A 102073-nucleotide genomic window follows, 5' to 3' on the forward strand; every position below is an offset into this window, starting at 1 on the left:
GTCGTCGGGGTGGGGGCGTACACTGTTTTTCACCGACACCACGCCCTGGCGCCGTCGCCTCTGGAGGACCCGTCCCATCGCCACGCCCATGACCGTCACCGCCACCCCCGAGACGTGGGTGTCCAAGCTGAGCCAATGGCGCCTGTGGGTCTATGCCGCCCTGGCCGTCCTCATGGGCGCGCTGGTGCTGCAGGCGGGCCGCAAGCTCATGACGGAGCTGAGCTACGGCGACATCGAGAGCGCGGTGCGTGCCACGCCGGCCATGGCCTTGCTGCTGTCGGTGCTGGCGACGGCAGCCAGTTATTACGCCCTCACGTTCTACGACCGCACGGCCCTGGCCTATGCGGGCGCGCAGCTGCCGCAGCGTGTCGTGGCCAAGACGGCGTTCATTGCCTATGCGCTGTCCAACACCATCGGTCTGGGTGTGCTCACCGGCGGCGCGGTGCGCATGCGGCTGTATGGCGCGGCCGGGCTGGAAGCGGGGCTGGTCTCGCGCGCCATCGTGTTCAACGCAGCCGGCTTCGGCGTCGGTGTGGTGGTGGTGGGCGCGGCCGCGCTGGTCTGGGGCGCGGGCACGGTGCAGGCGGTGTTTGGCACGCCACCGGGTGTGTTGCGCGGGGTGGCGGTGGCGGTGCTGCTGGCGGCGGGTGCGTTCATCGGGTTTTGCCAGCGCGGGGGCGAGACGGTGTTCCGCGGCATGGTGCTGCGCCTGCCGAGCGCGTCGCTGGCATCGCAGCAGTTGCTGATCTCGGCCATTGACGTGGTGGCCGCCGCGGCCGCGTTGTGGTTTCTGTTGCCTGCGGGCGCGATCGGATTTCCGGCTTTTGTCGGCTTCTTCGCCTTGGCCATCGCGCTGGGCGTGATCAGCCATGTGCCCGGCGGCCTGGGGGTGTTCGAGGCGGTGATGCTGCTCGCACTGGGCCACCATGTGCCAGCCGAGCAACTGGCCGCGGCGCTGGTGATGTTTCGCGTGGTCTATTACCTGCTGCCACTGGCGCTGGCGGTCACGCTGCTGACGAGCGCGGAATGGCAGCGCGGCGCGGCCACGCCGGTGGTGAAGGCCGCGGCCAGCCTGTCGCCGCTGCTGCTGTCGGCCTATACCTGGGTGGTGGGGGTGGTGCTGCTGGTGTCGGGCGTGACGCCGGCCACGCAGGAGGCGACCGACTGGTTGTCGCGCACCCTGGCGCTGCCGGTGGTGGAGGCCGCGCACTTTCTGGGCAGCATCGCGGGGCTGGCGTTGCTGTTCGTGGCGCGCGGCATGTTCCTGCGGCTGGATGCGTCGTGGTGGGCCGGTCTGGCGCTGGCCTTGTTCAGCTTGCTGCTGTGCCTGCCCAAGGGCATTGCGCTGTCCGAGGGGGTGTTGCTGCTGGTGCTGGCCAGCTCGCTGGCCTTGTCGCGCAAGCAGTTCAACCGCCGCGCCGCGCTGTTCTCGCAGGCCTTCACCTGGGGCTGGCTCGCGGCTGTGGGCGCGGTGGTGCTGGCGATCACGGCATTGCTGTTCTTCGTCTACCGCGACGTGGACTATGCGAACCAGGTGTGGTGGCAGTTCGAGTTCGACGCTTACGCGCCGCGTTCGCTGCGCGCCTTGGTCGCCGTGTGCCTGATCACCCTGGTGGTGGCCTTGAGCCGCTTGTGGCGGCGGCCGCAGGCGGTGATGGTCAAGCCCGACAGCGGCGCGCTGGACCAGGCCGCGCGCATCGTGCGGGCCCAGCCTTCGGCGGGTGCGGGGCTGGTGATGATGGGCGACAAGAGCCTGATGGTGTCGGACTCGCAGCGCGCCTTCATCATGTTCGGGCGGCGCGGCCGCTCGTGGGTGGCGCTGTACGACCCGGTCGGGCCGCAGAGCGAGTGGACCGAGCTGGTATGGCGCTTCGTCGAGCAGGCGCGCGAGTCGGGCGGGCGCGCCGCGTTCTACCAGGTGCGCGCCGAAGGGTTGCCGGTGTACCTCGATGCTGGCCTGCGCGTGCACAAGCTGGGCGAATGCGCGCTGGTGGACTTGCCCAGCTTCAGCCTGCAGGGCAAGCAGCGCGCGAACCTGCGCCACGGGGTGGCGCGTGCGCAGCGCGAGGGCCTGAGCTTCGAGGTGCTCGCGCCGGACGCCGTGGCGGCTGTGTACGGCGAATTGCAGGCGGTCTCGGACGCGTGGCTGAGCGACCACCAGACGGCGGAAAAGGCGTTCTCGCTCGGCGCGTTCCGCCGCGACTACGTGCTGCGCCAACCGGTGGCGGTGGTGCGACAGGGCGAGCGCATCGTGGCCTTCGCCACGCTGCTGCGCACCGACCAGCCCGTGGAGGCCAGCGTGGACCTGATGCGCCAGCTGCCCGACGCCCCGCGCAGCGCAATGGACTTCCTGTTCGCGCAGGTCATCCTGCACTTCAAGGCCGAAGGCCTGCAGCGCTTCAACCTCGGCATGGTGCCGCTCTCGGGCATGGCGCAGCACCCGCTCGCGCCGAACTGGCACCGCCTGGGGCGCCTGCTGTTCAACCACGGCGAGAACTTCTACAACTTCCAGGGCCTGCGCGCGTTCAAGGAAAAGTTCGACCCGGTGTGGGAGCCGCGTTACCTCGCATCGCCCGGTGGCTTTGCGCCGTTTTTCATTCTTGCCGACGTGGCCGCGCTGATCGCGGGTGGCCTGCGCCGGGTGATCGCCAAATGAAGACCTCTTTGCTTTTCAACATCTGCGTGGGGGTGGCCTTGTGTGGGCCCGGCCTGGCGCTCGCGCAAGCGCCGGCCAAGCCGGCTGCCGCTTCGGCCGCCCGTGCCGCCGAGACCCTGTCGCATGGCCATTTCAAGAACGTCGCGCTCTATCGGCCCCAGGGCGACGCGAAGGCCTTCGTGCTGCTCCTCTCGGGTGACGGCGGTTGGACGCCCACGCTCGCGGCACAGGCGCAGGCCCTGGCCGGGCAGGGCGCGCTGGTGGCCGGCATCCACACGCCGCGCCTGCTGGCCGCGCTCACCAAGGACGGTGGCGATTGCCTGCTGCCCGATGGCGACCTGGAAAACCTCTCGCACTTCCTGCAGGGCTACGCGCGCCTGCCGGCCTACTTCCCGCCCTTGCTGGTGGGCGAGGGGCAGGGCGGCGCGCTGGCCTACGCCATGCTCGCGCAAGCGCCGGCGGGCACCTTCGGCGGCGCGGTGTCGATGGGGTTCTGCCCGACGCTGGCGGTGAAGCGGCCGCTGTGCAAGGGTGAGGGTGTGCACTTCGCGCGCGGTGCCTCGCGTGCTTCGATCCACCTGTTGCCGTCGCCCCAACTGCCCGCGCCCTGGACGGTGTTGCAACGCGACGGAGACAAGGCCTGCGCGCCCTCGGCGGTGCAGGCCTTCGTCGCGCAGGTACGGGGCGCCGAGTGGGTGAACGCGACCGGTGCCGACGCCACGCCCGCGCTGCTGGAGGCGCAACGCAAGCTCGGCCACGCGCCCGCCGTGGCCGCCGTGACGGCACCCGCGCCCGACACCGGCGTGGCCGATCTGCCGCTGGTGCCCGTGCCGTCCACGGGCACATCGGACACCTTTGCCGTGCTGCTCTCGGGCGACGGCGGCTGGGCTGGCATCGACAAGGACCTGGCGGCCAAGTTCTCGGCCGCCGGTGTGCCGGTGGTGGGCTGGGATTCGCTGCGCTACTTCTGGTCGGCGCGCACGCCCGAGGGCCTGGCGCAGGACCTGGACCGCGTGCTGCGCAGCTACGCCGCGCAATGGAAGAAGGGCCGCGCGCTGCTGATCGGCTATTCACAAGGCGCGGACGTGCTGCCGTTCGCGGTGCCGCGCCTATCCGCCGCCTCGCGCGGTCTGGTGGCGCACACGGTGCTGATCGGGCCCGGCGAGAAAGCCTCGTTCGAATTCCGCCTGAGCAACTGGCTCAAGCGCGACAGCGCCGGCCGACCGCTCAAGCCCGAACTGCAGAAGCTCACGGCCGCCAATACCCTGTGCGTTTACGGCACCGACGACCGCGACACCATCTGCCCGCGCGTGCCCACCGACCAGGTGACGCGCGTGCCGCTGCCCGGCGACCACCACTTCAACGGCGCGTACCAGAAGTTGGCCGACGAGATCCTGCTGCGCACGCGCTGAGGCGCGGTCTCAGGCCGAGAGCCGCTGCCCGGCCCAGATCGCCTGCTCCACCACGCCCCGCACGCCCAGGCGCGCCGACTCGGCGAACAGCTGGCCTTCAGGGTCGAAGGCCTCGTTGGCGCGGGACAGCGCGAACTGCTTCGGCGTCAGCCAGCACTGCAAATTCAATAGCATTGGGCTAAGGTGGGATAAGCTTCTCAGGCCACCCAGGGCGCCCGGCGAGGCGCTGAGCAGGCCCACCACCTTGCCTTCGAACGGCTTGATGCCGTTGGTCCACTCGGGGTCGGACTTGACCGGGCTGGACACCCAGTCGATGGTGTTCTTGAGCAGGCCGGTGTAGCTGCCGTTGTACTCGGGCGAGCAGATCACCCAGGCCGGATGGGCATGGAAGATTTCCTTGAGGCGGATGGCGGCGGCCGGCGTGCCACGCGCTTCCAGGTCGGCGTTGTAGATCGGAAGTTCGTAGTCGGCCAGTTCGATGTGGGTGACCTGGGCGCCCGCGTTGCGCGCCATGTCGGCGGCGATGTGGGCCAGGCGGCGGTTGTGGGACTGGGCGCGGGTGCTGCCCGCGAAGATCAGAAGAGGGAGGGGCTTGGAGGTCATGCGGCGATTGTCGGTGGGCGGGGCGCAAGATGCCCATCGGTGGGACAATCCTGGGTTGCCCGGGGCGCCGGGCCGCAGCACTTTTCCAAGCGATCACCACCATGTTGTACCCACAGGAATTCGATGTCATCGTCGTCGGCGGCGGGCACGCCGGCACCGAGGCCGCGCTGGCCGCCGCGCGCATGGGCTGCGCCACGCTGCTGCTCACGCACAACATCGAAACCCTGGGCCAGATGAGCTGCAACCCGTCGATCGGCGGCATCGGCAAGGGCCACCTGGTGAAAGAGGTGGACGCGCTGGGCGGCGCGATGGCGCTGGCCACAGACGAAGGCGGCATCCAGTTCCGCATCCTCAACAGCTCCAAAGGCCCGGCCGTGCGCGCCACGCGCGCCCAGGCCGACCGCGTGCTCTACAAGGCCGCGATCCGCCGCACGCTGGAGAACCAGCCCAACCTCTGGCTGTTCCAGCAGGCGGTGGACGACCTGATGGTGGAGGGCGACCGCGTGGTGGGCGCGGTGACGCAGGTCGGCATCTGTTTCCGGGGCCGCACCGTGGTGCTGACGGCCGGCACTTTCCTCGACGGCAAGATCCACGTCGGCCTGAACAACTACGCCGCCGGCCGTGCTGGTGACCCGCCGGCCGTCTCGCTCTCGGCCCGCTTGAAAGAGCTGAAGCTGCCGCAGGGCCGCCTGAAAACCGGCACGCCGCCGCGGCTGGACGGCCGCAGCATCGACTACTCGAAATGCACCGAGCAACCGGGCGACGGCGTGCCCGGCGGCATGAACGCGGACCGGCCGGTGCCGGTGTTCAGCTTCATGGGCAGCACGGCGATGCACCCGCGCCAGGTGCCGTGCTGGATCACGCACACCAATCAGCGCACGCACGACATCATCCGCTCCGGCTTCGACCGCAGCCCCATGTTCACCGGCAAGATCGAGGGCGTGGGCCCGCGCTACTGCCCGAGCGTGGAAGACAAGATCAACCGCTTCGCCGACAAGGACAGCCACCAGATCTTCCTGGAACCCGAGGGCCTGACCACGCACGAGGTCTACCCCAACGGCATTTCCACCAGTCTGCCGTTCGACATCCAGTACCAGTTGGTGCGCAGCATGCCGGGGCTGGAAAACGCGCACATCCTGCGCCCGGGCTACGCCATCGAATACGACTACTTCGACCCGCGCTCGCTCAAGAACAGTTTCGAGACCCGGCAAATCAACGGCTTGTTCTTTGCCGGCCAGATCAACGGAACCACCGGTTATGAAGAGGCCGCGGCCCAAGGCCTGTTCGCCGGCATCAACGCCGCGCTGCAATGCCGGGGCGAGGAATCCTGGCTGCCGCGCCGCGACGAGGCCTACCTCGGCGTGCTGGTCGACGACCTCGTCACCCAGGGCGTGACCGAGCCCTACCGCATGTTCACCAGCCGCGCCGAGTTCCGCCTGCAGCTGCGCGAAGACAACGCCGACATGCGCCTGACCGAAGCCGGTCGCCGCCTCGGCCTGGTGGGGGATGCGCAGTGGGATGCGTTCTGCCGCAAGCGCGAAGCTGTTTCACGTGAAACAGAGCGTCTGAAGAGCACCTGGGTGAACCCGCGCAACTTGCCTGCCGAAGAGAGCGAGCGCGTGTTGGGCAAGGCGATCGAACACGAACACAACCTGTTCGATTTGCTGCGCCGACCCGGTGTGGCGTATTCGGAGCTGGTGGGCATGGACGGTGGGAAATACACCGCGCCGCAGGTTTCACGTGAAACACTCGCCGATTTGCTGGAGCCGGTGGTGGAGCAGCTGGAAATCGCCGCCAAGTATTCCGGTTACATCGACCGCCAGAAAAACGAGGTGGAGCGCGCCGCCCACTACGAAGGCCTGAAGCTGCCGGCCGACCTGGACTACCTGCAGGTGGTGGCGCTCTCGTTCGAGGCCCGCCAGAAGCTGGCCAAGCACCGGCCCGAGACCCTGGGCCAGGCCTCGCGCATTTCGGGCATCACGCCGGCGAGCATTTCCCTGTTGCTGATCCACCTGAAGAAGGGCGGCTTCAAGGGCTTCGCCACCTTGCCCTCTGCGGACATCGCCGCATGAGCGACTTGCGCACCACCCTGCAGGCTGGCCTGCAGCAGCTCAAGCTCGACCTCGACGCGCGCCAAGTCGACCTCTTGCTCGCTTATCTGGGGCTGCTGCAGAAGTGGAACAATGTCTACAACCTGACGGCGGTGCGCGACCCGGTCGAGATGGTGACGCACCACCTGCTCGACAGCCTGGCCGCCATCGGCCCGTTGCACCTGCAGACGGAGGGCAGGGCGCTGCATCTGCTGGACGTGGGCTCGGGTGGCGGCCTGCCGGGCGTGGTGATCGCCATCGTTTGCCCGCAGATCCAGGTGAGCTGCGTGGACACCGTGGCCAAGAAGGCCGCCTTCATCCAGCAGGCGGCCGCCACGCTCCAGTTGTCCAACCTGCGCGGCATCCACGCCCGGGTGGAAACGCTCAATGCCCTCTCCGGGCAAGGCTATGACGTGATCTGCTCGCGGGCGTTCGCCTCGCTGGCGGACTTCGTCAACTGGTCGCGCAGCGCGCTCAATCCCGACGGCGGCGTGTGGATGGCCATGAAGGGCAAATACCCGACCGACGAACTCGCGGTCCTGAAAACCGACGCCCCTGCGGTGGACGTGTTTCACGTGGAACAGCTCCAGGTGCCCGGCCTGGATGCCGAGCGTTGCATCGTCTGGATGCGGCCGGCCGCTGGCGCCGTGGCCTGAGTGTCACACCCCGGCGGACCGGGGCGCTGGAAGAGGGGCGGGCACCAAACCCTCACGTAAACTCGACCCTCCACTTCACGGGGTTCCACCATGTTCGGCATCGCAGATTACGGCGCTTTTGTGGCCGCCATCATCGTCTTTCTGGCCATTCCGGGGCCGGGCAATCTGGCGCTGATCACCTCCACCGGCAAGGGCGGTATCCGCGGCGGCATGGCCGCCACTTTTGGCGTGATCGCGGGGGACCAGGTGCTGATGTGGCTGGCAGTGGCTGGCGTGGCGGCCCTGTTGGCGGCCTATCCGGCGGCGTTCAGCGCGGTGCAGTGGCTGGGCGCGGCTTACCTGGCCTGGTTGGGCTGGAAGATGCTCAGCGCCAAGCCGGGTGATGCGCCGGTGCTCAACATCCGCCCGCGCCAGTATTTCCAGCAGGCGGCCGTCATCACCTTGCTCAACCCGAAGGCCATCGTGTTCTACATGGCCTTCTTCCCGCTGTTCGTGGACCCGGCCCGCCACCAGGGCCTGGCCACCTTCGGCGCGATGGCCGTCACCGTGGCCATCCTGACCTTTCTGTATGGCCTGACGGCCGTGCTGCTGACCCACTTCCTGGCCGCGCGCATGCGCGCCAACCCCACCATCGGCCGCACGCTGGAAAAGCTGGCGGGTGTCTTTCTCATCGGTTTCGGCATCAAGCTGGCCCTCTCCAAATAAGAAGCACGATGGCCAAAATCTTTTGTGTCGCGAACCAGAAGGGCGGCGTCGGCAAGACCACCACCACCGTCAACCTGGCGGCCGGTCTGGCCAAGGTGGGCCAACGGGTGTTGATGGTCGACCTCGACCCCCAGGGAAATGCCACCATGGGGTCGAGCGTCGACAAGCGGCAGATGGCGCTGTCGGTGTACGACGTGTTGCTGGAGTCGGCGTCGGTGGCCGAGGCGGCGGTGTTTTCGGAGAAGTGCGGTTACCACGTGCTCGGCGCCAACCGCGAGTTGGCCGGGGCGGAAGTGGAGTTGGTCGAGGTCGAGCGGCGTGAGAAACGCCTGAAGACCGCGCTGGCCGAAGTGGCCGACAGCTACGACTTCGTGCTGATCGACTGCCCGCCGTCCTTGAGCATGTTGACCCTCAATGGCCTGTGCGCGGCGCACGGCGTGATCGTGCCCATGCAGTGCGAGTATTTCGCGCTCGAAGGCCTCACCGATCTGGTCAACACCATCAAGCAGGTGCACGCCAACCTGAACAGAGACCTGGCCATCATCGGCCTGCTGCGCGTCATGTTCGACCCGCGCATCACCCTGCAGCAGCAGGTGAGCGACCAGCTCAAGGCCCACTTTGGCGACAAGGTGTTCAACACCGTGATCCCGCGCAACGTGCGCCTGGCCGAAGCGCCCAGCTACGGCCTGCCCGGCGTGGTGTTCGACCCGGCGGCCCGTGGCAGCCAGGCCTTCATCGCTTTCGCCAAGGAAATGGTCGAACGCATCGAGAAGCTATAGGACGTGTTTCACGTGAAACCTGACAACGTCCTCATCCTGCCGGGATGGCAGAACAGCGGCCCGGACCACTGGCAAAGCCGCTGGGAGCGCACTTACGGCTACCGCCGCGTTGACCAGCACGACTGGATGCACCCCAAGCGCGGCGACTGGATCGCCCGACTGGAAGAGGTGCTGCTGGGCTGCGACGAACCCGCCGTGCTGGTGGCGCACAGCCTGGGTTGCCTGCACACGGCGGCTTGGGCCTCTCATTCGCAGAACACTGGCCGCGTGAAGGCCGCGTTGCTGGTGGCCCCGGGCGACGCGGAGCGCGAAGACATGCGCCCGGTGTTGCCGAGCTGGTCGCCGATTCCCCTGCAACGCCTACCGTTTCCCAGCGTGCTGGTCGGCAGCCGCAACGACCCGTATTGCAGCTTCGAGCGCGCCCAGACGTTTGCCATGGCCTGGGGTGCGCGCTTTGTCGACCTGGGCGACGCCGGCCACATCAACGCCGAGTCCGGCCTGGGCGACTGGGCGGCGGGCCACGCGGTGCTGGCCGAACTCCTGAATCTCTGAACCGAACTTTTGAAGGCAAGACGACCCATGGTCACCAAAAAACCCAAGGGCCTCGGCCGCGGACTCGAAGCCCTGCTGGGCCCCAAGGTGGAAGAGGGCGCAACGGCGCAGGCCGCCGTGGCCGGCTCGCCCAACGCGCTGCCGCTGACCGAACTGGTCGCCGGCATCTACCAGCCGCGCACGCGCATGGACGAGGGCGCGCTGTACGAGCTGGCGGAGTCGATCAAGGCCCAGGGCGTGATGCAGCCGATCCTGGTGCGCCAGCTGGCCGACGGCCCGAACGCCGGCAAATACGAAATCATCGCGGGCGAGCGGCGCTTCCGTGCGTCGAAGCTGGCCGGCCTGGACAGCGTGCCCGTGCTGGTGCGCGACGTGCCCAACGAGTCCGCCGCGGCCATGGCGCTGATCGAGAACATCCAGCGCGAAGACCTCAACCCGCTGGAAGAGGCCCATGGCTTGCAACGCCTGGTGAAAGAGTTTGGGCTTACTCACGAGCAGGCTGCCCAGGCGGTGGGCCGCTCGCGCAGCGCCGCGAGCAACCTGCTGCGCCTGCTGCAACTGGCCGAGCCGGTGCAGACCATGTTGATGGCCGGCGACCTCGACATGGGCCACGCGCGCGCGCTGCTGGCCCTGGACAAGGCCAGTCAGATCACGGCCGGCAACCAGATCTCGGCCAGGAAAATGTCGGTGCGCGAAGCCGAGAGCCTGGTGAAAAAGCTCGGTGCCGAGTTCGCGCTCGCACCGCAAAAGCTCAAGAAAGAGAAGTCGCGCGACATCCGCCGCGTGGAAGAAGAGCTGGCCGACCTGCTGACCGCCGAGGTCGAGGTGCGGGTGAAGAAGCGCGTGAAGCGCCACGGCCGCTTCGAAGAGATGGGCGAACTGGCAATTCAGTTCGGCTCGCTGGACGAGCTCAACGGCCTGATCGACAAGCTGCGCGGCGCGCGCTGATTCAATCGCGGTTGCGGCGCTCGTCGCCGCGCCCGTTGCCGCCGCGCCCTCGTTCTTCCTCGAACCGCCGCTGACCGGGCTGCTCGCGGTCCTGACCCCGGTTCATGGGCTCGGCGCGTGTGGGCTGTTGCTGCTGTTGGGGTGGTTGCCGAGGCTGAAAGTCTGGTTGCCTCGGTGATTGCCATTGTGGTTGTTGCCGGGGCTCGGGCGCCGCGCGCCGTTCGGGTGCTTCAGGTCGGCGCTGCTCGGGTTCGAAGGGGCGCATCGGCGGCTGCGCCTCGCGCCTGTCGAAGCGAGGTTCGTTGCGCTCGACGGGCATGGGCGGCCGCTCGGCGCGCTCGGGTCGGCGCACACCGTCGGGCTCTCGTGGCGCCACCTGTTGCGGGGGCGCGGCGCGTTCGTCGAAGCGGGGTCCCGGGCGGTCCTGGCGCGGCATCGGCGCTGGTTCAACCCGATCGGGCCGGCGCACTTCCTCCCGCTGCAGCGGTCGGTTGTCGGGCCGTTGCGGTGATGCTGGCGGTGGCGGGGCCGCAAGCTGCGCCCGCACCGTCGGGTTGCGGGGCTGGTAGCGGTAGTGGTCGTTGCGGATGCGGTCTTGCACCGCGAATTGCGGGTAGCGGCTCTGCGGGTACTTGCGCTGGTAGTCCGGCAGGGGAGCGGGGGCGGGTGCCTTGGCGCGGTCCCAGTGGTCCCACCCCGAGCGGCGCTGCGCCCAGCCGGGTCCCCAGTGATCACCCCAGCGCGGCGGCGCGTCGACCCGCCAGTAGGTGAAGTACATGGGCGGTCGGCGGTAGTAACGCACCGGCACGCGCAGCAGGTACACCGGCACGTACTCGGGTCCGATGATGAACCACGGTCCGTTGTACCAGCTGCTGTAGTACCAGTTGTCGTCCTCGAAGACCCAGTACAGGCCGTCGTAGAAGAAGAAATTGCCCTGCACCTCTGGCGCGTAGTACACCGGGTAGCCGGGCACGAGTTGCAGTTGCGGGTACACCGGCAGGTGGATACCGATGTTGACGTAGACCTGGGCCTGCGCCGCGGGAGGGACGGGCAGCAGCAGGAGCGGCAGGGCGAGGAGCAGGTGGCGCATGGCGGTCTCGATCCATCGAACGTGCTCACGCCACGGGCCTGCCGCGGAATGCGTGGGTCGGGCGCGAGCCACAGGATCAACATACGCCGAGGAGCGGGTGCGGTCAATGCGCTGGCGCACACACCCTGATCCGCTGCGCCGCCGGCCTGGCCGCTGAATGCAAGGGGCGTTCCAGCGGCTCAGCGCATGCCCAGGCCGGTCGGACCCGGACGGACACATCAACCCACTTGCTCGGTACCCGGTCGGCGGTCGTTCACGACGAAGCGCGCGAGCGTGCTCACGCCGCTGGCCTCTTTGCTCACGTCGTCCAGCACGCGCAAGCTCGTGGTCCATTCCGTGGGCGTGACGTCGGCGATCACATAGCCGCGCTGGTCGCTGCGCGCCAACAGGATGTGCGGGTTCTTCGCGCGGATGGCATCGGTGGTCGACTGCGCCACGCCGCTGGCCGAGCTGAGCGAGGTGCCGCAGAACTCGCTGGCGATCACCGGTGAATCGGGCCGCGCGAAATCGGCATGCACTTGGCACACATAGTTTTGATGGATGTCGCCGCCCAGAAAGACCGCATTGCGCGGTGCCTTGGCCTGCATCGCGTCCAGCACGCGCTGGCGCGCGGCCGGGTAGCCGTCCCACGTGTTGGGGTTGAAACTCTCTTCGGGCGCGGCCTTGTAGTTGCGCTGCGAGAAGATGGTCTGCTGCGCCAGCACGCTCCAGCGCGTGCGCTCGCCCGCGGCATCCTGCGCCAGGCCCTCGTCGAGCCACCGCTCCTGCACGGTGCCCAGCAGGGTGCGCTTGGGGTCGGCGCGCGCGGGGCAGGTCTGGTTGGAGATGGCGCCGCCCGCACGTTCGCCGGGCACGCGACACGCCTCCAGGTCGCGGAACTGCCGCGTGTCCATCATGTGGAAGGTGGCCAGGCGGCCGTAGGACGTGCGCGAATGGACACGCACGGCCTCGTTCGAGCCCAGGCCTTGCAGACCGCTCACGAGCGCGCTCGCGCGCAAGGGCATGTTCTCGTAGAAGGCCTGGTAGCCGCCCTGGCGGCGTTGCAGGAACGACGCCTCGCTGCCCGTGCCGAACAGGCCGGCGTAGTCGTTCTGCACTTCATGGTCGTCCCAGCTCACCACCCAGGGGCACGCCCGGTGCATCGCCTGCAGGTGCGGATCGCTCTTGTACAGCGCGTAGCGGTCGCGGTAGTCCTGCAGGTTCTCCGCCAGGCGCAGCGTGTGCGTGCGCGCCAGCGGTGTGGCAGGCGGCCTGGCCGGCATGGCGTATTCGTAGATGTAGTCGCCCAGGAACAGCACCAGGTCTGGGTTGTCCTTGGCCATGTGGCGGTAGCCGGCGTAATGGCCTTGCTCCCAGCGCTGGCAGGAGGCGTAGGCCAGGCGCATGCGCGCCACCAGCGCATCGGCGGCGGGCACGGTGCGGGTGCGCGCCACGGGGGTGACCGCGTCGCCATGCATGAAGCGGTAGAAGTACCAGCGGTCGGGCCGCAGGCCCGTCACCTCCACGTGCACGCTGTGACCCAGCGCCGGCTCGGCCGTGGCCTGGCCCGATTGCACGATGCGCGTGAAGGCTTCGTCGTCCGCCACCTGCCATTGCACGGTCACGGGACCGGTCAGCGGCGCGCCCTCGTGGGCCGCGCTCGCGATGCCGGGCACGGGGCCGCCCAGCAAGCGCGTCCACAGCACGAAGCCGTCCGCGCTGGGTGCGCCGCTGGCCACGCCCAGGGGAAAGAGGTGGCGCTGCCGCAGCGTCTGGGACCAGGCCCAGCGCGGCAGGCTGGTGGCCACGGCCGAGGCCGCAGCGAGGCGCAGCAGATCCCGCCGGTTCGATGGGTGTGTCACTTTCCTCCCACTTGCGCAACGCGCGTCGCGCCCCGCTGAGTGCCGGGGTGCGGCTCAGAGCGCGAAGATCTTCCCCGGGTTCAGGATGTTGTCCGGGTCGAGCGCGCGCTTGATGGTGCGCATCATGTCGACCGCGCCGGCGCCGGCTTCGGTGACCAGGAAGTCCATCTTGTGCAGACCCACGCCGTGCTCGCCGGTGCAGGTGCCTTCCAGGCTGAGCGCGCGCGCCACCAGCTTGTGGTTGAGCTCCTCGGCCAGCGTGTGTTCCTCGGGCTTGTGGGGGTCGATCAGGTAACCGAAGTGGAAGTTGCCGTCGCCCACGTGGCCGACCAGGAAATACGGCAGGCCCGAGGCGTCGGCCTCGGCCACCGAGTCGAGCAGGCAGTCGGCCAGGCGCGAGATCGGCACGCAGGTATCGGTGGAGATCGCGCGGCAGCCCGGCTTGCTCTGGATCGCGGCAAAGTAGGCGTTGTGCCGCGCAGTCCACAGGCGCGTGCGCTCCTCCGGCGTGTCGGCCCATTCGAACGCGTTGCCGCCGAATTCGCTGGCGATCTCCTGCACCGTCTCGGCCTGCTCCTTCACGCTCAATGGCGAGCCGTGGAACTCCATGAGCAACATGTTTTCTTCGCGCAGGCCCAGCTTGCTGTGCACGTTGACCATGCGCACGCTGTTGTGGTCGATCAGCTCGCAGCGCGCAATGGGCACGCCCAGCTGGATCACCTGGATGACGGTGCGCACGGCGGCCTCGATGGTCGGGAACGAGCAGGTGGCGGCCGAAATGGCTTCGGGCAGGGGATAGAGCTTGAGCGTGATTTCGGTGATCACGCCCAACGTGCCTTCGCTGCCCACCATCAGGCGCGTGAGGTCGTAGCCGGCGCTGCTTTTCTTGGCGCGGGACCCCGTGCGGATGACCTCGCCGCGCGCCGTGACCACTTCGAGCGCGAGCGCGTTGTCGCGCATGGTGCCGTAGCGCACCGCGTTCGTGCCGCTGGCGCGTGTGGCGCACATGCCGCCGATGGAAGCGTCCGCGCCCGGGTCGATCGGGAAGAACAGGCCTTCGCTCTTGACCGCCTCGTTGACGGCCTTGCGCGTCACGCCGGGCTGCACCGTCACCGTGAGGTCTTCGGCGTTGATCGACAGCACGTTGTTCATGCGGCTCAGGTCGATGCTGATGCCGCCTTGCACCGCGAGCAGGTGGCCTTCGAGCGACGAGCCCGCGCCAAAGGGAATCACCGGAACCCGGTACTGCGCGGCCAGTGCGACGGTGTCGGCCACGTCCTGCGTGCTTTGCGCGAAGACCACCGCCACCGGGGGCGGCACCTCGTAGACCGACTCGTCGCGGCCATGTTGTTCGCGCACCGCCATCGCGGTGGAACACTGGGCGCCAAACCGGGCCTGCAGCGCCGCGAGGAACTCGGGTGCAATGGCGCGCTGGTGGACCTCGGGCGCGAGATGGTTCAGGGTGGCGGGGGCGTTCATGGGGCTTGTCTCCAATCGCGGTGGGGAAATCCGCCGGCCAGTTTACGCCCTGGCACCGCCCCTGTGCGGCGCCTCGCAGGCCCCATCAGAGCCGCTGCGCCGTGGGGACGATCGTGCGGGAAGACAAGGGGACCGGGCGGGGCGCATCGGTCAGGCGCGAGGGCGTGAACGCCGAGATGGCATGGCGCGTGGGCGGGGCGACCTGCACGCTGACGATACCGGCCAGTCCCAGCGCGCAGGCGGCGATCAGTCGCACGCTGCGTTGCTCGAATTCGGAAACGGACAAAGGGGACTGGATGCGAAATCGGGACATGAGAGGACTCCTGTCGAAAGGTTGGAACGAGGGGGCATTACCGCCCGGTTCGCGCCCATGTGCCAGCGCTTTTGCCTGCCGTTGCCTGCGTCAATAGTCCTTTGCCTCGCTCACATTTCCCTGCATGTCGTTACGGGTGCACCCGCTCACGCACAATGGGTGCCGTTTCAAGGTTTTACATCCATCCGCAGCGAGAAAGAGAGAGGCAAACCCATGGGCAACCGACTTACCCAGATCGCCACCCGCACCGGCGACGCCGGCACCACCGGCCTGGGCGACAACACCCGCGTCTCCAAGGACAGCCTGCGCGTGCACGCGATGGGCGATGTCGACGAACTCAACTCGCACATCGGCATGCTGCTGTGCGAAGACGTGCCCGACGGCGTGCGGCTGGTGCTGGTGGAGATCCAGCACCAGCTCTTCAACCTGGGCGGCGAGCTGTCCATTCCCGGTTTCGAGTTGCTCAAGCCCGAGGCCGTGCTCGCGCTCGACCAGGCGCTGGCGACCTACAACGAAACGCTGCCGCGGCTGCAGGAGTTCATCCTGCCCGCGGGCAACCGCGCGGCCAGCCAGGCGCACGTGTGCCGCACCGTGGCGCGCCGCGCCGAACGCGCCGTGGTGGCGCTGGGCGACGCGGAAGATCTGAAGGAAACACCGCGCCAGTACCTCAACCGCCTGAGCGATCTGATGTTCGTGCTCGCGCGCGTGCTCAACCGCATGAACGGCGGCGACGACGTGTACTGGAAGAGCGAGCGCCTGGCCAAGTCCAACGACGCACCATGAAAGCCACGGCGCTGGTGGCACTGGGCGTCGCTGCCCTGTGCGTGGGTCCTGCGGTGGCGCAGGGCAAGAAGGCGGCCAACAACAAGCCCAGCGAAGTGACGCTGGTGTGCGAGGCCGCCTACCAGCCCGCGCGCACCACCTGGACGCGCAGCGTGCGCATCGGCTACGACAAGAAGCGCGTGCGCTCGGTGCACATCGACGGCGTGCCGGTCTACAGCTTCTCGGTGCAGGACACGGTGATCCTCACCTCGATCGACAACGAGCGCATCCAGATCGACACCGCCACCCAGACCTGGACCAGCGATTTTCGTGGGCAGGCGACCGCGCAGGGGCGGTGCGAGCGGAGTTAGCGGAACTGGCCGCGGCACGCGGCGTCAAGCCGCCCGGTGCCGCAACAAGCGCAGCCCGTTGAACACCACCAGCAGGCTGCCGCCCATGTCGGCGAACACGGCCATCCAGAGGGTGGCCTGCCCGGTCACGGCCAGCGTGAGGAAGACCACCTTGATGCCCAGGGCGAACGCGATGTTCTGCCACAGCACGGCGCGGGTCGCGCGTGAGAGGCGGATGAATTCGGCCAGCTTGCGCGGGTCGTCGTCCATCAGCGCGATGTCGGCCGTTTCGATCGCGGTGTCGGTGCCCGCGGCGCCCATGGCGAAGCCGATGTTCGCCTTCGCCAGCGCGGGCGCGTCGTTGATGCCGTCGCCCACCATGCCCACCACCGTGTTGCCCGCCGACAGTGCTTCGATCACCTTGAGCTTGTCCTCGGGCAGCAGCTCGCTGCGCACGTCGTCGATGCCCACCTGCCGCGCAATGGCCTCTGCCGTGTGGCGGTTGTCGCCGGTCAACATGATGGGCCGCACGCCCAGCGCCTTGAGTTGCGCGATGGCGTCGGCGCTCTCCGCGCGCACCCGATCGGCAATGGCGAAGATGCCGATGGCCTGATCGCCGCGCACCAGCACCACGGCGGTTTTTCCCTGCTCCTCCAGCGCGTCGAGCCGTGCTTCGAGTTCGGGTGTGCAGGCGCCCGATTCCTCCAGCAGGCGGTGGTTGCCGAGGCGGTAGCGCTCGCCGCCGATGAAGCCTTCGGTGCCACGTCCCTGCAGCGCCGTGAAGCCGGTGACCTCCAGCGCCACCGCGCCCTGCGGGCCGTGCGCCGCGATCGCCTTCGACACCGGGTGGTCGCTTCGGCCCGCGAGCGCGGTGGCGCGCGCGAGCATCTCGCTCTCGCTGCCCTGCAGCGTCAGCACATCGGTCACCACCGGCTTGCCCTGGGTCAGCGTGCCGGTCTTGTCCAGTGCCAGCACCTTGAGCCGGTGGCCTTGCTCCAGGTACAGGCCGCCCTTGACCAGGATGCCGCGCCGAGCGGCGGCGGTCAGGCCGGACACCACCGAAATCGGCGTCGACAGCACCAGCGCGCAAGGACACGCGATCACCAGCAGCACCAGCGCGCGGTAGACCCAGGTCATCCAGTCCGCGCCCATCAGGAGCGGTGGCAACACCGCCATGGCCACCGCTACCGCGAACACGGCGGGCGTGTAGTAGCTGGCGAAGGTGTCCACAAAGCGCTGGGTGGGCGCGCGCGTGGCCTGGGCTTCCTGCACGGCGCGGATGATGCGCGCCAGCGTCGAGTCGTCGGCCAGCGCGCCCACGCGGTAGAGCAGCTCGCCGTTCTGGTTGATGGTGCCGGCAAAGAGCTTGTCGCCCACGGCCTTGTCGACCGGCACGCTCTCGCCCGTGATGGCGGCCTGGTCCACCGCGGATGCGCCCGATGCCACCGTGCCGTCGAGCGCGATGCGCTCGCCCGGTCGCACGCGCACCAGGGTGCCCAGCGCGACCGACGCCGCGGGCACCTCGCGCCATGCCGTGCCTTGCTGCACGGTCGCCATGTCGGGCGCCATCGACATCAGGCCTTCGACGGCGCGTCGGGCGCGGTCAAGCGACTTGTCCTCGATCATCTCCGCGATGGCGAACAGCACCATCACCATCGCCGCCTCGGGCCACTGGCCCAGGATGGCCGCACCGGTCACCGCCACCGTCATCAAGGCGTTGATGTTCAGGTTGAAGCGCCGCAGCGCCACCAGCCCCTTGCGGTAGGTGTCCAGACCGGCCAGGCCGATGGCCGACAACGCCAGCGCCACCGCGGGCAACGACGCGTCGCCATACGCCAGCGCCGCGCCCTCGGCGGCGAGCGCCAGCACGCCGCCGATGATGAGCCTGGTGCTCGACGGCGCGGTGGCGTGATCGGCCGCGTGGTCGTGATGCTCATGTTCGCTGTGGTCGTGGTCGTGGTCGCCGTGCGCTGCGTGTTTCGCGGGCGGGGCTGCGGACGCAGGCGCGGCAGCGCCCACCGCCTTGATGGCGATGCCGCTCAGCCCCTTGCCCCGGGACGGTGGTGTGGCGGCGGCACCCAGGCGCACCTCGAAGCCCGATCGCGCCGCCGCGGCGACCAGCTCCGGCGCGGGCACCGCGTCGTGCTGCACGCGCACCGCGCGCCGGATGAAGTCCGGCGCGACCTCGCGCACGCCGCTCAAGCGGCGCAGCTCCTTCTCGACCACGTTGAATTCGGCGGCGCAGCACATGCTGGGCACGTGCAGCCACGTCGACGCGGCGGCAGTGGCAGGCTGGGGGTGGGGGGCGGTGTGTTTGTCGTCCATGGCCCGATTACAGACCCTGGAGTTGCTTCAGGGTCAAGCGGCCCCGCCGGATAGCCCTGACGCCAGGGGCGTCTTTCGCGTGGGCTTACCTCGGTGCCAACACCGCCATCGTGATCCGCGAGACGCAGGTCAACTCGCCCGCGTCGTTCGTCAGGTCGATCTGCCAGACCTGCGTGGTGCGCCCGACGTGCACCGGGCGTGTGATGCCGGTCACCCAGCCGCTGATGGCGCCCTTCAGGTGGTTGGCGTTGATGTCCAGCCCCACCGCGCGGTGGCCTTCGGGGCAGCTGTAGGCCGCGCCGCACGAGCCCAGCGTTTCCGCCAGCACCACGCTCACACCGCCGTGCAGCAGGCCGTAGGGCTGTTTGGTGCGCGTGTCGACCGGCACGCGCGCGCGGATGAAGTCGGGACCGACCTCGAGGAATTCGATGCCGAGGTGCTGCACGGCGGTGCCGTGGTGGATGGCGGTCAGTTCTTCCACCGAGATGGGTTTTTTCCAGAGGGACAAGGTCGGGCTCCTGTGAGTGAGGCCACCACTATAGGAAATATCCGGCGCCCCACGCGGCATGCACCTACACGGCAAGTCCGGCCGCGCCCGCAGGATGCACCCTGGAGCACCGTCCGCCATGAAACCCGCCACCCGCCGTTGGGTCATTGCCGCCACCGCCCTCGTCGCGCTGTTGGTGGCGGGGGTGTGGCTGGTGGCGCGGTCCTACGTGCCCAGCAACGAAGAACTCGCGCGACGGGTCGAGAAGGAATTTGAAGAACGCCTGGGGCATCCGCTCGTCGTGCGGGAAGCGCGCTGGCGTGTGCGCGGCACGCCGGTGATCGAGCTGCTGGACGCGCACACCGTTCAGCCTGGCGACGAGGCGATTCGCATGCGCCGCCTGGCCATCTATCCCCAACTCTTGCCCTTGCTGGACAAGCGCCTCGTCATCGACCGCCTGGAGATCGACGGCGCCGAGGTGCCGCGCGGGGCATTGGCCGCCTACCGCAACCGGACGCAGGATGCGCAGGGCGCCACGGTGGTGCTGCGATCCCTGGTCTTCAAGGACCTGACGTACACCTCGTACAGCGGCGTGCCCGTGCGTTACGACGGTGAGATCGCGTTCGACGACACCGACCGCCTGCCGCGCCGCCTGCTGCTGCGCCGTCCCGAGGCCCGCAGCGCGGCCGTGCTGGAGGCCACGCGCGAGGGCAAGACCGACGACGGCGCCGATGTCTACCGGCTGCAGCTGCAGGCCGGTGGCGGTACGGCGCGCGGCCAGGCGCGGCTGGCCATCTCGAAGCGGGGCCACATGACGCTCACGGGCGAACTGTCGCCGCGCCAGGTGGAGATACAGGCCCTGCTCGAGAGCTTCAACCGGCGCGCCTTCATCGGTGGCCTGGCATCGGGCGAGACCACGCTGCGCGCCGAGGGCGAGACCGTGGGTGAGCTGTTTCGCGCACTGCGCACGCGCAGCACCTTGCAGGTGGAGCGCGCACGCCTGTTGCGCATCGACCTGGACAAGGCGGTCAAATCGCTGGGCGAAGACCGCGCCGGCGAGACGCCGCTGGACAGCCTGGGTGGCGTCATGGTCACGCAGAACACGGCCCAGGGCCTGAAGACCACGTTCACGCAGGTGAAGGCGGTGGCCGACACCTACAGCGCCACCGGCGAGGCCACGCTGTACCGCGGCCAGATCGAAGCGCGGGGCAGGCTGGAAGCGGGTGGCGGCGTGGTGGAAGTGCCTTTCGCGGCGCACGGGCCGACACGGGACCCCACCTTCGAGATGGCCTGGGGCTCGATCGCCGGGGCAGCCATCGGCACGGCGGTCTTGCCCGGCATCGGGACCTTCCTGGGGGCCAAGATCGGCGGGGCGATGAGCGATCCGCCGCCGACCCCGCCGCCGCGTCAGCGGCGGTGAGGCTCAGCCCTCGCCGCGAGCGCGCGCGGTGCCACCGCGGTTGAGCAAGGCGTACAGGATGATCGCGCCAAAGGTCGCCGTTCCGATGCCACCCAGCGCGAAGCCGCCGAACTTCAGCGTGTAGTCGCCGGTGCCGAGGATCAGCGTGATCGCCGCCACCAGCAGGTTCTTGTTGTCGGAGAAGTCGACCTTGTTGTCGACCCAGATCTTCGCGCCGGCGATGGCGATCAGGCCGAACACCACGATGGACACGCCACCCATCACGGCCAGCGGAATGGCCTGGATCAGTGCACCGAACTTCGGCGAGAAACCCAGCAGCACCGCCATGAGGCCCGCCACGAAGAAGATGGCGGTGGAGTAGATCTTGGTCGCGGCCATCACACCGATGTTCTCGGCGTAGGTGGTCACGCCCGTGCCGCCCGCGCTGCCGGCCACCATGGTGGCCACGCCGTCGCCGATGAAGGCGCGGCCCATGTACTGGTCCAGGTTGCGCCCGGTCATGGCGGTCACGGCCTTGATGTGGCCCAGGTTCTCCGCCACCAGGATGATGGCCACCGGCGCGATCAGCAGCATGGCGTTCATCTCGAACACCGGCTTGCTGAAGTTGGGCATGCCCAACCACGCCGCATTGGCGATGCCCGAGAGGTCCAGCGGCTTGCCCATGCCGAGCCCATTGGTGAGCACGGCGTAGATGAGGCTCGCGATGATCAGGCCCATGAGGATCAGCAGGCGCTGCAGCATCCCGCGCGTGAACACCGCCACCAGCGCCACGCAGACGAAGGTGATGCCCTGCATCCACGCGTCGAAGCCGGTGGGTGCCATGTTCTTGATCGGGATGCCAGCCAGGTTCAAGCCGATCACCGCCACCACCGCGCCGGTGACCACGGGGGGCATGAAGCGCTCGATCCAGCCCGTGCCCACGGCTTGCACGATGACGCCGATGAGGGTGTAGACCAGGCCGCAGGCGATGATGCCGCCGAGCGCCACGCCCAGGTTGGCGTTGGGGCCAGGGCCGGCGTAGCCGCTGGCCGCAATCACCACGCCGATGAAGGCGAAGCTCGAGCCGAGGTAGCTCGGCACCTTGCCGCCGGTGACGATGAAGAAGATGAGGGTGCCGATGCCGCTCATGAGGATGGCGACGTTGGGGTCGAAGCCCATGAGGATGGGCGCGAGCACGGTGGCGCCAAACATGGCGATCAAATGCTGAATGCCCATCACGCCGGTCTGCGGCCAGGGCAATCGCTCGTCGGGCGCGATCACGCCGCCGTTGTTGAGCGTGGATGCGCTCTTCTCCGTCCAGTTGAACAATCCCATGCGGTCTTCTCCTCGTTGTTGATGTTGCTTGTCGGGCGCGGCTGCGCCGGCGGGCATTGTGCCCGGCAAATACCCCAGGGTGTTCATCCGCAGAAACCCGGCACCTGGTCAAAGTTGACCGTCGCCCTCCATTCGTCCCGAGCCTCCTGGATCGCAGCGAGACGATCGGGCCATTGTCTGCGCAATGCGCAAAACCGGCTTGTTCCAAGCGGGTGTGGCCGCCAGAATTTGCAGGCTGTTGGATGCGACACGCTGGCTTGCCAGGTGCGCATCGGGCAGGCGGGCTTCGTGCCCGAACTTCTGCAACCTTTGTGAGCGCTGAAAAATATGAAGAGACGAGAACTCCTGGGATACGCATCCCTGCTGGCGGCACCCCTCATGGCGCGTGCCGAGGACTATCCGAGCATGCCGATCAGTCTGGTCACGCCCCTGGCGGCGGGCGACGCCGCCGATCGCGCCGCGCGCCTCATGGGCCAGGAGCTTTCGCGCTTGCTGAGCACGGTCGTCACGGTGGTGAACCGACCGGGCGCGGGGGGCTCGCTGGGCACGCAGTCTGTCGTCCGCGCCCCCAAGGACGGGTACACGCTGCTGTATGCGCAAAACAGTCCGCTGACCATCCGGCGCGTGATCGAGCCGGAGGCCGCCAACTACGATCCGTTGAAAGACCTGGTGCCGTTGGCGTTGACCACGCGCAGCCCGTCGGTTCTGGTGGTGCACAAAGATGCGCCCTTCAAGACCTTGAAGGAGATGGTCGAGCACGCGTCGCGCAACCCCAACAGCGTTCGCGTCGGCAATGCCGGTCCTGGCTCCGTGGGAGACATCAGCGTCCAGCAGATCAACTCGGCCGCCGGCACCACGCTGACCTCCGTCAACTACAAGGGTGCGGCACCCGCGATCACCGATCTCCTCGGTGGCCATATCGAGGGCGTGATCCTGGCCCTCGGCGCGGTGAGCACGCACATGCGCAGCGGCAACTTGCGCGCCTTGGCGATCTCCTCGCCATTTCCCGAATTTCCCACTGTGCCGACGCTGCGCCAGCTGGGTTACAAGGCCGACATTCTGGGCGTGTGGTTCGGTTTCTTCATGCCGGCCGGTGTGCCCAAGGCCGTGGTCGACAAGGTCGTGACCGCGCTCGAAGACGTGACGCGCAACACCAGCATCTCGGCCCAGCTGCTGCCGGCCGGGATCGTGCAGGAGTGGGGTTCGGGCCGCGCGCTGTCCGACGAGATTTCCAACGAGTTCAGGGCCGTGAGCGAGTTGCTCCGCCCCTCGGCCAAGGCCACCAAATGAAAGATGTTGCTGTGAAATCCAAACGTATGCACGTAGCCATCGTGGGCGGTGGCATGGGCGGTCTGGCCGCGGCCGTGGCCTTGTCTCACCGAGGCATCAGCGTCGCGGTGTACGAACAGTCGGGCGTGCTGCGCGAGGTGGGGGCCGGCGTGTTCATCTATCCCAACAGCTTGCGGCAGATGGAGCGCATGGGCCTGGGCGATGCGCTCGCCCGCGTCGGCGCCAGGGTGGGCGCCGGCTCCGAGTACTACCGGATGGACGGCTCCGTGGTCGGCAAGATCCTGACCACCGACTCCAGCGGCTGGAACGGGATGTACGGCATGCACCGCGCCGACATCCTCAAGGTGCTGGCCGACGCACTGCCCGCGGGCGCGATCCACACCGGCCACAAGTGCATCGGCTTCAGCCAGGACGAGGCCGGCGCGCATCTGAGCTTCGAGAATGGCGAGGTCGCGCACGCCGATGCCGTGATCGCGGCCGATGGCATCAACTCGGTCCTGCAGAAGCACGTGGTGGAGCCCTCGGCTCCCGAGTACGCGGGTTTTCGCGCCTACCGTGGACTGATTGCGGCCGACAAACTGCCCGACTGGCGCCGCGAGGCGCACCAGGTCTGGATGGGCGATGGCAAGCACTTCATGGTGTTCCCGGTGCGCGGCGGCGAGCTGCTGAACTATGTCGGCTTCGTGCCGACCTCCAGCGAGACGGCCGAGTCCTGGTCCGCCGTCGGTGACCGCGACGAACTCGCCGCAGCGTTTGCCGGCTGGGACCCGCGCGTGACCCATCTGCTGGAGAAGGTCGAGACCTGCTTCTGGTGGGGCCTCTACGACCGCAAGCCGCTGGGCCAGTGGGTGAACGGTCGCCTGGCATTGCTCGGTGACGCCGCCCACCCGATGCTGCCGCACCTGGGGCAGGGCGCCAACCAGGCGATCGAAGATGGCACCGCCCTGGCCGTGATCCTGCAGGCCTGCACGCAAGACACGCCGGTGCACGAGGCACTCAAACGGTACGAGGCGCTGCGGCAACCGCGGACGTCCATGGTGCAGGCCGAAGCGCGCAAGAACGGTCTGCGCTACGACTCGAAGTACGCGGACCTGGCACAACGCGACAAGGAGATCGCCAACTCCGCGCAGCTGCGCCGATCCCTCTACGACCACGACATCGAGCAGGAGACCCTCAAGTTTCTGAGCCTCGATGGGGTGGCCGCATAAGGGTCCTCATCCCACCGCCGGCAGCACCTCGCCACGGCTTTCGCCAAAGCCGATGCGCGCAGCGCCCGGCTTCTCGCACCAGCCGCGCAGGATCACGGTGTCGCCGTCTTCGAGGAAGCGGCGCTCGCCACCAATGCCCGGCAAGGGCACGGCGCGCGTGCCACCGACGCTCAGTTCCACGATCGCGCCGGCTTCCGACGCCGTGGGGCCCGAGATCGTGCCGGTGCCCAACAGGTCGCCCGGTTGCAGGTTGCAGCCGCCGACGGTGTGCTGCGTGAGCATCTGCGCGATGGTCCAGTACTGGTGCCTGAAGCTCGTGGCCGAGAGACGGTCGGGCGCGACGCCGCGTGTGCGGTGTTCGCGCGACTCGAGTTGCACTTCGAGTTGCACGTCCACGCCGCCGCGCTCGGTGTTCGCCGCGCTGTCCAGGTAGGCCAGTGGCTGCGGTTCGTCGGCCGGGTGCGCGAACGGCACGCGGTAGGGCGCGAGCGCTTCCATGCTCACGATCCAGGGCGACACCGTGGTGCAGAAGTTCTTGCCCAGGAACGGGCCGAGGGGCGCCATCTCCCAAAACTGGTGGTCGCGCGCGGACCAGTCGTTGAGCAGGCACATGCCGAAGATGTGTTGCTCGGCCTCGGCCATCGGAATCGGTTCGCCCATGGCATTGCCCGGGCCGACGTAGAAGCCCATCTCAAGCTCGTAGTCGAGCCGCTTGCACGCGCCGTACACCGGGGCGCTCGCCCCGGGCGGCATGGCCTGTCCCATCGGGCGGCGGAAGGCGGTGCCGCTGATGACGACGCTGGAGGCGCGGCCATGGTACGCGATCGGGATCCACTGGAAGTTGGACGTGAGCGGGTCGTCCGGACGCATCACGCGGCCGACGTTGCGCGCGTGGTGGATCGAGGTGTAGAAGTCGGTGTAGTCGCCGATGCGCGTGGGCAGTCGGTGTTCCACCTCGGCCTGCGGCACCAGGCTGGCGCGCAGCGCGCTCACGCCGGGGCCGCTCGCGCCGGCCTTGAGCAGATCGAACAGCGCGTGGCGCAGGGCACGCCAGGCCGCGGGCCCCATGGCCAGGAAGTCGTTGAGCGCGTCGCCCGCGCAGGCATTCGCGGCCTGTGCGGCTGGGCCCGACACCGCGTTGTCGCGCGCGATGGCGGCCAGGTCGATCACCTGATCGCCGATCGCCACGCCGCCGCGAAACGCCTCGCCCGAACCCTTGCGGCGGAAGACACCGAAGGGCAGGTTCTGAATCGGGAAGTCGGTGCCCGGTGCGTGGGCCGATTCGAGCCAGCTGCGGGTGTTGACGTCGTGGGTGTGGTTGAGTTGCATGAGGTGTCCTGTGCGTGAGAAGAATGATCCGGCGCCGGGCCGCCCCAAGCCGGATCAGCCCCCGCGGGGGGCAGCGACCCGCGCAGCGGCGCAGCGTGGGGGCTATGCAGTGGCCTGCAATGCGTCGTCGAAGATGGCGACCGCGCGCGTCCAGCCGGCGGACGCGCCACGGATCTTGTGCGGGAAGCAGGAGATGGTGAAACCCGTGGGCGGCAGGGCTTCGAGGTTGTGCAGCTTCTCGATGTGGCAGTAGCCGATGTCGCGCCCGGCCTTGTGGCCTTCCCAGATCAGGCCGGCGTCCTGCGTGGCGGCGTACTTCTGCGCGGTGTACACGAAGGGCGCGTCCCAGCTCCAGGCATCGGTGCCGGTCAGGCGCACGCCGCGCTCCAGCAAATACATGGTCGCTTCGTAGCCCATACCGCAGCCGGCCGACACGAAATCGTTGTGGCCATAGCGCGAGCCGGCGCGCGTGTTCACCACCACGATCTCCAGTGGGCTCAGGGTGTGGCCGATGCGCGCCAGTTCGGCCTCCACGTCGGCCGCGGTCACCACGTAGCCGTCTTCGAAATGGCGGAAGTCCAGCTTCACGCCCGGCTGGAAGCACCACTCCAGCGGCACCTCGTCGATGGTGATGGCCGGCTTCTTCTCGCCCAGTGCCTTGTCCATGGTGCTGTGGAAGTGGTAGGGCGCGTCCAGGTGCGTGCCGTTGTGGGTGGACAGCTGCACCATCTCCACCGCCCAGACGTCGCCATCCGGCAGGTCTTCCTGCTTCAAGCCGGGGAAGAAGGGCGCCATCTGCTCGAACGAGTTCTTGTGGTCGAAGTACTGGATCTTGGGCGCGAACGCGGGCGGGTCGCTCACCACGTCGTTTTCAAGGTAGATGGACAGGTCGACGAATTTGCGGGGCATGGTTGTTCTCCGTGGGGGCGAGGTGAAATTCAGGGGCGCTGCCAGCGCAGCAAGGAGCGTTCGGCCAGTGCGAGCACCACGTTGCTCGCAAAGCCGAGCACACCGAGCAGCACGATGCCGGCGAACAGGTCGCTGGCCTGGAACGAGCGCGCGGCGAGCAGCACGGCCTGGCCCAGGCCGTCTTGCGAGGCGATCATTTCGCCCACCACCGAGACGATGAGCGAGACCGTCATCGACAGCCGCATGCCGGCCAGGATGTCGGGCATGGCGTTGGGCAGGCCGATCTTGAGCACGAAGGCCAGGTGGCTCAACTCCAGCGAGCGCGAGACCTCGCGCAGCTGCTTGTGCACGTTCGCCAGGCCGTGCAGCGTGGCCAGCAGCACCGGCCACATCGCACCGAACGCCACCACGGCCAGCACCATGCCGCCCGAGAGGCCGAACAGCGCAATGGCCAGCGGCATCACGGCCGAGGCGGGCAAGGGGCGGATGAACTCCAGCGTGGGTGCGAGCCATTCGCTGGCGCGTCGGGAGCTGCCGATGAGCGCACCCAAGGCAATGCCCAGCGCGCTGGCGAGCACCCAGCCGCTGAACATGCGGCTGAGCGTGGCCCAGGTGTAGCGGGCGAGGTCGCCACCGGCCAGGCCTTGCACCAGGCTTTGCAGCGTGGCTTGTGGTGTCGGCAAGAAGGCGCGGTTGACCCAGCCGCTGGTGCTGAGCGCCCACCACAGGGCGATGAAGGCCGCGAGCACGAAGACGGAGCCAGAGGCGTTGCCGATGGCGGCGAGGGACCGTTGTGTCTTGTTCATGCGGCCTGCTCCCCCATGCGGCGCGCGACGTGGCGTTGCAAGGCCAGCGCACCGACGTTGATGACGTAGCCCACGACACCGATCCACACCAGCCAGGCCAGCATCAGCGCCGGGTCCAGGCTTTGCTGCGCGATCATCATGGCGTAGCCCATGCCGTGCGGGTTGGCCGCGATCTCCACCGTGACGGCGACCACCAGCGCGATCGCCACACCCAGCCGCAGCGCGACGAACAGGCGCGGCACGATGGCCGGGCCGATGATCCAGGCGAAGCGCTGGCGCGGCGTGAGTTCGAGCGCGCGCGCCACCTCGAGCAGGCGCGGTTCGACCTGCGTGACCGCCGCCTGCGTGAGCACCAGCATGGGCCACAGGCAGGCGAAGGCGACCACGCTGAGCTCCATGCGCAGGCCGAAGCCGAACACCAGCATGGCCAACGGAATCAGCGCCACCGAAGGAATCGGCCGCGCCACTTCCACACTCAGAAAGCCCAGCCGCGCGGCGCGCCGGGACAAGCCGAGCAGCGTGCCCAGCAGCAGGCCGCCGAGTGCGCCAATCAACAGGCCGAGCGCGGCGGTGCCGAGCGTGAACGCGGTGGCTTCGAACAACGAACCATCGGTGATGGCGCCACCAAAGGCGCGCAACGCGGCCGAGGGTGGGGCGATGGCATCGCTGCCCTGGCCGGTGGTGCGCGCCCAGATTTCCAGCGCGCCGATCAGCAGCGCGGGGACCGCGAGCGATTTCAGGATCTTCACCATGGCGCTCAATGTCCCAGGTAGTGGTACAGCTCGCGGCGCAGGCGCAAAAATTCCGGATGCTCTTTGGTGCTGAGCTGGTCGCGCGGTTGCGGCAGCGGCACGTCGATCAACGCGGCCAGGCTGGGCGCTTCGGCCGTGGGATTGGCGCGCAGGGCGATCACGCGGTCGCCCAGGTACAGCGCCTCTTCCAGGTCGTGCGTCACGAACATCACGGTCAGGCCTTCCTCGCGCACCAGGCGCGCGAGTTCGTCCTGCAGCGTCTCGCGCGTCATCGCGTCGAGTGCGCCGAAGGGCTCGTCCATCATCATCACGTCGGGCCGCTGCGCGAGGCAGCGCGCGATCTGCACGCGCTGCTGCATGCCACCCGAAAGCTGTGCCGGAAACTTCTGCGCGTGCGCGCTCAGCCCCACCGTCTTCAGCACATGCGCGATGCGCGCGGGCCGCTCGGCCGTGGGCACGTTCGCCGCTTCCAGCGCCAGGCTCACGTTGGCCTGCACCGTGCGCCAGGGCAGCAGGGCGCGCCCGTAGTCCTGGAACACGAAGGCCACTTCGCGGCTGGGGCCGGTGATGGCCGCGCCCTTGCGGCGCACACTGCCGTGGCTCGGCGTCACGAAGCCCGCGGCGGCGCGCAGCAGCGTGGTCTTGCCGCAGCCCGACGGGCCGATCACGCAGACGAACTCGCCGCGTTTCACCGTGAGGTCGATCGGCGAGAGGATCTGGCGGCCGCCCAGTTCGATGGCCACGCCGTCAAAGTGCAGAACGGTGTCGGTCATCGCGGGAGCGGACGCGTGGTGTTCGGCGTGCTTCACTTGGCGATCAGGCGCGCAACGTCGGGCAGCGACTTGAGCATGTCCTGGTCCTTCATGAGGTTGACCCAGTAGGTGAGCTGCTTCTCGGTCACCACTGGCGCGGGCGGCGAAATCTGCGCCTTGGCGAGCACCTCGGGTGGCAGCTTGATGTACTTGCCGATGGCCGCGCGCACGGTGGCGTCGTTCTTCGGCTGCACCATGAAGGCGGCGGCTTCCTGCACCGCTTCGCGGAAGCCGCGCGCGGCGGCCGGGTTCTTGGCCACCCAGTCGCGTTTGGCCACGTGGATGATGGTGGGCTGGCCCTCCGGCAGGAAGGTCGAGTAGTACGAGGCCACGTAGCCCACGCCGGTGTCGGTGATGCGGCTCATGAACGGGTCGGCGCTGACCACGGCATCCACCGAACCGCCGCGCAGCAGGTCGCCGTGCTGCGGGAAGGCGGCTTCGACGAAGTTCACCTTCCTGTAGTCCACGCCCTGGTCCTTGAGCCAGGCGCGGAAGGTCACGTGCAGGAAGGCGCCCAGGCCCGGCACGCCGATCTTCTTGCCCACGCAGTCCTTGGCGCTGCGGATGCCGCTGCCAGCCTTGGCGATCAGGCCAAAGGCGGTGATGTTCTTCGAGGTCACGCCCGCGCCGGCCACGGCCACGTGGTCCAGCCCGCCGTCGACCGACTGCAGGAACACGCTGGGCGTGGGGCCGCCGATCTGCAGCGAGTCGGCCTGCACGGCCGCGGGGATGGTGGAGTTGATCGGGATGAATTTCAGTTCCACGTCGAGCGCGCGCTTCTTGAAGTAGCCGTTCTCGGCGGCCACGAACACCGAGGCGAAGTCGGTCACGGCGGTGTAGCCGAACACGATCCGGGTGTTGCTCTGCGCGAAGGCCGGCAGGCTCAGGGCTGCGGGAACGCTGGCCAGTGCGGCCAGGGCGGTGCGTCGTTTCATGTGGGTCTCCTTTTGGGTGTGGATGGCGAACGTGTGGGGGGCGGGGCGGGCAGCGCGGCGCGCAGACCACCGACGATGAAGCGCACCAGGCGCTCGGCGGCGGCCGGGTCGTTGGCGCGGTTCTGGTGGTGCGAGAGGCGCTCGACGCGGTTGTCCACCAGGTGGTGCAGCAAGGCGCCGAGCGCGAACTGGTAGCCCCAGGCCACGTCGGCGCGCGTGCTGTGGGGCAGGGCGGTGTGGATGGCGTCGATGAAGCGGTGCGCCAGCGGATCGAAGAAATCGTGCAGGACGCGCTCGGCTTCTTCGCTGTTGTAGGCCAGCTCGCGGCCCACGAGCTGCGCGTAGAACTGCCCCTCGGGACTGGAACGCATGCGGATCACCGGGTCGACAAAGGCTTCGACGATGCGCGTGAGCGTCTGCGGATCGGCCGGGTTCTGCGCGGCCACGTCCAGCGCGCTCAGCCGCTCTTCGATGGTATGGCCCCAGCTCGCGAAGACGGCGTGGAAGAGGTCCTGTTTCGGCCCGTAGTAATAGGCCACCAGCGCCAGCGGCACGCCCGCCTCTTCGGCGATCTGACGGATCGTCACGCCGTGGTAGCCGCGCTGCGCAAACAACTTCTCGGCCGCGAGCAGGATGGCCTGCTGCCGGTCCGGGCGCGGGGCGGCATCGCTCTTTCGGCGAGCGGCGGTGGATGGCGCGGTCTTGCGGGCGGTGGGCATGGCGATATTGAACACTTGTACAAAAATGTTGAACACCCGTACAAACCCTGGTGGGCGGTCTCGCCCATGCAACGCCGGACAACCGCAAAAACCCTAGGCGTGGCGCACTCGGCCGCGGTCTAAGCTCAGACCATGAACGCGCCCCACGTCCCCCAGATCCGCCTGTACCAACAATGGCTCGCCGAACACCGCGGCCTGCACTTCGACAGCTACGACGCGCTCTGGCGTTGGTCTACCACCGACCTCGACGGCTTCTGGCAAAGCATCTGGGACTACTTCGAACTGCAGTCGCCCACGCCGCACACCGCCGTGCTGGCGAAAAACGTGATGCCCGGCGCGCAGTGGTTCACCGGCGCGCGCGTGAACTACGCGCAGCAGGTGTTTCGCCACGCGCAGCCCGCGCACGAGGCCGGTTTTGCGGCCGTCGTCAGCCGCAACGAAAAGGGCCGGCAGGTTGAATTGAGCTGGCCCGAGTTGCGCCGCCAGGTGGCCTCGCTCGCGCAGCACCTGCAGGCGCAAGGCGTGCAACCGGGCGACCGCGTGGCGGCCTACCTGCCGAACATTCCGGAAGCGATGGTGGCCTTCCTGGCCACGGTGTCGCTCGGTGCGGTGTGGAGCATCTGCGCGCCCGACATGGGCACGAACGCCGTGCTCGACCGCTTTCGCCAGATCGAACCGGTGGTGCTGATCGCCTGCGATGGCGTGACCTACGCCGGGCGCGACCACGAGCGGCTGGGCGTGGTGGCCGAGTTGCGCGCGGCCTTGCCCACGGTGCGCCACGTGGTGATGCACACCAACCTGGCCGAGGACGCAGCGGCGCAGGCCGCGGCGCTGCAAGCCGCCGCGCCTTGCGCGAGCTTTGCCGCGGCGACCGCGCGCGACGATGCCGCCACCGCCGCCTTCGAACCCGTGTGGCTGCCGTTCGACCACCCGCTGTGGATCGTCTATTCCAGCGGCACCACCGGCCTGCCCAAGCCCATCGTGCACGGCCATGGCGGCACCCTGATCGTCGGCCTGGCGTTGAAGAACCTGCACAACGACGTGGGCTGCAGCTACCAGCCCAACAGCTGGGGCGAGCGCTTCCACTGGTACAGCTCCACCGGCTGGGTGATGTGGAACGCGCAGACCAGCGGCCTGCTCAACGGCACCACCTGCGTGATCTACGACGGCAACCCCGGCGGCAGCAAGGACAAGCCCGACTGGACCACGCTGTGGCGCTTCGCGGCCGAGCAGGGCGTGACCTTCTTCGGGGCCGGCGCGGCGTTTTTTGCCAACTGCCTCAAGTCGGGCGTGGACCTCGCGGCGTGTGGCGATCTTTCGGCCGTGCGCGCGCTCGGCACCACGGGATCTCCACTGTCGGAGGACGCTCAGCGCTGGGGCACGGCGCAGTTCCGCCGCATCGCGCGCAGCGCGGCGCAGCAGGACATCTGGTGGTGCAACATCAGCGGCGGCACGGACTTCGCCGGTGCCTTCATCGGCGGCCACCGCGAGTTGCCGCAAACACCCGGGCGCATGCAATGCCGCCTGCTGGGCTGCGCGGTCGAGGCGTGGAACGAACAGGGCCAGCCGGTGATCGACGAGGTGGGCGAGCTCGTGTGCGCGCAGCCCATCCCGTCGATGCCGCTGTACTTCGTGGGCGACCCGGACAACCGGCGTTTGATCGGCAGCTACTTCGACGCCTACCCACCCGGCCAGGGCCGCAAGCCCGGCGGCGGTGACCTCGACGCCGAGGCCGGCGCGGTCTGGCGCCACGGCGACTGGCTGCGCATCCACACCGACGGCTCGTGCGTGATCTATGGCCGCTCCGACGCCACCATCAACCGCCATGGCCTGCGCATGGGCACGAGCGAGCTTTACAGCGCGGTGGAGGCCCTGCCCGAGGTGATGGACTCGATGGTGGTCGACCTCGAGTACCTGGGGCGCGAGAGCTACATGCCGCTGTTCGTGGTGCTGCGCGAAGGACTCACGCTCGACGCCGCCACGCAGCAGCGCATCAACGACAGCATCAAGACCGCGCTGTCACCGCGCTTCGTGCCCAACGCCATCTTCCAGGTGGCCGAGATTCCGCGCACGCTTTCCGGCAAGAAGCAGGAACTGCCGATCAAGAAACTGCTGCTCGGCCAGCCGCTGGAGAAAGTCATCAACCGCGAGGCGATGGCCAATCCGGGGAGCCTGGACTGGTATGTGAGGTTCGCGGCGGCACGGGGCGCCTGAGCATCACAGCGTGAACAGCTTGACCACGCCCCAGGCCACCACGCCCACCTGCACGACGTTGAGCAGCATGCCCGTGAGGTGCAACCGCCGAAACTGAGCGATCGCGGTGGCGTCGCCGCTGTTGATCCGCTCCCGCAGCGCGTCCATGCGCGGGATGACCCAGCGGTGCAGCGAAAACGCCAACGCGGCCACACCGGCCATGGCCAGGGACAACCCGATGCGGCCGATCGCGATCTGCGCCAACGCGCCGATGCTGGCGGCGATCGCGATCACGGTGTAGTAGTGGTGGAACAGCCCCCGAATGAAACGCGCGTCTTGCGGCGTGTCGTGTTTGAGGATCAGCAAGGGTGGCGATGCGAAGGTGAAGAACAGCATCGGAAAGAGCAGCGCGACCGCCGACAACGCGGCGATGAGTTTGGGTAGCACCTGGACTCTCCTTGTCGCCGCTTTGGGGCGCTGCGCCATCGCGGAATGAGCGAGCGGCCGAAATCCTCACGCGCTGGACTGACGAGGGACTTACATAGGCCCCTCAGCGCTTCGACACCAGCACGATCCCCACCGCCACCCCGACCAGCGCCACCACCAGCTGCGGCGTGAGCGGCTCGCCCAGCAGCACCACGCCGAACACCAGCGCGAACACGGGCGTGAGGAAGGTGAAGGTCGACATCTGCGTGGCCGGGTAGTGGCGCAGCATCCACATCCAGGCGAGGTAACTGGCGAACGCGCCGATCACCGTTTGCAGTGCCACCGAGCCCCAGGCCATTGCGGAGTAGTCGAAACCCCAGCGCTCGCCCAACGCCAGCGAGATCACCGGCGCCACCAGGGCCGTGACGCCGAGTTGGTAGAACAGGGTTTTTTCCGCGCTGGCCGAGCTGAGCCGCGTGGCGCGGATGGTCAGCGTGGTCAGGCCCCAGAGCAGGCCCGCCGCCAGCCCCATCAGGTCGCCGCGCCATTGGCCCACCGCCGGCGAGCTGTGCAGGAAGCCTTCGCTGAAGGCGATGGCCACGGCGATGAAGGCCAGCGTCAGGCCGATCCACTGCACCTGGCGCAGCCGCTCGCCGGGTACCACGCGCGGCAGCAGGATCGCCACCACGAAAGGGCTGGTGTAAAGGAACACCGTCAGGCGCGAGGCGCTGGTGTGCATCAGGCCCAGGTAGATGAAGCAGAACTCGCCCGCGAACAACAAGCCGGCCAGCACACCAGCGCGCAAGGTGCCGTCGCGCTGGAACAGCGGCACGCCGCGCGCCGCGCACCAGGCCCAGAGCAGCGCGGTGGCGCCCACCATGCGGATGGACGCCTGCCACAGCGGTGGAATCTCCGCCACCGCGAACTTGATCAGGATCTGCTGAAAGCCCCAGAAGGCGCAGCAGACCACGAGCAGGGTGATCGCGAGGGCGTCGAGGTGGTTCTTGCGCTGGGGCGGTGTGGTCATGCGGGCGATTGTCGGTGTGCGTGGTGGCCCCGTCTGTCACAGGGGCTTGGGTTGCGCGAGCCGGCGCAGTTGCGCTTTGAGCCGACGCACCTCGGCCGCGCTCAATGTGCCCAGCGCCGCGGCCTCGTGCTCGCGCGCCTGCGCGATCAGCGGCGTCACCTTCTTCTGCCCGGCCGCGGTGATGCTCACCAGCGTGCGGCGCTGGTCGGCCGGGTCGTCGCGCAGCGTCACCCAGCCTTGGGCGGCCAGGCGCTGCACGAGTTTGGTCACGGTGGGTTGCTGGCTCAGCACCTCGAACGCCAGCTGGCCCACCGGCATGGGCGGCTGTGCGCTGAGGGTGGCCAGCACGCGCCATTCGATACTGCTCAGTCCGGCCTCGCGCACCACGGCGTCGAAGTCCTTGAACAAGGCGTGGTTCGCCTGGCCCAGGAGGTAGCCCAGGTAGTCGTTCACGAAGCGAGTCGTGCCCCCATGCTCCGCCGCTGCCCCCTGCGGGGGCTGATCCGCCTTGGGGCGGCCAGGCGGCGGCTCGGCTCGGCTGCTCACAACGGATGCTCGGTGTAGAAGCGCCCCCCATGGAACAGCAGGGGCGAGGCCTCGGGCCGGTGGTTGCAGCGTTCCACCTCGCCCACGAAGATCACGTGGTCGCCCTCGGCGTACTGGCTGCGGTTGAAGCATTCGAACGTCGCGGCCGCGCCATCGAGCAGCGGCGCGCCGCTGGCGCCGCCGGTGAAACCCACGCCGGCCCAGCGGTCGGTGCCGCGCGCGGCGAACTGTTCGGCCAGCGCCTGCTGGTCAGCGGCGAGCACGTTGATCGCGTAGTGGCGGCCGTTGGAAAACGCGGCCATCGAACCCGCCGCACGCGCCAGGCTCCAGAGCACCAGCGGGGGCGACAGCGACACGGAGTTGAACGAATTGGCGGTCAGGCCGACGAGCTCACCGCTGTCGGTGCGCGCCGTCACGATCGTCACCCCCGTGGCGAACATGCCCAATGAAGCGCGGAATTCCAGCGCCGAAAAATCGGGAGGGCGGGCCTGCAGGCCAGCGGAACGGGCAGGGGACATGGTTGGAATTTACATGAAAATTCATGAATAATGGGGCGACAAGGAGACAAGCCCATGCTGCAGGAGCGGACAGAACCCGCCTGGATCGACGCCTTCGAAACCGTGCTGCGCCGCTGCGCTGTGCAGCCCGGCGACACGGTGGCCATTCTCGGTGAAACCCAGAGCCGGCCGGTTTTGCTGGCGCTGGCGCAGTTGGCGGCGGCCCGCGTGGGCGCGCGCACCTTCACGCTCACGCTGCCGTCGGTGTTCGCCGCAGCGGGCGAGCCGGTGTCGCGCTCCACGGGCGCCAGCCCCGTCATCCAGCAGCTCGCGCCCGTCATCGCGGCATTGGCGGGCTGCACGCTGGTGCTGGACTGCACGGTCGAGGGCCTGATGCACGCGCCCGAGCTGCCGGCGATTCTGAAAGGCAATGGCAGCGCGCAGCCGCGCATCGTCTACGTGAGCAACGAACACCCCGAGGCGCTGATGCGCCTGCTGCCCGACGACGCCACCGAAGCGCGCGTGAAAGACCATGTGAAGCGCCTGCGCGGCGCCAGGACCATGCGTGTCACGTCGGCCGCGGGCACCGACCTGAGCATCTCGCTGCAGGGCGCGGTGGCCGGCGGGAACTGGGGCAGCACCACGCGCCCCGGCACGCTCACGCACTGGCCCGGTGGCCTGGTGCTGGCATTCCCCGCGGCCGGCAGCGTGAACGGCACGCTGGTGCTGGCCGAGGGCGATGTCAACCTCACCTTCAAGCGCTACGTCGAACGCGCGATCACGCTCACCATCGAGAACGACCACGTCACGCGCATCGACGGCAGCGGCGTGGACGCCGAGCTGCTGCGCAGCCATTACGCGGCCTGGAACGAAAAGGAAGCCTACGCGGTGAGCCACATCGGATATGGATTGAACGACGCCGCGCGCTGGGACAGCATGGCGCTCTACGACAAGCGCGATTTCAACGGCACCGAGCTGCGCGCCTTCGCCGGCAACTTTCTCTACAGCACCGGCGCGAACGAAGTCGCGGGCCGGCACACACGCGGGCATTTCGACTTTCCCTTGCGCCACTGCACGGTGCAGCTCGACGGCGCCACGGTGATCGACGCCGGTCAGGTGGTGGCCGCATGATCCCGAAGTTCACGACCCTGGGCAGCGGCCCCACCGTGTTGATGTTGCACGGCATCGGGGGCGGACACGTCGCGTTCGCGCCGCAGGTGGAAACGCTGGCCAATGCCGGCTACCGCGCGGTGGCCTGGGACATGCCCGGCTATGGCCACAGCGCGCCCATCGAGCCCTACACCTTCAAGGGCCTGGCGCAGAGCTGCCTCGACCTCATCGACGCCTTGCAGTGCGAACACGTGGTGCTGCTCGGCCACAGCATGGGCGGCATGGTGGCGCAAGAGGTAGTGGCGCGCTGGCCGGAGCGCGTGAGCCGGCTGGTGCTGTGCGGCACATCGGCCGCGTTCGGCAAGCGCACCGACGGCCGCAGCGCCGACGCGTGGGCGCAGCAGTTCATCGCGCAGCGCACCGCGCCGCTGGACGCAGGCCAGAGCATGGCCGACGTGGCGCAAAAGCTGGTGCCGCAAATGGTCGGCCCGGGCGCGCTGCCCGAAGGCCTGCGGCTGGCCGAGCATTGCATGGCGGGCGTGCCCGCGGCCACCTACCGCCGCGCGCTGGACTGCCTCGTCACCTTCGACCGCCAGTCCGCCCTGGGCCGCATCGGCGTGCCCACGCTGCTCGTCGGCGGCGAGTTCGACCGCGTCGCCGCGCCGGCCGTGATGCAGCAGATGGCGCAAGCCATAACGCACGCGCACTACGCCGAACTCAAGGGCATTGGCCACCTGATGAACCTGGAAGCACCCGAAGAATTCGACGGGTTGTTGCTCGATTTCCTGGCGCAGACGCGCGCCGTGCATTGACCTCACCCGCCGCGCGCAAGGAGAAGGCCATGAAACGTTTGCAGACCAGCGTGATGGCCATCCTCTTGCTGGGCGCGGGCGCAAGCCTCGCCGAGCCCGACGAAGCCTTGCTCGGCCAGGGGCAGGGCTATCCGGTCGGCAGCATCCAGACCTGGGCGCGAAACCCCTACCGCGTGGGGTCGTGGTCCGCCCTGGACCAGGTGCCTGGCGTGCGGGTCAACCGCGTCGCGCCGTCGTCGCAGGTGCGCCCGCTGCCGCCGATGGCGCAGCCGCCGGCCCTGCGCTACCGCTACCGCAACCTCGGCTATTCGATCGACGAGTACCTCGACCGCCAGCGCGCCACGGGCCTGCTCATCCTGAAGGACGGGCAGGTCGTGGCCGAGCGCTACCGCTACGCGCGGCCACCCACGGCGCGCTTTGTGTCGTTCTCCATGGCCAAGAGCGTGGTCTCTCTGCTGGTGGGCGTGGCGCACGCGCAGGGGCTGATCGCTTCGCTGGACGACCCCGCCGAGAAGTACGCCAAAGACCTCGCGGGCACACCTTATGGCGCCACCAGCCTGCGGCATTTGCTCAACATGTCCTCGGGCCTGACGTTCACGGAGCGCTACGACGGCAACGACGACGTGATGCGGATGGGCCGCGCTTTCGTGGCCGATCCGCAAGGTTCGATGGCCGTGTTGAAGACGATCCAGCAGCGGCACGCGCCCGAAGGTGAGCGGTTCGTGTACGCCAGCGCCGAGACCGAGGTGCTCGGCTACGCGCTGCGCGGCGCCACCGGGAGAAGCCTGGCGGGGCTGACGCAGTCGTGGTTGTGGGAGCCGATGGGCGCCGAGCACGAAGCGTTCTGGCGCACGGGCGCCGATGGCCAGGAAGGTGCGTTCGGCTTCTTCAACGCGAGCCTGCGCGATTGGGGTCGGCTCGGCGCGCTGCTGGCCGAAGACGGCCAGGTGGCAGGGCGCCAGGTCGTGCCGCGCGACTACCTGCTCGCGGGCACGGACGCCGCGCAACTGCCCGCTGCCTTGAAGCCCGGACGCGCCACGCCGTATTTCGGCTATGGCCACCAGTTCTGGGTGTTGCCCATGAAGGAGCGCACGTTCGTGATGCAGGGTGTGCACGGGCAGCGCCTGTACGTGCAGCCGGCCAGCCGCACCGTGATGGTGATCACCTCGGTGTGGGAGCACCCGGCCGGCGCGGCGACCGAAGGGCCGTCGCGCGAAACCGATGCGCTGTGGCGCGGCGTGTTGACCTCCCTGGGCGCCCGCACCGACTGAGACCCCGTTCGACCACCGACCTGACCACGGAACACCGCCATGGACGCCTTGCCTTCCCTCAGCTTCACCCCCGCCGTGGGCGACCTGCCGTTCACGCCTTTGCAACGCGATCTGCTCGCCAGGGCCCACGCGCTCGGTCGCGACCGCTTCGCCGCGCGCGCCGCGCAGTGGGACCGCGAGGCCAGCTTCCCGTTCGCCAACTACGACGACCTGCGCGAGGCCGGCTTCCTCAAGCTCTGCGTGCCCACGGCGCACGGTGGCCTGGGCGCCGACTACGCCACCTACATGATGGTGGCGGCCGAGATCGGCCGCTTCTGCGGCGCCACCGCGCTCACCTGGAACATGCACATCTGCAGCACCATGTGGACCGGCGTGCTGGCCGACGGCATCGCCATGACCGACGCCCAACGCGCCGAGCACCTGGCGCGCCGCGAGCTGCATTTCAAGCGCATCGTGGACGACGGCGCGGTCTACGCCCAACCCTTCAGCGAAGGCAGCGCCGCCGCCGCGGGCCGTGCGCCCTTCGGCACCACCGCGAGAAAAGTGGAAGGCGGCTGGCTCGTCAACGGTCGCAAGATTTTCGCCAGCCTCTCGGGCGCTGCCGACTACTACGGCATCCTTTGCACCGAAGACAAGGGCGACCACCACCCCGACGCGCGCGACACGCTCTACATCAGCGTGCCCGCCACCAGCGCGGGCTTCTCCATCAGCGGCGAGTGGGACCCGCTCGGCATGCGCGGCACCGTCAGCCGCAACCTCGCGTTCCAGGACGTGTTCGTGAGCGACGCCGAGCAGCTCATGCCACGCGGCATCTACTTCAAGGGCGCGCAGACCTGGCCCGCCATGTTCTTCACGCTCGCGCCCACCTACCTCGGCGTGGCCACCGCGGCCTACGACTTCACGGTGAAGTACCTGCGGGGCGAAGTTGAGGGCGAACCGCCCGTGAAGCGCCGGCAGTACCCCACCAAGCAGATCGCGGTGGCGCAGATGCGCATCCAGCTGGAGAGCATGAAGAGCCTCTTCGCGCGCGCCATCGCCGAGGCCCAACCCAACCCGTCGAAGGATCAGAAACTGCGCCTGTACGCCGCGCACTACAGCGTGATGGAAGGCGCCAACGACATCGCGCGCCTGGCCCTGCGCACCTGCGGCGGCCAGAGCATGATGAAGCACCTGCCCCTGGAACGCCTGTACCGCGACAGCCGCTGCGGCGCGCTCATGCTGCCGTGGACGGCCGAACTCATCCTCGATCGCATGGGCCGCGAGACGCTGTACGAGGCGGGCGAGAAAGACGACTGAAGGTCGGTGCCTAGAATGCGGCGATGCACTGTGCCCCACTGCCTCGCCGCCACCCGTCGCTGACCATTGCGCTGGGCGGTTTGCTGTTGGCAACGAGCGCCTTCGCGGCGTCGCCCTTGCGCGGTCCCGCGCACCACCGCACCGTGGCCACGGAGAACCCCTGCGCGGCCCTGGTGGCGCGCCTGCCCAACCTGAAACGCCCGCTGTGCGACGCGGCGGCGCTGCGCGCCACCACCGGCCGCTCGGTGAAAGGGCGCACGCTGTACGCGCGCGACGTGGCGGCCCCCGATGCGAAGTTGCGCGTGCTGGTCATCGGCGCCATGCACGGCGACGAGCTGTCCTCGGCGGCGGTCGCGCTGCACTGGATCCAGCTCGCGGTCCAGGCACCCGCCAACGCACACTGGCGCTTCCTTCCCGTGCTCAACCCCGATGGCCTCCTGGTGCGTCCCGCGCGGCGCACCAACGCCAACGGCGTCGACCTGAACCGCAACTTCCCCACGCCGAACTGGGAACGCGACGCCAGGATCTATTGGGAACAGCGCACGCGCAAAGACCCGCGCCGCTGGCCCGGGCCGAAGCCACTGTCGGAGCCCGAGTCGCGCTTCCTGCACGAAGAGATGGCGCGCTTCGACCCGCACCTGATCGTGAGCATCCACGCGCCCTACGGCGTGCTCGATTTCGATGGCCCGGGCGCGCCACCGCCCAAGCTCGGTCGCCTGTTCCTCGACCAGGTCGGCATCTTCCCCGGCAGCCTCGGCCACTACGGTGGCGTGCACCAGGGCATGCCGGTGGTCACCGTCGAATTGCCCAACGGATTTCGCACGCCGCTGGATTCGGAAATGCGCCAGATGTGGCTGGACCTGCACGGCTGGATGGGCGAGCGGCTGAGGCCCTGAGCCTTCATCCACTCGCGCCGCCGCTGACCAGCGACCACAGCGCCTCGGCCGACGCGGTCATCTCGCCCGGCTGCCGGTACAGCCGGATCTGCACGTCCAGCGCCCAGTTGTCGCCACCCGCCACCGCCAGCTGTCCGCTCTGCAATTCGGCGGCCACCAGACTGCGCGGCAGCCAGGCGATGCCCCGACCCTCCAGCGCCATGGTCTTGAGCACCACCGCATGGTGCGCGGAGAACACCGTGCGATGCGGCGCATCGCCACCGAGCCGCGAACGCAGGCCGGTCTGCAGCAGGCGGCCGAGCCCGGCGGAAGGGTGGTACGCGAGGATCGGCAGGTCGTCCTTGGCCGACGCGCTATCCAGGTGGAACGCGGGTGTGCCATCGGCCTGCGCGGCGGCCACCGGCAGTAGCGTGTCCTGGCCCACCGCGCGCATCGGGTGGCCGGACGCCTCCAGCCGCCCCGGCACCGACGGGTGGCCGTGGCACAGCAGAAAGTGCACGCCGCGCTGCAGCATCAGGTCTTCGCAGGCTTCGAGGTTGTTGGAATGCATCTGCACCGTGCGCGGCCCGAGCGTCTGCTCCAGGCGCGAGAACCACCCGGGGAAGAAGGCGAACGACAGCACGTGCGTGGCCGCGAAGCGCAGGCCGGTGGCGGCCTCGTCGTGCGCCTCGCGTGTCTTGAGGCGCGCGGCCTCAAGACGGCCCAGCAGGTCTTCCAGCAAGGGCTTGAAGCGCTCACCGGCCGGCGTGAGCACGGCGGGGTGCGCGCTGCGGTCGAACAGGGCCACGCCGGTCCACTCTTCGAGCGAGCGGATGTGACGGCTGAACGCGGGTTGCGCGATGAAGCGCGCCTTGGCCGCGCGCGAGAAGCTACCGGTCTCGGCCAGCACGAGGAAATCCTCCAGCCATTCGAGGTCGAGGGGTCGGTTGCCGGGGCCCATGGATGGAGGTGCTTTCGCGCAGATAGATGTATGCGTTTCGGGTATTGGACGCGTCGCGGTCCGTGGGAAATGATGCCACCCATTCCTTACCCACCCCGAGACGCCCGCATGAAAATCGTCGACATCGCCGAGTCCACCCGCCCGATCAAATCGGACATCCGCAACGCCTACATCGATTTTTCGAAGATGACCCTGAGCCTGGTGGCCGTGGTCACCGACGTGATCCGCGATGGCCAACCGGTGATCGGCTACGGCTTCAACTCCAACGGCCGCTACGGCCAGGGCGGCCTGATCCGCGACCGTTTTCGCCCGCGCGTGCTCGAAGCCGACCCGGCGAGCCTGCTCGATGAAACCGGCGACAACCTTGACCCGCACAAGGTCTGGGCACAGATGATGATCAACGAGAAGCCCGGCGGCCACGGCGAGCGCTCGGTGGCAGTCGGCACCATCGACATGGCGGTGTGGGACGCGGTGGCCAAGATCGCCGGCAAGCCGCTGTACCAGCTGCTCGCCGAGCGTTACGGCACCGGCACGCCCAACCCGCGCGTGTTCGTTTACGCCGCCGGTGGTTACTACTACCCGGGCAAAGGCCTGGATGGTCTGCGCAAGGAGATGGAGAGTTACCTGGCGCGCGGTTACTCGGTGGTGAAGATGAAGATCGGCGGTGCCTCGCTCGCCGACGACTGCGAGCGCATCGAGTCCGTGCTGAAGATCCTCGGCCCGGGCCAGCAGCTCGCGGTGGACGCCAACGGCCGCTTCGATCTCAAGACCGCGCTCGACTACGGCAAGGCGATGTCGCAGTACCCGCTGTTCTGGTACGAAGAAGCCGGCGACCCGCTCGACTACGAACTGCAAGCCCGGCTCGGCGAGGTCTACCAGGGCCCGATGGCCACGGGCGAAAACCTGTTCTCGATGCAGGACGCGCGCAACCTGATCCGCCACGGCGGCATGCGCCCGGACCGCGACTGGCTGCAGTTCGACTGCGCGCTGAGCTACGGCCTGGTCGAGTACCTGCGCACGCTCGACATGCTCAAGGAAAACGGCTGGTCGCCCAGCCGTTGCATCCCGCACGGCGGCCACCAGATGTCGCTGGCCATTGCTGCGGGGCTTGGGTTGGGCGGCAACGAGAGCTACCCGGACCTGTTCCGGCCTTACGGCGGTTTCCCCGACGGCGTGAAGGTGGAGCAGGGTTACGTGACCTTGCCACCGCTGCCGGGCATCGGCTTCGAAGGCAAATCCGATCTCATCACCGAGATGCGCGCACTGGCTTCGTGAGCGGGGCGGCGTGCGTGGCCTGGCGTGCGCGTGCCGCGTCCATGCCGTGGAAGCCGAAGTTCATCGCGGGCTGCTCGCCGCTGATGAGTTCGGCCATCGCCTTGCCCGAGCCCGCGCCGTGCGTCCAGCCCAGCGTGCCGTGGCCGGCGTTGATCCAGAGCTTGCGCAGCTTCGTGCGGCCGATCAGCGGAATGTTGGTCGGCGTGGCGGGGCGCAGTCCACACCAGAATTGCGGGTCGCCGCCTTGCTCGGGCGTGCGCGTGTCGGCCACGCCGGGGAACACCTGCTCGATGCGGCGCACCAGCATCTCGCAGCGCTTGCGCGCCAGCGGTGTATCAAGCGAGAGATCGAAGCCGCCCAGTTCGATGGTGCCGGCCACGCGCAACTGATTGCCCAGGCGCGAGATGGCGCATTTCATCTGGTCGTCGAGCATGCTCACCGAAGGCGCGCGCTCTGGCTGCAGCAGCGGCAGCGTCGCGCTATAGCCTTTGCCGGGGTAGATCGGCACGTGCACGCCCACCGACTTGAGCAGTGGCGTGGAGTACGAGCCGCAGGCCACCACGAACGCGTCGGCCCTGAGCGCGCGCGCCGCACCGATGGCGCGATCGCGCACTCGCACCTGGCGCACCTCGCGGCCGTCGCTTTCGATGCGCTCGATGTCGTGGCCGAACAGCAGTTGCGCGCCACGCTGGCCGCAGCGGGCCGCGAGCTGTTGCGTGAACACGCGCGCATCGCCCGACTCGTCGCTCTTCGTGAAGGTGCCGCCGACGATGCGCTCGCCAAAGGACTTCAGCGCGGGTTCGATCTTCAACAGCTCATCGCGCGAGACCACGCGGCGTTGCACGCCAAAGCGCTGCATCACAGCGGCGGCATCGGACGCGCCATCGAACGCTTTCTGGTCGGTGTAGTAGTGCGCGATGCCGCGTTCCAGGCGGTTGTATTCGATGCCCGTCTCGGCCACCACGTCCTTCAGCGCCGCATGGCTGTACGCGCCCAGCGCCACGAGTTGCGCCACGTTGCGCACGAAGGCCGCGTCGTTGCACTGCGCGAGGAACTGCAGGCCCCAGCGCCACTGGTCCCAGTCGAGCTGCGGGCGGAACAGCAGCGGCGACTCGTCGGAGAACATCCACTTCAGCGTCTTGAGCGGCGCGTCCTTGTTGGCCCAGGGTTCGCAGTAGCTCACCGAAATCTGCGCCGCGTTGGCGAAGCTGGTTTCCAGCGCGGCATCAGCCTGCCGATCGACCAGGGTGACGTCGTGCCCGCGTTGCAGCAGGTGCCACGCTGTGCTGATGCCGATGATGCCTGCGCCCAATACCGTGACTTGCATGGTCCGCTCCAGAGAAGGAAGGGTGAATGGCCGCAGTATCGAAAATATCGGGTTCTTGGTGAAGCGAAATTAAACTAACATTACGTTCATCAGAATGACTTATGTGCAGGCCACAAGCCGCGCACACCCCGTTTGCCGGAGGTTTCCATGAGCACCTTTGACCCTGACGCCCTTGAATGTCTGGCCGCCATCATCGAAGAGGGCGGCTTCGAGCGGGCCGCGCAGCGCCTCTCCATCACCCAGTCGGCCGTGTCGCAGCGCCTGCGCGCGCTGGAGGCGCAGGTGGGCACGGTGCTGATCGTGCGCAGCCGCCCGCTCAAGCCGACGGCGGCGGGCCAGCTCATGCTCAAGCACGCCAAGATGATGCGGCTGCTGCGCGCCGACCTCGAGAAAGATCTGAAGGAACTCGCGCCCAGTTCCACCGGCCACGGCCGCGACGAAGAGCGCATTTCGGTGGCCATCAACGCCGACAGCATCGCGACCTGGGCGCTGCCCGCGCTCGACGCGTTGGCCAAAGGCGGTCTGCCGATCGAAATCATCACCGACGACCAGGAGTTCACCCACGAGTGGCTGCGCGAAGGTCAGGTGCTGGGCTGTGTGACCTCGCTCGGCCAGGCGCTGCGCGGCTGCAAGATGGAAGCGCTGGGGACCATGGACTACGTGGCTGTGGCGCAGGCGGACTACGCCGCCGAGCACCTGCCCAAAGGATTGAATGCGCACAACTTCCACAAGCTGCCGTTCGTGGCGTTCAACCGCAAGGACAACCTGCAGCACGGCTTCGTCGCCAAGGCCTTCGGCCTGCCGCGCGTGATGCTCAAGCAGCTGTTCGTGCCCTCCAGCGAAGGCCAGGTGCGCGCGGTGCAGGCGGGTTGGGGGGTCAGCGTGGTGCCCGAGTTGCGCGTGCGCGATCTGCTCACGCGTGGCGAGCTGGTGAACCTCGCGCCACGCCATCGGCTGGGCGTGGACTTGCACTGGCATTGCTGGAACCTCAACTCCGACGTGCTCGACGCGTTGAGCACGGCGCTGCGCCGCGCCGCCGCGCAGAACCTTCGCGCCGCCGAGTCGGCCGCCGCCTGAAAAAGCAAAAGGCCCGCAACGCGGGCCTTTTGCGGGGCGAAGGGGCGCGAGGTCAGCGCACCAGCAGCACCGGCACGCCGCAATGCGCAAGCACCTGCGTGGCGACCGAGCCCATCACCAGGTTGGCCAGGGCGCTGTGGCCGTGCGAGCCCATCACCAGCAGGTCGAACTTGCCACCGTCGGCCGCCTTGGAAATCTGTTCGCCGGGCGCGCCCACCTTGTGGAGGGTCTTGGCCTCGATGCCGCTGCGCTTGAGAAGCTGGAGCGCCGCCCCGGTGACCTTGGCGGACTCTTCTTCGTAGTATTCGTTGACCGTCTCCGCACCCACCGCCGCGCGCGCGCGCGCAGGCAGCGGGGCTTGCACGGTGATCAGGGTGTAGTCGTTGTCGGAGCCAAACATGGCGTCGTGCGCGGCCAGGTAAGCCAGCATCTTCTCGGTGTACGCACTGCCATCGACAGCCAGCAAGATCTTCATGAGGTCATCTCCTTTGGGGGTTGCATCAAAGGCCAGTGTATGTCGTCGCGCGCGAAGGGTTTTGCGCTGGCTCAAAGAGAGGGCGCATGGGCGCGCTCGGGCACCACGATCAGCTGCTGTGGAAGGAAGCCGTCCTGTTCGTTCTTCACCGCGTAACCCAAGGGGTTGGCGACGATGCGGCAGCGACCCACGCGCACGTCGGTGGGGCAATGCAGGTGGCCGTGCAGCCAGAGATCGGCCTGCGCCAACCAATCGTCCAGCCCGTTGCAGAAACCCGCGGTGCCCGGGCTCAGGCCGTAGCGCGGGTCGGCGCTGTGCAGCGTGGGCGCGAAGTGTGTCACCACGACGGTCGGGCCCTCGAACGGTTCGGCCAGGGCGTTGCGCAACCAGTGCTGGCATTCCAGCGCCAGCTCGCGCATGGCCTGGGCGTCGAAGAGCCGCCCACCACGGCGGCCCGCCATCTTCACGAGGTAGTGGTTGGCGGCGCGGTAGGCCTTCTCGCGTTCGCCGAGCGCGTCGTAGTCGCTCCACAGCGTGGTGCCGACGAAGCGCACACCTTGCAGCACACGCGTTTCGCGCTCCAGCCAGATCAGGCCCAGGCGCTCGCAGGTCTTGCGCAGCCGGTCGTGGGCGTCGTCCACGTCGAGCGCGTCGTACTCGTGGTTGCCGGGCACGAACAACACCGGCACCGGCCAGTGGGCAAAGCGGCTCAGGCCCCAGTCGGCCTCGCCCATGGCGCTGCCGTCGCGGCGCAGTTGGTAAGAGCCGACGTCACCCGCGAGCACCAGCAGATCGGCGCCGGGGGCGGGCGTGGGGACGAAGTCCGGGTTGGCTTCGAGGTGCAGGTCGCTGAGCAGCTGAAGTTTCATGCGCGCATTGTGGGCCAGGGCGTTCAAGCCTTGGGTGGACGAGGGCGTTTCGCGGCGGGTGGGGCGTTCGTGGGCTCGGTGGCGCGAAATTCGATGGCCGACGCGCGCGCCACGGCCTCCCGCAGCCAGCGGTGGGCGGTGTTGTGTGTGGCGTTCCGGTGCCACAGCGAATCCACATGCACCGGGGGCACCTGCAGCGGCAGCTCGCACGCCGCGAGCTCATGCTCCATGCCGGTGGCGCCCACGAAGTGGCGCGGCAGCACGGTGAGCATGTCGGTCGTGGCCACCACGCGGCCAGCTGTGAAGAACTGATTGACCGTGAGCACCACGCGGCGCTTGCGCGACATCGCCGCGAGCGCCTCGTCCACGAACCCGAACGGGCGGCCCGAGAAACTCACCAGCAAATGGCGCGCCTCGCAATATTCGTCCAGGCTCAAGGGTTTACCGGCCAGGGGATGGCCGCGCCGCATAACCACCACGTACTCGCCGACGTACAGCTGTTGATGGTGGAAGTTCGGGTTGTGCTCCTGCAGGTGCAGCGCGCCCAGCTCGGCCAGCACGCCAGGGAAATAGCCGATGGCCAGATCCACCGTGCCGGACTCGAGCAGGTCCCGCGGATCGCGCGTGGTCAGCGGAAGTATGCGCAGGTTCGCGCCCGGCGCTTCGCTGTCGAAGATGTCCATCAGCGCCGGCATGAGCTTGGCGGCGGTGGCATCGGCCATCGCCAGCAGGAAGGCGTTGCGCGCGCTGGCCGGCTCGAAGGTGCCGGGCGCGAGCGACTCGCGCAGCAAGTGAAGGGCGTCGCGCACCGTGGGCCACAGCGTCAGCGCGGCTGGTGTGGGCTCCACGCCATAGCCCGAACGCCGCACCAGGTCGTCGCCCAGCACGTCGCGCAGGCGGCGCAGCGCGTTGCTCACGGCCGGCTGCGTCATCGCGAGGTTGTGGGCCGCGCGCGTGAGGTTGCGCTCGGTCATCACCTCGTCGAAGACGCGCAGCAAGTTCAGGTCCAGGGTGCGGAAATTGAGGTCATTCATCACTGTTGTGAATGTAATTCATCATAAAGATAAAGTGGGAGGATATGAGGGTTTCCCCTAACATTCGGGTGTCCAAAAGACATTTACCCCAAAGGAGTTCGCCATGAGCACATTCGCATCCCATCCTTCTGCCCCGCTGGGCTCGCGCCCGGCATCCGCCCCTGCGCACAAGGGGGTTGAGGGCGTTCGTCGCCGCGGCGAAAACACGCGCGGCCTGGCCGCCATGTTGCTGGCCGCCGTGCTGGCTGCCCTGGTGGTCGCCGCCGACCGCCTGATCAGCACCTGGGCCGACGACCAATTGTTCCTCGCCTGGGTCCTTCTGTGGGTGGTCGTGTTCGCCGGCATGGCCCTGTTTGCCGACACCGCCCGCTCGCTGGCCCGTCGCGCCGTGGTGGCGCTGGACGGTTGGTCGCAGGCCCTGGCCGAAGCGCGCGCCGAAACCCGTCTGTGGGAACTGGCCCGCATGGACCACCGCCTGATGACCGAATTGCAAGCGGCCCGCACGCGCGCGCAGGACGAGCAGGAGGTCGTGGCAGCGCCTGTGCAGCAGTCCTTTGACGACGCCCTGGCGCCGCTGGGCCTGCCCGAAGCGCCCAAGGTCCTCGAGCAGGTGCTGAGCCACTGGGAGCGCGTGGGCATGGCCCGCGCCCGCAGGCAGCTGGCGCAATACTACTGACGCGCCAAGCGCCCATAAAAAAACGCCACCGGTTTCCGGTGGCGTTTTTTTTGCTCGGCCGACGTGTCTCAGGCGGCCAGGCGTTTTTCGATCGCGGCCTTGGTTTCCTCCAGCTCGCGCGGCAGGTGGTACGCCAGCTGGGTGAACAGCTCGCTGTGCAGGCCCAGTTCCTCGGCCCAGGCCGCCTTGTCGATGTGGGTCACGGTGCGGTACTGATCGGCCGAGAAGTTCAGGCCTTCCCAGTGGATGTCCTCGAAGCGCGGGCTCACGCCAAAAGCGTGTTCGACACCGGCGCCGGCCTGGCCTTCCAGGCGGTCGATCATCCACTTCAGCACGCGCATGTTTTCGCCGAAGCCGGGCCAGACGAACTTGCCGGCCTCGTCTTTGCGGAACCAGTTCACGCAGAAGATGCCCGGCAGCTTGGCGCCCTGGGCGGCCAGCTTGTTGCCCACATCCAGCCAGTGCTGGAAGTAATCGCTCATGTTGTAGCCGGTGAACGGCAGCATGGCGAAGGGGTCGCGGCGCACCACGCCTTGGGCGCCAAAGGCGGCGGCGGTGGTTTCCGAACCCATGGTGGCGGCCATGTAGACGCCCTCGGTCCAGTTGCGCGCTTCGGTCACCAGCGGCACGGTGGTCGAGCGGCGGCCACCGAAGATGAAGGCGTCGATCGCCACGCCAGCGGGGTCGTCCCAGGCGGCGTCCAGCGCGGGGTTGTTGGTGGCGGCGACAGTGAAGCGGGCGTTGGGGTGGGCGGCCTTGGCGCCGGTTTCCCTGGCGATCTGCGGCGTCCAGTCCTTGCCTTGCCAGTCGATGGCGTGGGCCGGGGCGTCGCCCATGCCTTCCCACCACACGTCGCCGTCGTCGGTCAGCGCGACGTTGGTGAAGATCACGTCACGGTCCAGGCTGGACATGCAATTGGGGTTGGTCGCCGTGTTGGTGCCCGGTGCCACGCCAAAGTAGCCGGCTTCGGGGTTGATCGCGTACAGGCGGCCGTCCTGGCCCGGCTTGATCCAGGCGATGTCGTCGCCAATGGTCGTGACCTTCCAGCCTTCAAAGCCCTTGGGCGGGATCAACATGGCGAAGTTGGTCTTGCCGCAGGCGCTGGGGAAGGCCGCGGCCACGTGGTACTTCTTGCCTTGGGGGTTGGTCACGCCCAGGATCAGCATGTGTTCGGCCAGCCAGCCCTGGCGCTTGCCCATGGTGGACGCGATGCGCAGCGCGAAGCACTTCTTGCCCAGCAGCGCGTTGCCGCCGTAGCCCGAGCCGTAGCTCCAGATTTCGCGGGTCTCGGGGTAGTGGACGATGTACTTGATGGTCGGGTTGCAGGGCCAGGTGGTCTTGTCGGTTTCACCTTCGGCCAGCGGCGCGCCCACGGTGTGCACGCAGGGCACGAATTCGCCGTCGCTGCCGAGCACGTCGTACACGGCCTTGCCCATGCGGGTCATGAGCTTCATGTTGACCGCCACATAGGCGCTGTCGGAGAGCTCGATGCCGACGTGGGCGATCGGGCTGCCCAGCGGGCCCATGCTGAAAGGCACCACGTACATGGTGCGACCGCGCATGCAGCCGTCAAACAGCGGCTGCAGCGTGGCGCGCATTTCGGCCGGGGCTTTCCAGTTGTTGGTCGGGCCGGCGTCTTCCTGCTGGGCCGAGCAGATGAAGGTGCGGTCTTCGACGCGCGCCACGTCCGACGGGTCGGAGCAAGCCAGGAAGCTGTTGGGCCGTTTCACCGGGTCGAGCTTCTTCAGCGTGCCCGCGTCCACGAGCTGCTGGCACAGGCGGGCGTATTCCTCTTCGCTGCCGTCGCACCAGACGATCTGGTCAGGCTTGCACAGCGCGGCCATGTCGGCCACCCAGGCGATCAGCCGGGCGTTCTTTACATAGGAGGGGGTGTTGAGGGCCAGGCCCTGCATCACAGGTGAGTTCATGGAATCGGCTCCAGAAGTTTGTAAAGCGGTGCACCTCAGAGACACCGACAGCCGCAAGCGTCAGGGGTGACGCGGCGGCTGTCGAAAGGGTCCCTTCGGGAAAGGGGCGGGCCTCGTCTGCAAGCAGGCCAATGCTGCAATTTTATGAAAGGGACCGGCGGGTTACCAACCCGTTACATGCAAAACCCGCATAACGTGATGCATGAGACGCCTGGCCGGCCAAAAGAAAAGCCGAAGGCCCCGGTCGGGGCGTTCGGCTTGGGCGGAGGCGCTGAACGGATCAGGCCATGAACACAGCGATGAAGGCCAGCAGGAACATGAGCACGCCGCCGGCGATGGGCAGGACGACGGGCATGTAAGGGACGATGGACTCCACCAGGTCGTCGGAATGTTCGCTGGGCGTGTGGCTTTCGTGCTTGGACATGGTGCGGGGCTCCGTCAGGGGTTCAAAACTCCTGCGATTTTACGGGATGGGGCTGCGACCTCAGAGCAGGGCGTAGGTGGTGCTGGCGCGGCACACGCTGCGGCCATCGTTCGCGCCGCAGATGTCGATTTCGCCGAACGCCAGGTTTTTGCCCGCGCGGATCACGCGCGCGGTGATGCGCGCATCCTGCCCCGAGAGCGGTTTGAGGAAGCTGGTGTTGAGCTGCACCGTGGTCATGGGCCGGTGGGAGCCCAGTTGCGTGACGATGGCCAGCACCATGGCGGTGTCGGCGGCCGCCATCATGGCCTGGCCGCACAGCATGCCGCCCACGCGTGAGAGCTGGTCGCTTTGCGGCAGCACCAACGTCACTTCGCCGTCGGCAAACGATGCCACTTTCAGACCCATGGCCTGGATCCAGGGCGCGAACCACTCGGCCAGCAGGCCCTGGAGCAACTCGTGGGTGATGGCTGTGTCGGGGTTCTGCGCCATGCGCTCATTCCCCGCGGCGGAACCGGGAGAGCCAATGCTCCATCAGCTTGCCAGCGGCTTCGCGCCCGCCCAGGCCGAAGGACAGGGCGACGGCCACCGCGACCGCGCCCAGCGTGAGGCCGAAGGCGAGGTTGACGATGTCGTCGGCAATGCCCATGGCGCGCAGGCCCATGGCGATCACGAGGGCCAGGATGGCGTAGCGGCCAATGCGCGCCAGGCCCTTGGTGCCGGGGCCGCTGGCGCGGTCGATGGCGTCGTAGGCGAGGTTGGCGAGCCAGAAGCCGATCACCAGGATCGCCGAGCCGAGCAGGATGTCGCCGCCAAAGCGGATGAAGCTCGACACGATGCCGCTGACCTGGCCGAAGCCGAGCTGCGCGGCCGCTTCCACGGTGGCAAACAGCATGGCGAAGAACAGCACCACGCGGCCCACGGCGGTGGAGGCGCTGGTGTTCTCGAAGGCGTGCGCCATGTTCACGCGGGCGGGCAGGGTGTCAAAGCCCAGCGTGGCCAGCAGACTGGCCAGCAGCTTGCTGGCGAACGAGGCCACCAGCCAGGTGACCACCAGGATCAGCGCGGCGGCGATGAGGTGCGGCACCGCCTGCAGGATCAGGTTGAGCATGTCGGTGGCGGGCCTGGAGATGGCTTCGATCTTGAGCGCGTCGAGCGCGGCGATCAGCGAGGGCAGGAACACCGCCACGAAGACCAGCATGCCGATCACGCGCGAGAGGCTCACCGTGTCGACCAGGCCGGCCTGGTGGCCAAGCTTGTCCACGCCCGCCGTGCGGCTGAGGTGGGAGGTGAGGTTGCGCAGCACGGTGGCCACGATCCAGCCCACGCCGCCGATCACGAAAGCCGCCAACGCGTTGGGCAGCATGTCCAGCGTTTTGGTCACCATGTGGCGCAGCGGATCGAGCAGGCCTTCCATTTGCAGCGCGCCCAGCACGGCGGGCACGAACAGCAGGATCACCAACCAGAACAGCGCACCCGAGAGGCTTTCGCTGATGGGCGACATGTCCGCATGTTCGGACAGCGTTTCGTCGAGCGTGGTCTTGTCCAGCAGCTTCTGCGACAGCGCGCGCACCACGCTGGCCACCAGCCAACCCAGGAGCGCCAGCATCAACCCGCCGATGATGCGCGGCGCGTACTCGAAGAGCTGCGTGGTGAAGACCGAGAACGGGCCGGAGACGATCGTCAGGTTCAGCGAGTTGAACACCGCGACCAGGGTGAGCAGGATCACGATCCAGAACAGGGCGAGCGCGACCGCGCCCTCGATGTCCACGCGCGTGTTGGTGAGCTTGCCGAAGCGGTGGTTGACGCCCACGAAGCCCAGGCTCTTGCGCGTGGCCGCGCGCACGACCACCGCGATGAGCCAGCCCAGGATGAAGATGGCGAGCGCGCCGAGCAGTTGCGGGATGTGCGTACCCAGCGTGTTCTGCAGCGAATTCCAAAGCGTGTTGGTGTCCATCGGTCCCTCCTGGTTGTGTTGGCAGTGCGGCGCATGATGTCAGAGCCGCCGCCACAGCGTCAACCTCCACGCGCCGCGGCGCGTGGTCTTACATGGGGACGATCGCAGCGTCAAAGCCCGCTTCGCGCAGGCGTGAGATGACGAGATCGATGTGTTCACGTCCACGCGTTTGCAGCACGAGCTCGATGGCCACGTTCTGCGCCGCCAGCAGCGTGAACGCGCGCTGGTGGTGAACCTCGTTGATGTTGGCCCCGGCCTCGGCCACCGTGGCCGTGATGCGCGCGAGGTTGCCCGGCACGTCGCGCGCGTTCACCTGAATGCGCGCGAGCCGACCGGCGCGCACCATGCCGCGCTCGATGATGGAGGCCAGCAGCATCGGGTCGATGTTGCCGCCGCACAGCACCAGGCCCACGCGCTGGCCGGCAAAACGCTCCGGGTGTTTGATGAGGGCGGCCAGGCCGGCGGCGCCCGCGCCTTCCACCAGCGTTTTTTCGATCTCCAGCAGCATCACGATGGCCTGCTCGATGTCGCCCTCGTCGACCAGCAGCAGCTCATCGACCCGGCGCCGCACGATGGCTTCGGTGATCACGCCCGGCGTGCCCACGGCAATGCCTTCGGCAATCGTGCTCGTGCCCTGCGGCAGGCTGGTGCCCTGAATGGCGTTGACCATGGCGGGAAAACGCTCGGTCTGCACGCCGACGATGCGGATGTCTGGGCGGATGGCCTTGGCCGCCGTGGCGATGCCGGCGATCAGGCCGCCGCCGCCGATGGCCACCACCAGCGTGTCCAGGTCGGGCTGTTCGCGCAGCATCTCCAGCGCGAGCGTGCCCTGGCCGGCCACGATGGCTTCGTCGTCGTACGGGTGCACGAACACCAGGCCTTCGCGCTCGGCGAGTTCTCGCGCATGCGAACGCGACGCATCCAGCGTGTCGCCGTGCAACACCACCTCGGCGCCGAAGCCGCGCGTGCGCTCCACCTTCACGCCCGGCGTGAAACGCGGCATGACGATCACCGCGCGCAGGCCCAGGCGCTGCGCATGGTAGGCCACGCCCTGGGCGTGGTTGCCCGCGCTCATGGCGACCACGCCGCGCGCGCGCTCGTCGGCCGTGAGTTGCGAGAGCTTGTTGCACGCGCCGCGCTCCTTGAACGAGGCGGTGTATTGCAGGTTCTCGAACTTCAGGAACACCTGACAGCCGGTGAGCTGGGAAATGGTGCGCGACTCGACGAATGGCGTGTCGAGCACATGCCCTTTCAGACGGGCGGCGGCGGCTTCAATGTCGGCGAGTTGCAGCATGGCGCGATTGTGGCGCAGCCGTTGTGCAGCGCCATGAGGGCAAAGCCTGACAAATTGCCCGAACACGCCGTATCACTCTCTTCCATGATTCATCAAGCTGGGTTATGGTCCGCTCAAATGCCAACCCAAGGGCCGGCAGTTCAGGAGGTGTCTGGATGAACAAGCGCTCGCCGCAGTCTGCGGTACTGGCGGTTCGCACCGTCCCCGATGCGCGCGAGGGCCGCGGCCCGATCGCGGGCGAGGGGCGTGTGTTCGTGCCGCACGGTTTGCGCCAGGCGCCTGTGCTCGACCTCATGTGCTCGCACTTCGTGCTCACGCTGGCCGCGCGCCAGGGCCCGCGCTTCAATGTGCGGCGCGACCTCAACACCTTGCTCTCGCTCGCCGGCCGGCACCTGGTGTGGCCGCAGACCGTGCTGCTGCGCCTGCGCGAATTCCTGCAGCGCCGTTGCAAGGACAACGAACTCTGGAGCGGCCACGATGGCCTGACCACCAACGCCTTCATGGAACGCTATGGCGTCTGGCGCGGCCCTTATGAAGAAGGCACGCTGTTCTTCTACCTGGACGAGTACGCCAAGGAGTCGCCGAAAGACCTGCTGTCGGTCCTGGCGGTCACCGGTGAATGGCTGAGCCACTCGTTGAAGAAGCAGTCCACGCTGGTGGAAAAGAACATCGATGCGCTCGCCGGCCTGCTGCAGCTCAATCGCGCCGAGCGCGCGCTGCTGCTCTACGGCACGCTCGCGCGCTACCAGCGCGACCTGCGCTCCATTCTGGTCGAGTTCAAGGTGAACAACGCACCCGAGGCCTATGCGGCGATCGCCGATGTGGCGGGTGTGAAGGCCAGCGAGGTCGGCGAAGCGCTGCGCGCCGGCTCGCGCCTGGAGCGGATCGGCATGGTGGAGAACCTGATCTCCGAACACAACATCACCGACCTGGCCGACCTGATGAAGGTCAGCGAAAAACTGCCGCCGGTGCTGATGCGGGAGTACCGCACGCAGAGCGAGCTGATGGCGGTGTTCACCCGACCCGCCGCGCGCTCGGCGCTGAGCGAAAAGGACTTCGACTACGTGGGCGAAGACGTGCGCCTGCTCTGCGGCCTGCTGCGCGAAGCGGTGGCGCGCAAGGAGCCGGGCGTGAACGTGCTGCTCTACGGCCCGCCCGGCACCGGCAAGACCGAACTGGCGCGCGTGGTGGCCAACGCCGCCGGCCTGGAACTGTTTGAAGTGGAGTACGCCGACCGCGACGGCAACGCGCTCTCTGGCCGCGACCGCTACCGCTCGCTGCAGATCGCGCAGGTGTTCCTCAAAGGCACGGCGCATTCGGCGTTGCTGTTCGACGAAGTGGAAGACGTGTTCCCGCCGATCTCCAGCGAGGCCGCGCAGATCATGGCGCGCGCCGAACACGTGGCCGCGCCGCACACCGGCAGCGTGAGCGGCAAGGCCTGGGTCAACCAGATCCTGGAAACCAATGCCGTGCCCACGCTGTGGGTGACCAACCGCATCGAACAGATCGACCCGGCGTTTCGCCGCCGCTTCGCCTACCACCTCGAGCTCAAGAGCCCGCCGCCCGGCGCGCGCGAGCAACTGGTGCGCAAGACGCTGGAGAGCGCGCCGGTGTCCGACGCGCTGGTGGCGCGGCTGACCGAACGCAAGGGCCTCACGCCTGCGCAGATACGCACCGCGCTGCGCTTCGCGCAACTGGCCGCGAGCCCCGCCAAACCCAAGGCCCGGCGCAGCAGCAAGGCGCCGCTGTTGCTGGACGACCTCATCGAGCGCCAGCTCAAGAACGCCGACCTCGCCCTGGGCCGCAAGCCCGATCTGCTGCAGCGCCCCAGCGTCACGCAGTACAGCCTGGACATGCTCCACATCGAGACGCGCCACGAACTGCCGCGCGTGATCGCCGCGCTCAAGGCGCGTGGCCACGGTTGCCTGTGTTTCCATGGCGCACCCGGCACCGGCAAGACCGCGCTCGCCGAGCACATCGCGCAGCAGCTGGAGCGCCCGCTGATGATCCGCCGCGCGAGCGACCTGATCAGCAAATTCGTGGGTGAAACCGAGCAGCAGATGGCCGCGATGTTCCGCGAAGCCGAGGCCGAGAAAGCCGTGCTGTTGCTCGACGAGGCCGACAGCTTCCTGCAGGACCGCCGCGGCGCGCAACGCACGTACGAAGTGACCGAAGTCAACGAAATGCTGCAGGGCATGGAGCGCTTTGCCGGCATCTTCATCTGCACCACCAACCTGATGGACAGCATCGATCAGGCCGCGTTGCGGCGCTTCACGTTCAAGATCCGCTTCAAGCCGCTGACGTCGGCGCAGCGCCAGAAAATGTTTGTGGTCGAAGCGCTGGACGGCGACGCATCGAAACTGGAGCCGGCACACGCCGCGCGGCTGACCAAGCTCGATCAGCTGTGTCCGGGCGATTTCGCGGCGGTGAAGCGGCAGGTGGAAATTCTGGCGGAAGCGCTGGCGCCAGAGGAGTTCATCGCTCAGCTCGAAGCCGAGCACCGCATCAAACCCGAGGTGCGCGAAGCCCGGGGCATCGGCTTTACCTGAGCGCAGGCGCGGCGGGCCTTCAGTGCATCAGGGCCATCGGGCCCGTGGGCAGTTCGTCCGACGAATAGTCGGGGTGGTGGGTCATGAAGAAGCGCAGCTTCTGGTCCAGGCGGGACAGGCGGACGGTGGCCACGCTTTCGCAATGGTGCTTGGAGATCAACTCGAACAGCTTGCTGCGCATGAACCACAGGTCTTTGGGCGTCAGGCAGGACGCCAACGCCGACTGCAAACGGGTGCGCACCGGGTCCTTGATGTCGGCCATCGCTTGGTGAAATTCGTCGACAAGAAAGTCCAGCTCCAGCACCTGCGTGTCGTGGTACTCGGCTTTCTGGGTCTTGCCAAACCATGGCAACTTGAAAAACATGAAGCGCTCCCGTCGATGTCCGGGCCGAGGAGGAACCCCCCGGCTACATCAGAAACATCGGCTTGAGGGGCGACGGCTTGAGCGGCTGCCTGGGGCTGACCGACGGGCGGTCGGCACATTCACACCTTGGTTGTCAGGGGCGAATGCAGGCTGCGGATCGCCTCAGACAAAAGCACTCACCACCCGAATCACGTCGGCGCCGTAGGCCTCGCGTTTTTTCTGGCCGATGCCGGCCACGCCGTCCAGATCGGCCAGGGTTTCGGGCTTGCGACCCGCGATGGCGCGCAAGGTGGCGTCGTGAAAGATCACGAAGGCCGGCAGGTTGTGTTCGCGTGCCACGCCGGCGCGCCAGGCCTTGAGCGCCTCGAGGCATTCGCGTTCGGACAGGCTCAGTGGCACGCCGTCGTCCTTCACCGTGGCGCGTGCCGCGCGTTGGCGGCCGCTGCGCGCGGTGCCGGCGGCCTTGTCGGCCAGGGCCTTCAGCCGCACCTCGGTCTGGCCCTTGAGGATGTCGCGCGCCGCGTCGGCCAGGTGCAAGGTGTTGTAGGGCGCGTCGTGCACCTCCACGGCCTCGCGTGCGATGAGCTGGCGCAGCAGGGCGCGCCATTGCGTTTCCGACAGATCGGCGCCGATGCCGAAGGTCGACAGCTTTTCGTGGCCGTACTGCTTGACCTTGTCGGTGGCCTTGCCGCGCAGGATGTCCATGATGTGGCCCGCGCCAAACGCCGTGCCACTGGCTTGCTGCACGCGGTAGATGCACGAGAGCAGCTTGCGCGCAGACTCGGTGGCGTCGATCAGCTGGGGCGGGTTGAGGCAGTTGTCGCAGTTGCCGCAGGGCTGGCTGGCTTCGCCAAAGTACGACAACAGGCGCACGCGGCGGCAGTCGCTTGCCTCTGCCAGTGTGAGCAGGGCATCCAGTTTGCCGCGCAGCACCTGCTTGAACTCGTCGGCCGCCGGGCTCTCGTCGATCATGCGGCGCTGGTTCACCACGTCTTGCAGGCCATACGCCATCCAGGCGTTGGCGGCCTCGCCGTCGCGCCCCGCGCGCCCGGTTTCCTGGTAGTAGCCCTCGATGTTCTTGGGCATGTCCAGGTGCGCGACGAAGCGCACGTCGGGCTTGTCGATGCCCATGCCGAAGGCGATGGTGGCGACCATGATCAGACCTTCTTCGCGCAGAAAGCGGTCCTGGTGTTTCTGGCGCACGGCGGCGTCCAGCCCGGCGTGGTAGGGCAGGGCCGTAAGGCCGGCGTCGCACAGCATGGTGGCCACTTCCTCCACCCGGCGGCGCGACTGGCAGTAGACGATGCCGGCATCGTGCTCGTCGCCGCTGTTGGTGTGCTCGTCGCGGATGAAGCGCATCAGCTGCGTGGTGGCGTCCTTCTTCTCCACCAGTTGGTAGCGGATGTTGGGGCGGTCGAAGCTGCTGATGAAGGTGCGCGCTTCCTGCAGCTGCAGGTGCGCGACGATGTCGGCGCGCGTGAGGTCGTCGGCGGTGGCCGTGAGGGCGACGCGCGGCACGTCGGCGTAACGTTCGTGCAGCACGACCAGCGCGCGGTACTCGGGCCGGAAGTCGTGACCCCACTGGCTCACGCAGTGGGCTTCGTCGATCGCGAACAGGCTGAGCTTGCCGCGTTCGTGCAGCGAGTCCAGCAGCGCGAGGAAGCGCGGCGTGGTCAGGCGCTCGGGCGCGGCATAGATCATGGTGATCTCGCCACGCAGCATCTGCTTTTCAACCCGCTGCGCGTCTTCGCTGCTGAGGCTGGAGTTGAGGAAGGCGGCCGCCACGCCGGCTTCGAGCAGCGCGCCCACCTGGTCGTGCATCAGCGCTATCAGGGGCGACACCACGATGGTCACGCCCTGGCCGGCGCGCTCGCGCACGATCGCCGGCACCTGGTAACACAGTGACTTGCCGCCGCCCGTGGGCATGAGCACCAGCGCGTCGCCGCCGGCGCCCACGTGCGACACGATCTCGGCCTGCGGGCCGCGGAAGGCGTCGTAGCCGAACACCTCGTGCAACACGCCGAGGCTGTTCTCCAGAATTTCGCTGCCGGGCGCGATATCGATCGTCGCGGTCATGGGCTTACATCTGCTCCCATGGCAGGCCATCAAAACGCCAGCCATTGATGCTGGAGCGTTTGAAGGCATCGTTGAGCTCGCCCTCGAAACCGTGCAGCACGTGCGCCACGTCGCGGAAGCCGGCGGCCTCGAGCGCCTGGCCCGCATCCAGCGTGCGCTTGCCACTGCGGCAGATCAGCAGCACCGGGCGGTCCTTGCGGCCCGCCTCTTCTTCCACCGCGGCCGCAAAACGCGTCGGGTCGGGCGTGAGGTCGGGGTATTCGTACCAGGGGATGTTCTCCACGCCGGGCGGGCGACCCACATAGAGCGATTCGATTTCCATGCGCACGTCCACGAACAACGGGGGTTCTTCGCCGCGGGCGGCGCGCGACTCGCGTTCGGCCTGCAGCCAGGCCCAGGCCTGCTGGGGCGTGAGGTGTTTCATGCCGGGTATTGTCGGGGAATTCGCAGGGCCACCGATCTGGCGGGCGGCCGGGCGCGGGGGGGCTTTCATACAATCCCGGCATGAACGCCCCTGCCTACACCCGCGCGCAAGCGCTGCCCGAGATCCTGAAGCAACGCATCGCCATCCTCGATGGCGCCATGGGCACCATGATCCAGCGCTTCAAACTCGGTGAGGCCGAGTACCGCGGTGAGCGCTTCAAGGACTTCCACAAGGACGTGAAGGGCAACAACGAGCTGCTCAGCCTGACGCGCCCCGATGTCATTCGCGACATCCACGAGGGCTACCTGGCCGCTGGCGCCGATTTGATCGAGACCAACACCTTCGGCGCGACCACCATCGCGCAGGACGACTACGAAATGGCCCATCTGGCGCGCGAGATGAACGTGGCCTCGGCGCGGCTCGCCCGCGCCGCCTGCGACAAGTTCAGCACGCCCGACAAACCGCGCTTCGTCGCGGGTGCCCTCGGCCCCACGCCCAAGACGGCGAGCATCAGCCCCGACGTGAACGACGCGGGCGCGCGCAACGTCACCTTCGAGCAGCTGCGCGCGGCCTACCTGGAACAGATCGAAGGCCTGGTCGAAGGCGGGGCCGACGTGCTGCTGGTCGAAACCATTTTCGACACGCTCAACGCCAAGGCGGCGCTGTTCGCCATCGACGAATTCTTCGAGCAATCCGGGCAGCGCCTGCCGATCATCATCAGCGGCACCGTGACCGACGCCTCCGGCCGCATCCTCAGCGGCCAGACCGTGACCGCGTTCTGGGCCAGCGTGCGCCATCTGCAACCCCTGGCCGTGGGCCTGAACTGCGCGCTGGGCGCGGCCCTGATGCGGCCGTACATCCAGGAACTGGCCAAGGTCGCGGGCGACACCTTCATCAGCTGCTACCCCAACGCCGGCCTGCCCAACCCGATGAGCGACACCGGTTTCGACGAAACGCCCGCCGACACCAGCCGCCTGTTGCGCGAGTTCGCCGCCGAAGGCCTGGTGAACATCGTGGGAGGCTGTTGCGGCACCACGCCCGACCACATCGCCGCCATTCACCAGAGCGTGAACCCGCTGGCGCCACGCGCGCTCAAGCGCGATTACTTCTACAAAGAAGCGGCCTGAACGGTCGTCAGTCCAGATCCGGCACCAGCCGGTTGATTTCTTCCTGCATGCTCTGCACCAGCTGGCCGTAGAGCTGCAGCTTGCCGTCGGTTTCGCGCAGGCGCCGGCTCAGGCGCAGCGCCACCGCGCTCAGCAGCTTGGCGGCGGTGGTGGGTTCTTCGGCGATCATGGCTTCGAGCGCGGCGCGCGTGAGCACGGCGCAGCGCACGTCGGTGCTCGCCGTGCAGGTGGCCGAGCGGGCCGCGCCGTCCATCAGCGACATTTCGCCCATGAGATGGCCCGGGCCGAGCACGTTCACCGTCAGCGGTGAGATGCGGCTCACCGTCACCGTCTCGACCGTGACTTCACCGTCGACCACCAGGGCCATGAAGCCGTCGTCGCCGCTGTTGCCGCTGGCACCCTGGCGGATGATGGCCTCGCCCTCGGCGCACTGGCGCATCTCCATGTAGCCCACCACCGTGAGCGCTTCTTCCTTGCTGAGCTGGATCAGCGCGTTGGCCGAGCGCAGGAAATGCGCGGCACGCTGCGCGGTGGCCGAGGCGTTGACACGGGCGCGCCGGACACTGGTGTGGCGCTTGCGGGCGGTGGCGACCTTGTCGGATGCGCCAAACAGAGCAGTGAACAGGGCCATCGCAAATACCCGGGAAAAGTGGACAAATGCAGTGATTGTCGTGTGTTCCGGGCTGGAGCAACACCTTGGCTCACCATCGTGGAGAATGCACCGACCTCTTCGCAGGAGCAACGATGGAAATCCGCCAGCTTCGATACTTCCTCAAGATCGCCGATTTCGGAAGCCTCTCGAAGGCTGCGCAGGTGCTCTATGTGGCGCAACCCGCGCTCAGCCAGCAGATGACCCAGCTGGAAGCGGAACTGGGTCAGCAACTGCTGCACCGCAAGTACAACGGCGTGCAGATGTCGGAGCAGGGCGAGGTTTTCTACCGACACGCGCAGAGCATCCTCAAGCAGATTGACGAGCTGCCCAACATGGTCCGGCAGGCCGGGGTGGCGTTCACCGGGGTTGTGACGGTGGGCTTGCCGCAGAGCACCGCCGTGCAGTACGCCATGCACCTGCTCGACGCGGTGGGCAAGGCGCACGAGGGCGTTTCGCTGGAGTTCTTCGACGAGATCAGCGGCAACCTGTTGCGCGGCCTGGACAGCGGGCGTTTTGACCTCGCCGTGATCGTCAGCGACCAGGATGCGAAGCTTCTCGACGCCGAGCCGCTCATGGACGAAGAGCTGTTCCTCGTCGCCACCGCCGACAAGAAGTTGCCCGCCACGGTGAACGTGTCCGACCTGAGCAAGCATGTCCTGGCGCTGCCGGGCGTGCACCACGGCGTGAGGGCGCTGGTGGAAGAGGCCGCGCGTGCCGTCGGCAGCCCGTTGCCCCGGCCCTTCATCGTGGCCAACTCGATGAGCATCATGCGCAAGGCGATCGAGAGCGGCGTGGCGGCGGGCATCATGCCTTGGGCGGCCGTGAGCGATCTGATCGCCACCGGCCACCTCCAGGCGGTGCCCCTGGTGCCCAAGCTGACCCGGCGTGTGCATGTGTGCAGTGCCAGGGATGGCTCGCTGTCCCTGGCCGCGCAAGCGGTGAAGCTTCTCTTGCTCGAAACCACGCGCGAGCGGGTCAGGAGCGGGGCGTGGCAAGGCGTCGAATTGTTATAGCCCTGAACGCTACCCCTAGACGCAATCCGTATTTCTCATGGCGGGAGCCGCCTCCTAGACTGATTCCTGTCAACAACTGGAATACAGCGTGAAGGAGATCGACGCCATGTCCGCAGTGCTCACCCCCCAACATCCTTCCACCATGGCCGACAGCGCAGACCGCTCCGGCCTGCCTCGCGCATTGGTCGAGTGGCTATCGAACATTCTCGGAGACCGTTTCACCACCAACGCCGCCGTGTGTCTGGAGCACGGATCCGACGAGTCGGCCTACGAGCCGTGCCCGCCTCAGGCCGTGGCTTTCCCCGGATCCACCAACGAAGTGGCGCTGATCGTGCAGGCCTGTGTCGCGCACCGCGTGCCGGTCATACCCTTCGGCATCGGGTCGTCCATCGAGGGCCACCTGCTGGCGGTGCATGGCGGCGTGTCCATCGACATGTCGCGCATGAACCAGGTGATCGAAGTGCGGGCCGAAGACCTCACGGCCAAAGTCCAGGCGGGCGTGACCCGCGAGGCGCTGAACAAGGCGCTCGCGCACACCGGCTTCTTCTTCTCGGTGGATCCGGGCGCCAACGCCACCATCGGTGGCATGGTGGCCACGGCCGCGTCCGGAACCAACACCGTGCGCTATGGAACCATGCGCGACAACGTTCTGTCCTTGACAGTGGTCACACCGCAAGGGCAGGTAATCCGCACCGCGCGGCGAGCGCGCAAGTCCTCTGCCGGCTACTGCCTCACGCAGTTGTTCACCGGCTCGGAAGGCACGCTGGGCATCATCACGGAAGTGGTGGTCAAACTGCATCCGCAGCCCGAAGCCATTGCCGCCGCGGTGGTTCATTTCCCGAGCGTGGGCGCCGCGGTCGATACCGTGATCCAGGCCATTCAGCTCGGTGTGCCGCTGGCGCGCGCCGAATTGCTCGACGCCATGACCATCAAGGCCGTCAACCTGCACAGCAGGACCACGCTGGCGGTGGAGCCCACCTTGTTCCTGGAATTCAGCGGCTCGACGGCGCAAGTCGAAGAGCAGAGCGCGGCCTTGCAAAGCCTGGTGGAAGACAACGGTGGCGGTGACTTCCAGTGGGCCACGCGGCCCGAAGAGCGCAGCCGTCTCTGGACGCCTCGGCACCATGCCTATTTCGCCTGCCTTCAATTGCGCCCAGGCTGCCGTTCATTCACCACCGACGCCTGCGTGCCCATTTCGGTGCTGGCCGAATGCCTCACCGAAACCGTGGCCGACATTCAGGCCAGCGGCCTGCAGGCACCCGTGTTCGGCCACGTGGGCGATGGCAACTTCCACTGCCTGTTGCTGGTGGACCCCGGCAACCCCGAAGAAGTGAAGACCGCCGAAGCGGTGAGCGAGCGGCTGATGCGCCGCGCCATCCGGTACGACGGCACCTGCTCCGGCGAGCACGGCGTTGGCCTGCACAAAATGCCGTATCTCGAAGAAGAGCATGGCGCGGCCACGGTAGACGTGATGCGCCGTATCAAGCGTGCGCTGGACCCGCTCAACATCATGAACCCCGGGAAGGTGGTTCATGTGCAGGTCGGAGCCGCTTAGCCCGGCAACGGAATCCATTCCTTGTCGTCACCCGGCGGCAGCGGGATGCGGCCAGCGGCCCAATCGGCCTTGGCTTCCTCGATGCGTTCCTTGCGCGAGGACACGAAGTTCCAGAAGATGTGGCGCTCGCCCAGGGGCTCGCCACCGAAGACCATCAGTGTGGCCTTGGTGCGCGCGGTGATCACCGCATCGGTGTCGTCACCGAACACCAGCAACTGGCCCGGCACGTACGTCTCGCCCTCGTACTCGACCTCGCCGCGCGCCACGTAAGCCGCCTGTTCGCTGTAGCCGCCCGGCAACGTCAGGCGCGCGCCCGGTTGCCATTCGGTGTGCAGATAGAACAGCGGCGAGTGCGTGCGCACCGGGCTCTTCATGCCATAGGCCTCGCCCGCGATCAGGCGCATCCACACGCCGCCATCGTCGCGCACCGGCAGGTCCGCGGCCCGGTAGTGGGTGAAAGCCGGGTCGGTTTCTTCGTCGGCCTCGGGCAGTGCCACCCAGAGCTGCATCAGCTCCAGCCCGCCGCCGGCGAACGAGTCCGGGTGCTTGAAGCGCTCGGAATGCGAGATGCCGCGCCCTGCGGTCATCCAGTTCACGTCGCCGGGGTTGATGAACTGGTGCACACCCAGGCTGTCGCGGTGCTCGACCTGGCCGCTGAGCAGGTAGCTCACGGTGGACAGGCCGATGTGCGGGTGCGGGCGCACGTCGGCCGCAGGTGTGTCTGCGGCGGCGAGCGTGACCGGGCCGGCGTGGTCCACGAAGATCCACGGGCCGACCATGCGGCGTTTCGCGTACGGCAGCACGCGCCGAACTTTGAGGCCGTGGCCCAGGTCGGCTTCGCGGGCGGTGATGACCATTTCAAACATCGTGGAGCTCCTTGTTGTATCGAGTGAAGTACCCGCGGTTCCCGGGCACCCGCGGAACCTGCTTTGCCGGGCCGCGGGCGGCCTGGGGGGGGTTACACGGCTTCTTTGACGCGCCCCATCTTTCCGCTCTGGAAGTCGGCGAAGGCCTGGTGGATCTCGGCCTCGCTGTTCATCACGAACGGACCATACCCCACCACCGGCTCATCGATCGGTTCACCCGCCAGCCACAGCACGGTGGCGTCTTCCAGCACCTCGAGGGTCACGTCCTGTCCGTCGCGCGAGTGCACCGCCATTTGCGCAGCCGTCACCTCTTTGCCGTCGGCCAGGCGCAGCCGCCCACGCAACACGAACGGCGCGGTGGTGTGGCCTTCCGCAGCGGGCAGCGTCACGGTGTGGCCAGCCTTCAGGCGCAGATCCCACACCTGCATGGGCGTGAAGGTATGCGCCGGGCCTTTCACGCCCAGCAATTCGCCCGCGATGATGCGCGCCGTGCCGGCCCCATCGGGCAGGTCGATCTGCGGAATCTGGTCGCGCGTGATGCCCTGGTAGCCCGGGGCCGCCATCTTGTCGCGCGCGGGCAGGTTCACCCAGAGTTGCACCATCTCGAACGCGCCGCCTTCCTTGGCGAAGCGTTCGCCGTGGTACTCCTCGTGCACGATGCCGGCCGCCGCCGTCATCCACTGCACCTCACCGGGGCCGATGGTGCCGCCGCCGCCGCTGGAATCGCGGTGCGAGACCTCGCCGTCGTAGACGATGGTCACGGTTTCGAAGCCGCGGTGCGGATGCTGGCCCACGCCGCGTTGTTTCGTGGTCGGCTCGAAGCGCGTGGGGCCGCCGTAGTCGAGCAGCAGGAACGGCGAGAAGCGTTCCGGCGCATTGTTGTACGAAAAGACGCTGCGCACGGGAAAGCCGTCACCGACCCAGTGGCCGCCGGCGCTGCGTTGGATGAAGGACACGGTTTTCATGGGGTTTTCTCCTTGTGAGCATCCACTGTACCGGGCCCGCGCGCGCGTGATAAGTCGGTAAGATCACAAATCATTTTTCAATGAACTGAACAATCGAGCATGGACCTGAACGACACCCTGGTGTTCGTGCGCGTGGCGCAAGCCGGCGGCTTCAGCGCCGCCGCGCGCTTGTTGAGCATGCCGGTGTCCACGTTGAGCGTGCGCGTGTCGCGCCTGGAGCAGCGGCTGGGCGTTACGCTGTTGCAGCGCACCACGCGCCGTCTGCGGTTGACGGAGGCGGGTCAGGCCTACCTGCGCCAGGCCGCGCACGGGGTGGAGGAAATTCTGCAGGCCGAGGCGCAGATCGACGCCGGCAGGCACGAGGCGCAGGGCCTGCTGCGCATCACGCTGCCGATCGACATGGGCGATGAGCAGTTGCTCGGCATCCTCAGCGGCTACCGCGCGCGCCACCCGGGCGTGGCGGTCGAGCTGGTGTTTTCCGATGTGCGCCTGGATCTGGTGGAGCAGGGGCTTGACGTGGCCTTGCGCGCCGGCGAACTGGCCGACTCCAGCCTGGTCGCGCGCAAGATCGGGCAGGCGCGCTGGGCACCTTTTGCCCACCCGGACTACCTCAAGCGCGCGCCCGCGCTGCGCCAGCCCAAGGACCTCACGCAACACGCCACCCTGTGCTTCAGCCCGCTGGGGCGCGACAGCTGGACGCTCATGCGCGGCAAGTCGCGCGCCAACGTGCCGCTGCGCAGCGCGTTTGTGGCGAACGACATGCGCCTGATCCGCCAACTCGCGATCGACGCCCAGGGCGTGGCGCTGCTGCCCGACTACGTGTGCCGCCGCGAGGTCGACCATGGGCAGTTGGTGCCGTTGCTGCCGGGCTGGCACGCGCGCACCGATCCCATCCACCTCGTGTACCCGGGGCAACGCTTTGTGCCGGCCAAGCTGCGGCACTTCATTGACGAGACGGTGCCCGCTTTGACTGCGCTCTTCGAGCGCTGAACAGCCCATTGCGCCGCTGACGCGGCTTCCCCCTCTTTGGCGCGCGTTTGGCGCTTGGAGTGGGGACGGCAGCTTGGGCTGGCGGAGCCGGACCCTTGCTGCCCCTGGATGAGGCCCCTCGTGCGTTGCGCTGCAGCCGTCGCGCTAAGCTTCGTCCCCCATGCGCATCGAACACCTTCGCCAACGCCTGCGCGCGCTCGGCGCCAACCCCCGCCACGCGCAGCGCGTGCTGCGCCTGTGGTCACAGGCCTTGCCGCAGGACGCGGGCCGGCGCGAGATCGCGCACTTTCTGCCGGCCACGCTGGTGGCGGCCTTGCCCGCGCTGGCCGATGAACTCGCCGGCCTGGCGCGTCTGCAATCCGAACACCCGGGCCAGGATGGCTCGGCGCGCCTGCTGGTGGCGCTGGCCGACGGCCAGACCGTGGAGAGCGTGCTGCTGCCACGCGACGGCCTGTGCGTGTCGACCCAGGTCGGGTGCGCGGTCGGCTGTGTGTTCTGCATGACCGGAAAAAGCGGCCTGATCCGCCAGGTCGGCAGCGCCGAAATCGTCGCGCAGGTGGCGCTTGCGCGCACGCGCCGCCCGGTGAAGAAAGTCGTGTTCATGGGCATGGGCGAGCCCGCGCACAACCTGGACAACGTGCTCGAAGCGATCGACCTGTTGGGCACGGTGGGCAATATCGGGCACAAGAACCTGGTGTTCTCCACGGTCGGCGACCCACGGGTATTCGACGCGTTGCCGCGCCAGCGCGTCAAGCCCGCGCTGGCGCTTTCGCTGCACACCACCAAGGCCGAATTGCGCGAGCAATTGCTGCCGCGTGCGCCGCGCATGAGCCCCGAGGAACTGGTGGCGGCCGGTGAGGGCTACGCGCGCGCCACCGGTTACCCGATCCAGTACCAGTGGACCTTGCTTGCCGGCATCAACGACGGCGACGACGAGATCGACGGCATCGTGCGCCTGCTGCAGGGCAAGTACGCCATCCTCAACCTGATTCCGTACAACACCGTGGACGACCTGCCCTACCAGCGCCCGAGTTGGGCGCAGGCCGCGGCCCTCGCGCGCCGCCTGCACGAGCGCGGCGTGCTCACCAAGCTGCGGCAGTCGGCCGGGCAGGACGTTGAAGGTGGCTGCGGGCAATTGCGCGCGCGGGCCGAGCGGCCGGCCCGGCGGGTGATCCCCGTGCAGGTGCAGAGCGGCATGGGCGGTTGACTTCGACGTCTCTCAGGACTTCGTGACCTTCCCGGACGCGCCGGTGGCGGGCGGGCTCTGTGTGAACACGATCTGCACGCCGCTGCCGTTGCGCGACGATGCGACGCTGCGCAGGTGGCGGCGCCAGGCCAGACCGGTGGTGATGTCTTCGTTGCGTGTGCAGTAGGGCGAACGCGTCTCGTCGTCGAACACCATCGCATCGGACGGCAGGCGCGCGAGGCATTCGAGCGCTTCCACGCGGCCATCGGTGATGGCGACGATGCCGTCCGCCTGGGTCTGGCGAAGGCTCCTGGTTCCACTGCCGGCGTGGGCGCGCACAAAGCCGAGAACCTCTTCGCGGCGGGTCTCGGGGATGAGCAGCGGCGCGAGCTGCACCACATCGGATGTGAAAAAGTCGCGCGTGCCGAGGTCACCTACCTTGACCCTGCCGCACAAGGTTTCAAACAGTCGGCTGCGAACGCAGGCGTGGTGTGCCACCAGCAGGAAGTGGCTGGTGAAGCGCGTGTCGTTGAGGCGGGCCATTTTCGACGCACGGTAGTTCAGCAATTGCCAGACCATCAGCGCCAGCACGACCTGAATCTGGTCTGTGCCACACGTCAAGGCGACCTCGTGCACGGGCCGGGCGGGCCGAGGCTCGGTGCCTTCCGGGGCTTCGTGGACGGTGATGACATCCAGAATCGCCTGGCGCTGGTGTTCGTTGAAATCAGGCCCGGTGCAGGCCTGGCGTTCCTTGGGGTTGAACCACCATTGCAACAACAGCGTCGTTGTATTTGTAGACTTTGGTAATATAAATTTGTCCATTAACCCTCCAAATATGTTTACTAATTGGGGAATGATTTTAATCAACATGTGAGTCAATAAAGAAATGCAGTGTTGATTTAAGACAACGCCAGAAAAGGCTTCCCTTTCGATTCGGTTTTCACGCTCCTGGAGAAACCCCCATGGGTATAACGGCTGCATGAGGCCCGCATGTGGCTCAAATGCTGTGGGGAATGTTTAATCAACAAGTTAACCAGGGTGGTAACAGAACGGCGATGAAATACGCCGCCGAAAACTAGCGTTCGGGGCATGGAACACAAGCTCGAATTTGCCCAACGGCTGCGCGACGCGATGGTCGCCGCCGGCCTGGAGCCCCGGCCCAGCGTGTTGCTCAACCTGTTCAATGCCCGTTACTGGGGCCGTTCGGTGTCCTTCCAGGGCGCTGCGCGTTGGCTGCGCGGCGAGTCGATCCCCGAACAGGACAAGCTGCTCGTGCTGGCCGAGATCCTGCGGGTGGAGCCCGAGGTGCTGCGCTTTGGCCAGGTGGTGCGCCAGCGGGTGCAGGAGCAGCGCCAGCGTTGGGACCACGGCCTGAGTTACCAGGAGCGCGAGGTGCTCGACGCCTTCCTCAATCTGCCGGTGCCACAGCGCAAGATCGTGCGCGAGGTGATCCTGGCGTTCGCGCAAGCCCACGGCGCCAAGGAAGACTAGGGGTGCGGTGCGCAAGCCCTTCACCGTGAAGAAGCGCGTGGCGCCGAGCTAAAATCGCCGACTCTCAAGGAGCGTTGCAGCGCCGGCGGGCTTTCACAGCCCCCACCGTGCGTCAGGCTTGAGTGGGCGCGAACAGGCCCAAACGGCGCTCACCAGTCTGTTGTCCGCAACCTGTCTTGGTGAGTCCCATGCCCGAATCCGCTTCTCTTCCCCCCGTGCCACCCATGCTGCTCTCCGGCCTGGAGCCGCTGCGCGTGGAGCCGGGCAGCCTGTTCGTGAACGTGGGTGAGCGCACCAACGTCACCGGCTCCAAGGCCTTCGCCCGCATGATCCTCGAAGGCCGCTTCGAGGACGCGCTCGCCGTCGCGCGCCAGCAGGTGGAAAACGGCGCGCAGATCATCGACGTCAACATGGACGAGGCCATGCTCGACAGCAAGGCCGCGATGGTGCGTTTCCTCAACCTGATCGCCGGCGAGCCCGACATCGCGCGCGTGCCGGTGATGGTGGACAGTTCGAAGTGGGATGTGATCGAAGCCGGCCTGCGCTGCGTACAGGGCAAGGGCGTCGTGAACTCGATCAGCATGAAAGAAGGCCTGGACGAGTTCAAGCGCCAGGCGCGCCTGGTCAAGCGCTACGGCGCGGCCGCGGTGGTGATGGCCTTCGACGAAAAGGGCCAGGCCGACACCTACGAACGCAAGGTCGAGATCTGCGAGCGCGCCTACCGCGTGCTGGTCGATGAAGTGGGCTTCCCGCCCGAAGACATCATCTTCGACCCCAACATCTTCGCCATCGCCACCGGCATCGAAGAGCACAACAACTACGCGGTCGACTTCATCAACGCCACACGCTGGATCAAGCAGAACCTGCCCGGCGCCAAGATCAGCGGCGGCGTGTCCAACGTGTCGTTCAGCTTCCGCGGCAACGACCCGGTGCGCGAGGCGATCCACACCGTGTTCCTGTACCACGCCATCCAGGCCGGCATGGACATGGGCATCGTCAACGCCGGCATGATGGGCGTGTACGACGAGCTGGAGCCCGAGCTGCGCGAACGCGTGGAAGACGTGGTGCTCAACCGCCGCGCCGACGCGGGCGAGCGCCTGGTCGAAGTGGCCGAGAACGCCAAGGGTTCGGCCAAGGACGACAGCAAGAAGAACGAATGGCGCGCGCTGCCGATCCGCGAGCGTCTGTCGCACGCACTGGTGCGCGGCATCAACGACTGCATCACCGAAGACACGGAAGAGATGTGGCAGGAGATCAAGGCTGGGGGCGGGCGCCCGCTGCACGTGATCGAAGGCCCGCTGATGGACGGCATGAACGTCGTCGGCGACCTGTTCGGCCAGGGCAAGATGTTCCTGCCGCAGGTGGTGAAAAGCGCGCGCGTGATGAAGCAGGCCGTGGCGCATCTGCTGCCCTACATCGAGGCCGAGAAGCTGGCCATGCAGGCGGCCGGCGGCGATGTGAAGCCCAAGGGCAAGATCGTCATCGCCACCGTCAAGGGCGACGTGCACGACATCGGCAAGAACATCGTCACCGTCGTGCTCCAGTGCAACAACTACGAAGTGGTGAACATGGGCGTGATGGTGCCCTGCCACGAAATCCTCGCCATGGCCAAGGCCGAGGGCGCCGACATCGTGGGCCTCTCGGGCCTGATCACGCCCAGCCTGGAAGAAATGCAGTACGTGGCCGGCGAGATGCAGAAGGACGAGCACTTCCGAGGCAAGGGCATCCCGCTGCTGATCGGCGGTGCCACCACCAGCCGCGTGCATACGGCCGTGAAGATCGCGCCGCACTACGACGGCCCGGTGGTCTACGTGCCCGATGCCTCGCGCAGCGTGAGCGTGGCGCAAGGCCTGCTGTCGGACCAGGCCGCGGCCTACATCGCCGAGGTCAACGCAGACTACGAGCGTGTGCGCACGCAGCACGCCAACAAGAAGCAGGTGCCGCTGTGGCCGCTGGAGAAGGCGCGCGCGAACAAGACGCCGATCGACTGGACGGCCTTCACGCCGCACAGGCCGAAGTTCATCGGCCGCCGCGTGTTCAAGAACTTTGACCTGAACGAAATCGCGAAATACATCGACTGGGGCCCGTTCTTCCAGACCTGGGACCTCGCCGGACCCTTCCCCGAAATCCTCAAGGACGAGGTGGTGGGCGAAGAAGCGCGGCGCGTGTTCAGCGACGGCAAGCGCATGCTGCAACGCATGATCGAAGGCCGCTGGCTCAGCGCCAGCGCGGTGGTGGGCCTGTACCCGGCCAACAGCGTGCGCGACGACGACATCGAGCTCTACACCGACGAAAGCCGCAGCGAGGTCGCGCTCACCTGGCACGGCCTGCGCCAGCAGACCGAGAAGCACGAGTTCGAAGGCGTGATGCGCCCCAGCCGCTGCCTGGCCGACTTCGTCGCGCCCAAGGGCGTGGCCAACGACTACGTGGGCATGTTCGCGGTCACCGCCGGCCTGGGCGTGGAGAAGAAGGAAAAGCAGTTCATCGACGACCTCGACGACTACTCCGCCATCATGCTCAAGGCCATCGCCGACCGCATGGCCGAAGGGCTGGCCGAGTGCATGCACCACCGCGTGCGCACCGACCTCTGGGGCTACGCGGCCGACGAAGCGCTGAGCAACGAAGAGCTGATCAAGGAAAAGTACCAGGGCATCCGGCCCGCGCCGGGCTACCCGGCATGCCCGGACCACTCGGTGAAGCGTCCGATGTTCGATCTGCTGCAATGCGAAGACATCGGCATGGCGCTGACCGAGAGCCTGGCCATGACGCCGGCGGCCAGCGTGAGCGGCTTCTACCTCGCGCACCCGCAGAGCACGTACTTCAACGTCGGCAAGATCGCCGACGACCAGGTGGACGACCTGGCCGCGCGCAGCGCGGTGGCGCGCAACGAGCTGCAGCGCTGGTTGGCGCCGAACCTCTGATCAGTCGTAACGCATCGGCTCCAGCAGGGCCTCGATGGCCGTGGCCTCTTCGCGCAGCCGCTCCAGCAGCGGCGCGCGGCGCGGTACGGTGAGATCGGCGCCGCTGGCGGCCAGGCTGAGCGAGGCCACCGGTGCGCCGTCGGGCATGTTGATGCTCACACCCAGCGCCGCGATGCCCGGGATGATGTCTTCCTGGTTGAAGCCGTAGCCCAGGCGGTGCGAACGCTGCAGCATGCGCCGCACGGCAGCCTGGCGCGCCTCGCCGCGCCGCATGATCGAGCGCAGGTTCTGCGCTTCGATGTCCACGTACTCGGCGCGCGGCATGCACACCAGCATCGCCACGCCACCAGCCGACAGCGCCAACGGCCGGCGCGTGCCCACGTCCACCGTGTAGGCCTTCAAGGCCTTGCGGCCTTCGTGCCGCGCGATGCACACCGAGTCCGCGCCGCTGCGCACGTTCAGGAACACCATGTCGCGCGTATCCGCCGCGAGCTTGGCCAGCCGGGGCGCGGCCGCGCGGTCGAGCGAGAAGTAGGGCGATGCCGCCACACCGAGCTCGAAGGTGAGCGCGCCCAGCGTGTAGCGGCGCGTGCCGGCCACGCGCGTGGCCAGGCGCTCTTCGACCAGACCGGCGAGCAACCGGTGCACGGTGGTGTGGTCCAGCCCGGTTTCTTCGGCCAGATCGCTCAGGCGCCAACCGGTGGCCGTGTGGGTGGAGAGTGCGCGCAGCAGCGCCACGGCGCGGCGCACGCTTTGCGCGCCTTCGGATGCGCGGGCCTTGGGCGGTGTTTTGGAGACCGGGGTGGATGCCGTCATATTGTTCAATATACGGAAAAACCATTGCCCTTCACAAGAGCGTTTGCCCTGCGCGGAGAAACAATCTCAGCCATCGAACAACACCCTTGAGATGGAAATACGATGGAGACACAGAACGAATTTGCCAGCGCTTCGCGCACCACCGAATGCGACCTGGTGGTCCTCGGAGCGGGCGCGTCCGGCGTTGCCGCGGCTCTCAGCGCGGCGCGCGCAGGCCTCAACACCGTGCTGGTGGACGCGGGCCCGATGCCGGGGGGCGAACTCATCAGCGGCATGGCCATCGACGGCGCGCTCAACGGGCGCGGCGAATGGATCATGGGCGGCGTGGGGCGCGAGATCCTGGCCGAATGCGAAAGTCTGGGCGGCTACGTCGGTGCGAACTGCGACTGGCGCCTGATCTGGTACGTGTGCCTGGACCCGGAGTTCATGAAGCTGGCCATCGCGCGGCTGCTGGCCAGGGCCGGCGTGCGCTTGCTGCTGCACACGCAGGCCACGCACGTCTCGGTCGACGGTGACCGTGTGACCGCGCTGCACGTGCGCAACAAGGAAGGCCAACTCGCATTGCGCGCGCCCTTGTTCGTCGACTGTTCGGGCGATGCGGACATCGTCGCCGCCGCGGGTGGCACCGTGCTGCGCGGTGGCCCTGGCGGTGAGATGCAACCGGTCTCGATGATGTTCCGCATGGCCGGTGTCGACACCGAACGCCTGCTGGCCTTCCAGCACGACCACACCGAGTCGTTCGCGCTCGGCGAGAGCGACGCGATCCGTCAGGGGCGCACCGACCGCGAGTTGGCCGAGTGCGCGATCCGGCAAGGTCAGCCGTCGGTGTTCATCAAGGGCAATGGGCCGCTGCTGTCGGCGGCCATCGAGCGCGGCGAGATGTACCCGACCGCGCTGATCATGATCCAGCCGACCTCGAACCAGCGCAAGGAGGTGTGCCTGAACACCACGCGCGTGGGCGGCATCGACGGCATGCGCACCGGCGAGTTGAGTGGCACCTTGTCGACCCTGTCCGACCAGGTGGTGCAGTGCGCGGCCTTCATGCGGCGCCACGTGCCGGGCTTCGAGAGCGCGGCCTTCAGCGGCATGTCCACACGCGTTGGCGTGCGCGAAACGCGCCGCATCGATGGCGTGCAGAGCCTCACCGAATCGGACGTGCTGGAAGCGCGCAAGCGCGAAGACGGCGTGGCCAAGGGCTCGCACCATGTGGACATCCACCAGTCGGGCACCGGGCAGATCCGCATCCCGGTGAAGGACGGTGGGTCCTACGACATTCCCTGGGGTTGCCTGTTGCCCAAGGGCATTGCCAACGTGGTGGCTGCCGGGCGCATCCTCTCCGCCGATCGTGGCGCGCACGGATCGGCGCGGGTGATGGGACCGTGCCTCTCGATGGGGCATGCGGTGGGTGTCGCGTCGGCGATGTTGCTGCAAGGCAAAGGCAGAGCGCCGTCGTATGCGCAGGTGGATGTGGCGGCGCTGCGCGCGCGCCTCAAAGCCGAAGGCGCGGTGCTCGACGGCACACGCTGAACGCGCGTGCATGGAACCGATGGCACGGAACGGGATCAGCCTTCAGGGACAATCTTTCGTTCCTTCCTCCATCGACCTTTTTCTTCGTTCATGAACACCATCAACAACCTTTTCAACCAACCCCGTTTCGGCGTTCTCCTGTTGCGCTGGACGCTCGCGCTGCTGATGGTTCTGCACGGCTGGGCCAAGATCACCGGCGGCGTCGGTGGCATTGAAGGCATGCTGGTGGCCAAGGGCCTGCCCGGCTTCCTGGCCTACGGGGCGTACCTCGGCGAGTTCCTGGCGCCGCTGATGTTGTTGGCGGGTTTCTGGGTGGTGCCCGCAGCGCTGCTCATTGCCATCAACATGGTGTTTGCGTTGGTCCTGGCCCATGCGGGCCACTTCACGGACCTGACCGGCAGCGGCGGCTGGCGGCTGGAGCTGCAGGCATTCTTCCTGGTCAGCGCGCTGGTCGTTGCGTTCACCAACCGCCTTGGGCCGAACAGAGGGTGATCCCTGTCACACGTTCATGATCGCGACCGAGCGCGCGTTCAGGTAAGCTTCCATCGCCTCGGGGCCGCCCTCGGAGCCGTAGCCCGAATCCTTGATGCCACCAAACGGCATTTCGGCCGACGGCATCGCGGGCATGTTCACCCACAACATGCCCACCTCGACGCGGCGCGCGAGCAGGTCCGCGTTTTTCAGCGAGCTGGTGAAGGCATACCCGGCCAGGCCATACGGCAGGCGGTTGGCTTCGGCAATCGCTTCGTCCAGCGTGTTGAAGCTGCGCACCGCGGCCATCGGGCCGAAGGGTTCGTCGTTGAACACGCGCGCGTTCAGCGGCACGTCGGTGAGGATGGTGGGGCGCCAGAAGTTGCCTTCGTCGCCGATGCGCTCACCGCCCGTGGCCAGCGTGGCGCCACGTTCCACCGCGTCCTTCGTGAATTCGGCCATCGCGGTGATGCGGCGCGGGTTGGCCAGCGGCCCCATCTGTGTGCCCTCGGCGCTGCCATCGCCGACGGCCAGGCCGGCGGCGTGTTTCACCAAGGCGGCCGAGAACTCTTTCGCGATGCTTTCGTGCACCAGGAAACGCGTGGGCGAGATGCACACCTGGCCGGCGTTGCGGAACTTCGCGCCGCCCGCGGTCTTCACCGCCAGCGCCACGTCGGCGTCTTCGGCCACGATCACCGGCGCGTGTCCGCCCAGCTCCATGGTCACGCGCTTCATGTGCTGGCCGGCCATGGCCGCGAGCTGCTTGCCCACCGGCGTCGACCCGGTGAAGGTCACCTTGCGGATGACCGGGTGGGCGATCAGGTAGCTGGAGATCTCGGCCGGGGTGCCGTAGACCAGGCCCAGCACGCCAGCGGGCAGGCCCGCATCGGCAAACGCGCGCACCAGCTCGGCCGGTGCAGCCGGCGTTTCTTCGGGTGCCTTGACGATCATGGAACAGCCCGTGGCCAGCGCGGCCGAGAGCTTGCGCACCACCTGGTTGACGGGGAAGTTCCACGGCGTGAACGCGGCCACCGGGCCGATCGGGTCTTTCAGCACCATCTGGCGCATCGCCAGGCTGCCGCGCGAGGGCACGATGCGGCCGTACACGCGCATGCCTTCTTCGGCGAACCATTCGATGATGTCGGCGGCGGCCATGGCCTCGCCCTTTGCCTCGGCCAGCGGCTTGCCTTGCTCTTGCGTGAGCAGCGCACCGATGGCGCCGGCGCGCTCGCGCATCAGGGCGGCGGCGGCGCGCATCACCTTGGCGCGCTCGATGGGTGGCTTGTCGCGCCAGAGCTCAAACCCCTTTTGTGCGGCGGCCAGGGCCTGGTCCAGGTCGGCCTGGCGGGCATGCGCCACGCGGCCGATTTCCTTGCCGGTGGCCGGGTTGAACACGGCGAGCGTCTCGCCCGCGGCGGCGTCGCGCCATTGGCCGTTGATGAAGAGTTGGGTGTTGGGGTAGGTCATGGTGGTCTCCTTGTTCTGAGGTCAAAGGATCGGAAAACCAAGCACCATACCAGTTGCCCCGCTTGCGCAGAGCGCGCGGCCGCAAAGGCCGCCGCGCATTGGGGTCAGCCGTGTTGCTGCAACACCCGCCGGTACTGCACCGCCTCGGCCACGTGCCCCACACCCACCGCATCCGCGCCGGCCAGATCGGCGATGGTGCGCGCCACCCGCAGCGCGCGGTGGGTGCTGCGCGCGCTCCAGCCCAGGCGGGCGGCGGTGGTTTGCAGGAATTGCAGCGCCTCGGCTTCGGCGTTCGCGTGCTGGTCGAGCGCCTGGCCGGCCAGGGCCTGGTTGGGGGTGCGTTGGCGTTGGTGCGCACGCTGCCGCGCAGCGATCACGCGCTCGCGCACCTGCGCACTGGGTTCACCAGCACTACCGCGCAACAGGGCATGGGACGCCAGCGCCGGCACCTCCACGTGCAGGTCGATGCGGTCGAGCAAGGGCCCGCTGAGCTTGCCCTGGTAACGGGCGACCTGGTCGGGCGTGTCGCGGCAGGCCTTGCTGGGGTGGCCGAGAAAGCCGCAGGGGCAGGGGTTCATCGCGCCAATCAACCGGAAGCGCGCCGGGAACTCGCTTTGTGCCGTGGCGCGCGAAATGCGGATGTGGCCACTCTCCAGAGGCTCGCGCAGCGCTTCGAGCGCGGCGCGCGGGAACTCGGGCAATTCGTCCAGAAAGAGGACGCCGTGGTGCGCCAGCGAGATCTCGCCCGGGCGCGGAGGTGAGCCCCCACCCACCAGCGCCACCGCGCTGGCGCTGTGGTGCGGCGCGCAGGTGGGGCGTTGGCCCCAGCGCTCGAGCGTGAAGCGCCCGGCCAGCGAGGCGACCGCCGCAGCCTCCAGCGCCTCGGTCGTGTCCATGGGCGGCAGCAGGCCGGCGAAGCGCTGGGCCAACATGGATTTGCCCGAGCCCGGTGGGCCGACCATCAGGATGCTGTGGCCGCCCGCGGCCGCGATTTCCAGCGCGCGCTTGGCCGCGGCCTGGCCTTTCACGTCGGCGAGGTCGGCGTAGGCGGGTTCGCTGCCGAGCGCGGTGGGCGCCAGGCGGGTCCAGCTGTCGGCGTCCGGTGGCACGCCGTCGGCCAGGCGTTCGGGCAGGAAGCGGGCGACCACGTCGAGCAGGTGGTGCGCGCGGTAGACCTGGGCCGTGGGCACGAGGGCGGCCTCTTCGGCGCTGCCCGGTGGCAGCACGAGGCGGGTGGGTTCGTTGGACGCCGCGTCGTTGCGGTGCAGCGCCAGGCTCATGGCGAGCGCGCCGCGCACCGGGCGCAGTTCGCCGCCCAGCGAGAGCTCACCCGCGAACTCCCAGCCGGCCAGCCGCGCGCCGTCGATCTGGCCGCTGGCGGCGAGGATGCCCAGCGCGATCGGCAAGTCAAAGCGCCCGGAGTCCTTGGGCAGATCGGCCGGCGCGAGGTTGACGGTGATGCGCTTGTTCGACGGAAAGTCGAGCCCGGCGTTGGCGATGGCCGAGCGCACGCGCTCGCGTGCCTCCTTCACCTCGGTGTCGGCCAGGCCCACCAGGGTGAAGCTGGGCAGGCCGTTGGCCAGATGCACCTCCACACACACCGGTCGCGCGTCCAGACCGAGCAAGGCGCGACTGCGCACCAAAGACAGACCCATGGTGAAGAACTCCCTGTTCTGGTGCAAATAGGAACCGGCCGCTGCCGCCCATGCCCGACAAGAAAGCGCACCCGGTTGGTGCGCACATCTTTGGTGTGTCGGTGCGGGATGGCGCGGTGGGTGGCCGATGGCGCGGTCGCCGCACCTGCGCCCACGCTGGGCAGCAATGTAGCGGGGCGCCGCGGCGCAAACCCCCAGGGGGTAATGGATGCCGCGGCTGGCATGGTCCGTGCTTGGGGTTGTAAGCGATTGAATCCGGGCCGTGAAGTTCCATGGTCCATCCGCAGCAAACCGCGGTGTGTCGGCCTTCCGGCTTGATCACCCACCGATCTAGAAGAGGAATCACAGCATGAAAATGGTCTCCGCCATCATCAAGCCGTTCAAGCTCGACGAAGTGCGCGAAGCGCTGTCCGGCATGGGCGTGCAAGGCATCACCGTTACCGAAGTCAAGGGCTTCGGCCGCCAGAAGGGCCACACCGAGCTGTACCGCGGCGCGGAATACGTGGTCGACTTTCTGCCCAAGGTCAAGATCGAGGCCGCCGTGTCCGACGAACTCGTCGAGCGCGTGATCGAGGCCATCGAAGGCGCCGCCCGCACCGGCAAGATCGGCGACGGGAAGATTTTCGTCACGGACCTGGAACAGGTGGTGCGCATCCGTACCGGCGAAACCGGCAAGGAAGCGCTCTGATCGCCGCCCCGAACAAGAAGGATCAACCAACATGAAAAAACTCATTGCAACGCTGTTCCTGGGCATGGGGCTGGCTTTTGGCGGCTTGAACGCCATCGCGCAGACGCCCGCACCCACCGAAGCGCCGGCCGCGGCCGCCCCTGCCGCGGACGCAGCGGCCACGCCCGCCGCCGCGCCCGCGCCGGCCGAAGCCGCACCGGCTGCGGCGCCCGCTGCCGCTGAAGCAGCCCCGGCCGCCGAAGCCCCCGCGCCCAAGCTGGACACCGGCGACACCGCCTGGATGCTGACCTCCACCATGCTGGTCATCCTGATGATCGTCCCGGGCCTGGCCTTGTTCTACGGCGGCCTGGCCCGCTCGAAGAACATGCTGTCGGTGCTGGTGCAGGTGTTCGTCATCTTCTCGCTCATCACCATCCTGTGGTGCGTCTACGGCTACAGCCTGTCGTTCGCGGGCGAAGGCAAGTTCGTGGGCGGCTTCGACAAGGTGTTCCTGAAGGGCATCACGGCCGAGACCATGTCGGGTCTGCTGCCGACGATCCCCGAGTTCGTCTTCGTGGCCTTCCAGTCGACCTTCGCGGCCATCACCTGCGCGCTGATCGTGGGCTCGTTCGCCGAGCGCATCAAGTTCTCCGCCGTGCTGCTGTTCTCCGTCATCTGGTTCACCTTCAGCTACATCCCGATGGCCCACATGGTCTGGGGCGGTGGTCTGCTGGGCGCTGACGGCGCGCTGGACTTCGCCGGCGGCACCGTGGTGCACATCAACGCCGGTATTGCTGGCCTGGTGGGTGCCTACGTGGTCGGCAAGCGCATCGGCTACGGCAAGGAAGCGCTCACGCCGCACAGCCTGACGCTCACCATGGTCGGCGCCTCGCTGCTGTGGGTCGGCTGGTTCGGCTTCAACGCCGGCTCCGCCGGTGCTGCCAACGGCATTGCCGGCCTGGCCTTCATCAACACCATCCTCGCCACCGGCGCGGCCACGCTGTCCTGGATTGCCGGCGAAGCGCTGCACAAGGGCAAGGGCTCGATGCTGGGTGCTGCCTCCGGTGCGGTCGCAGGCCTGGTGGCGGTCACGCCGGCCGCCGGTTTCATCGGCCCGATGGGCTCCATCATCCTGGGCCTGATCGCCGGTCTGGTCTGCCTGTGGGGTGTGGGTGGCCTGAAGAAGCTGCTGGGTGCCGACGACGCGTTCGACGTGTTCGGCGTGCACGGTGTCGGCGGTATCGTCGGCGCCATCCTGACGGCGGTTTTCGCGGCCTCCAGCCTGGGTGGCGTCAAGGCCGACGACTACGCCATCGGCGCGCAAGTGTGGATCCAGGTCAAGAGCGTGCTACTGACCATCGTCTGGTCTGGCGTCGTGTCGTTCGTGGCCTACAAGGTGGTCGACATGCTGGTCGGTCTGCGCGTCACCGAAGAAGCCGAACGCGAAGGCCTGGACATCACCTCGCACGGCGAGACGGCGTACAACCGCTGATCGCTTCAGGTTTCTCCTGAGATCGAACCCACGGGCCGCGAGGTCCGTGGGTTTTTTCATGGGCCGGAGGCCAAGCCGCTAAGCTCGCGGCACCCGTGGCGCACGCCACTTCACCGGGATGGGCAGGCATGGCGCGACGCTGGTTCCTGAAATGCGGATGGATGTGGCTGGCCGGGACGGCGCTGCTGGCGGGCTGCGCCCATCCGCCGACCGCCACCGACATCCTGGGCATTGCGTTCGTGCGCGTGCCCGCGGGCGAGTTTTCGATGGGCAGCGACGAACCGGTGCCCGCGCTGGCGGCGGCCTACCCAGGGCTTGAGCGCTCCCGCTTCGAAGGCCTGTCGGACGAAGCGCCGGTGCACCGCGTGCGCATCACGAAACCGTTCGAGATGAGCCGCCACGAGATCACCGTTGGCCAGTTCCGCGCGTTTCTTCAGCGCTCGGGCCACGTCCCGGAATCGATCGCCGACGGCACCGGTGGCTACGGCTATAACGCCGCCTACGACCCCGCCACCAGCCCGCGGGGCGATGCTTTCGAGGGCCGCCTGCCCAAGTACTCCTGGCAGAACCCCGGCTTCGCGCAAGGCGACGACCACCCCGTCGTCAACGTCACCTGGAACGACGCGGTCGCGCTGGCCCGTTGGCTGAGCCAACAGGACGGCCGCACCTACCGCCTGCCCACCGAGGCCGAGTGGGAGTACGCGTGCCGCGCGGGCGGGACGGGCCGCTACCAGCATGGCGACGACCCCGCGCAACTGGTTCGCGTGGGCAACACCTTCGACGAAGACGCCGCCGCGAACTGGCCCGCCTGGCGCGAGCGTGCGGTGCCCGGCCGCGATGGCCATGCGTTCACCGCACCGGTGGGCTCGTACGCGCCGAACGCCTTCGGGCTGTTCGACCTGCACGGCAATGTGTGGGAGTGGGTGTCGGACTGGCACGGGGACCACTACTACGCGCAGTCACCCACGGACGACCCTATCGGCCCGGTCGATGGCGCGGTGAAAGTGCGCCGGGGCGGCTCCTGGCACACGTGGCCGCTCTACACGCGCTGCGCGTTCCGCAACTGGAACACGGTGCAGACGCGCTACACGCTGGTGGGTATCCGGCTGGTGCGCGAAGCGCGGCCTTGACGGGGCTTCAATCGAGGCGGATGCCGGCTTGATGCACCACCTTGCCCCACTTGTCGTATTCGCTGCGCACAAAGCGCTGGAGTTCTTCGGGCGTGCTGCCCGCGGGCTCGGCGCCGAGCGCTTTCAGGCGTTGCAACAGGGCCGGGTCCTTGAGCGCGCTCACCACCTCGGCGTTCAGCTTGCGCACGATGGCAGGCGAAGTGCCGGCCGGTGCGAACAGACCGTACCAGGCGCTCACTTCGTAACCGGGAACGCCGGACTCCGCGATGGTCGGCACCTCGGGAAAAACGGACGAGCGCCGGGCGTTGGCCACCGCGATCGGGCGCAGCTTGCCGGCGCGGATGTGGGGCTCGACGGTGGCCAGGTCGAAGGTCATGCTGACCTGTCCGGCCACCACGTCGGTCACGCCTTGCACCACGCCCTTGTACGGCACGTGCACGATGTCCACGTGCGCCATGGTCTTGAGCAGCTCACCGGCCAGGTGTTGCGACGCCCCCGCGCCGCCGGAGGCATAGGTCAGCTTGCCGGGGTTGGCCTTGGCGTAGGCCAGCAGCGAGCGCATGTCGGTCGCTGGCACGGAGGGGTTCGTCACCAGCATCAGCGTGCCGCTGGCCACCAGGCTGATGGGCGTGAAGTCCTTCAGCGTGTCGTAGGGCATGCGCGAGAACAGGTGGGCGTTCACCGCGTTGGTGCCGATCGAGCCCATCAACAACGTGAGGCCATCGGGCTTGCTCTTGGCCACCGTGTCCGCGCCGATGTTGCCGCTGGCACCGGGCTTGTTCTCCACCACGAAGGCCTGGCCCAGCCGCGTGCTGGCGTGTTGCGCGATCGCGCGCGCCAGGATGTCGGTCAGGCCGCCGGCCTGGAATGGCACCACGATGCGCACCGGGGCGCTGGGGTAGTCGCCCGCGCCTTGCGCCGCGGCATTGAGGCTGCAGGCGGCCAGCAGCAAGGGCAGGATGAAGGGGCGCATGGTGTGTCTCCTCGTTGTGGTGGGCGGCGTGACGAATGCGTGCAACGCCGGTTCGGATCTCGAGGGAATTATTTCCAGCTTGCGCCTTGGCAGGGCTTCCCGCCCACTCGGTTTTTCCGCATGGCGCACAAAACGACGGGGGCGTCTGTGTCGAGTCTGTGCGCCTATCATTCGCGTCACAAGATCCACAACCCCAGGGAACCCTCCATGACGCTCTCACCCTTGCGCTTCGTCGCCTGCACCGTGTTCGCCAGTGCATTCACCCTGGGCCTGCCCGGGCAGGCCGCTCAAGACGGTGCGCGCAAGCCGCCCAGCAAGGTGACGTTTCACAAGTCGCCGTCGGAAGAAGCGCCGGCCGCGCGCGAGAAGCGCCTGCGGCGCGAATGCCAAGGCCGGCCGAATGCCGGCATGTGCGCGGGCTACACGCGCTGACCCTGGACACAACCAGGACACCCATGCCCTCCACCGAACCCGGCGATGCGTGGCGCCACGTGCTGGCCCTGTACGGGCGGCCCGGCGTGGCGCAGGCCTGCCTGCTGTTGCAGGACCGCCTGGACGTGGATGTGCTGGTGATGCTGCACCTGGGCTTCGTGTGCCGGCAACACCGCCTGCACCTGCAGACCGACCAGATCGAAGCGGCGGATGCGGTGGTGCGCGATTGGCGCGAGCAGGTCGTGCGGCCGCTGCGCGCGGCGCGGCGCGCCATCGCCAAGGACGACCCGCAGACGCAAGCGCTGCGCCAGCGCGTCCAGCAGGCGGAACTGGCCGCCGAGCAGCACGCCTTCGCCTTGCTGACGGCGATGCCGGTGTGGGCCGATGCGCCATCGACCACGAACGCCGCTTCGCCCACGGCGTCGGTGGCGCGGTTCTATGCGCAACGCAGCGGCCGCGAGACCGGGCTGAACCGGCCCGAGATGGTGAGTGCCATCGCACTGCTGAACCAGGCATGGGCTGACGCCCTTTCCTGACACGCTGTCCTGCGTGAGGCGGTAGTGCTGTGCGCGCTGGCGCTTTCATTTGTCTGCACCAAGACGCTTGGCGACCTTTCGTCGGCGCGCCGGCGCACGCCCTTTCCGCAGACCTTTCTTCCCATAGTCAGACGCCAGCGCGTGCGGGACACCCCCGTTGACAAGCATTTTCCGTCTTGTATAGTCCGGACAAATAAACCCAAGACGGAGACAACATGCAAGCTGTGCTCAGCCTGTCGGCTGCCATTGAAGAAGCCCAGGCCCACGACGATCTGCTGCGCATCACGCGCGAAGCCGACCCCTATCTCGAAGTGGCCGCCATCGCGCGCACCACCGACAACGGACCGATGGTGGTGTTCGACCAATTGCGCGGACAAGCCGGGCAGCGCATCGTCACCAACGTGTTCGGCGACCGCCAGCGCATTGCCCGCTGGTGCGGCGTGGACGCGGTCGACCTGCCGCGCCGCATCGCCGACGCGGCGCTGAACCCGATCCCTTCGCAGGTCACGGACCGGGCGGCGAGCCAGCAGAACGTGATCACCAGCGGCATCGACCTGTTCAAGACCTTGCCGCTAGCGCAGCAGACCAGGGACGATGCGGGTTGCGTGATCACCGGCGGCCTGGCGCTCGTGCGCGACCCCGACACCGGCGCTTTCAACGGCTCGTACCACCGCATGCGCGTGCTCGGCCCGAACCTCACCTGCATCACCATCCAGGCCGGTCGCCACCTGCTGGAAATCGCGCGCAAGCTGCGCGCGCGCGGCGAGAGGCGCATCCCCATCAGCGTGAACATCGGCGCGGGCCCTGCCGTGCTGCTGGCCTGTTCGGGCAGCACGCAGCAGACCTTGACGCCGTTGGGCTACGACGAACTGGGCATGGCCGGCGCTCTGCAGGGCACAGCGGTGGAGATCGCACCGTGCCGCACGCAGGACGGCGCGTGGAGCCTGGCCGAGGCCGAGTACGTGCTCGAGGGCTACATCGACACCGACCGCCTGACCTCCGAAGAGGACTCGGGCAAGGACGGCGAGAAGGGCATGATGCCCGAGGCCGGCGGCTACATGGGCCGCGCCTGGCGGGTGTGGGAATTCAACGTGACCGCCATCACCCACCGCCACAACCCGGTGTACTGGTTCCCTCTCGCGGTCAACGCCGAGACCACCAACCTGATGGCGCTGCCCGCCGAGGCTTCGGTGTTCGACGCCTGCCGCCGCATCAGCCCGCGCGTGTTCGACAACTGCCACGTTCTGCAGGCCATGCGCGGTTGCCTGGGCGTGGTGATCCGCATCAACCGCAAGAGCTTTCGCGACGAAGGCCTGCAGAACAACCTGGCCTTCGGCGCGCTCTCGGCGCACTCCGATCTGGGCTGGGTGATCGCGGTGGACCACGACATCGATCTCACCAATGCCGACGATGTGATGTGGGCCGTGATCACGCGCTCGGACATGCGCGAAGGCCTGATGCTCTCGCCGCGCGCCAAGGTCAGCGGCATGTTGGCCGAGGGCGACGCGGCCGGCACCGGCCGCAAGGTCTACATCGACGCGACCGCCCCGTTCAGCAAGTCCGACCGTTACCAGCGCGGCCGGTTCGAGAACGTGGTGATCGAAGACTGGATCGGCGCCGAAGCCGCCGCCAAGCTGCGCGCGCGCCAGCCCGACTACGTTGCTTCCATGCTGTCACGCGGTTATTGACGCTTTTCTGAAAGGCCAGCCCCATGAGCGATTCCACCCCACCCTCAAAGCCAGCCAGACCCTTCAACTGGGACAAGTTCCAGGGGAACATGGGCTACACCGACGAGCAGATGGCGGAGTTCCGCGCCGACGAGCGCCGACGGCGCGCGGCCGAGGCCCTGCCCGAAGCCAACCGCCGCACCGTCGTCGCCACCGTCGTTGCCAGCCACGGCTGCGCCGCCGGTTTCAAGAATGGCGACCGCATCGAGGTCAGCGCCGCCGGCGTGGTGAAGTCCTGCAACATCTGCATCTACGCCGTGGCGCCCATGACCATTCACGCGGCCATGGCGCACGACCGCATCGCCGAGGGCCTGGACCCCAACGGCATGTGGTTCAACGCCTACAGCTGCCAGGACGCAGGCTTCTGCAACGGCAGCTGGGGCCAGGTGAGCTTCAAGGTGAGCGTCGAATGACGACGGGCCGCGCCAGCAGCAAACGGCGGGTGGTGGTGGGCATTTCCGGTGCGAGCGGCAGCGCCTACGGCATCCGCCTGCTGGAGATGCTGCACGCCACGCCCGATGTGGAAACGCACCTGGTCGTGAGCCGCTCCGCGCGGCAGACGATGCAACTGGAAACCTCGGTGTCGATCGAACAGGTCGAGGCCTTGGCCGACGTGGTGCATTCCAGCGTCGACATCGGCGCGTCGATCTCGTCCGGTTCGTTCCGCGTGCACGCGATGGTGATCGCGCCGTGCTCGATCAAGACCATGTCCAACCTGGCCTGGGGCAACACCGGCGAGCTGCTGGCGCGCGCCGCGGACGTGGCGCTCAAGGAGCGCCGCCGCGTGGTGCTGATGCTGCGCGAGACGCCCTTGCACGTGGGCCACATCGAGAGCATGTTGCGCGTGTCGCAAGCGGGCGCGATCGTGTTCCCGCCCGTGCCCGCCTTCTACAACCGGCCGCAGAGCGTGGCCGACATCGTCGACCACAGCGTGATGCGCGTCCTCGACCTGATCGACATCGACTGCGAAGCCGCCCCGCGCTGGGGCGAAACCAGCCGCGCGCTGCTGGCCGCCGCAACGAGCCCGCTCCCCGAAAAAACCACCCAAGGAACGCCCCATGCATGACGTGTGCGAACAGGAAGAAGTCGACTACGAAGACCTGGTGAACCGGCTGACCCAGCGCCTGCGCCTGCGCACCGCGCCGCTGGCGCTGCAGCTGTTCGAAACCGTGGACGAGATGAAGGCCATCAAGGGCATCCGCTGGCCCGCGGCCGGCGTGCGCATGTCGATGTGCCAGCTGGTCGGACAGGCCCGCTGGCTCGGCTTCACGTTGGGTGTCACGCACGAGAACGTGCCGGCCAACAGCAACTGCGGTGGCGTCATGGGGCTCAACGCGCCCGGAACCAAGTACCTGGACGGCAGCATGTTCCATGGTGTGTGGTTCGCCACCATCGAAGCCTCGCGCGAGCACCAGGCCAGCATGCCGCGCGTGCCCCACGGCAAGTACGTGGGCGTGGTGATGTCGCCGCTGTCCACCGGCCGCCTGAAGAAGCCGGACACGGTGCTCGTGTTCGCCACGCCGGGGCAGATGGTGACCCTCATCAACGCGCTGCAACACCGCCACTACGTGCGCTACCAGTTCGGCACCACCGGCGAATCGGCCTGCGCCGACAGCTGGGGCGCGGGCCTGGCCACCAAGGAGCCCAGCCTGGCCATCCCGTGTTTCGCCGAGCGCAAGTTCGGCGGCGTGCAGGACGACGAAATGCTGATCGCCCTGCAGGTGTCGCACCTGCAGGAAATCGCCACCGGGCTGGACTGGCTGGCCGGTAACGGCATCCGCTATCCCATTGCCCCGTACGGCATCCAGTGCGACCCGGCGGCCGCGTTCCAGGCGAGCTACGCGGGCAAGCTCTGAGCCGATCGCGCGTGCGCGCGCGAACTCTTTTCGACCACAACAAAAGGAGACAGACATGCAGCGACGACATTTGATCCAGACCCTGGCGGCCAGCGCCGTCGCCCCCGGCCTGGCCTGGGCTCAGGCACCCGCGGCCGGCTACCCCAACAAGCCCATCCGCCTGATCAACCCGTTCTCGGCCGGCGGCGCGCTGGACCAGCTGGCGCGCCTGCTCGGCCAGCACGTGAGCGACCAGCTCGGCCAACCGGTGGTGGTGGAAAACAAGACCGGCGCTGGCGGCAACATCGGCGCGGAGTTCGTGGCCCGCAGCGCGCCCGATGGCTACACCCTGGTGATGGGCTCCAGCGCCACCCACGGCATCGCGCCCAGCCTGTACGGCGCGCGCCTGCCTTTCGATGCGCTCAAGGATTTCAGTGCCGTCTCGGCCACGGTGGTGCAGAAGAACGTGCTGGTGGTGAACCCGACGGTGACCGCGCGCAACGTGCAGGAGCTGATCGCGCTGGCGCGCTCGCAGCCGGGCAAGCTGTCCTTTGGTTCGTCGGGCTCCGGCACCTCGCAGCACCTGAGCGGCGAGTTGTTCAAGCAGATGGCCAAGGTCGACATGCTGCACGTGCCCTACAAGGGCAGTGCGCTGGCGATGCAGGACTTGCTCGGCGGGCAGCTGAGCATGATGTTCACCGACATCCCGACCGCCTTGCCCTACATCCGCTCCGGCAAGCTGCGCGCCTTGGGCTTGACCGCCGCCCAGCCCTCGCCCGCGTTGGCCGACGTCGCGCCGCTGGCGCAACAAGGCTTGCCGAATTTCGACCTCAAGGCCTGGTACGGCGTGCTCGCGCCGGCCAGGACGCCGGAGGCCATCGTCAAGCGGCTCAACACCAGCATCCTGGCTTACCTCTCCGACGCGAGCTCGCGCGAGAAGCTGCTGGCCATGGGCATGGAGCCGCTGCCGCTCAACGCGGAGCAGTCCACCGCCTTCATCACCGACGAGCTGAAGAAGTGGACCGAGGTCGTGCGCCTCACCGGCGCCACCATCTGATCGCTGGCGCGGTCTTGTTGTCCAACGCAGGAAGCCGGCATGCGCCGGCTTCCTGCGTTTCCGTGAAGTGGCGGCGAATGGACGTGTTACTCCGCCTTCAGCCCCGCGGCCTTGACCATTTCGCCGGTCGCGCGCACTTCGTCCTGGATCACGGCGGCGAATTCTTCGGGGCTTCGCGCCGGCACGCCGTAGCCGCGCTTGACCATGTCTTCGCGGAACTCCGGCTGGTTGAGCACGGCCTGGATGTCCTTGTGGATTTTGGCCACCACCTCCTTGGGCGTGCCGCGCGGCGTGAACACGCCGTGCCAGGTGGCCACGCGGAAGTAGGGATAGCCCGACTCGGCGGACACCGGTACCTCGGGGTACAGCGGATCGCGCTTGTCGGCGTTGTAGTTGAGCACCTTGGTGCGGCCCGAGCGCAGGGCCGCGTCGCCCGATCCGCGCCCGGTCAGTGTGAGCATGGTCTCGCCCGCCATGACCGAGGTCAGCGCCGGCCCCAGGCCCTTGTAAGGCACGTGCGTGATCTCGATGCCCTCGCGCTTGTTGAACAGCTCCATCAGCAGGTGCGGCTGCGAGCCGTTGCCGTACGACGCGTAGGTCACGCCGCGCGGGTCCTTCTTCGCCTGGGCCACCAGCTCCTTCAGGTTGTTGGCGGCCAGCGACTTGTGTGCCAGCAGCACCATGTCGATGTCGGCCAGCTGGGCCACGGGCATGAGGTCTTTGTCCGGGTCGTAGGGCAGCGTCTTGAAGAGGAAGCGGTTGCCCACGATGGCGCCGTTGGTGGTCACCAGCAAGGTGTGGGCGTCGGGCTGCGAACGCGCCACGCGCTGCGTGCCGATGATGGAGCTGGCGCCGCTCACGTTCTCCACGATCACCGACTGGCCCCAGATGGGCGCGAGGTGTTGCGCCAGCTTGCGCGCCAGGATGTCGGTGCCACCGCCCACGGCCAGCGGCACGACGAGGGTGACGGGTTTGGTGGGGAAGGCCACGTCAGCGTGCGCCATGGGGCTGGCGGCCAGCATGGCGCACCCCGCGAGCAAAGCAATACGGCGGTTCATACACAAAGTCCTTTTTGAAAAGGCCGGGCCAGCCAGTGGACGGACCCTTGGCGCCAGGGTTGGGGTGGTGGGAAGCACGTGCTGGTGCGGACAATACAGCTTGTTCGGATGGGGTGTCAACGAACGTGAACCTAGTGAATTCACCTATAAGCGACGTATGGTCTTGGGTTGAAATGCATGTCGATTTCCAATATTGTCCGTACAATAAATTTTCCATTCACAAACCCGCCAGTGAACATCACGGACCTGCACCACGAACGCCGAGGCGCGGTCGCGTGGATCGGTTTCAACCGACCCGCGCGGCGCAACGCCCTGGGCGACACGACCACGCGACAGCTCGTTCACCTGTGCGCGGACGCCGAGCGCGACCCGGCGGTGAAGGTCGTCGTGATCACCGGGCAGGGCGAAGCCTTCTGCGCGGGCGGCGACATCCAGGACACCTTCCAGCGCGGCGCGGCGATGTCCGAAGCGCAGTGGAGCGAGCGCATCCGCCAGGGGCCCAACGCGTTGGCGCTGGGCATCCAGACCATGCGCAAGCCGGTGATCGCGTCGGTCAACGGACTGGCCGTGGGCGGCGGCGCGACGATCGCGCTGGCGTGCGACCTGCGCATCGCATCGGACCGCGCGCGCTTCCGTTTCCCGTTCGCGCAACTGGGCATCACGCCGGAGTTCGGCTGCTCCTATTGGCTGCAACGCGTGGTGGGCGCGGGCCGCGCGATGGAGCTGCTGTTGCTGGGTGAGTTCATCGATGCCGCGACGGCGCAGCAGCACGGACTGGTCAACCGCGTCGTCGATCACGCCTCGCTGGACAGCGCGACGCAGCAATGGGCTTCGCAGTTGGCCGCGCTGCCGTCGCAGGCCGTCGCGCGCCTCAAGCAACTGATGCACTTTGCGCGCCACCACGACCTGCCGGCCACGCTCGAGCAGGAGGCGCTCGCGCTGGGCCAGTGCTTCACCTCCGCCGAACACCGCGCGGCGGTCGCGCGCTTTCTCGATCGCAAGGGTTCGGCCCCCGCGGCTTGAGCCCACCACAACAGCCCCCTTCACCCCAGGAGACACCGCGTCATGGAATTCGGATTCACCCCAGAGCAGCAGATGTTCCGCGAATCGGTTCGCCGCTTCATGGCCAAGGAGTGCTCGCGCGAGTACGTGCGCGCCTGCAGCGACAACGACCGCTTCCCGCACGAGCTGTACGCCCGCATGGCGCAGCAGGGCTGGATGGGCATTCCCTTCCCGGAGCAGTACGGCGGCTCGGGCCTGGGACCGATGGAACTCGCGATCTTTCTGGAAGAGGCCGGCTACGGCTGGTATGGCGCGGGCACTTCGTATTTCACGACCGTGGTGCTGGGCGGCTACAACATCCTCACCTATGGCACCGAGGCGCAGAAACAGGAATTCCTGCCCAAGGTGGTCTCGGGCGAGACCAAGCTCGCCTTTGCCTTGAGCGAACCCAACGTGGGCTCGGACGCGGCAGCGGTCGAGTTGTTCGCGCAGGAGCAGGGCGAGCACTTCGTGCTCAACGGCCAGAAGATGTTCACCACCAACGCGCACGTGGCGAACCAGATCGTCGTGGTGACGCGCACGCTGCGCAACCCCGAGAAGAAGCACCACGGCATCACCATCTTCCTGGTCGACGCGGACGCGCCGGGCATCGAGATCCGCCCGCTCAAGCAAATGGGGCGCTCGGCTACCCACACCAACGAGGTGTTCTTCCGCGACGTGAAGGTGCCGCGCACGCGCATGATGGGCAACTTGCACGAAGGCTGGGCCAACCTCAACAGCGGCCTGGGCATCGAGCGCCTGAGCGTGGCCATGATGTACGCGGGCACCTCGCAGGCCATGATCGATTACGTCATGAACTACGCGAAGCAGCGCCACCAGTTCGGGCAAGCGATCTCGAAGTTCCAGGCGGTGCAGCACAAGCTGGCCGACATGCAGATCAAGACCGATGTGGCGCGCCTGCTGGGCTACCGCGTGGCCTGGATGCTGGAGCAAGGCCTGCCCTGCTTCAAGGAAATGTCCATGGCCAAGCTCTGGGCCAGCGAGGCGATGTTCGAGATCGCCAACCACGGCGTGCAGATCATGGGCGGCTATGGCGTGCTCAAGGAGTACGACATGGAGCTGTTCTTCCGCGACTCGCGCATCGGCATGATCGGCGCGGGCGCCTCCGAGATCCAGCGCACCATCATCGCCAAACAGATGGGGCTCTGAATGCAGAGCCCACACGACACGCTGGCGGACCCCATCGCGCCTTCGTCCAGCGCGCCTTCGCCCATCGGCCCCTCGCTGTGGACGCGGCGGGACGGTCTGCCGCCGCTGCGCTACCACGCCGCCCGGATCGAGGTGGGCGTGCCCCTGGAGATCGTCGACGGCGTGTTCCTGCTGCGCTTGCCGCTGCCCTTCGCGCTCAAGCACATCAACGTCTACCTGCTGCCCGAGGCCGATGGCTGGTCCGTGGTCGACACCGGCATCGACACCGAGGCCAGCCGGCAGGTCTGGGAATCCGTCTTCCAGCTGCCGCCGTTCGCGGGCCGTCCGTTGCGCCAGATCGTGGTGACGCACCACCACCCGGACCACATCGGCCTGGCGGGCTGGCTCGCCGAGCGCTGCCAGGCGCCGGTGCTCATGACGCGCGGCGAGCTCGACGTGGCCGGGCGCTATGCCGATCCGGCGCGCGACGTGGTGGCCGAACGCACCCCGCTGTGGAACGAACACGGCTTGCCCGCCGACGTGGCACAGGGCCTGTACCGGCACATGCCGCGTTATGGCGTGCAGGTGTGCGCCTTGCCCGAGCAGGTGGTGGAGATCGATCCCACGCGCCCGCTGGCGCTGGGCGACCGGTTCTGGACGCCCGTCATCGGCCAGGGCCATTCGCCCGATCACCTGAGCCTGCTGCGCGACGACGGCCAGGTGCTGATCGGCGGCGACCAGGTGCTGCCCGAGATCACGCCCAACATCGCCGTGTGGCCGGGCGGTGACCAGAACCCCTTGCGCTCGTACCTCGCCTCGTTGCAGCGCTTCGAAGGCTTCGACGCATCCACGCTGCTGCTGCCTTCGCACCGGCAACCCACCCATGGCATCGCCACGCGCGTGGAAGAGATCCGCGCGCACCACGACGAGCGCCTGGCGCTGCTGCTGCAGGCCTGCGACCGCCCGATGACGGGCTACGAATGCCTGCCGGCGCTGTTCGGCCGGGCGCTGCGCCACGAGGAAATCGGCTTCGGCCTGGGCGAGGCCATCGCGCACCTGAATTTTCTGGAAGGCGAAGGCTGGCTGGTGTCCGCGCTCGACGGCGCCGGCTGCCGCCGCTTCAAGCGGACCGCGCGCCTTTGAATCCACCGTCTTTCACATCCCTGAGCCGCACAAGAACCATGAACACCTTCACCGACCACGCCATGCTGAAGCGTTCCGCCAGCAGCCTGTACGCCTTGTTCCACCCCAGGTCGATCGCCTTCATCGGCGCGTCGGAGCGCCCGAACACGCCGGCCTCGCGCGGGCTGCGCAACTGCCTTCGCCACGGCTTCGCGGGCGGCCTCTATCCGGTCAACCCCAAGTACCCAGAACTGTTCGGCGTGCGCTGCTACGCCTCGCTTGCAGAACTGCCCGAAGTGCCCGAGCTGGTGATGATCGCGCTGAGCGCCGAGATGACCTTGAACGCCGTGGCCGACTGCAAGGCCGCGGGCGTGCAGACCGTGGTGGTCTGCAGCGCCGGATGGGAAGAGCAGGGCCCCGAAGGCGTCGAGCGCGCGCGGCGGCTGCAACAGCTGCTGGCCGACACGCCGATGCGCATGCTTGGGCCGAACTGCCTGGGCGCGGGCAACCCTGCGGTCGGCATGTGCCTGGGCTACAACAGCAGCTTCGAGTCCATGGCGCACGCGCGCCACGGGCGCGTCGGCCTGGTCACGCAGAGCGGCGCCATGATGGGCGGGCTGCTGCTCAACGGCGAAGACGCGGGCGCAGACGTCGGGCTCTATGCCCACGTGGGCAATGCCATGGACATCGGCATGGAGGAGATCGTCGAGCACCTGCTGGACGACCCGAAGATCGATGTGGTGGCGCTCATGATCGAAGGTCTGCGCCAGCCGCGGCGTTTCGTCGAAGCGGCGCGGCGCGCCAAAGCCCTCGGCAAGCCCCTGGTGGTGTTCAAGGCCGGCACATCCGAGCTGGGTCAGCAGGCCGTGATGTCCCACACCGGCGCGCTGGCGGGTTCGGACGAAATCTTCTCCGCCGTGTGCCGCGAGCACGGCGTGCTGCGTGTGCAGGAGAGCGAGGACCTGCTGCCCTGCGCATCCCTGCTCGCGCACTGGAAGGGCAAACGAACCGTGGGGCAGGGCGGCCTGCTGGTGTTCACGCTCTCGGGCGGTGCGGCGTCCATCCTCGCGGACGAGTGCGCCCATGCGAACGTGCCGCTGCCCGCCTTGTCGCCGGCGACCTTGGCCAAGCTCGAAGCGATCCTGCCGTCGTACGTGAAAGCGTCCAACCCGCTCGACGTGGGCGGCGCGGTGTTCAGCGACCCGGAGCTGCCCCGCCACGCCCTGGCCATCGCGCTGGAAGACGAAGCCGTCGACGCGGTGCTGTGGGTGGGCGTGGGCGCGCCGCGCGACGAGCGCTCCCAGCTCTGGCTGGACCAGGCGCTCGATGTGCTGGGCCAGAGCACCAAGCCGGGCATGCTGATTCCCGTGTCCGGCTATGTGCAGGAACCGGGTTTCGCGCGCGCCCATGGCCTGGGCATTCCGGTGGCGCGCAGCCTGCGCGCGGCGGCCAGCCTGATCGGTCAGGCGCGCGCCGCGCAACGCCAGGCCTTGCCCTACGGCGTGGCGGGCGAAGACCTGCCGGACCTGCCCGCGCAGCAAGGCCTGGTGGACGAGGTGCGCTCCAAGGCATTGCTCAAGGCCTTGGGCATCCGCGTGCCCGAGGCGCGTGTGGTGCGCGGCGTGGCGGAAGTCGCCGTCGCCGCGCAGCAACTCGCGGGCCCCGTGGTGGTGAAAGGCATGGCGCGCGGCATCGCGCACAAGAGCGAACACGGCCTGGTGGCCCTGAACCTCGGCACGCCGCAAGCCGCCGAAGCCGCGGCGCAAGCCATGCTGCAGCGCGCCCCCGAGCTGGACTTCCAGGGCTTTCTGGTGGAGCAGATGGCGCCGCGCGGCGTCGAGGTGGTGCTGGGCATCAAGCGCGATCCGGCCTTTGGCCCGGTGCTGATGTTCGGCCTCGGCGGCATTGCCGTCGAGCTGTACAAGGACGTGGCGTTCGGCGTCTGCCCCTTGAGCACCGAGCGCGCGAAAGAACTGATCGGCATGACGCGCGCGGCGGCGTTGTTGCGTGGTTTCAGAGGCCAGCCGCCGGCCGACGAAGACGCCCTGGTCGACGCCATGGTGCGGCTCTCGCGCTTCGCCGCGCACCACGCGGACCGGCTGGCGGAGATGGACATCAACCCTGTTATCGTACTGGCCCAAGGTCAGGGCGTATTGGCGCTGGACGCCATGATGGCGTGCGATGCGCCACTCCTCAACGGGTCGGGAGACGCTGGCGCACCAAGCACTTGAAGGACGAGATTGGGCAAGCCTATTTACGTTGAGCTGGCGGAAACATTGCAGCAACAGATCGCCTCGGGCCAGTATCCCGTGGGCACCACCTTGCCGCCGGAGATGAGCCTGTGCGAGATCCATGGCGTCAGCCGCTTCACCGCGCGCGCGGCGCTGGCGGCGCTGCAGCGGCAGGGCTATGTGACGCGGCGTCCGCGCATCGGCAGCGTGGTGCTGACCAACAACCCCCAGCGCTCCTACCTCGTGCAGACCGACAGCGCGAGCGATGTGCTGCGCTTCTCGTCCATTTCCGAGCTGCACCACGTCAGCACGGAAGACGTGGTGGCCGACGCCGCGCTGGCCGCCGACCTGGGCTGCGAGGTCGGCGAACCCTGGATCAAGGTCGCCACCTACCGCGACTCGCCCGAGACCAAGCAGGCCGCCTCGTGGACCGACTTCTACCTGCGGCCCGAGCACCGCAGCCTGGTGCCGCTGATCGGGCACAAGCGCGGCTCGGTGTGGCAGTTCATGAACGAACTGCAACAGCGCCCGATCGAGTGCATCGAGCAGACCGTCGAGGCCTGCAAGATCCCCAAGCACGTCGCCGACGTGCTGGGCGTCGCGCCCAAAAGCCCGGCGCTGCGCGCGATCTACCGCTTGTACAGCGACGGCGATGAAGGCCGCTTCTACGTCGCCATCAGCCTGTACCCCGAAGGCCGGTTCCGCCTGTCGCACACCATGCGCCGGGACAAGTAAGGCGGCCGGCGCCAGCGCCGGTTTGCAAGCGCGCGTGCAGAAAATTCAAAGCCGACGCGCGGCCTGGCGACTACCATCGTCGCCATGTCTCTCACGCCCCACGAGCACCCCGGCGAACTGATCGAGCGGGTCCAGACCGCGGCCGCCGCGCGCACGCCGCTGCGCATCGCGGGCGGGCGCACCAAATCTTTTTACGGCGAAGCGGTGCAGGGCGACACCTTGTCCACCACCGGCTGGGCCGGCATCGTGAGCTACGAGCCCACCGAGCTCGTGGTCACGGTGCGCGCGGGCACGCGGCTCGCCGAGCTCGAGGCCGTGCTGGCCGAACGCGGCCAGTGCCTGGCGTTCGAACCGCCGCGCTTTGGCGCCGAAGGCACCGTGGGTGGCATGGTTGCCGCCGGCCTGTCGGGGCCGGCCCGTGCGAGCGTCGGTTCGGTGCGCGATTTCGTGCTCGGCGCGCGCTTCATCAACGGGCGCGGCGAGCTGCTCACCTTCGGTGGCCAGGTCATGAAGAACGTGGCCGGCTACGACGTGAGCCGTGTTCTCGCTGGTTCGATGGGCACCTTGGGCGTGATCACCGAGGTGAGTCTCAAGGTGCTGCCGGTCGCGCCCGCCGAAGCCACGCTGGTGTTTGGTCTGTCGCAGCACGACGCGCTCGAACAACTGCACCGCTGGGGTGGCCAGCCGCTGCCGATCAACGCCAGCCGTTGGGACGCGCCAGACCGTTTGCATGTGCGGCTGCGCGGGGCCGCCGCAGCGGTCGAGGCGGCTTGCGAGCGCATGGCGCGCGAAGCCGGCGGCACGCGGCTGGACAACGCGCAGGCCGGCCCCGAGTGGACCGACTGCCGCGACCAGCGCCTGCCGTTTTTCCAAGCACCTTCGGCTGGGCTGTGCCTGTGGCGCCTGTCGGTGCCGCAGACCGCGCCGGTGCTGGACCTGCCCTGGGCGCCCCTGATCGAATGGCAGGGCGCGCAACGCTGGTTGTGGGCGCCCGCGAGCGCGGCGGCCGACATCCGCGCGGCGACCGCTGCCGCGCGCGGCCACGCCACGCTGTTTCGCGCGGGGTCCGAAGGCACCATGGGCGTGCCGTGTTTTGACCGCCTCGGCCCGACCCTCGACACCATCACGCAACGCCTTCGCGCCGAGTTCGACCCCGCAGGCATCTTCAACCCCGGCAAGCCGCTGGACTGAGTCTTTGCACCATGCAAACCCAGCTCTTCCCCGAATACCAGCAACGCGCCGACGGCCGCGCGGCCGAGGCCATCCTGCGCAAGTGCGTGCACTGCGGCTTCTGCACCGCCACCTGCCCCACGTACCAGTTGCTCGGCGACGAACTCGATGGACCGCGTGGCCGCATCTACCTGATGAAGCAGGTGCTCGAAGGCGCCGAGCCCACGCGCAAGACGCAGCTGCACCTGGACCGCTGCCTCACCTGCCGAAACTGCGAAAGCACCTGCCCGAGCGGCGTGGACTACGGCCATCTGGTCGACATCGGCCGCCAGATCGTCGACGAAAAAGTGCCGCGCCCGGCCGGTGAAAAAGCGCTGCGCTGGCTGCTCAAGGAAGGCCTGACCTCACCGCTGTTCGCGCCCGCCATGAAGCTCGGCCAACTGGTGCGGCCCTTGCTGCCCGGTGTGTTGAAAGACAAGGTTCCAGTACCGCGCCCGGCGGGTGCCCTGCCGGTGCGCACGCACGCGCGCCGCGTGTTGCTGCTCGCGGGTTGCGTGCAGCCCGCGATGATGCCCGGCATCCACAACGCCACTGCGCGCGTGCTCGACGCGGCCGGCATCCAGAGCGTCGTCGCACCCGCAGCCGGTTGTTGCGGCGCGGTGAAGTTTCACCTGAACGACCAGGATGGCGGCAAGGCCCAGATGCGCGCCAACATCGACGCCTGGTGGCCGCTGATCGAAGGCGGCGTCGAAGCGATCGTGATGAACGCTTCGGGCTGTGGCGTGACGGTGAAGGAATACGGCCACATCCTGCAGGACGACCCGGCCTACGCCGCCAAGGCCGCTCGCGTGAGCGGCCTCACGCGCGACCTGAGCGAACTGCTGCCCGAGCTGGTGCCGGTGTTGCGGCCGTTGTTGAAGCAGGCGCCCGATGCCGCGCGTGTGATCGCCTTTCACCCGCCGTGCACGCTGCAGCACGGCCAGCAACTCAAGGGCGGCGTGGAGCGGCACCTGGCCGAACTCGGCTTCACCGTGCAGGTGGCGCAGAACGAAGCGCACCTGTGTTGCGGCTCCGCCGGCACCTACTCGGTGCTCAACCCCGAGATCGCGCACACGCTGCGCGACCGCAAGCTCGGCCACCTGGGCGAGCTGCAACCCGCGGTGATCGCGAGCGCCAACATCGGCTGCATCACGCACCTGCAAAGCGGCACCGACACGCCGGTGCGGCACTGGGTCGAGGTGCTGGACGAGGCGTTGGGCGCCTGATCCGCAGGGCGTGGATCAGCGCGGTGGCGATGCCGCTGCAACGCGCGCCCGCTGGCCGATCGCGTCCCGGTAGCGGCGGCTGCAGGGCACGGTGGCGCCGTCGCGCAGGGTCAGGCGCGCATCGCCGCTGTCCAGCGGCGTGATCTCGGCGATGTGGTCCAGGTTCACCGCGTGGCTGCGGTGCACGCGCACGAAGCGCTCGGGGTCCAGCTGCTGCAGGAACTCGGTGAAGGTGGAGCGCAGCAGGTAGTCGTGCCCGTTGACGTGCAGGCCCACGTAGTTGCCTTCGGCTTGCAGCCACCCGATGTCGGCGGCGGCCACCAGAAACTCTCGGCGCAGCTTGCGCACCAGGAAGCGCGTGGGGCGCGGTGCGGGCAGGTGTGCGGCGTCGGCGCCGGGGGCCGGTTCGGGCGCGTCGAGCAGCTTCGCTTCCCCGCCGAGCCGCAGCATCAGGAACCGGTAGCTCATCAGGGCCACGACGATCAAGGCGTAGGTGCGCACGTCCTTCAGGTATTCGTAGGCCAGCTGCACGGGCCAGTCACCAAAGTCGTAGCGCGAGCCGGCGAGGGCATAACCCGCTTTGCGCAAAACCACCATGCCCAGCACATGCAGCGCGCAGAACACCAGGCTGGCGCCCAGGTGCAGCGGCAGGGCGGTGCGCAGCGCGTCCCAGCGCAGGGGGGCGCGGCGTTCGAAGGCGGCAATGGCCGGGATCAACAGGCCGATGGCGATGGCGCTCGTCGCCTCCAGGAACGCCGTCTGCAAAACGGGCACGTCGCTGCGTTCCATCCAGCTCACCAGGCTGTTGAAGGCGGCCTGCAGCGCCAGCACGACCACCCAGAATCCGACCTCGACCCGGCGACGAACCGCGGGGTAGCGCGCAAACCAGTCCGGTGCATAAGCCATGGCCGCGAGTCTAGGGCGCATGGGCCCGGGAAATCCATCCCCACCACCCGCGACCCGTCACAGCCGGCCCACGAACCGTCCCAAACCGGGCTGCGCGGCCACCGCCGGCCCCAAGAATCGGCGCCTTTCTTTCAACCTGAAGGGGTTTCCCATGAACCGCCGACACGACATCGATGCCCTGCGCGCGCTGGCTTTTGGCCTGGTCATCCTGTACCACGTGGCCATGGTCTACGTCACCGACTGGCCCTGGCACATCAAGAGCCCGCACGAGGCGCAATGGCTGCAGTGGCCGATGCGCGCCATCAATCTCTGGCGCATGGACCTGGTGTTCCTGATCTCCGGCATGGCCTTCGGCTTCCTGCGCCAGGGCAGTGGGCCCGCGCGCCTGATCGGGCGGCGCAGCTGGCGCCTGCTGCTGCCGCTGGCGTTCGGCATGGCCGTGGTGGTGCCTTACCAGGTGTACGTGCAGGTGGTCGACAACGGCACCATGGGCCCAGGCTTCGCCGCTTTCCTGGCCCGCTACTACGGTGGAGGCCCCTGGCCCCGCGACGCTTTCGCGGGCGCGGAATTTGGCGTCACCTGGAACCACCTCTGGTACCTGGTCTACCTGTGGGCGTACACGGCCGTGCTGGCGCTGCTGACACCGGTGCTGGACTCGGCCACGGGTCAGCGGCTGCGGCAGGCGTTCACCAGTTTGCGCGGCCCGGCCCTGCTGGTGCTGCCCGTGCTGCCGCTGGCCCTCTACACGCTGACCTTGTGGCCGCGCTTCCCGCCCACCCACAACCTGATCCACGACGGCTGGTTGCACGCGGTGTACTTCACCTTGTTCGTCTACGGCTATTGGGCCGGGGTGGACGCGGGGCTCTGGGCGGCGCTTCGCCGCCTGCGCTGGATCGCGCTGGGGCTGGCCCTGGGCTGGTTCGCGCTGCACGTGGGTCTGCGCCACATGGCCGCGGGTGGCGACCCGAGCTGGCGCCTGGCCGCGCGGCTCGCGGCGGACGCCTACCTGTGGACCAGCCTGGTAGCAGTGCTGGGCTGGGCGCACCACCGGCTCAATCGGACCTGGCCTTGGCTGGCGTGGGCCAACGAATCGGTCTACCCGTGGTACGTGCTGCACCAGACGCTGATCATTGCGCTGGCTGTGCTGCTGTCGCCCTGGGCGCTGGGTCCGGTGGTGGAACCCTCCGTGCTGCTGCTGGGCACGGTGCTGGGTTGCTGGCTCGTCACCGACGGGCTGGTGCGCCGCTCGGCGTGGTTGCGGCCCCTGTTCGGCCTCAGGCCGCGAGCGCTGCCTCGATATCGGAAGACAGCTTCTCCGGCGCGTCCTGGGGCGCATAACGTTTGATCACGCGCCCGTCCTTGCCCACCAGGAACTTCGTGAAATTCCATTTGATGGCCTTGCTGCCCAGCAAGCCCGGGGCTTCGGCCGTGAGCCACTGGTAGAGCGGGTCCGCGTCCGAACCGTTCACGTCGATCTTGGCCATCATCGGGAAGCTCACGCCGTAGTTGAGCTGGCAGAAGCTGGCGATCTCGTCGTTGCCGCCCGGGTCCTGGCTGCCGAACTGGTTGCAAGGGAAACCCAGCACCACCAGGCCGCGCACGCCATAGGTCTGGTGCAGTTTCTCCAGCCCGCCGAACTGCGGCGTAAAACCGCAGGCGCTGGCGGTGTTCACGATCAACAGGGGCTTGCCCTCGTACTGCCGCAGCGGCACGGAGCGGCCGTCGATGGTCTGGGCTTCGAAGTCGTAAATGCTGCTCATGGGTCGGGCTCCTGAAGGTGGTTGCACGGTGGCCATTGTGCGGTGCCCGTCCTGCCCGTGACAAAAGGCCGGACCGACACCGCAGGCCGGCGGTGGGGCATCTTTCGCGCCGAGCGCCAATGCGGGCATACTGACCCGCAACATTTCATAACAGTTGAGGGGCTGGGTATGGTGGCTGCGTACACGGTGGCGCTGGTGGGTTTCTCGCAAGCGGAGTCGTCCACGTTCGAATCCTTCTTCCGCCTGGCCTCGCGCCGCCCGCCGGCCTATCTGGTGCAGGACGAGGTGATGGACGCGCAGATCCTGATCGTCAACGCCGACAACGTGCAGGCCGTGCTGCTGGTGCGCGATGCCGAACTGCCGGGCCGGGTGTTGCTGGTCGGCAGTTCCGACAGCGGCACCGGCTGGCCCTTGCAGCGCAAACCGGTCAAGCTGGTGGCGCTGCTCGCTACGCTCGACGAGATCGTGGGCGCCAGGCGCCTGCCGCCGCAGAGGCGCGATGCCGCCATGGCCCCGGCCGCTGCGCAGGCCGAAGAGCCGTTCCGAGCCTCCCAGTTGCAGGGGCTGAATGCGAGCATGAAGCTGGCGAGCGGGCAAGCGCACACCCAGCCGCCGGATCACCCGCCGTCGGTGCTGCCGGGCGCGGGGGCCGACCGCGGCTTCTCCGCCACCGTGCCGTATGGCGCCGAGGGCCTGCCCGCTCTTGCGCCGGCCGTGAAGGGTGGCCGACGCCGTCGCTCCGTCGACACCGAATTTCCGCTCACACGCCCAATGCCGCGGGGGGCGTCCTTGACGGCCCACTTGCCAACCCCTGCGGCCATGCCGGTCGCCGCGCGCACGACCCCGGCACCAGTCGCCCGCCCAGGCGTCATGCGCATGACCGATTTCGGCGGCCTCGACGAGATGCCCTCGCCCATGCCACCGCCGCCGCGCTCCACGCGTGCGCCGCGCTCGCGCATCGCTTCGGACAAGACCGCGGTGCCCGAGGTGGCGCGTGGCGACATGTTGCTGGTCGCCGAAAGCCTGGTGGAAGGGCGCATCCTGCTCAAGCGGTTCAAGCGCTATGGCCTCAGCGTGGACTGGTCGCGCGAGGCGGCGCAAGCCGTGGTGATGCTCAAGGCACATGCGTATCGGCTCGTGGTGATCGACCGTCTCAAGGGCGAGCCCGATGGCAACCAGATCTGCCGTTTGGCCAAACAAACCAAGGGGCCCAAAGGCGCGCCGGTGGTCATCATGTTCGCGCCCACCGCCGGCAGCATGGACCGCATGAAAGCCGGCCTGGCCGGCAGCGACGCCTATCTCTCGCGCTCGGTGGGCGAGGCCGACCTGTACAAAGTGCTGGCCCACCACCGACTCGTCCACCTGGACGGCTTCGCGCCGACGAACGTGGGGTTCTAGGGGCACGCCGCCCTGGGCGCGGCGATCGGGATCTTTCCCCCAGATGGGGGATGTCTGTCGCGGCGGACACCCAATCTAGTACCGCTGCGGTATTCCCTTTGACGTGACCGTTTGTTGTGATCTCGGCCGATCACAACAACGTCATCTCCAGGGAGTCCCTCATGAACAAGAACCGCCACCGCGTGGTGTTCAACGCCGCGCGCGGGCTGCGCATGGTCGTCGCCGAATGCGCGCGTGCGCTGGGCAAAGCCAGCACGGCCACCGCAGCGGCGCTCATCACCGCCTCGCTGTTTCCCGCCCACGCGCAAATCGCCGCCGACCCCGGCGCCCCGGGTCGCCAACGCCCTACCGTGTTGACGGCCCCCAACGGCGTGCCCCTGGTCAA

The 102073-nt window shown here is 68.0% G+C and carries 95 protein-coding genes and 1 riboswitch; of the genes, 52 read left to right on the plus strand and 43 right to left on the minus strand.

Going from position 1 to position 102073, the window contains the following annotated elements; all coding sequences use genetic code 11:
• Window positions 1–88: 88 nt before the first annotated feature.
• The gene (mprF, locus tag FFS09_RS13265) at window positions 89–2656 is read left to right on the plus strand and encodes a bifunctional lysylphosphatidylglycerol flippase/synthetase MprF (RefSeq protein WP_137919363.1); all 2568 of its coding nucleotides are present in this window, start codon (window positions 89–91) and stop codon (window positions 2654–2656) included.
• Window positions 2653–4068, plus strand: a complete 1416-nt coding sequence (locus FFS09_RS13270; RefSeq protein ID WP_137919364.1) for a virulence factor family protein — start codon at window positions 2653–2655, stop codon at window positions 4066–4068. Before mprF ends, FFS09_RS13270 begins: the two co-directional genes overlap by 4 nt.
• A gap of 9 nt (window positions 4069–4077) precedes the next feature.
• Here FFS09_RS13270 and FFS09_RS13275 read toward each other — a convergent pair whose 3' ends face one another.
• Window positions 4078–4671, minus strand: a complete 594-nt coding sequence (locus tag FFS09_RS13275) for an NADPH-dependent FMN reductase (RefSeq protein ID WP_137919365.1) — start codon at window positions 4669–4671, stop codon at window positions 4078–4080.
• Window positions 4672–4772: 101 nt separating this feature from the next.
• Here FFS09_RS13275 and mnmG point away from each other — a divergent pair, with 101 nt between their 5' ends.
• The 6 genes from mnmG (at window position 4773) to FFS09_RS13305 (ending at window position 10401) form a co-directional block, all read left to right on the plus strand.
• On the plus strand, window positions 4773–6743 hold the full coding sequence (gene mnmG / locus FFS09_RS13280) for a tRNA uridine-5-carboxymethylaminomethyl(34) synthesis enzyme MnmG (protein WP_137919366.1): 1971 nt from the start codon (window positions 4773–4775) through the stop codon (window positions 6741–6743).
• Window positions 6740–7417: a 16S rRNA (guanine(527)-N(7))-methyltransferase RsmG gene (gene rsmG / locus FFS09_RS13285; RefSeq protein WP_137919367.1), complete on the plus strand. Its 678-nt coding sequence runs from the start codon at window positions 6740–6742 to the stop codon at window positions 7415–7417. Before mnmG ends, rsmG begins: the two co-directional genes overlap by 4 nt.
• A 90-nt stretch (window positions 7418–7507) precedes the next feature.
• The gene (locus FFS09_RS13290) at window positions 7508–8122 is read left to right on the plus strand and encodes a LysE family transporter (RefSeq protein ID WP_137919368.1); all 615 of its coding nucleotides are present in this window, start codon (window positions 7508–7510) and stop codon (window positions 8120–8122) included.
• A gap of 8 nt (window positions 8123–8130) precedes the next feature.
• Window positions 8131–8901 (plus strand): ParA family protein, encoded by a 771-nt coding sequence (locus tag FFS09_RS13295; RefSeq protein ID WP_137919369.1) that lies wholly within the window; start codon window positions 8131–8133, stop codon window positions 8899–8901.
• A gap of 12 nt (window positions 8902–8913) precedes the next feature.
• Entirely contained in the window at window positions 8914–9453 is a 540-nt protein-coding gene (locus FFS09_RS13300; RefSeq protein WP_137919370.1) for an RBBP9/YdeN family alpha/beta hydrolase, read from the plus strand.
• 27 nt (window positions 9454–9480) lie between these two features.
• Complete coding sequence (locus FFS09_RS13305) at window positions 9481–10401, plus strand: ParB/RepB/Spo0J family partition protein (RefSeq protein ID WP_137919371.1); 921 nt, start codon at window positions 9481–9483, stop codon at window positions 10399–10401.
• 1 nt (window position 10402) lies between these two features.
• Here FFS09_RS13305 and FFS09_RS13310 read toward each other — a convergent pair whose 3' ends face one another.
• The 4 genes from FFS09_RS13310 to FFS09_RS13325 all read right to left on the minus strand — a co-directional run bounded on the left by FFS09_RS13310 (window position 10403) and on the right by FFS09_RS13325 (window position 15124).
• Window positions 10403–11491 (minus strand): hypothetical protein, encoded by a 1089-nt coding sequence (locus tag FFS09_RS13310; protein ID WP_137919372.1) that lies wholly within the window; start codon window positions 11489–11491, stop codon window positions 10403–10405.
• Window positions 11492–11709: 218 nt separating this feature from the next.
• Window positions 11710–13332: an alkaline phosphatase D family protein gene (locus tag FFS09_RS13315; RefSeq protein WP_252374359.1), complete on the minus strand. Its 1623-nt coding sequence runs from the start codon at window positions 13330–13332 to the stop codon at window positions 11710–11712.
• 54 nt (window positions 13333–13386) lie between these two features.
• A complete protein-coding gene (locus FFS09_RS13320; protein WP_137919373.1) occupies window positions 13387–14811 on the minus strand; it encodes an FAD-binding oxidoreductase in 1425 nt (474 codons plus the stop codon).
• Window positions 14812–14896: 85 nt separating this feature from the next.
• Complete coding sequence (locus FFS09_RS13325) at window positions 14897–15124, minus strand: hypothetical protein (protein WP_137919374.1); 228 nt, start codon at window positions 15122–15124, stop codon at window positions 14897–14899.
• Window positions 15125–15337: 213 nt separating this feature from the next.
• Here FFS09_RS13325 and FFS09_RS13330 point away from each other — a divergent pair, with 213 nt between their 5' ends.
• Complete coding sequence (locus tag FFS09_RS13330) at window positions 15338–15907, plus strand: cob(I)yrinic acid a,c-diamide adenosyltransferase (protein WP_137919375.1); 570 nt, start codon at window positions 15338–15340, stop codon at window positions 15905–15907.
• Window positions 15904–16257, plus strand: a complete 354-nt coding sequence (locus FFS09_RS13335) for a hypothetical protein (RefSeq protein WP_137919376.1) — start codon at window positions 15904–15906, stop codon at window positions 16255–16257. Before FFS09_RS13330 ends, FFS09_RS13335 begins: the two co-directional genes overlap by 4 nt.
• A 24-nt stretch (window positions 16258–16281) precedes the next feature.
• On the opposite strand, the gene FFS09_RS13340 is transcribed toward FFS09_RS13335, so the two are convergent.
• Window positions 16282–18561, minus strand: a complete 2280-nt coding sequence (locus FFS09_RS13340) for a heavy metal translocating P-type ATPase (RefSeq protein ID WP_137919377.1) — start codon at window positions 18559–18561, stop codon at window positions 16282–16284.
• Between the two features lie 85 nt (window positions 18562–18646).
• Complete coding sequence (locus FFS09_RS13345) at window positions 18647–19069, minus strand: hotdog fold thioesterase (RefSeq protein WP_137919378.1); 423 nt, start codon at window positions 19067–19069, stop codon at window positions 18647–18649.
• A gap of 118 nt (window positions 19070–19187) precedes the next feature.
• On the opposite strand from FFS09_RS13345, the gene FFS09_RS13350 reads away from it, so the two are divergent.
• Window positions 19188–20468, plus strand: a complete 1281-nt coding sequence (locus tag FFS09_RS13350; RefSeq protein ID WP_137919379.1) for an AsmA family protein — start codon at window positions 19188–19190, stop codon at window positions 20466–20468.
• A gap of 3 nt (window positions 20469–20471) precedes the next feature.
• Here the strand turns inward: FFS09_RS13350 and FFS09_RS13355 are convergent, their stop codons facing one another.
• Complete coding sequence (locus FFS09_RS13355) at window positions 20472–21782, minus strand: solute carrier family 23 protein (RefSeq protein WP_137919380.1); 1311 nt, start codon at window positions 21780–21782, stop codon at window positions 20472–20474.
• Between the two features lie 405 nt (window positions 21783–22187).
• On the opposite strand from FFS09_RS13355, the gene FFS09_RS13360 reads away from it, so the two are divergent.
• Together FFS09_RS13360 and FFS09_RS13365 are read left to right on the plus strand one after the other, a co-directional pair.
• Window positions 22188–23072: a tripartite tricarboxylate transporter substrate binding protein gene (locus tag FFS09_RS13360; protein ID WP_171020007.1), complete on the plus strand. Its 885-nt coding sequence runs from the start codon at window positions 22188–22190 to the stop codon at window positions 23070–23072.
• A 26-nt stretch (window positions 23073–23098) separates the two neighbouring features.
• Window positions 23099–24280 carry an FAD-dependent monooxygenase gene (locus FFS09_RS13365; RefSeq protein ID WP_137919382.1) on the plus strand — a complete coding sequence of 394 codons (1182 nt, stop codon included), beginning with the start codon at window positions 23099–23101 and terminating at the stop codon, window positions 24278–24280.
• 6 nt (window positions 24281–24286) lie between these two features.
• Here the strand turns inward: FFS09_RS13365 and fahA are convergent, their stop codons facing one another.
• The 7 genes from fahA to FFS09_RS13400 form a co-directional block, all read right to left on the minus strand.
• The gene (fahA, locus tag FFS09_RS13370; protein WP_137919383.1) at window positions 24287–25609 is read right to left on the minus strand and encodes a fumarylacetoacetase; all 1323 of its coding nucleotides are present in this window, start codon (window positions 25607–25609) and stop codon (window positions 24287–24289) included.
• Between the two features lie 102 nt (window positions 25610–25711).
• Window positions 25712–26518, minus strand: coding sequence for a cyclase family protein (locus FFS09_RS13375; protein WP_137919384.1), 807 nt, complete (start codon window positions 26516–26518; stop codon window positions 25712–25714).
• Between the two features lie 29 nt (window positions 26519–26547).
• Window positions 26548–27324: an ABC transporter permease gene (locus FFS09_RS13380; protein ID WP_137919385.1), complete on the minus strand. Its 777-nt coding sequence runs from the start codon at window positions 27322–27324 to the stop codon at window positions 26548–26550.
• A complete protein-coding gene (locus tag FFS09_RS13385) occupies window positions 27321–28076 on the minus strand; it encodes an ABC transporter permease (RefSeq protein WP_137919386.1) in 756 nt (251 codons plus the stop codon). The genes FFS09_RS13380 and FFS09_RS13385 overlap by 4 nt, the downstream gene beginning before the upstream one ends.
• Window positions 28077–28081: 5 nt before the next feature.
• Window positions 28082–28849: an ABC transporter ATP-binding protein gene (locus FFS09_RS13390; protein WP_137919387.1), complete on the minus strand. Its 768-nt coding sequence runs from the start codon at window positions 28847–28849 to the stop codon at window positions 28082–28084.
• Between the two features lie 32 nt (window positions 28850–28881).
• A complete protein-coding gene (locus FFS09_RS13395) occupies window positions 28882–29823 on the minus strand; it encodes an ABC transporter substrate-binding protein (RefSeq protein WP_137919388.1) in 942 nt (313 codons plus the stop codon).
• Complete coding sequence (locus tag FFS09_RS13400; protein WP_137919389.1) at window positions 29820–30542, minus strand: TetR/AcrR family transcriptional regulator; 723 nt, start codon at window positions 30540–30542, stop codon at window positions 29820–29822. Before FFS09_RS13400 ends, FFS09_RS13395 begins: the two co-directional genes overlap by 4 nt.
• A gap of 132 nt (window positions 30543–30674) precedes the next feature.
• On the opposite strand from FFS09_RS13400, the gene FFS09_RS13405 reads away from it, so the two are divergent.
• Window positions 30675–32756: an acetoacetate--CoA ligase gene (locus tag FFS09_RS13405; protein WP_137919390.1), complete on the plus strand. Its 2082-nt coding sequence runs from the start codon at window positions 30675–30677 to the stop codon at window positions 32754–32756.
• Between the two features lie 3 nt (window positions 32757–32759).
• Here the strand turns inward: FFS09_RS13405 and FFS09_RS13410 are convergent, their stop codons facing one another.
• The 4 genes from FFS09_RS13410 to FFS09_RS13425 form a co-directional block, all read right to left on the minus strand.
• The gene (locus FFS09_RS13410; RefSeq protein WP_137919391.1) at window positions 32760–33182 is read right to left on the minus strand and encodes a hypothetical protein; all 423 of its coding nucleotides are present in this window, start codon (window positions 33180–33182) and stop codon (window positions 32760–32762) included.
• Between the two features lie 103 nt (window positions 33183–33285).
• Window positions 33286–34188: a DMT family transporter gene (locus FFS09_RS13415; protein WP_137919392.1), complete on the minus strand. Its 903-nt coding sequence runs from the start codon at window positions 34186–34188 to the stop codon at window positions 33286–33288.
• 36 nt (window positions 34189–34224) lie between these two features.
• Window positions 34225–34641 carry a MarR family winged helix-turn-helix transcriptional regulator gene (locus tag FFS09_RS13420; RefSeq protein ID WP_252374360.1) on the minus strand — a complete coding sequence of 139 codons (417 nt, stop codon included), beginning with the start codon at window positions 34639–34641 and terminating at the stop codon, window positions 34225–34227.
• Window positions 34642–34730: 89 nt separating this feature from the next.
• Complete coding sequence (locus FFS09_RS13425; RefSeq protein ID WP_137919394.1) at window positions 34731–35252, minus strand: flavin reductase family protein; 522 nt, start codon at window positions 35250–35252, stop codon at window positions 34731–34733.
• Window positions 35253–35306: 54 nt separating this feature from the next.
• Here FFS09_RS13425 and FFS09_RS13430 point away from each other — a divergent pair, with 54 nt between their 5' ends.
• Genes FFS09_RS13430 through FFS09_RS13450 form a run of 5 tightly spaced genes read left to right on the plus strand, consistent with a single transcriptional unit; the run spans window position 35307 to window position 40616 of the window.
• Complete coding sequence (locus FFS09_RS13430) at window positions 35307–36362, plus strand: 2,5-dihydroxypyridine 5,6-dioxygenase NicX family protein (RefSeq protein ID WP_137919395.1); 1056 nt, start codon at window positions 35307–35309, stop codon at window positions 36360–36362.
• Entirely contained in the window at window positions 36359–37153 is a 795-nt protein-coding gene (locus FFS09_RS13435; RefSeq protein WP_137919396.1) for an alpha/beta fold hydrolase, read from the plus strand. The genes FFS09_RS13430 and FFS09_RS13435 overlap by 4 nt, the downstream gene beginning before the upstream one ends.
• A 29-nt stretch (window positions 37154–37182) precedes the next feature.
• The gene (locus FFS09_RS13440; protein WP_137919397.1) at window positions 37183–38424 is read left to right on the plus strand and encodes a serine hydrolase domain-containing protein; all 1242 of its coding nucleotides are present in this window, start codon (window positions 37183–37185) and stop codon (window positions 38422–38424) included.
• Window positions 38425–38472: 48 nt separating this feature from the next.
• Window positions 38473–39720, plus strand: coding sequence for an acyl-CoA dehydrogenase family protein (locus FFS09_RS13445; RefSeq protein WP_137919454.1), 1248 nt, complete (start codon window positions 38473–38475; stop codon window positions 39718–39720).
• A 23-nt stretch (window positions 39721–39743) separates the two neighbouring features.
• Window positions 39744–40616, plus strand: a complete 873-nt coding sequence (locus FFS09_RS13450) for a M14 family zinc carboxypeptidase (protein WP_137919398.1) — start codon at window positions 39744–39746, stop codon at window positions 40614–40616.
• 4 nt (window positions 40617–40620) lie between these two features.
• Here the strand turns inward: FFS09_RS13450 and FFS09_RS13455 are convergent, their stop codons facing one another.
• Window positions 40621–41556: a LysR family transcriptional regulator gene (locus FFS09_RS13455; RefSeq protein ID WP_137919399.1), complete on the minus strand. Its 936-nt coding sequence runs from the start codon at window positions 41554–41556 to the stop codon at window positions 40621–40623.
• 108 nt (window positions 41557–41664) lie between these two features.
• Here FFS09_RS13455 and FFS09_RS13460 point away from each other — a divergent pair, with 108 nt between their 5' ends.
• The gene (locus FFS09_RS13460) at window positions 41665–42831 is read left to right on the plus strand and encodes a mandelate racemase/muconate lactonizing enzyme family protein (RefSeq protein ID WP_137919400.1); all 1167 of its coding nucleotides are present in this window, start codon (window positions 41665–41667) and stop codon (window positions 42829–42831) included.
• Here the strand turns inward: FFS09_RS13460 and FFS09_RS13465 are convergent.
• Window positions 42803–44158 (minus strand): D-amino acid dehydrogenase, encoded by a 1356-nt coding sequence (locus tag FFS09_RS13465; protein ID WP_137919401.1) that lies wholly within the window; start codon window positions 44156–44158, stop codon window positions 42803–42805. The genes FFS09_RS13460 and FFS09_RS13465 overlap by 29 nt on opposite strands.
• Window positions 44159–44305: 147 nt before the next feature.
• Between FFS09_RS13465 and FFS09_RS13470 the strand changes: the two genes are divergently transcribed.
• The gene (locus FFS09_RS13470; RefSeq protein WP_137919402.1) at window positions 44306–45235 is read left to right on the plus strand and encodes a LysR family transcriptional regulator ArgP; all 930 of its coding nucleotides are present in this window, start codon (window positions 44306–44308) and stop codon (window positions 45233–45235) included.
• Window positions 45236–45287: 52 nt separating this feature from the next.
• Here FFS09_RS13470 and FFS09_RS13475 read toward each other — a convergent pair whose 3' ends face one another.
• From FFS09_RS13475 to FFS09_RS13485, 3 genes are all read right to left on the minus strand, one after another.
• Window positions 45288–45710, minus strand: a complete 423-nt coding sequence (locus FFS09_RS13475; protein WP_137919403.1) for a universal stress protein — start codon at window positions 45708–45710, stop codon at window positions 45288–45290.
• 71 nt (window positions 45711–45781) lie between these two features.
• Window positions 45782–46579 carry a metallophosphoesterase gene (locus FFS09_RS13480; protein WP_137919404.1) on the minus strand — a complete coding sequence of 266 codons (798 nt, stop codon included), beginning with the start codon at window positions 46577–46579 and terminating at the stop codon, window positions 45782–45784.
• Window positions 46580–46602: 23 nt separating this feature from the next.
• On the minus strand, window positions 46603–47613 hold the full coding sequence (locus tag FFS09_RS13485) for a LysR family transcriptional regulator (protein WP_137919405.1): 1011 nt from the start codon (window positions 47611–47613) through the stop codon (window positions 46603–46605).
• A 103-nt stretch (window positions 47614–47716) separates the two neighbouring features.
• Between FFS09_RS13485 and FFS09_RS13490 the strand changes: the two genes are divergently transcribed.
• Window positions 47717–48289 (plus strand): hypothetical protein, encoded by a 573-nt coding sequence (locus FFS09_RS13490; protein ID WP_137919406.1) that lies wholly within the window; start codon window positions 47717–47719, stop codon window positions 48287–48289.
• A gap of 68 nt (window positions 48290–48357) precedes the next feature.
• Here the strand turns inward: FFS09_RS13490 and FFS09_RS13495 are convergent, their stop codons facing one another.
• From FFS09_RS13495 to FFS09_RS13510, 5 genes are all read right to left on the minus strand, one after another.
• Window positions 48358–50217: a phosphoenolpyruvate carboxykinase (GTP) gene (locus FFS09_RS13495; protein WP_137919407.1), complete on the minus strand. Its 1860-nt coding sequence runs from the start codon at window positions 50215–50217 to the stop codon at window positions 48358–48360.
• A gap of 280 nt (window positions 50218–50497) precedes the next feature.
• Window positions 50498–50641 carry a hypothetical protein gene (locus FFS09_RS30650; protein ID WP_171020009.1) on the minus strand — a complete coding sequence of 48 codons (144 nt, stop codon included), beginning with the start codon at window positions 50639–50641 and terminating at the stop codon, window positions 50498–50500.
• 60 nt (window positions 50642–50701) lie between these two features.
• The gene (locus FFS09_RS13500; RefSeq protein ID WP_137919408.1) at window positions 50702–51130 is read right to left on the minus strand and encodes a PaaI family thioesterase; all 429 of its coding nucleotides are present in this window, start codon (window positions 51128–51130) and stop codon (window positions 50702–50704) included.
• Window positions 51131–51134: 4 nt separating this feature from the next.
• Window positions 51135–52595 (minus strand): mechanosensitive ion channel, encoded by a 1461-nt coding sequence (locus FFS09_RS13505; RefSeq protein WP_137919409.1) that lies wholly within the window; start codon window positions 52593–52595, stop codon window positions 51135–51137.
• A gap of 88 nt (window positions 52596–52683) precedes the next feature.
• Window positions 52684–53889 (minus strand): threonine ammonia-lyase, encoded by a 1206-nt coding sequence (locus tag FFS09_RS13510; protein WP_137919410.1) that lies wholly within the window; start codon window positions 53887–53889, stop codon window positions 52684–52686.
• Between the two features lie 155 nt (window positions 53890–54044).
• On the opposite strand from FFS09_RS13510, the gene FFS09_RS13515 reads away from it, so the two are divergent.
• Complete coding sequence (locus FFS09_RS13515; protein WP_137919411.1) at window positions 54045–56438, plus strand: ATP-binding protein; 2394 nt, start codon at window positions 54045–54047, stop codon at window positions 56436–56438.
• Between the two features lie 19 nt (window positions 56439–56457).
• Here the strand turns inward: FFS09_RS13515 and FFS09_RS13520 are convergent, their stop codons facing one another.
• The 3 genes from FFS09_RS13520 to FFS09_RS13530 all read right to left on the minus strand — a co-directional run bounded on the left by FFS09_RS13520 (window position 56458) and on the right by FFS09_RS13530 (window position 59302).
• A complete protein-coding gene (locus FFS09_RS13520; RefSeq protein WP_137919412.1) occupies window positions 56458–56802 on the minus strand; it encodes a hypothetical protein in 345 nt (114 codons plus the stop codon).
• Window positions 56803–56964: 162 nt separating this feature from the next.
• A complete protein-coding gene (gene recQ / locus FFS09_RS13525) occupies window positions 56965–58878 on the minus strand; it encodes a DNA helicase RecQ (protein WP_137919413.1) in 1914 nt (637 codons plus the stop codon).
• A 4-nt stretch (window positions 58879–58882) separates the two neighbouring features.
• Window positions 58883–59302: a rhodanese-like domain-containing protein gene (locus FFS09_RS13530; protein WP_137919414.1), complete on the minus strand. Its 420-nt coding sequence runs from the start codon at window positions 59300–59302 to the stop codon at window positions 58883–58885.
• Window positions 59303–59382: 80 nt separating this feature from the next.
• Here FFS09_RS13530 and FFS09_RS13535 point away from each other — a divergent pair, with 80 nt between their 5' ends.
• Window positions 59383–60429, plus strand: a complete 1047-nt coding sequence (locus FFS09_RS13535) for a homocysteine S-methyltransferase family protein (protein ID WP_137919415.1) — start codon at window positions 59383–59385, stop codon at window positions 60427–60429.
• Between the two features lie 7 nt (window positions 60430–60436).
• On the opposite strand, the gene FFS09_RS13540 is transcribed toward FFS09_RS13535, so the two are convergent.
• Window positions 60437–61060: a Crp/Fnr family transcriptional regulator gene (locus FFS09_RS13540; RefSeq protein WP_137919416.1), complete on the minus strand. Its 624-nt coding sequence runs from the start codon at window positions 61058–61060 to the stop codon at window positions 60437–60439.
• 113 nt (window positions 61061–61173) lie between these two features.
• Here FFS09_RS13540 and FFS09_RS13545 point away from each other — a divergent pair, with 113 nt between their 5' ends.
• Complete coding sequence (locus FFS09_RS13545; protein WP_137919417.1) at window positions 61174–62094, plus strand: LysR substrate-binding domain-containing protein; 921 nt, start codon at window positions 61174–61176, stop codon at window positions 62092–62094.
• Between the two features lie 106 nt (window positions 62095–62200).
• The gene (locus tag FFS09_RS13550; protein WP_252374361.1) at window positions 62201–63649 is read left to right on the plus strand and encodes an FAD-binding oxidoreductase; all 1449 of its coding nucleotides are present in this window, start codon (window positions 62201–62203) and stop codon (window positions 63647–63649) included.
• On the opposite strand, the gene FFS09_RS13555 is transcribed toward FFS09_RS13550, so the two are convergent.
• Complete coding sequence (locus FFS09_RS13555) at window positions 63646–64515, minus strand: pirin family protein (protein ID WP_137919418.1); 870 nt, start codon at window positions 64513–64515, stop codon at window positions 63646–63648. The two genes, FFS09_RS13550 and FFS09_RS13555, sit on opposite strands and share 4 nt — an antisense overlap.
• A 92-nt stretch (window positions 64516–64607) precedes the next feature.
• Window positions 64608–65480 carry a pirin family protein gene (locus FFS09_RS13560; protein WP_137919419.1) on the minus strand — a complete coding sequence of 291 codons (873 nt, stop codon included), beginning with the start codon at window positions 65478–65480 and terminating at the stop codon, window positions 64608–64610.
• Between the two features lie 99 nt (window positions 65481–65579).
• Between FFS09_RS13560 and FFS09_RS13565 the strand changes: the two genes are divergently transcribed.
• Window positions 65580–66470 (plus strand): LysR family transcriptional regulator, encoded by an 891-nt coding sequence (locus FFS09_RS13565; RefSeq protein ID WP_137919420.1) that lies wholly within the window; start codon window positions 65580–65582, stop codon window positions 66468–66470.
• A 160-nt stretch (window positions 66471–66630) separates the two neighbouring features.
• Window positions 66631–67677, plus strand: a complete 1047-nt coding sequence (locus FFS09_RS13570) for an RNA methyltransferase (RefSeq protein WP_137919421.1) — start codon at window positions 66631–66633, stop codon at window positions 67675–67677.
• A 12-nt stretch (window positions 67678–67689) separates the two neighbouring features.
• On the opposite strand, the gene FFS09_RS13575 is transcribed toward FFS09_RS13570, so the two are convergent.
• Window positions 67690–68430, minus strand: a complete 741-nt coding sequence (locus FFS09_RS13575; protein ID WP_137919422.1) for a hypothetical protein — start codon at window positions 68428–68430, stop codon at window positions 67690–67692.
• A gap of 315 nt (window positions 68431–68745) precedes the next feature.
• On the opposite strand from FFS09_RS13575, the gene FFS09_RS13580 reads away from it, so the two are divergent.
• Window positions 68746–69147 carry a transcriptional regulator gene (locus FFS09_RS13580; protein ID WP_137919423.1) on the plus strand — a complete coding sequence of 134 codons (402 nt, stop codon included), beginning with the start codon at window positions 68746–68748 and terminating at the stop codon, window positions 69145–69147.
• Between the two features lie 60 nt (window positions 69148–69207).
• A riboswitch (S-adenosyl-L-homocysteine riboswitch) is annotated at window positions 69208–69305 on the plus strand.
• 66 nt (window positions 69306–69371) lie between these two features.
• On the plus strand, window positions 69372–72068 hold the full coding sequence (gene metH / locus FFS09_RS13585) for a methionine synthase (protein WP_137919456.1): 2697 nt from the start codon (window positions 69372–69374) through the stop codon (window positions 72066–72068).
• Here metH and FFS09_RS13590 read toward each other — a convergent pair whose 3' ends face one another.
• Window positions 72069–72884, minus strand: a complete 816-nt coding sequence (locus tag FFS09_RS13590) for an IclR family transcriptional regulator (protein WP_137919424.1) — start codon at window positions 72882–72884, stop codon at window positions 72069–72071.
• A gap of 102 nt (window positions 72885–72986) precedes the next feature.
• Here FFS09_RS13590 and FFS09_RS13595 point away from each other — a divergent pair, with 102 nt between their 5' ends.
• The gene (locus FFS09_RS13595) at window positions 72987–74411 is read left to right on the plus strand and encodes an FAD-dependent oxidoreductase (protein ID WP_137919425.1); all 1425 of its coding nucleotides are present in this window, start codon (window positions 72987–72989) and stop codon (window positions 74409–74411) included.
• Window positions 74412–74501: 90 nt separating this feature from the next.
• A complete protein-coding gene (locus FFS09_RS13600; protein ID WP_137919426.1) occupies window positions 74502–74903 on the plus strand; it encodes a DoxX family protein in 402 nt (133 codons plus the stop codon).
• A 6-nt stretch (window positions 74904–74909) separates the two neighbouring features.
• Here FFS09_RS13600 and FFS09_RS13605 read toward each other — a convergent pair whose 3' ends face one another.
• Window positions 74910–76349 (minus strand): NAD-dependent succinate-semialdehyde dehydrogenase, encoded by a 1440-nt coding sequence (locus tag FFS09_RS13605; RefSeq protein WP_137919427.1) that lies wholly within the window; start codon window positions 76347–76349, stop codon window positions 74910–74912.
• Window positions 76350–76453: 104 nt separating this feature from the next.
• The gene (locus FFS09_RS13610) at window positions 76454–78004 is read right to left on the minus strand and encodes a YifB family Mg chelatase-like AAA ATPase (RefSeq protein WP_137919428.1); all 1551 of its coding nucleotides are present in this window, start codon (window positions 78002–78004) and stop codon (window positions 76454–76456) included.
• A 349-nt stretch (window positions 78005–78353) separates the two neighbouring features.
• On the opposite strand from FFS09_RS13610, the gene FFS09_RS13615 reads away from it, so the two are divergent.
• From FFS09_RS13615 to FFS09_RS13625, 3 genes are all read left to right on the plus strand, one after another.
• Complete coding sequence (locus FFS09_RS13615; RefSeq protein WP_137919429.1) at window positions 78354–78692, plus strand: P-II family nitrogen regulator; 339 nt, start codon at window positions 78354–78356, stop codon at window positions 78690–78692.
• A 31-nt stretch (window positions 78693–78723) separates the two neighbouring features.
• Window positions 78724–80163 (plus strand): ammonium transporter, encoded by a 1440-nt coding sequence (gene amt / locus FFS09_RS13620; RefSeq protein WP_137919430.1) that lies wholly within the window; start codon window positions 78724–78726, stop codon window positions 80161–80163.
• A 128-nt stretch (window positions 80164–80291) separates the two neighbouring features.
• A complete protein-coding gene (locus FFS09_RS13625) occupies window positions 80292–81293 on the plus strand; it encodes a formylglycine-generating enzyme family protein (protein ID WP_137919431.1) in 1002 nt (333 codons plus the stop codon).
• Between the two features lie 7 nt (window positions 81294–81300).
• On the opposite strand, the gene FFS09_RS13630 is transcribed toward FFS09_RS13625, so the two are convergent.
• On the minus strand, window positions 81301–82266 hold the full coding sequence (locus tag FFS09_RS13630; protein WP_171020011.1) for a Bug family tripartite tricarboxylate transporter substrate binding protein: 966 nt from the start codon (window positions 82264–82266) through the stop codon (window positions 81301–81303).
• A gap of 207 nt (window positions 82267–82473) precedes the next feature.
• Between FFS09_RS13630 and FFS09_RS13635 the strand changes: the two genes are divergently transcribed.
• The 7 genes from FFS09_RS13635 (at window position 82474) to FFS09_RS13665 (ending at window position 87853) form a co-directional block, all read left to right on the plus strand.
• The gene (locus tag FFS09_RS13635; protein WP_137919433.1) at window positions 82474–82698 is read left to right on the plus strand and encodes a hypothetical protein; all 225 of its coding nucleotides are present in this window, start codon (window positions 82474–82476) and stop codon (window positions 82696–82698) included.
• A 23-nt stretch (window positions 82699–82721) separates the two neighbouring features.
• Entirely contained in the window at window positions 82722–83234 is a 513-nt protein-coding gene (locus FFS09_RS13640) for a TIGR02444 family protein (RefSeq protein WP_171020012.1), read from the plus strand.
• Window positions 83235–83449: 215 nt separating this feature from the next.
• Window positions 83450–84922 carry a UbiD family decarboxylase gene (locus tag FFS09_RS13645; protein WP_137919435.1) on the plus strand — a complete coding sequence of 491 codons (1473 nt, stop codon included), beginning with the start codon at window positions 83450–83452 and terminating at the stop codon, window positions 84920–84922.
• 23 nt (window positions 84923–84945) lie between these two features.
• On the plus strand, window positions 84946–85374 hold the full coding sequence (locus FFS09_RS13650; RefSeq protein WP_137919436.1) for a hypothetical protein: 429 nt from the start codon (window positions 84946–84948) through the stop codon (window positions 85372–85374).
• A complete protein-coding gene (locus FFS09_RS13655; RefSeq protein ID WP_137919437.1) occupies window positions 85371–86027 on the plus strand; it encodes a UbiX family flavin prenyltransferase in 657 nt (218 codons plus the stop codon). Before FFS09_RS13650 ends, FFS09_RS13655 begins: the two co-directional genes overlap by 4 nt.
• Window positions 86020–86817 (plus strand): DUF169 domain-containing protein, encoded by a 798-nt coding sequence (locus FFS09_RS13660; protein WP_137919438.1) that lies wholly within the window; start codon window positions 86020–86022, stop codon window positions 86815–86817. The genes FFS09_RS13655 and FFS09_RS13660 overlap by 8 nt, the downstream gene beginning before the upstream one ends.
• 55 nt (window positions 86818–86872) lie before the next feature.
• Window positions 86873–87853: a Bug family tripartite tricarboxylate transporter substrate binding protein gene (locus tag FFS09_RS13665; RefSeq protein WP_137919439.1), complete on the plus strand. Its 981-nt coding sequence runs from the start codon at window positions 86873–86875 to the stop codon at window positions 87851–87853.
• An 86-nt stretch (window positions 87854–87939) separates the two neighbouring features.
• Here the strand turns inward: FFS09_RS13665 and FFS09_RS13670 are convergent, their stop codons facing one another.
• Entirely contained in the window at window positions 87940–88911 is a 972-nt protein-coding gene (locus FFS09_RS13670) for a Bug family tripartite tricarboxylate transporter substrate binding protein (RefSeq protein ID WP_137919440.1), read from the minus strand.
• Window positions 88912–89142: 231 nt separating this feature from the next.
• Between FFS09_RS13670 and FFS09_RS13675 the strand changes: the two genes are divergently transcribed.
• From FFS09_RS13675 to glcF, 7 genes are all read left to right on the plus strand, one after another.
• On the plus strand, window positions 89143–89934 hold the full coding sequence (locus FFS09_RS13675) for an enoyl-CoA hydratase/isomerase family protein (RefSeq protein ID WP_171020013.1): 792 nt from the start codon (window positions 89143–89145) through the stop codon (window positions 89932–89934).
• Between the two features lie 42 nt (window positions 89935–89976).
• Window positions 89977–91122: an acyl-CoA dehydrogenase family protein gene (locus FFS09_RS13680; RefSeq protein ID WP_137919442.1), complete on the plus strand. Its 1146-nt coding sequence runs from the start codon at window positions 89977–89979 to the stop codon at window positions 91120–91122.
• The gene (locus tag FFS09_RS13685) at window positions 91123–92244 is read left to right on the plus strand and encodes an MBL fold metallo-hydrolase (RefSeq protein ID WP_137919443.1); all 1122 of its coding nucleotides are present in this window, start codon (window positions 91123–91125) and stop codon (window positions 92242–92244) included.
• A gap of 38 nt (window positions 92245–92282) precedes the next feature.
• Entirely contained in the window at window positions 92283–94454 is a 2172-nt protein-coding gene (locus FFS09_RS13690; protein ID WP_171020014.1) for an acetate--CoA ligase family protein, read from the plus strand.
• Window positions 94455–94463: 9 nt separating this feature from the next.
• Window positions 94464–95189 carry a GntR family transcriptional regulator gene (locus FFS09_RS13695; protein ID WP_137919445.1) on the plus strand — a complete coding sequence of 242 codons (726 nt, stop codon included), beginning with the start codon at window positions 94464–94466 and terminating at the stop codon, window positions 95187–95189.
• Between the two features lie 84 nt (window positions 95190–95273).
• The gene (glcE, locus tag FFS09_RS13700) at window positions 95274–96380 is read left to right on the plus strand and encodes a glycolate oxidase subunit GlcE (RefSeq protein ID WP_137919446.1); all 1107 of its coding nucleotides are present in this window, start codon (window positions 95274–95276) and stop codon (window positions 96378–96380) included.
• A gap of 11 nt (window positions 96381–96391) precedes the next feature.
• Window positions 96392–97624, plus strand: coding sequence for a glycolate oxidase subunit GlcF (gene glcF, locus FFS09_RS13705; protein ID WP_137919447.1), 1233 nt, complete (start codon window positions 96392–96394; stop codon window positions 97622–97624).
• A 15-nt stretch (window positions 97625–97639) separates the two neighbouring features.
• On the opposite strand, the gene FFS09_RS13710 is transcribed toward glcF, so the two are convergent.
• Complete coding sequence (locus FFS09_RS13710; protein ID WP_137919448.1) at window positions 97640–98530, minus strand: LytTR family DNA-binding domain-containing protein; 891 nt, start codon at window positions 98528–98530, stop codon at window positions 97640–97642.
• A gap of 151 nt (window positions 98531–98681) precedes the next feature.
• On the opposite strand from FFS09_RS13710, the gene FFS09_RS13715 reads away from it, so the two are divergent.
• Window positions 98682–99875 (plus strand): acyltransferase family protein, encoded by a 1194-nt coding sequence (locus FFS09_RS13715; RefSeq protein ID WP_137919449.1) that lies wholly within the window; start codon window positions 98682–98684, stop codon window positions 99873–99875.
• Here FFS09_RS13715 and FFS09_RS13720 read toward each other — a convergent pair.
• On the minus strand, window positions 99805–100290 hold the full coding sequence (locus tag FFS09_RS13720; RefSeq protein WP_137919450.1) for a glutathione peroxidase: 486 nt from the start codon (window positions 100288–100290) through the stop codon (window positions 99805–99807). The two genes, FFS09_RS13715 and FFS09_RS13720, sit on opposite strands and share 71 nt — an antisense overlap.
• A gap of 168 nt (window positions 100291–100458) precedes the next feature.
• Here FFS09_RS13720 and FFS09_RS13725 point away from each other — a divergent pair, with 168 nt between their 5' ends.
• Complete coding sequence (locus tag FFS09_RS13725; protein WP_137919451.1) at window positions 100459–101688, plus strand: response regulator; 1230 nt, start codon at window positions 100459–100461, stop codon at window positions 101686–101688.
• A 161-nt stretch (window positions 101689–101849) separates the two neighbouring features.
• Window positions 101850–102073 (plus strand): ESPR-type extended signal peptide-containing protein (locus FFS09_RS13730; RefSeq protein WP_137919452.1); only part of this gene is annotated, 224 nt, incomplete at its 3' end.

It is taken from the genome of Hydrogenophaga sp. 2FB (assembly GCF_005503365.1).
Classification (GTDB): domain Bacteria; phylum Pseudomonadota; class Gammaproteobacteria; order Burkholderiales; family Burkholderiaceae_C; genus Hydrogenophaga.

What these genes read in the sequence shown, in the direction of transcription:
- FFS09_RS13660 (WP_137919438.1), top strand. Translation starts at nt 86,020, where the DNA reads ATGCATGACGTGTGCGAACAGGAAGAAGTCGACTACGAAGACCTGGTG.
- FFS09_RS13580 (WP_137919423.1), top strand. Translation starts at nt 68,746, where the DNA reads ATGGAACACAAGCTCGAATTTGCCCAACGGCTGCGCGACGCGATGGTC.
- FFS09_RS13650 (WP_137919436.1), top strand. Translation starts at nt 84,946, where the DNA reads ATGAGCGATTCCACCCCACCCTCAAAGCCAGCCAGACCCTTCAACTGG.
- FFS09_RS13640 (WP_171020012.1), top strand. Translation starts at nt 82,722, where the DNA reads ATGCCCTCCACCGAACCCGGCGATGCGTGGCGCCACGTGCTGGCCCTG.
- FFS09_RS13460 (WP_137919400.1), top strand. Translation starts at nt 41,665, where the DNA reads ATGAAAATCGTCGACATCGCCGAGTCCACCCGCCCGATCAAATCGGAC.
- FFS09_RS13625 (WP_137919431.1), top strand. Translation starts at nt 80,292, where the DNA reads ATGGCGCGACGCTGGTTCCTGAAATGCGGATGGATGTGGCTGGCCGGG.
- FFS09_RS13590 (WP_137919424.1), bottom strand. Translation starts at nt 72,884, where the DNA reads ATGACGGCATCCACCCCGGTCTCCAAAACACCGCCCAAGGCCCGCGCA.
- FFS09_RS13595 (WP_137919425.1), top strand. Translation starts at nt 72,987, where the DNA reads ATGGAGACACAGAACGAATTTGCCAGCGCTTCGCGCACCACCGAATGC.
- FFS09_RS13270 (WP_137919364.1), top strand. Translation starts at nt 2,653, where the DNA reads ATGAAGACCTCTTTGCTTTTCAACATCTGCGTGGGGGTGGCCTTGTGT.
- FFS09_RS13470 (WP_137919402.1), top strand. Translation starts at nt 44,306, where the DNA reads ATGAGCACCTTTGACCCTGACGCCCTTGAATGTCTGGCCGCCATCATC.
- FFS09_RS13635 (WP_137919433.1), top strand. Translation starts at nt 82,474, where the DNA reads ATGACGCTCTCACCCTTGCGCTTCGTCGCCTGCACCGTGTTCGCCAGT.
- FFS09_RS13415 (WP_137919392.1), bottom strand. Translation starts at nt 34,188, where the DNA reads ATGACCACACCGCCCCAGCGCAAGAACCACCTCGACGCCCTCGCGATC.
- FFS09_RS13725 (WP_137919451.1), top strand. Translation starts at nt 100,459, where the DNA reads ATGGTGGCTGCGTACACGGTGGCGCTGGTGGGTTTCTCGCAAGCGGAG.
- FFS09_RS13555 (WP_137919418.1), bottom strand. Translation starts at nt 64,515, where the DNA reads ATGTTTGAAATGGTCATCACCGCCCGCGAAGCCGACCTGGGCCACGGC.
- FFS09_RS13395 (WP_137919388.1), bottom strand. Translation starts at nt 29,823, where the DNA reads ATGAAACGACGCACCGCCCTGGCCGCACTGGCCAGCGTTCCCGCAGCC.
- fahA (WP_137919383.1), bottom strand. Translation starts at nt 25,609, where the DNA reads ATGCAACTCAACCACACCCACGACGTCAACACCCGCAGCTGGCTCGAA.
- FFS09_RS13335 (WP_137919376.1), top strand. Translation starts at nt 15,904, where the DNA reads ATGAAAGCCACGGCGCTGGTGGCACTGGGCGTCGCTGCCCTGTGCGTG.
- FFS09_RS13515 (WP_137919411.1), top strand. Translation starts at nt 54,045, where the DNA reads ATGAACAAGCGCTCGCCGCAGTCTGCGGTACTGGCGGTTCGCACCGTC.
- rsmG (WP_137919367.1), top strand. Translation starts at nt 6,740, where the DNA reads ATGAGCGACTTGCGCACCACCCTGCAGGCTGGCCTGCAGCAGCTCAAG.
- FFS09_RS13295 (WP_137919369.1), top strand. Translation starts at nt 8,131, where the DNA reads ATGGCCAAAATCTTTTGTGTCGCGAACCAGAAGGGCGGCGTCGGCAAG.
- FFS09_RS13325 (WP_137919374.1), bottom strand. Translation starts at nt 15,124, where the DNA reads ATGTCCCGATTTCGCATCCAGTCCCCTTTGTCCGTTTCCGAATTCGAG.
- FFS09_RS13545 (WP_137919417.1), top strand. Translation starts at nt 61,174, where the DNA reads ATGGAAATCCGCCAGCTTCGATACTTCCTCAAGATCGCCGATTTCGGA.
- FFS09_RS13535 (WP_137919415.1), top strand. Translation starts at nt 59,383, where the DNA reads ATGAACGCCCCTGCCTACACCCGCGCGCAAGCGCTGCCCGAGATCCTG.
- FFS09_RS13435 (WP_137919396.1), top strand. Translation starts at nt 36,359, where the DNA reads ATGATCCCGAAGTTCACGACCCTGGGCAGCGGCCCCACCGTGTTGATG.
- FFS09_RS13565 (WP_137919420.1), top strand. Translation starts at nt 65,580, where the DNA reads ATGGACCTGAACGACACCCTGGTGTTCGTGCGCGTGGCGCAAGCCGGC.
- FFS09_RS13390 (WP_137919387.1), bottom strand. Translation starts at nt 28,849, where the DNA reads ATGACCGACACCGTTCTGCACTTTGACGGCGTGGCCATCGAACTGGGC.
- FFS09_RS13290 (WP_137919368.1), top strand. Translation starts at nt 7,508, where the DNA reads ATGTTCGGCATCGCAGATTACGGCGCTTTTGTGGCCGCCATCATCGTC.
- FFS09_RS13340 (WP_137919377.1), bottom strand. Translation starts at nt 18,561, where the DNA reads ATGGACGACAAACACACCGCCCCCCACCCCCAGCCTGCCACTGCCGCC.
- FFS09_RS13495 (WP_137919407.1), bottom strand. Translation starts at nt 50,217, where the DNA reads ATGAACTCACCTGTGATGCAGGGCCTGGCCCTCAACACCCCCTCCTAT.
- FFS09_RS13685 (WP_137919443.1), top strand. Translation starts at nt 91,123, where the DNA reads ATGCAGAGCCCACACGACACGCTGGCGGACCCCATCGCGCCTTCGTCC.
- FFS09_RS13330 (WP_137919375.1), top strand. Translation starts at nt 15,338, where the DNA reads ATGGGCAACCGACTTACCCAGATCGCCACCCGCACCGGCGACGCCGGC.
- FFS09_RS13350 (WP_137919379.1), top strand. Translation starts at nt 19,188, where the DNA reads ATGAAACCCGCCACCCGCCGTTGGGTCATTGCCGCCACCGCCCTCGTC.
- FFS09_RS13505 (WP_137919409.1), bottom strand. Translation starts at nt 52,595, where the DNA reads ATGGACACCAACACGCTTTGGAATTCGCTGCAGAACACGCTGGGTACG.
- FFS09_RS13385 (WP_137919386.1), bottom strand. Translation starts at nt 28,076, where the DNA reads ATGGTGAAGATCCTGAAATCGCTCGCGGTCCCCGCGCTGCTGATCGGC.
- glcE (WP_137919446.1), top strand. Translation starts at nt 95,274, where the DNA reads ATGTCTCTCACGCCCCACGAGCACCCCGGCGAACTGATCGAGCGGGTC.
- mnmG (WP_137919366.1), top strand. Translation starts at nt 4,773, where the DNA reads ATGTTGTACCCACAGGAATTCGATGTCATCGTCGTCGGCGGCGGGCAC.
- recQ (WP_137919413.1), bottom strand. Translation starts at nt 58,878, where the DNA reads ATGACCGCGACGATCGATATCGCGCCCGGCAGCGAAATTCTGGAGAAC.
- FFS09_RS13720 (WP_137919450.1), bottom strand. Translation starts at nt 100,290, where the DNA reads ATGAGCAGCATTTACGACTTCGAAGCCCAGACCATCGACGGCCGCTCC.
- metH (WP_137919456.1), top strand. Translation starts at nt 69,372, where the DNA reads ATGCTGCTCTCCGGCCTGGAGCCGCTGCGCGTGGAGCCGGGCAGCCTG.
- FFS09_RS13480 (WP_137919404.1), bottom strand. Translation starts at nt 46,579, where the DNA reads ATGAAACTTCAGCTGCTCAGCGACCTGCACCTCGAAGCCAACCCGGAC.
- FFS09_RS13715 (WP_137919449.1), top strand. Translation starts at nt 98,682, where the DNA reads ATGAACCGCCGACACGACATCGATGCCCTGCGCGCGCTGGCTTTTGGC.
- FFS09_RS13665 (WP_137919439.1), top strand. Translation starts at nt 86,873, where the DNA reads ATGCAGCGACGACATTTGATCCAGACCCTGGCGGCCAGCGCCGTCGCC.
- FFS09_RS13570 (WP_137919421.1), top strand. Translation starts at nt 66,631, where the DNA reads ATGCGCATCGAACACCTTCGCCAACGCCTGCGCGCGCTCGGCGCCAAC.
- FFS09_RS13605 (WP_137919427.1), bottom strand. Translation starts at nt 76,349, where the DNA reads ATGACCTACCCCAACACCCAACTCTTCATCAACGGCCAATGGCGCGAC.
- FFS09_RS13455 (WP_137919399.1), bottom strand. Translation starts at nt 41,556, where the DNA reads ATGGGCCCCGGCAACCGACCCCTCGACCTCGAATGGCTGGAGGATTTC.
- FFS09_RS13600 (WP_137919426.1), top strand. Translation starts at nt 74,502, where the DNA reads ATGAACACCATCAACAACCTTTTCAACCAACCCCGTTTCGGCGTTCTC.
- FFS09_RS13465 (WP_137919401.1), bottom strand. Translation starts at nt 44,158, where the DNA reads ATGCAAGTCACGGTATTGGGCGCAGGCATCATCGGCATCAGCACAGCG.
- FFS09_RS13540 (WP_137919416.1), bottom strand. Translation starts at nt 61,060, where the DNA reads ATGGCCCTGTTCACTGCTCTGTTTGGCGCATCCGACAAGGTCGCCACC.
- FFS09_RS13655 (WP_137919437.1), top strand. Translation starts at nt 85,371, where the DNA reads ATGACGACGGGCCGCGCCAGCAGCAAACGGCGGGTGGTGGTGGGCATT.
- FFS09_RS30650 (WP_171020009.1), bottom strand. Translation starts at nt 50,641, where the DNA reads ATGTCCAAGCACGAAAGCCACACGCCCAGCGAACATTCCGACGACCTG.
- FFS09_RS13530 (WP_137919414.1), bottom strand. Translation starts at nt 59,302, where the DNA reads ATGAAACACCTCACGCCCCAGCAGGCCTGGGCCTGGCTGCAGGCCGAA.
- FFS09_RS13710 (WP_137919448.1), bottom strand. Translation starts at nt 98,530, where the DNA reads ATGGCTTATGCACCGGACTGGTTTGCGCGCTACCCCGCGGTTCGTCGC.
- FFS09_RS13430 (WP_137919395.1), top strand. Translation starts at nt 35,307, where the DNA reads ATGCTGCAGGAGCGGACAGAACCCGCCTGGATCGACGCCTTCGAAACC.
- FFS09_RS13375 (WP_137919384.1), bottom strand. Translation starts at nt 26,518, where the DNA reads ATGCCCCGCAAATTCGTCGACCTGTCCATCTACCTTGAAAACGACGTG.
- FFS09_RS13400 (WP_137919389.1), bottom strand. Translation starts at nt 30,542, where the DNA reads ATGCCCACCGCCCGCAAGACCGCGCCATCCACCGCCGCTCGCCGAAAG.
- FFS09_RS13645 (WP_137919435.1), top strand. Translation starts at nt 83,450, where the DNA reads ATGCAAGCTGTGCTCAGCCTGTCGGCTGCCATTGAAGAAGCCCAGGCC.
- amt (WP_137919430.1), top strand. Translation starts at nt 78,724, where the DNA reads ATGAAAAAACTCATTGCAACGCTGTTCCTGGGCATGGGGCTGGCTTTT.
- FFS09_RS13450 (WP_137919398.1), top strand. Translation starts at nt 39,744, where the DNA reads ATGCACTGTGCCCCACTGCCTCGCCGCCACCCGTCGCTGACCATTGCG.
- FFS09_RS13500 (WP_137919408.1), bottom strand. Translation starts at nt 51,130, where the DNA reads ATGGCGCAGAACCCCGACACAGCCATCACCCACGAGTTGCTCCAGGGC.
- FFS09_RS13360 (WP_171020007.1), top strand. Translation starts at nt 22,188, where the DNA reads ATGCCGATCAGTCTGGTCACGCCCCTGGCGGCGGGCGACGCCGCCGAT.
- FFS09_RS13610 (WP_137919428.1), bottom strand. Translation starts at nt 78,004, where the DNA reads ATGGGTCTGTCTTTGGTGCGCAGTCGCGCCTTGCTCGGTCTGGACGCG.
- FFS09_RS13380 (WP_137919385.1), bottom strand. Translation starts at nt 27,324, where the DNA reads ATGAACAAGACACAACGGTCCCTCGCCGCCATCGGCAACGCCTCTGGC.
- FFS09_RS13365 (WP_137919382.1), top strand. Translation starts at nt 23,099, where the DNA reads ATGCACGTAGCCATCGTGGGCGGTGGCATGGGCGGTCTGGCCGCGGCC.
- FFS09_RS13320 (WP_137919373.1), bottom strand. Translation starts at nt 14,811, where the DNA reads ATGAACGCCCCCGCCACCCTGAACCATCTCGCGCCCGAGGTCCACCAG.
- FFS09_RS13630 (WP_171020011.1), bottom strand. Translation starts at nt 82,266, where the DNA reads ATGCGCCCCTTCATCCTGCCCTTGCTGCTGGCCGCCTGCAGCCTCAAT.
- FFS09_RS13275 (WP_137919365.1), bottom strand. Translation starts at nt 4,671, where the DNA reads ATGACCTCCAAGCCCCTCCCTCTTCTGATCTTCGCGGGCAGCACCCGC.
- FFS09_RS13310 (WP_137919372.1), bottom strand. Translation starts at nt 11,491, where the DNA reads ATGCGCCACCTGCTCCTCGCCCTGCCGCTCCTGCTGCTGCCCGTCCCT.
- FFS09_RS13490 (WP_137919406.1), top strand. Translation starts at nt 47,717, where the DNA reads ATGAGCACATTCGCATCCCATCCTTCTGCCCCGCTGGGCTCGCGCCCG.
- FFS09_RS13405 (WP_137919390.1), top strand. Translation starts at nt 30,675, where the DNA reads ATGAACGCGCCCCACGTCCCCCAGATCCGCCTGTACCAACAATGGCTC.
- FFS09_RS13520 (WP_137919412.1), bottom strand. Translation starts at nt 56,802, where the DNA reads ATGTTTTTCAAGTTGCCATGGTTTGGCAAGACCCAGAAAGCCGAGTAC.
- FFS09_RS13355 (WP_137919380.1), bottom strand. Translation starts at nt 21,782, where the DNA reads ATGGGATTGTTCAACTGGACGGAGAAGAGCGCATCCACGCTCAACAAC.
- FFS09_RS13690 (WP_171020014.1), top strand. Translation starts at nt 92,283, where the DNA reads ATGAACACCTTCACCGACCACGCCATGCTGAAGCGTTCCGCCAGCAGC.
- FFS09_RS13550 (WP_252374361.1), top strand. Translation starts at nt 62,201, where the DNA reads ATGTCCGCAGTGCTCACCCCCCAACATCCTTCCACCATGGCCGACAGC.
- mprF (WP_137919363.1), top strand. Translation starts at nt 89, where the DNA reads ATGACCGTCACCGCCACCCCCGAGACGTGGGTGTCCAAGCTGAGCCAA.
- glcF (WP_137919447.1), top strand. Translation starts at nt 96,392, where the DNA reads ATGCAAACCCAGCTCTTCCCCGAATACCAGCAACGCGCCGACGGCCGC.
- FFS09_RS13615 (WP_137919429.1), top strand. Translation starts at nt 78,354, where the DNA reads ATGAAAATGGTCTCCGCCATCATCAAGCCGTTCAAGCTCGACGAAGTG.
- FFS09_RS13425 (WP_137919394.1), bottom strand. Translation starts at nt 35,252, where the DNA reads ATGTCCCCTGCCCGTTCCGCTGGCCTGCAGGCCCGCCCTCCCGATTTT.
- FFS09_RS13510 (WP_137919410.1), bottom strand. Translation starts at nt 53,889, where the DNA reads ATGCTGCAACTCGCCGACATTGAAGCCGCCGCCGCCCGTCTGAAAGGG.
- FFS09_RS13440 (WP_137919397.1), top strand. Translation starts at nt 37,183, where the DNA reads ATGAAACGTTTGCAGACCAGCGTGATGGCCATCCTCTTGCTGGGCGCG.
- FFS09_RS13670 (WP_137919440.1), bottom strand. Translation starts at nt 88,911, where the DNA reads ATGAACCGCCGTATTGCTTTGCTCGCGGGGTGCGCCATGCTGGCCGCC.
- FFS09_RS13475 (WP_137919403.1), bottom strand. Translation starts at nt 45,710, where the DNA reads ATGAAGATCTTGCTGGCTGTCGATGGCAGTGCGTACACCGAGAAGATG.
- FFS09_RS13305 (WP_137919371.1), top strand. Translation starts at nt 9,481, where the DNA reads ATGGTCACCAAAAAACCCAAGGGCCTCGGCCGCGGACTCGAAGCCCTG.
- FFS09_RS13485 (WP_137919405.1), bottom strand. Translation starts at nt 47,613, where the DNA reads ATGAATGACCTCAATTTCCGCACCCTGGACCTGAACTTGCTGCGCGTC.
- FFS09_RS13560 (WP_137919419.1), bottom strand. Translation starts at nt 65,480, where the DNA reads ATGAAAACCGTGTCCTTCATCCAACGCAGCGCCGGCGGCCACTGGGTC.
- FFS09_RS13680 (WP_137919442.1), top strand. Translation starts at nt 89,977, where the DNA reads ATGGAATTCGGATTCACCCCAGAGCAGCAGATGTTCCGCGAATCGGTT.